Source organism: Micromonospora kangleipakensis, assembly GCF_004217615.1.
Classification (GTDB): domain Bacteria; phylum Actinomycetota; class Actinomycetes; order Mycobacteriales; family Micromonosporaceae; genus Micromonospora; species Micromonospora kangleipakensis.
The window spans coordinates 2421402-2535150 of record NZ_SHLD01000001.1 but is presented as its reverse complement, the minus strand read 5'-3'; the positions used below and the strand labels follow the sequence as shown (position 1 = coordinate 2535150).

At 73.7% G+C, this 113749-nt stretch carries 105 protein-coding genes and 4 pseudogenes (2 of these 109 only partly in view); 30 read left to right on the top strand and 79 right to left on the bottom strand.

Annotation, left to right across the window (positions count from 1 at the left end; genetic code table 11):
• The 4 genes from EV384_RS12295 to truB form a co-directional block, all read right to left on the bottom strand.
• On the bottom strand, positions 1-2294 hold the 5' portion of the coding sequence (locus EV384_RS12295) for a polyribonucleotide nucleotidyltransferase (RefSeq protein WP_130333051.1). Its footprint begins 85 nt before the window's first position; the window shows 2294 of its 2379 coding nt (coding positions 1-2294); the start codon lies at positions 2292-2294; its stop codon lies off the left edge, out of view.
• 225 nt (positions 2295-2519) lie between these two features.
• The gene (rpsO, locus tag EV384_RS12290) at positions 2520-2789 is read right to left on the bottom strand and encodes a 30S ribosomal protein S15 (protein WP_067302624.1); all 270 of its coding nucleotides are present in this window, start codon (positions 2787-2789) and stop codon (positions 2520-2522) included.
• Between the two features lie 194 nt (positions 2790-2983).
• Positions 2984-3913 (bottom strand): bifunctional riboflavin kinase/FAD synthetase, encoded by a 930-nt coding sequence (locus EV384_RS12285; protein WP_130333049.1) that lies wholly within the window; start codon positions 3911-3913, stop codon positions 2984-2986.
• Between the two features lie 60 nt (positions 3914-3973).
• Positions 3974-4930 carry a tRNA pseudouridine(55) synthase TruB gene (gene truB / locus EV384_RS12280; protein ID WP_207232304.1) on the bottom strand — a complete coding sequence of 319 codons (957 nt, stop codon included), beginning with the start codon at positions 4928-4930 and terminating at the stop codon, positions 3974-3976.
• A 32-nt stretch (positions 4931-4962) separates the two neighbouring features.
• Here truB and EV384_RS12275 point away from each other — a divergent pair, with 32 nt between their 5' ends.
• Positions 4963-5967 carry a hypothetical protein gene (locus EV384_RS12275; RefSeq protein ID WP_130333045.1) on the top strand — a complete coding sequence of 335 codons (1005 nt, stop codon included), beginning with the start codon at positions 4963-4965 and terminating at the stop codon, positions 5965-5967.
• A 61-nt stretch (positions 5968-6028) separates the two neighbouring features.
• Here EV384_RS12275 and EV384_RS12270 read toward each other — a convergent pair whose 3' ends face one another.
• From EV384_RS12270 to rimP, 11 genes are all read right to left on the bottom strand, one after another.
• On the bottom strand, positions 6029-7360 hold the full coding sequence (locus EV384_RS12270; RefSeq protein WP_130333043.1) for an MATE family efflux transporter: 1332 nt from the start codon (positions 7358-7360) through the stop codon (positions 6029-6031).
• A 337-nt stretch (positions 7361-7697) separates the two neighbouring features.
• The gene (locus EV384_RS12265) at positions 7698-8060 is read right to left on the bottom strand and encodes an AAA family ATPase (RefSeq protein ID WP_207232303.1); all 363 of its coding nucleotides are present in this window, start codon (positions 8058-8060) and stop codon (positions 7698-7700) included.
• Between the two features lie 464 nt (positions 8061-8524).
• Complete coding sequence (locus EV384_RS12260) at positions 8525-8734, bottom strand: DUF6186 family protein (protein ID WP_207232584.1); 210 nt, start codon at positions 8732-8734, stop codon at positions 8525-8527.
• Complete coding sequence (locus EV384_RS12255) at positions 8734-9141, bottom strand: hypothetical protein (protein WP_130333041.1); 408 nt, start codon at positions 9139-9141, stop codon at positions 8734-8736. Before EV384_RS12255 ends, EV384_RS12260 begins: the two co-directional genes overlap by 1 nt.
• Positions 9142-9206: 65 nt before the next feature.
• Positions 9207-10244 carry a DHH family phosphoesterase gene (locus EV384_RS12250; protein WP_130333040.1) on the bottom strand — a complete coding sequence of 346 codons (1038 nt, stop codon included), beginning with the start codon at positions 10242-10244 and terminating at the stop codon, positions 9207-9209.
• Positions 10241-10732, bottom strand: a complete 492-nt coding sequence (rbfA, locus tag EV384_RS12245) for a 30S ribosome-binding factor RbfA (RefSeq protein WP_089010602.1) — start codon at positions 10730-10732, stop codon at positions 10241-10243. Before rbfA ends, EV384_RS12250 begins: the two co-directional genes overlap by 4 nt.
• 177 nt (positions 10733-10909) lie before the next feature.
• On the bottom strand, positions 10910-11203 hold the full coding sequence (locus EV384_RS12240; RefSeq protein ID WP_130333038.1) for a DUF503 domain-containing protein: 294 nt from the start codon (positions 11201-11203) through the stop codon (positions 10910-10912).
• A gap of 88 nt (positions 11204-11291) precedes the next feature.
• The gene (gene infB / locus EV384_RS12235) at positions 11292-14306 is read right to left on the bottom strand and encodes a translation initiation factor IF-2 (protein WP_130333036.1); all 3015 of its coding nucleotides are present in this window, start codon (positions 14304-14306) and stop codon (positions 11292-11294) included.
• A 93-nt stretch (positions 14307-14399) separates the two neighbouring features.
• Positions 14400-14732: a YlxR family protein gene (locus EV384_RS12230; RefSeq protein ID WP_130333034.1), complete on the bottom strand. Its 333-nt coding sequence runs from the start codon at positions 14730-14732 to the stop codon at positions 14400-14402.
• Between the two features lie 16 nt (positions 14733-14748).
• On the bottom strand, positions 14749-15792 hold the full coding sequence (nusA, locus tag EV384_RS12225; protein ID WP_130333032.1) for a transcription termination factor NusA: 1044 nt from the start codon (positions 15790-15792) through the stop codon (positions 14749-14751).
• Positions 15789-16511 carry a ribosome maturation factor RimP gene (gene rimP / locus EV384_RS12220; protein WP_130333030.1) on the bottom strand — a complete coding sequence of 241 codons (723 nt, stop codon included), beginning with the start codon at positions 16509-16511 and terminating at the stop codon, positions 15789-15791. The genes nusA and rimP overlap by 4 nt, the downstream gene beginning before the upstream one ends.
• A gap of 234 nt (positions 16512-16745) precedes the next feature.
• Between rimP and EV384_RS12215 the strand changes: the two genes are divergently transcribed.
• The 7 genes from EV384_RS12215 (at position 16746) to EV384_RS12185 (ending at position 23218) form a co-directional block, all read left to right on the top strand.
• On the top strand, positions 16746-17201 hold the full coding sequence (locus EV384_RS12215) for a hypothetical protein (RefSeq protein ID WP_207232583.1): 456 nt from the start codon (positions 16746-16748) through the stop codon (positions 17199-17201).
• Positions 17198-17647, top strand: coding sequence for a ferritin-like domain-containing protein (locus EV384_RS12210; RefSeq protein WP_130333028.1), 450 nt, complete (start codon positions 17198-17200; stop codon positions 17645-17647). Before EV384_RS12215 ends, EV384_RS12210 begins: the two co-directional genes overlap by 4 nt.
• A 70-nt stretch (positions 17648-17717) precedes the next feature.
• Positions 17718-18302, top strand: a complete 585-nt coding sequence (locus tag EV384_RS12205) for a PadR family transcriptional regulator (RefSeq protein WP_130333026.1) — start codon at positions 17718-17720, stop codon at positions 18300-18302.
• A gap of 55 nt (positions 18303-18357) precedes the next feature.
• A complete protein-coding gene (locus EV384_RS12200) occupies positions 18358-19092 on the top strand; it encodes an ABC transporter ATP-binding protein (RefSeq protein ID WP_130333024.1) in 735 nt (244 codons plus the stop codon).
• A complete protein-coding gene (locus tag EV384_RS12195; protein WP_130333022.1) occupies positions 19089-21800 on the top strand; it encodes an FtsX-like permease family protein in 2712 nt (903 codons plus the stop codon). Before EV384_RS12200 ends, EV384_RS12195 begins: the two co-directional genes overlap by 4 nt.
• Positions 21801-21927: 127 nt before the next feature.
• A complete protein-coding gene (locus EV384_RS12190; RefSeq protein WP_130333020.1) occupies positions 21928-22362 on the top strand; it encodes a nitroreductase family deazaflavin-dependent oxidoreductase in 435 nt (144 codons plus the stop codon).
• 133 nt (positions 22363-22495) lie between these two features.
• Positions 22496-23218: a nucleotidyltransferase domain-containing protein gene (locus EV384_RS12185; RefSeq protein WP_130340465.1), complete on the top strand. Its 723-nt coding sequence runs from the start codon at positions 22496-22498 to the stop codon at positions 23216-23218.
• Between the two features lie 19 nt (positions 23219-23237).
• Here EV384_RS12185 and EV384_RS12180 read toward each other — a convergent pair whose 3' ends face one another.
• Together EV384_RS12180 and map are read right to left on the bottom strand one after the other, a co-directional pair.
• On the bottom strand, positions 23238-23954 hold the full coding sequence (locus EV384_RS12180; RefSeq protein WP_130333018.1) for a VIT1/CCC1 transporter family protein: 717 nt from the start codon (positions 23952-23954) through the stop codon (positions 23238-23240).
• Positions 23951-24808 (bottom strand): type I methionyl aminopeptidase, encoded by an 858-nt coding sequence (map, locus tag EV384_RS12175; protein ID WP_130333016.1) that lies wholly within the window; start codon positions 24806-24808, stop codon positions 23951-23953. The genes EV384_RS12180 and map overlap by 4 nt, the downstream gene beginning before the upstream one ends.
• Before the next feature lie 95 nt (positions 24809-24903).
• Here map and EV384_RS12170 point away from each other — a divergent pair, with 95 nt between their 5' ends.
• Positions 24904-25218: an STAS domain-containing protein gene (locus EV384_RS12170; protein ID WP_207232302.1), complete on the top strand. Its 315-nt coding sequence runs from the start codon at positions 24904-24906 to the stop codon at positions 25216-25218.
• Between the two features lie 97 nt (positions 25219-25315).
• On the opposite strand, the gene EV384_RS12165 is transcribed toward EV384_RS12170, so the two are convergent.
• The 10 genes from EV384_RS12165 to pcaF all read right to left on the bottom strand — a co-directional run bounded on the left by EV384_RS12165 (position 25316) and on the right by pcaF (position 40742).
• Positions 25316-28981, bottom strand: a complete 3666-nt coding sequence (locus tag EV384_RS12165; protein ID WP_130333012.1) for a SpoIIE family protein phosphatase — start codon at positions 28979-28981, stop codon at positions 25316-25318.
• A gap of 226 nt (positions 28982-29207) precedes the next feature.
• Positions 29208-29921, bottom strand: a complete 714-nt coding sequence (locus EV384_RS12160; RefSeq protein ID WP_130333010.1) for a gamma-glutamyl-gamma-aminobutyrate hydrolase family protein — start codon at positions 29919-29921, stop codon at positions 29208-29210.
• On the bottom strand, positions 29918-30685 hold the full coding sequence (locus EV384_RS12155) for a 3-oxoacyl-ACP reductase (RefSeq protein ID WP_130333008.1): 768 nt from the start codon (positions 30683-30685) through the stop codon (positions 29918-29920). Before EV384_RS12155 ends, EV384_RS12160 begins: the two co-directional genes overlap by 4 nt.
• A gap of 5 nt (positions 30686-30690) precedes the next feature.
• A complete protein-coding gene (locus EV384_RS12150; RefSeq protein ID WP_130333006.1) occupies positions 30691-32046 on the bottom strand; it encodes an aldehyde dehydrogenase family protein in 1356 nt (451 codons plus the stop codon).
• Positions 32047-32156: 110 nt separating this feature from the next.
• Positions 32157-33521: a glutamine synthetase family protein gene (locus EV384_RS12145; RefSeq protein ID WP_130333004.1), complete on the bottom strand. Its 1365-nt coding sequence runs from the start codon at positions 33519-33521 to the stop codon at positions 32157-32159.
• Positions 33522-33698: 177 nt separating this feature from the next.
• On the bottom strand, positions 33699-35291 hold the full coding sequence (locus EV384_RS12140) for an amino acid permease (RefSeq protein WP_130333002.1): 1593 nt from the start codon (positions 35289-35291) through the stop codon (positions 33699-33701).
• A gap of 555 nt (positions 35292-35846) precedes the next feature.
• Positions 35847-36347: a DUF456 domain-containing protein gene (locus tag EV384_RS12135; RefSeq protein ID WP_130333000.1), complete on the bottom strand. Its 501-nt coding sequence runs from the start codon at positions 36345-36347 to the stop codon at positions 35847-35849.
• Positions 36344-38512 carry a putative bifunctional diguanylate cyclase/phosphodiesterase gene (locus EV384_RS12130; RefSeq protein ID WP_130332998.1) on the bottom strand — a complete coding sequence of 723 codons (2169 nt, stop codon included), beginning with the start codon at positions 38510-38512 and terminating at the stop codon, positions 36344-36346. Before EV384_RS12130 ends, EV384_RS12135 begins: the two co-directional genes overlap by 4 nt.
• A gap of 6 nt (positions 38513-38518) precedes the next feature.
• Complete coding sequence (locus EV384_RS12125; RefSeq protein ID WP_130332996.1) at positions 38519-39337, bottom strand: SAM-dependent methyltransferase; 819 nt, start codon at positions 39335-39337, stop codon at positions 38519-38521.
• A 199-nt stretch (positions 39338-39536) separates the two neighbouring features.
• Complete coding sequence (gene pcaF, locus EV384_RS12120; RefSeq protein ID WP_130332994.1) at positions 39537-40742, bottom strand: 3-oxoadipyl-CoA thiolase; 1206 nt, start codon at positions 40740-40742, stop codon at positions 39537-39539.
• A 104-nt stretch (positions 40743-40846) separates the two neighbouring features.
• Between pcaF and EV384_RS12115 the strand changes: the two genes are divergently transcribed.
• From EV384_RS12115 to EV384_RS12100, 4 genes are all read left to right on the top strand, one after another.
• The gene (locus tag EV384_RS12115; RefSeq protein ID WP_130332992.1) at positions 40847-41812 is read left to right on the top strand and encodes a glutathione S-transferase family protein; all 966 of its coding nucleotides are present in this window, start codon (positions 40847-40849) and stop codon (positions 41810-41812) included.
• Positions 41805-42425 carry a DUF998 domain-containing protein gene (locus EV384_RS12110; RefSeq protein WP_130332990.1) on the top strand — a complete coding sequence of 207 codons (621 nt, stop codon included), beginning with the start codon at positions 41805-41807 and terminating at the stop codon, positions 42423-42425. The genes EV384_RS12115 and EV384_RS12110 overlap by 8 nt, the downstream gene beginning before the upstream one ends.
• 241 nt (positions 42426-42666) lie before the next feature.
• Entirely contained in the window at positions 42667-43956 is a 1290-nt protein-coding gene (locus EV384_RS12105; protein WP_207232582.1) for a dicarboxylate/amino acid:cation symporter, read from the top strand.
• 60 nt (positions 43957-44016) lie between these two features.
• Positions 44017-45084: an NADH:flavin oxidoreductase/NADH oxidase gene (locus EV384_RS12100; protein ID WP_130332986.1), complete on the top strand. Its 1068-nt coding sequence runs from the start codon at positions 44017-44019 to the stop codon at positions 45082-45084.
• A gap of 110 nt (positions 45085-45194) precedes the next feature.
• Here the strand turns inward: EV384_RS12100 and EV384_RS12095 are convergent, their stop codons facing one another.
• The 6 genes from EV384_RS12095 to EV384_RS12070 all read right to left on the bottom strand — a co-directional run bounded on the left by EV384_RS12095 (position 45195) and on the right by EV384_RS12070 (position 54606).
• Positions 45195-48695: an ABC transporter ATP-binding protein/permease gene (locus EV384_RS12095; protein ID WP_130332984.1), complete on the bottom strand. Its 3501-nt coding sequence runs from the start codon at positions 48693-48695 to the stop codon at positions 45195-45197.
• A gap of 119 nt (positions 48696-48814) precedes the next feature.
• Positions 48815-49408 (bottom strand): TetR/AcrR family transcriptional regulator, encoded by a 594-nt coding sequence (locus tag EV384_RS12090; protein ID WP_130332983.1) that lies wholly within the window; start codon positions 49406-49408, stop codon positions 48815-48817.
• Between the two features lie 71 nt (positions 49409-49479).
• A complete protein-coding gene (locus EV384_RS12085) occupies positions 49480-51630 on the bottom strand; it encodes a YhgE/Pip family protein (protein ID WP_130332981.1) in 2151 nt (716 codons plus the stop codon).
• The gene (locus EV384_RS12080; RefSeq protein ID WP_130332979.1) at positions 51627-52370 is read right to left on the bottom strand and encodes an ATP-binding cassette domain-containing protein; all 744 of its coding nucleotides are present in this window, start codon (positions 52368-52370) and stop codon (positions 51627-51629) included. The genes EV384_RS12085 and EV384_RS12080 overlap by 4 nt, the downstream gene beginning before the upstream one ends.
• 114 nt (positions 52371-52484) lie before the next feature.
• On the bottom strand, positions 52485-53324 hold the full coding sequence (locus EV384_RS12075) for a GNAT family N-acetyltransferase (protein ID WP_130332977.1): 840 nt from the start codon (positions 53322-53324) through the stop codon (positions 52485-52487).
• Positions 53325-53379: 55 nt separating this feature from the next.
• On the bottom strand, positions 53380-54606 hold the full coding sequence (locus EV384_RS12070) for an MFS transporter (RefSeq protein WP_130332975.1): 1227 nt from the start codon (positions 54604-54606) through the stop codon (positions 53380-53382).
• 122 nt (positions 54607-54728) lie between these two features.
• Between EV384_RS12070 and EV384_RS12065 the strand changes: the two genes are divergently transcribed.
• The gene (locus tag EV384_RS12065) at positions 54729-55313 is read left to right on the top strand and encodes a PadR family transcriptional regulator (protein WP_130332973.1); all 585 of its coding nucleotides are present in this window, start codon (positions 54729-54731) and stop codon (positions 55311-55313) included.
• Between the two features lie 76 nt (positions 55314-55389).
• Here the strand turns inward: EV384_RS12065 and ispG are convergent, their stop codons facing one another.
• From ispG to EV384_RS35325, 9 genes are all read right to left on the bottom strand, one after another.
• Positions 55390-56562 carry a flavodoxin-dependent (E)-4-hydroxy-3-methylbut-2-enyl-diphosphate synthase gene (ispG, locus tag EV384_RS12060; RefSeq protein ID WP_130332971.1) on the bottom strand — a complete coding sequence of 391 codons (1173 nt, stop codon included), beginning with the start codon at positions 56560-56562 and terminating at the stop codon, positions 55390-55392.
• Positions 56563-56571: 9 nt separating this feature from the next.
• On the bottom strand, positions 56572-57819 hold the full coding sequence (locus EV384_RS12055) for a M50 family metallopeptidase (RefSeq protein WP_130332969.1): 1248 nt from the start codon (positions 57817-57819) through the stop codon (positions 56572-56574).
• Entirely contained in the window at positions 57819-59030 is a 1212-nt protein-coding gene (gene dxr / locus EV384_RS12050; protein ID WP_130332967.1) for a 1-deoxy-D-xylulose-5-phosphate reductoisomerase, read from the bottom strand. The genes EV384_RS12055 and dxr overlap by 1 nt, the downstream gene beginning before the upstream one ends.
• Positions 59031-59073: 43 nt before the next feature.
• On the bottom strand, positions 59074-59634 hold the full coding sequence (locus tag EV384_RS12045; protein WP_130332965.1) for a Uma2 family endonuclease: 561 nt from the start codon (positions 59632-59634) through the stop codon (positions 59074-59076).
• 269 nt (positions 59635-59903) lie between these two features.
• A complete protein-coding gene (locus EV384_RS12040) occupies positions 59904-62390 on the bottom strand; it encodes a GcvT family protein (protein ID WP_130332963.1) in 2487 nt (828 codons plus the stop codon).
• A 150-nt stretch (positions 62391-62540) separates the two neighbouring features.
• Positions 62541-62762, bottom strand: coding sequence for a transposase (locus EV384_RS12035; RefSeq protein WP_130340463.1), 222 nt, complete (start codon positions 62760-62762; stop codon positions 62541-62543).
• 192 nt (positions 62763-62954) lie between these two features.
• Positions 62955-63500: a GNAT family N-acetyltransferase gene (locus EV384_RS12030; RefSeq protein ID WP_130332961.1), complete on the bottom strand. Its 546-nt coding sequence runs from the start codon at positions 63498-63500 to the stop codon at positions 62955-62957.
• 78 nt (positions 63501-63578) lie between these two features.
• Positions 63579-63782 (bottom strand): hypothetical protein, encoded by a 204-nt coding sequence (locus EV384_RS35330; protein ID WP_207232301.1) that lies wholly within the window; start codon positions 63780-63782, stop codon positions 63579-63581.
• Positions 63779-64000 (bottom strand): MMPL family transporter, encoded by a 222-nt coding sequence (locus EV384_RS35325; protein ID WP_207232300.1) that lies wholly within the window; start codon positions 63998-64000, stop codon positions 63779-63781. The genes EV384_RS35330 and EV384_RS35325 overlap by 4 nt, the downstream gene beginning before the upstream one ends.
• 23 nt (positions 64001-64023) lie before the next feature.
• Between EV384_RS35325 and EV384_RS35320 the strand changes: the two genes are divergently transcribed.
• Positions 64024-64299 (top strand): hypothetical protein, encoded by a 276-nt coding sequence (locus tag EV384_RS35320; RefSeq protein WP_207232299.1) that lies wholly within the window; start codon positions 64024-64026, stop codon positions 64297-64299.
• A 234-nt stretch (positions 64300-64533) separates the two neighbouring features.
• On the opposite strand, the gene EV384_RS12020 is transcribed toward EV384_RS35320, so the two are convergent.
• The 3 genes from EV384_RS12020 to EV384_RS12010 all read right to left on the bottom strand — a co-directional run bounded on the left by EV384_RS12020 (position 64534) and on the right by EV384_RS12010 (position 67943).
• The gene (locus tag EV384_RS12020; RefSeq protein WP_130340461.1) at positions 64534-65160 is read right to left on the bottom strand and encodes a TMEM175 family protein; all 627 of its coding nucleotides are present in this window, start codon (positions 65158-65160) and stop codon (positions 64534-64536) included.
• A 200-nt stretch (positions 65161-65360) separates the two neighbouring features.
• A complete protein-coding gene (locus EV384_RS12015) occupies positions 65361-66950 on the bottom strand; it encodes a Rieske 2Fe-2S domain-containing protein (protein WP_130332959.1) in 1590 nt (529 codons plus the stop codon).
• Between the two features lie 126 nt (positions 66951-67076).
• On the bottom strand, positions 67077-67943 hold the full coding sequence (locus EV384_RS12010; RefSeq protein WP_130332957.1) for a tetratricopeptide repeat protein: 867 nt from the start codon (positions 67941-67943) through the stop codon (positions 67077-67079).
• Positions 67944-68032: 89 nt separating this feature from the next.
• Between EV384_RS12010 and EV384_RS12005 the strand changes: the two genes are divergently transcribed.
• A complete protein-coding gene (locus EV384_RS12005; protein ID WP_130332955.1) occupies positions 68033-68254 on the top strand; it encodes a DUF2631 domain-containing protein in 222 nt (73 codons plus the stop codon).
• A 75-nt stretch (positions 68255-68329) separates the two neighbouring features.
• On the opposite strand, the gene EV384_RS12000 is transcribed toward EV384_RS12005, so the two are convergent.
• The 8 genes from EV384_RS12000 to EV384_RS11965 form a co-directional block, all read right to left on the bottom strand.
• On the bottom strand, positions 68330-69379 hold the full coding sequence (locus EV384_RS12000; protein WP_130332953.1) for a DivIVA domain-containing protein: 1050 nt from the start codon (positions 69377-69379) through the stop codon (positions 68330-68332).
• 31 nt (positions 69380-69410) lie between these two features.
• Positions 69411-70559 (bottom strand): dual-specificity RNA methyltransferase RlmN, encoded by a 1149-nt coding sequence (gene rlmN / locus EV384_RS11995; protein ID WP_130332951.1) that lies wholly within the window; start codon positions 70557-70559, stop codon positions 69411-69413.
• Between the two features lie 104 nt (positions 70560-70663).
• A complete protein-coding gene (locus EV384_RS11990) occupies positions 70664-72145 on the bottom strand; it encodes a phosphatidate cytidylyltransferase (RefSeq protein WP_130340459.1) in 1482 nt (493 codons plus the stop codon).
• Between the two features lie 259 nt (positions 72146-72404).
• A complete protein-coding gene (gene frr, locus EV384_RS11985; protein ID WP_130332949.1) occupies positions 72405-72962 on the bottom strand; it encodes a ribosome recycling factor in 558 nt (185 codons plus the stop codon).
• Between the two features lie 83 nt (positions 72963-73045).
• Positions 73046-73813 carry a UMP kinase gene (gene pyrH, locus EV384_RS11980; RefSeq protein ID WP_130332947.1) on the bottom strand — a complete coding sequence of 256 codons (768 nt, stop codon included), beginning with the start codon at positions 73811-73813 and terminating at the stop codon, positions 73046-73048.
• A 164-nt stretch (positions 73814-73977) separates the two neighbouring features.
• A complete protein-coding gene (gene tsf, locus EV384_RS11975) occupies positions 73978-74805 on the bottom strand; it encodes a translation elongation factor Ts (protein WP_130332945.1) in 828 nt (275 codons plus the stop codon).
• Positions 74806-74940: 135 nt separating this feature from the next.
• Entirely contained in the window at positions 74941-75813 is an 873-nt protein-coding gene (gene rpsB, locus EV384_RS11970) for a 30S ribosomal protein S2 (RefSeq protein WP_130332943.1), read from the bottom strand.
• 340 nt (positions 75814-76153) lie between these two features.
• Positions 76154-77137: a hypothetical protein gene (locus tag EV384_RS11965; RefSeq protein ID WP_130332941.1), complete on the bottom strand. Its 984-nt coding sequence runs from the start codon at positions 77135-77137 to the stop codon at positions 76154-76156.
• Between the two features lie 224 nt (positions 77138-77361).
• Between EV384_RS11965 and EV384_RS11960 the strand changes: the two genes are divergently transcribed.
• From EV384_RS11960 to EV384_RS11950, 3 genes and pseudogenes are all read left to right on the top strand, one after another.
• Positions 77362-77721, top strand: coding sequence for a YraN family protein (locus EV384_RS11960; RefSeq protein WP_130332939.1), 360 nt, complete (start codon positions 77362-77364; stop codon positions 77719-77721).
• 15 nt (positions 77722-77736) lie between these two features.
• Positions 77737-77982, top strand: a pseudogene (locus EV384_RS11955) (magnesium chelatase domain-containing protein); the annotation flags it as partial.
• A 33-nt stretch (positions 77983-78015) separates the two neighbouring features.
• Positions 78016-79413 (top strand): recombinase family protein, encoded by a 1398-nt coding sequence (locus EV384_RS11950; protein ID WP_130332937.1) that lies wholly within the window; start codon positions 78016-78018, stop codon positions 79411-79413.
• 7 nt (positions 79414-79420) lie between these two features.
• Here EV384_RS11950 and EV384_RS11945 read toward each other — a convergent pair whose 3' ends face one another.
• The gene (locus EV384_RS11945) at positions 79421-79972 is read right to left on the bottom strand and encodes a hypothetical protein (RefSeq protein WP_130332935.1); all 552 of its coding nucleotides are present in this window, start codon (positions 79970-79972) and stop codon (positions 79421-79423) included.
• A gap of 5 nt (positions 79973-79977) precedes the next feature.
• Between EV384_RS11945 and EV384_RS11940 the strand changes: the two are divergent.
• Together EV384_RS11940 and EV384_RS11935 are read left to right on the top strand one after the other, a co-directional pair.
• Positions 79978-81239, top strand: a pseudogene (locus tag EV384_RS11940) (YifB family Mg chelatase-like AAA ATPase); the annotation flags it as partial.
• A complete protein-coding gene (locus EV384_RS11935; RefSeq protein WP_130332933.1) occupies positions 81236-82468 on the top strand; it encodes a DNA-processing protein DprA in 1233 nt (410 codons plus the stop codon). The pseudogene EV384_RS11940 and the gene EV384_RS11935, both read left to right, overlap by 4 nt.
• A 72-nt stretch (positions 82469-82540) precedes the next feature.
• Here EV384_RS11935 and EV384_RS11930 read toward each other — a convergent pair whose 3' ends face one another.
• The gene (locus EV384_RS11930) at positions 82541-82882 is read right to left on the bottom strand and encodes a hypothetical protein (protein ID WP_130332931.1); all 342 of its coding nucleotides are present in this window, start codon (positions 82880-82882) and stop codon (positions 82541-82543) included.
• A 674-nt stretch (positions 82883-83556) separates the two neighbouring features.
• Between EV384_RS11930 and EV384_RS11925 the strand changes: the two genes are divergently transcribed.
• Both EV384_RS11925 and EV384_RS11920 read left to right on the top strand, forming a co-directional pair.
• The gene (locus EV384_RS11925; RefSeq protein ID WP_130332929.1) at positions 83557-84702 is read left to right on the top strand and encodes a tyrosine recombinase XerC; all 1146 of its coding nucleotides are present in this window, start codon (positions 83557-83559) and stop codon (positions 84700-84702) included.
• 92 nt (positions 84703-84794) lie between these two features.
• Entirely contained in the window at positions 84795-85976 is a 1182-nt protein-coding gene (locus EV384_RS11920; protein WP_130332927.1) for an aminotransferase class V-fold PLP-dependent enzyme, read from the top strand.
• On the opposite strand, the pseudogene EV384_RS11915 reads toward EV384_RS11920, so the two are convergent.
• A pseudogene (locus tag EV384_RS11915) lies at positions 85977-86549 on the bottom strand (murein hydrolase activator EnvC family protein); the annotation flags it as partial.
• 191 nt (positions 86550-86740) lie between these two features.
• Between EV384_RS11915 and EV384_RS11910 the strand changes: the two are divergent.
• Both EV384_RS11910 and EV384_RS11905 read left to right on the top strand, forming a co-directional pair.
• Positions 86741-87391, top strand: a complete 651-nt coding sequence (locus EV384_RS11910) for a class I SAM-dependent methyltransferase family protein (protein WP_130332925.1) — start codon at positions 86741-86743, stop codon at positions 87389-87391.
• Between the two features lie 34 nt (positions 87392-87425).
• The gene (locus tag EV384_RS11905) at positions 87426-88532 is read left to right on the top strand and encodes a sulfite oxidase (RefSeq protein WP_130332923.1); all 1107 of its coding nucleotides are present in this window, start codon (positions 87426-87428) and stop codon (positions 88530-88532) included.
• Between the two features lie 47 nt (positions 88533-88579).
• Here EV384_RS11905 and EV384_RS11900 read toward each other — a convergent pair whose 3' ends face one another.
• The 12 genes and pseudogenes from EV384_RS11900 to proS all read right to left on the bottom strand — a co-directional run bounded on the left by EV384_RS11900 (position 88580) and on the right by proS (position 96884).
• Entirely contained in the window at positions 88580-88903 is a 324-nt protein-coding gene (locus EV384_RS11900; RefSeq protein WP_007075222.1) for a DUF2469 domain-containing protein, read from the bottom strand.
• Positions 88900-89712 (bottom strand): ribonuclease HII, encoded by an 813-nt coding sequence (locus tag EV384_RS11895; RefSeq protein ID WP_130332921.1) that lies wholly within the window; start codon positions 89710-89712, stop codon positions 88900-88902. Before EV384_RS11895 ends, EV384_RS11900 begins: the two co-directional genes overlap by 4 nt.
• Positions 89706-90191 carry an NUDIX hydrolase gene (locus EV384_RS11890; protein ID WP_130332919.1) on the bottom strand — a complete coding sequence of 162 codons (486 nt, stop codon included), beginning with the start codon at positions 90189-90191 and terminating at the stop codon, positions 89706-89708. The genes EV384_RS11895 and EV384_RS11890 overlap by 7 nt, the downstream gene beginning before the upstream one ends.
• Before the next feature lie 48 nt (positions 90192-90239).
• On the bottom strand, positions 90240-90863 hold the full coding sequence (lepB, locus tag EV384_RS11885; RefSeq protein ID WP_130332917.1) for a signal peptidase I: 624 nt from the start codon (positions 90861-90863) through the stop codon (positions 90240-90242).
• Between the two features lie 9 nt (positions 90864-90872).
• Positions 90873-91732, bottom strand: a pseudogene (gene lepB / locus EV384_RS11880) (signal peptidase I).
• A 193-nt stretch (positions 91733-91925) separates the two neighbouring features.
• Positions 91926-92285, bottom strand: coding sequence for a 50S ribosomal protein L19 (gene rplS / locus EV384_RS11875; RefSeq protein WP_130332913.1), 360 nt, complete (start codon positions 92283-92285; stop codon positions 91926-91928).
• Positions 92286-92428: 143 nt separating this feature from the next.
• The gene (gene trmD / locus EV384_RS11870) at positions 92429-93217 is read right to left on the bottom strand and encodes a tRNA (guanosine(37)-N1)-methyltransferase TrmD (RefSeq protein ID WP_130332911.1); all 789 of its coding nucleotides are present in this window, start codon (positions 93215-93217) and stop codon (positions 92429-92431) included.
• Between the two features lie 18 nt (positions 93218-93235).
• The gene (gene rimM, locus EV384_RS11865) at positions 93236-93793 is read right to left on the bottom strand and encodes a ribosome maturation factor RimM (protein ID WP_130332909.1); all 558 of its coding nucleotides are present in this window, start codon (positions 93791-93793) and stop codon (positions 93236-93238) included.
• Positions 93793-94053 (bottom strand): RNA-binding protein, encoded by a 261-nt coding sequence (locus EV384_RS11860; RefSeq protein ID WP_207232298.1) that lies wholly within the window; start codon positions 94051-94053, stop codon positions 93793-93795. Before EV384_RS11860 ends, rimM begins: the two co-directional genes overlap by 1 nt.
• Complete coding sequence (gene rpsP, locus EV384_RS11855) at positions 94028-94567, bottom strand: 30S ribosomal protein S16 (RefSeq protein ID WP_130332905.1); 540 nt, start codon at positions 94565-94567, stop codon at positions 94028-94030. The genes EV384_RS11860 and rpsP overlap by 26 nt, the downstream gene beginning before the upstream one ends.
• A 240-nt stretch (positions 94568-94807) precedes the next feature.
• On the bottom strand, positions 94808-95428 hold the full coding sequence (locus tag EV384_RS11850; RefSeq protein ID WP_130332903.1) for a ribonuclease FAU-1 family protein: 621 nt from the start codon (positions 95426-95428) through the stop codon (positions 94808-94810).
• A gap of 49 nt (positions 95429-95477) precedes the next feature.
• Positions 95478-96884 carry a proline--tRNA ligase gene (proS, locus tag EV384_RS11845; RefSeq protein WP_130332901.1) on the bottom strand — a complete coding sequence of 469 codons (1407 nt, stop codon included), beginning with the start codon at positions 96882-96884 and terminating at the stop codon, positions 95478-95480.
• A gap of 126 nt (positions 96885-97010) precedes the next feature.
• Here proS and EV384_RS11840 point away from each other — a divergent pair, with 126 nt between their 5' ends.
• Together EV384_RS11840 and EV384_RS11835 are read left to right on the top strand one after the other, a co-directional pair.
• Positions 97011-97577: a hypothetical protein gene (locus EV384_RS11840; protein WP_130332899.1), complete on the top strand. Its 567-nt coding sequence runs from the start codon at positions 97011-97013 to the stop codon at positions 97575-97577.
• 32 nt (positions 97578-97609) lie between these two features.
• The gene (locus EV384_RS11835; protein ID WP_130332897.1) at positions 97610-98221 is read left to right on the top strand and encodes a TetR/AcrR family transcriptional regulator; all 612 of its coding nucleotides are present in this window, start codon (positions 97610-97612) and stop codon (positions 98219-98221) included.
• Between the two features lie 73 nt (positions 98222-98294).
• Here the strand turns inward: EV384_RS11835 and EV384_RS11830 are convergent, their stop codons facing one another.
• From EV384_RS11830 to ftsY, 11 genes are all read right to left on the bottom strand, one after another.
• Positions 98295-99374 (bottom strand): amidohydrolase family protein, encoded by a 1080-nt coding sequence (locus EV384_RS11830; RefSeq protein WP_130332895.1) that lies wholly within the window; start codon positions 99372-99374, stop codon positions 98295-98297.
• Between the two features lie 120 nt (positions 99375-99494).
• Positions 99495-101051, bottom strand: a complete 1557-nt coding sequence (gene ffh, locus EV384_RS11825) for a signal recognition particle protein (protein ID WP_130332893.1) — start codon at positions 101049-101051, stop codon at positions 99495-99497.
• Positions 101052-101224: 173 nt separating this feature from the next.
• A complete protein-coding gene (locus EV384_RS11820; RefSeq protein ID WP_130332891.1) occupies positions 101225-101881 on the bottom strand; it encodes a response regulator transcription factor in 657 nt (218 codons plus the stop codon).
• A complete protein-coding gene (locus EV384_RS11815) occupies positions 101878-103002 on the bottom strand; it encodes a sensor histidine kinase (protein ID WP_242624022.1) in 1125 nt (374 codons plus the stop codon). Before EV384_RS11815 ends, EV384_RS11820 begins: the two co-directional genes overlap by 4 nt.
• Before the next feature lie 20 nt (positions 103003-103022).
• Complete coding sequence (locus tag EV384_RS11810; RefSeq protein ID WP_130332889.1) at positions 103023-103844, bottom strand: ABC transporter permease; 822 nt, start codon at positions 103842-103844, stop codon at positions 103023-103025.
• Positions 103834-104736: an ABC transporter ATP-binding protein gene (locus EV384_RS11805; RefSeq protein WP_130332887.1), complete on the bottom strand. Its 903-nt coding sequence runs from the start codon at positions 104734-104736 to the stop codon at positions 103834-103836. The genes EV384_RS11810 and EV384_RS11805 overlap by 11 nt, the downstream gene beginning before the upstream one ends.
• Before the next feature lie 83 nt (positions 104737-104819).
• Positions 104820-107096, bottom strand: a complete 2277-nt coding sequence (locus tag EV384_RS11800) for a [protein-PII] uridylyltransferase (protein ID WP_130332885.1) — start codon at positions 107094-107096, stop codon at positions 104820-104822.
• Between the two features lie 13 nt (positions 107097-107109).
• Positions 107110-107448, bottom strand: coding sequence for a P-II family nitrogen regulator (locus EV384_RS11795; protein ID WP_170839442.1), 339 nt, complete (start codon positions 107446-107448; stop codon positions 107110-107112).
• Positions 107449-107473: 25 nt separating this feature from the next.
• Positions 107474-108922 carry an ammonium transporter gene (locus EV384_RS11790; RefSeq protein ID WP_207232297.1) on the bottom strand — a complete coding sequence of 483 codons (1449 nt, stop codon included), beginning with the start codon at positions 108920-108922 and terminating at the stop codon, positions 107474-107476.
• Positions 108923-109117: 195 nt separating this feature from the next.
• Positions 109118-109981, bottom strand: coding sequence for a phosphotransferase (locus tag EV384_RS11785; RefSeq protein ID WP_207232296.1), 864 nt, complete (start codon positions 109979-109981; stop codon positions 109118-109120).
• 6 nt (positions 109982-109987) lie between these two features.
• On the bottom strand, positions 109988-111178 hold the full coding sequence (gene ftsY / locus EV384_RS11780; protein WP_130332879.1) for a signal recognition particle-docking protein FtsY: 1191 nt from the start codon (positions 111176-111178) through the stop codon (positions 109988-109990).
• 149 nt (positions 111179-111327) lie between these two features.
• Between ftsY and EV384_RS11775 the strand changes: the two genes are divergently transcribed.
• From EV384_RS11775 to EV384_RS11765, 3 genes are all read left to right on the top strand, one after another.
• Positions 111328-113040 (top strand): alkaline phosphatase D family protein, encoded by a 1713-nt coding sequence (locus EV384_RS11775; protein ID WP_130332877.1) that lies wholly within the window; start codon positions 111328-111330, stop codon positions 113038-113040.
• Positions 113041-113054: 14 nt separating this feature from the next.
• Positions 113055-113492 carry a MarR family winged helix-turn-helix transcriptional regulator gene (locus tag EV384_RS11770; RefSeq protein ID WP_242624021.1) on the top strand — a complete coding sequence of 146 codons (438 nt, stop codon included), beginning with the start codon at positions 113055-113057 and terminating at the stop codon, positions 113490-113492.
• 114 nt (positions 113493-113606) lie between these two features.
• On the top strand, positions 113607-113749 hold the 5' end (the start) of the coding sequence (locus EV384_RS11765; RefSeq protein ID WP_130332875.1) for an MDR family MFS transporter. The gene runs 1477 nt beyond the window's last position; the window shows 143 of its 1620 coding nt (coding positions 1-143); its start codon is at positions 113607-113609; the stop codon falls past the right edge of the window.

The following is a 113749-nucleotide window of genomic DNA, read 5'->3' as shown; positions in this document are numbered from 1 at the left end:
CCACGGCTGCCGCGCTCGCGGTCCCGGTCGCCGCGGTCCCGCGGACCCCGGTCGCCGCGGTCCCGGCCGGCCGGGCGCTCGCCACCGGCGGCCTCGCCGACGGCCGGCGCCTCGGCACCCTCCGGGCGGACCTTGTCCAGGTAGATCTTGCCGCGGGCGTCGATGTCCGCGATCTCCACCTCGACCCGGTCGCCGACGTTGAGGAAGTCCTCGACCTTCTCGACCCGCTTGCCGTCGCCCACCTTGGAGATGTGCAGCAGGCCGTCGCGGCCCGGCAGCAGCGAGATGAAGGCGCCGAACGCGGCGGTCTTCACCACGGTGCCGAGGAACCGGTCGCCGAGCTTCGGCAGCGTCGGGTTGGCGATCGCGTTGATCCGCTCCACCGCGGCCTGGGCCGACGGGCCGTTGGTCGCGCCGACGTAGATCGTGCCGTCGTCCTCGATGGAGATCTCGGCGCCGGTCTCGTCCTGGATGGCGTTGATGGTCTGGCCCTTCGGGCCGATCACCATGCCGATCTTGTCGACCGGGATCTTGACGGTGGTGACCCGCGGCGCGTAGTCCGACATCTCGGCCGGCGCCTCGATCGCCCGCTGCATCACGTCGAGGATGGTCTGCCGGGCCTCGTGCGCCTGCTGCAGCGCGGCGGCCAGCACGTCCGACGGGATGCCGTTGAGCTTGGTGTCGAGCTGCAGCGCGGTGACGAAGTCCCGGGTGCCGGCGACCTTGAAGTCCATGTCGCCGAACGCGTCCTCGGCGCCGAGGATGTCGGTCAGCGTCACGTACTGGGTCTTGCCCTCGACCTCGTCGGAGATGAGGCCCATGGCGATGCCGGCGACCGGCGCCTTCAGCGGCACACCGGCCGACAGCAGGCCCAGCGTCGAGGCGCAGACCGAACCCATCGAGGTGGAGCCGTTGGAGCCGAGCGCCTCGGAGACCTGCCGGATGGCGTACGGGAACTCCTCGCGCGACGGCAGCACCGGGATCAGCGCCCGCTCGGCGAGAGCGCCGTGGCCGATCTCGCGCCGCTTCGGCGAACCGACCCGACCGGTCTCACCGGTCGAGTACGGCGGGAAGTTGTAGTTGTGCATGTAGCGCTTGGACTTCTCCGGGGCGAGGGTGTCCAGCGTCTGCTCCATGCGCAGCATGTTCAGCGTGGTGACGCCCAGGATCTGGGTCTCGCCCCGCTCGAACAGCGCCGAGCCGTGCACCCGCGGCAGCACGCCGACCTCGGCGGTCAGCGGACGGATGTCGCGCGGGCCGCGGCCGTCGATGCGGACCTGCTCGCGCAGCACCCGGTTGCGGACCTCGGACTTGGTCAGCGACCGGAAGGCGGCGTTGAGCTCCTTCTCCCGACCCTCGAAGCGCGGGCCGAGCTCCTCCTGCACGCGGGCCTTGATCGCGTCCAGGGCCTCCTCGCGGACCGCCTTGCCGGCGATCTGGAGGGCCTCGGCGACGTCGGCGCGGGCCAGGTCGGCCACCGCCTGGTACGCGTCGTCCTGGTAGTCCAGGAAGACCGGGAACTCGGCGACCGGCTTGGCGGAAACCTCGGCCAGCTCGCTCTGCGCCCGGCACAGCTCGCGGATGGCCGGCTTGGCGGCCTCCAGGCCGCTGGCGACGACCTCCTCGGTCGGGGCGGGGGCGCCGCCGGCGACCAGCGCCACGGTGTGGTTGGTGGCCTCGGCCTCGACCATCATGATCGCGACGTCGCCGTCCGGCAGGGTGCGGCCGGCCACCACCATGTCGAAGGTGGCCCGGGCCAGCTCCTCGTGGGTCGGGAAGGCGACCCACTGGCCGTCGATGTGCGCCATCCGGGTGGCCCCGATCGGGCCGGAGAACGGCAGGCCGGAGAGCTTGGTCGACATCGAGGCAGCGTTGATCGCCACGACGTCGTACGGGTGCTGCGGGTCGAGCGCGAGGATCGTCTCGACGACCTGGACCTCGTTGCGCAGGCCCTTGACGAACGACGGGCGCAGCGGCCGGTCGATCAGCCGGCAGGTGAGGATCGCGTCCTCGCTGGGGCGGCCCTCGCGGCGGAAGAACGAGCCGGGGATCCGGCCCGCGGCGTACATCCGCTCCTCGACGTCGACGGTCAGCGGGAAGAAGTCGAACTGCTCCTTCGGCTGCTTGCCGGCGGTGGTGGCGGAGAGGACCACCGTCTCGCCCAGCTGGGCGACGACGGAGCCGGCGGCCTGGCGGGCCAGCCTGCCGGTGGAGAAGGTGATCTCACGGGTGCCGAAGGACCCGTTGTCGATCACGGCGGTGCGGGATTCCGTGCCGAGGTTGGTCTCGGTCATGTGCTGTAGTGCTCCTTCGCTTCGTGGGTCCCACGACACTGAGGAGCTGCTCAGACGGCCGGTCTTCGATCGAAGCGCCCGGGTGGCCGGCATGATGCCGGGATTCCCGGGGGCCACTACCGGAGACCGGTACGCTGACCGGCTCCCTGTCGGGTGGTCGCGCGGGCCCTGTTCTTCTGTGGTACCGGAACGGGGGAGCGGCCGAGTGGCCACTCCCCCGTCACGTCATCGGCGCAGGCCGAGCCGCTCGATGAGCGACCGGTAGCGGTTGATGTCCTTCTTCTGGACGTAGTTGAGCAGCCGACGGCGACGGCCGACCAGCAGCAGCAGCCCACGGCGGCTGTGGTGGTCGTGCTTGTGCACCTTCAGGTGCTCGGTGAGCTCGGCGATCCGCTTGGTGAGGACCGCGACCTGCACCTCCGGCGAACCGGTGTCGCCCTCGGCGGTCGCGTACTCCGAGCGGATCTTGGCCTTGGCTTCCTGGTCGAGCGCCATGTTCTCCCTGTTTCGATGGGTTGATCACTGATGTCCGTCGTCGAGGTCCGGAGGACCGGAGACGGACGAACCTCGCACCCGCGGCGTCGTGCAGGCACGCGAGGCCCCACGTCGGTCAGCCGACGTCCCCGCCAGCCTACCAGCCCGAGGCGGTACCGCCCGGCGAAGGGCCGCGCGGCGGGTTGGCGGGACGCTCAGCCGAGCGCGCGGCGGGTCCGCTCCACGTCCTCGGCGATCTGGGCGACCAGCGGCTCGATCGCGTCGTACGTCCGCTGTTCGCGCAGGTGCGCGACGAAGTCCAGGGCCAGCCGCTCGCCGTACAGGTCGCCGCTGAAGTCCAGCGCGTACGCCTCCACTCGGCGCTCCCGGCCGGAGAAGGTCGGGTTGGTGCCGATCGAGACCGCTGCCGCGAGCGGCTCCCGCTGCCCCCGGCGCACCAGCCGGGCGGCGTACACGCCGTCGGCGGGGATCGCCGCGTACCGGTGGCAGAGCAGGTTGGCGGTGGGGTAACCCAGCTCACGCCCGCGCTGATCGCCGCGGACCACCACGCCCTCCACCCGGTGCGGGCGGCCCAGCGCGCCGGCCGCCGCCACCACGTCGCCCGCGTCGACGCAGGAGCGGATGTACGTGGAGGAGAAGACGGTGCCCGCCTCGGCGACCAGCGGGGCGCCCTCCACCCCGAAGCCGAAGGTCCGGCCGAGCCGCTCCAGCAGGGCCACGTCACCGGCGGCCCGGTGCCCGAACCGGAAGTTGGCGCCGACCACGACCAGGGCGGCGTGCAGGTGCTCGACCAGGATGTCGTGCACGAACTCCTCGGCCGGCAGCCGGGAGAAGTCCGGGGTGAACGGCACCACGCACAGCACGTCGACGCCGAGCGCCTCGATCAGCTCGGCCTTGCGGGCCGGCTCGGTCAGCACGGCGGGGTGCGAGCCGGGGCGGACCACCTCCGCCGGGTGCGGGTCGAAGGTCACCACCACCGACTTGACGCCCAGCTCGCGGGCGCGCGCCACGGCGTGGCCGATGGTCGCCTGGTGCCCCTTGTGCACGCCGTCGAAGACGCCGATGGTGACGACCGACCGCCCCCAACCACCGGGCGCCGCCTCGTACCCCCGCCACCGCTGCATGCCGCTCCTCCCCTGCTGTCCCGCCGGCCCGCGCCGGCCGGGTCGCTCCGCGGCCGGCTGTCAGGCCGGGGCGAGCACGATCTCCGCGCGGGCCCGCCCGTCCCGCTCGCTGACGATAGCGATCAGGCCGTCCGGGCCGAAGACGGCGTACGGCCCGGTGATGCCGGCCGGGTCCAGCGGCCCGCCGTGGGACAGGATCCTCGCCTCGTCGGGGGTGGCGTCGCGGCGCGGGAAGTACCGGTCCGCGGCGGCGTCGAGCGGCAGGTTGACCACCTCCGGCGCGCGCTGCTCCAGCTCGTCGAGGGTGGCCGCCTCGGCCAGGGTGAAGTCGCCCACCGCCGTCCGCCGCAGCGCCGTCAGGTGGCCACCGACCCCCAGCGCCAGGCCGACGTCCCGGGCGATGGCCCGGATGTACGTCCCGGACGAGCAGGTAACGTCCACGTCCACGTCCACCACGTCAGTCTGGTCCCGACGGATCGAGCGGACGTCCAGCCGGGAGATGGTGACCCGGCGGGCCGGCAGCTCGACGCTCTCCCCCTCGCGGACCCGCTTGTACGCCCGCTCGCCGTTGATCTTGATGGCGCTGACGGCGCTCGGCACCTGGTCGATCTCCCCGGTCAGCGCGGCGAGCGCGGTGCGCACCGCCTCGTCGGTCACCGTGCCGGCCGGCGTCGTGGCGATCACGTCGCCCTCGGCGTCGTCGGTGATCGTGGACTGGCCGAGCCGGATCGTCGCGGTGTAGCTCTTGCCGGCGCCGATGACGTAGGTGAGCAGCCGGGTGGCCCGACCGACCCCGATCACCAGCACGCCGGTGGCCATCGGGTCGAGCGTGCCCCCGTGCCCCACCCGGCGGGTCCGCGCCAGCCGCCGGATCCGCGCCACCACGTCGTGCGACGTCATGCCGCCGGGTTTGTCGACCACGATCAGTCCGTCTGTGCTCACGACCGTCAAGCCTGCCAGAAGCGCTGCGGCCGCCCGCAGGGGACACCACGACGGGCCGCGGGATGCGAAGATCATGCGCCCGCATCGCGTCTGACCTTGGATCCGGAATGACCGACCAGCCGATCCCCGAGCCGTCGCCCCGCCTCGACGAGCTCTTCACCCCCGCCGAGGAACCGGTGAGGGTGCCCGACTGGATGCGCCAGCCCCAAGTGGAGCACGAGGTGACGCGCGCCGAGCGGCTCCGCCTGGGCTGGGAACGGCACAGCGCCAAACTGCTCGCCGGGGTCGCCGCGCTGCTGGTCCTCGGCCTCTTCGCGGTCGTCGGCACCGTCGGCTACCGGTTCTTCGAGAAGGTGGGCGATGGCCCCGCCGCATACCCGACGATCACTCAGCCGGCCGGGGTCCAGGCGACCAGCGCAGCCAGCGCTCCCGCAGCGGCCGGGCCCTTCGCGGGCACGCCCGCCGAGGCGTTCCCCGATGGGGCTGCCGGCATCACCCTGCCGCCAGCGAAGCGGACCGGCAACTTCACCGCCAAGCAGGCGTCGGCCGGGCTGAGGAAGGTCCGCGCCGCCCTGGTGACTGCCCGGCTGGACCGCGCCTTCATGACGTCCGAGGACCCGGAACCGCTGATCCGGCAGTTCGCCCCGGACGCCCGGGCTGGGATGCGCGAGGACTTCGACTCCGCCGTGTTCGCCAGTTACGCCACCCGGCTCGCACCGGGAGCCCGGCTGACGAAGCACCAGCCCCGGGTCAAAGGAACGGTCACCTACCGGGCGACCCGGGACTCCGACGGCATCCGGGTGCTGGAGGTGACCACCAACTTCGCCTGGGCGTACGCCTTCCAGAGCACCGGCGCGGCGCCCGGCGACGGCGTGGTGGTGGTGCACGACACGCTGCTCTGGCACGTGCCGCACCCCGACGACGTCGAATCCGCCTCGGTCGGACTCTGGCTCCAGGATTCGGATTCCTACGCCTCGAACATCGACTGCGCGGCCTTCGACAAGGGGCTGCTCGACGTGGGCGCGCCGACTTACGGCGGACCGGTCGCCACCGAGGACCCGGACGCGATGTTCGATCCGAACCGTTCCCTGGACATCCCGGACACCTGCTGAGTCACCGGCGTTCCCCGACGAGCACCACAGTGTCCGCGGGCCACCACGAGCAACGCGGACTTCAGCGGACCGCGCCGACCACCGCCCAGCCGCCGGAGCGCAGCCGCAGCAGCAGCGCGGCCAGCCGGAGCACCACGAAGAGCGTCAGTCCGGCCCAGATCCCGCCGAGGCCGAGGCCGAGCCCGTAGGCGAGCCAGATCGCCGGCAGGAACCCGCCCAGCGCCGCCACGATGGTCAGGTTGCGCAGGTAGCGGACGTCCCCCGCGCCGATCAGCACGCCGTCGAGGGCGAAGACCACCCCGCCGATCGGCTGCAACGCGACGAACCACGGCCAGGCCACCATCGCCTGCTCGCGTACCTGGGGGTCGGAGCTGAACCAGGACGGCACGACGCCGGCGCCGGCGGCGATCAGCACCGCGAAGGCGACGCCGCAGGCGCCGCCGAGCAGGGCGATCCGGCGCGCGAGGGCGCGGGCGCCGGCCGCGTCGCCGGCGCCGAGCGCGGCGCCGATCAGCGCCTGGGCGGCGATGGCCAGCGCGTCCAGCACCAGGGCGGTGAAGAACCACAGCTGGAGCGCGATCTGGTGGGCGCCGACGGCGGCGGCGCCGAACCGGGCCGCGACGGCGGTGGCGGAGAGGAAGCTCGCCTGGAAAGCGACGCCGCGGATCAGCAGGTCCCGGCTGAGCACGAGCTGCTGCCGGATCAGTCGCGGCCGGGGCCGCAGGGAGACCCGCTCGCGCATCAGCGCCGCGGCGAAGAGGCCGCCGGAGATGGTCTGCGCGGCCACGTTCGCCACCGCCGAGCCGGCCAGGCCGAGCCCGGCGGGGTAGACCAGCAGCGGGCAGAGCAGGGCGGAGAGCAGGTTGGGGGCGAGCACGAAGAGCAGCGGCCGCCGGGTGTCCTGGATGCCGCGCAGCCAGCCGTTGCCGGCGGCGGCAAGCAGCAGTCCGGGCGCGCCCAGGGCCGCGATCCGCAGCCACTGCGCGGCCGCGCCGGCCACCTCGCCCGCGCTGCCGACGAGGGTACGCGCCAACGCCCCGCCGCCGACCTGCATGGCGAGCGCCACCAGCACCCCGACGGCCAGGGCGAGCCAGGACGCCTGCACGCCCTCGGCCACCGCGGCGGCCCGGTCGCCCGACCCGAACCGCCGCGCCGACCGCCCGGTGGTGCCGTACGCGACGACGGTGCCGAGCCAGGCGGTCAGGGTCATCACCGTCCCGCCGACGGCGAGCGCGGCGAGCGGAACCCGGCCCAGGTGCCCGACCACCGCCGTGTCGACCAGGACGTAGAGCGGCTCGGCGGCGAGCACCACGAGCGCCGGCAGGGCGAGCGCCGCGATCCGCCGCGGCGAGGCGGCACGGGACGCGGCGGCGTTGGCGACGGTCTGACTCATCGCCGCCGATCCTGACACGCCCCCCGTAACGGCCGCAACCCCACCCCGCCGCTTACCCCCCTCCCCCCTCCCCTCTCCCGGCCCGCCCGCCCGCCCCGGTGATCATGAAGTTGTTGTCACGACACGCCGGCGCGGGCGACAACAACTTCATGATCAACGCCCCATGGGGGCGGGAGGGGGCCGTGGGGTCAGGGTTGGGGGAGGGTGGTGAGCCACTGGTGGAGGTCGGCGCGGGTGCGGAGGCGGACCACCGGCAGGTCGGGGGCGGTCGACGCGACCGCGGCGAGGACCCGTGGCCGAGAGCGACGGGGGTAGCGCCACACGTAGCGGAGGAACTTCAGGTCGATCCGCTCGGGGCAGCCGTCGGGGAGGTCGGGGCGGGGTGCGGCGCGGTGGGCCCAGCGGCGGCGGAGCACCCGGGCGAGGCAGCGCAGCCGGGGCGGGTCGCAGAGCACCAGCAGGTCGGCGCGGGGCAGGCGGAGGTCGAGCCTGCCGCCGTAGTGCCGTCCATCACCCAGGCCGGGCGGGCGGCGAGCGCGGCGACCTCGGCCCGGAAGCGGGCGTCGCCGGAGGCGACCCAGCCGGGCCGCCAGTAGTGCCGGTCGAGGTGGATCAGCGGGAGGTCGAGCCGGCGGGCGACCTCGCGGGCGAGGGTGCTCTTGCCGGCGCCCGCGCTGCCGACGATGAGGATGCGGCGCACCGGGCGACGGTAGCGCCGGAGGGCCGGCCGTGGGCGCCGGGGCGGCGGTGACGCTGGCGACGGAGCGACGTCGGCGGCGTCACCGCCGGACGGCGTACGTCACTGACGGGTGTCCATCGAGGTCTGCAGCGCGCGGCGCATCTGCTCGCGGGCCTCGTCGGCGGTCTCGGGCTGCGGCTTGCGGGTGGGCTTGGTCGCCATCGGGAGATCCCTTCCAGGGTGCGGACCACCACGGCACGGTGGCCCTACGGGCGGTCGTGCTGAGCGCCCGGCAGCGGTCCGGGATCACCGGAGCGGCTCGCCTGGCAGCGTGAGCCCGGGTCGGTCTGACCCTGGAGGGAGGCGGCACCTGGTGCGGCGCCACCGCCCACGACCTGCGTCGCGGCGCGGCGCCGGTCCTTACCCAAGCTATCGTTCAGGTCCACATACTGCCCAGTGTTCCCGACATTTGGACACGCGGCGGGTCACCGGGCCAGGAAGTGCCAACCCAGCCACCACCAGAAGCCGAAGAGGCCGATCCGCCCGACCGGCACCGGGCCGACCTCGTACCGCATCACGAACGCGCAGACGTCGCCGAGCGACGGGACGCGGGAACCCTCCCGCCGGGACACCCACTCCACCGCCACGAAGAGCAGCACCGCGGTCAGGAAGCCACCGATCGCCAGCGCGCGCATCATCGCCGCACCAGTCCCCAGAACGCGGCCAGCCAGGCGAACCAGGCCGTGGAGCGGACCAGATGGTCCTCCAGCAGCGGATCCGCCAGCCGGGAGAAGGTGGGGAACTCGTCGCCCACCGAGAGCACGAACGTCGCCCCCTCCAGGACCCCGAAGACGGTCACCGGCAGCAGCCACCAGACCGCGCCCGGGGCCAGCCGGCGGGGGGCGGGCCGCCGGGGCACCCGGTTGTTCAGCCCGAGCCAGATCAGCGCCCCGCCGGTGCCCAGGGTGTAGAGGTTGGCCTGCGCGGAGAAGGACGGCAGCTGCCCACCGACCAGGGAGAGGCAGATCAGCATCGGTACGGAGACGACGGGACGGTCCCAGGCTCGGGGCGCCTCGGCGGTGAGCTCTCGGGGGTGATCCATCACCCGATTGTCCTCACCGTCACGGAACGCGGGAAGACCGCCACACCCCGGAGTCGACCCTGATCTCAGCCCGCGAGCAGCGCCCCGTCGAGCTCGGCCCGGATCCGGTCGACCACCTCGTCGGCGCTGCCCCGACCGGTGAACCCGGCGGCGAACCGGTGCCCGCCGCCGCCCAGCGCCACCGCCACTCGGCTCACGTCGACCGCGCCCTTGCTCCGCAGCGACACCGCCCACTCCCCGGGCGCCACCTGCTTGACCACGCAGCTCACGTCCGCCTCGGCCGTGCAGCGCACCGAGTCGATCAGCGCCTCCAGCACGTACGGCGGCTGGTCGTGGCGGGCCAGGTCGTCCAAGGTCGCGTACGTCCAGACCAGGCCGCGCCCGCCGGCCGCGTCCGGCTCCAGGCGGGCCCGGCCGATCGCCTCGCCGAAGAGCCGGACGGCGCCGAACGGCCGGGTGTCGAAGATCCGCTGGGAGATCTCCCCCGGTCGGATGCCGGTGGCCAGCAGCCGGGCCGCCATCTCGTGAACCGCCGGGGTGGTCGCCTCGAAGCGGAACGAGCCGGTGTCCGTGCTCAGCGCGACGTAGAGACAGGCGGCGATCTCCGCGTCCAACGACACGCCGAGCCGGTCGAGCAGCCCCTCGGCGACCACCGAGGTCGCCGCCGCGTGCGGGTCGACCAGGTTGATGCCGCCGAAGCGGGTGTTGGAGGCGTGGTGGTCGAGCACCAGCGCCGTGCCCGCCGACTCGAGCCGGTCCACCAGGTCACCCAGCCGCGACTCGCTCGCCGCGTCGAAGCAGATGACCAGGTCCGGATCCGGGTACGCGGCGTCCTGCGGCACCAGCAGGTCGAGCCCGGGCAGCCAGCGGAACGGCTCCGGCACCTCCGGGGGCCCGGGGAAGGTCGCCTGGAGCTGTCGTACGCCCAGCCGGCGCAGTCCCAGACCGAAGCCGAGCATGCTGCCCAGCGCGTCCCCGTCCGGGTTGACGTGGCAGATCAGCAGCACCCGCGCGTCGGCGGGGAGTTGGCGTACCGCGGCGACCGCGGCCGCCCACTCGGCCCCGGTGGGCGCCTCGGGGGCGCCCGCGGCGGCGTCGGTCACGGGCGGTCGCCGCCGCGCGGCTCGCCCTCGGTCCCGGCAACCCCGGTCTCGGCGGCGGCGTCCTCGACCTCGTCCTCGAGGCGGTACGGCTGGGCCTCGCCGGCGTACTTCGCGCTCGCGGCCAGCCGCTGCACCTCGGCGTCGGCGTTGCGGGCCGCGGCGAGCAGGTCGTCGATGTGCTTGACCTGGTCCTGCACGTCGTCTAGGACGAAGGTCAGGGTCGGCGAGTGCCGCAGCCCGAGGGCCTTGCCCACGGTGCTGCGCAGCATGCCCTTGGCGCTCTCCAGCGCGGCGGCGGTGCTGGACTGGGCCGCCGCGTCGCCGAGCACCGTGTAGAACACCGTGGCGTCGCGCAGGTCGGCGGTGATCCGGGCGTCGGTGATGGTGATCATCCCGAGCCGGGGGTCCTTGATCTGGCTCCGCACCACCGACGCGACCAGTTCACGGATGCGCTCCGCGTGCCGGCGTACCTTGGCCGGATCCGTCATCTCCCCCACCTCCAGGGCATCCTGCTTCCGGCCGGGAACGGCAGCGCGGGGCGCCGCCGGGCCCGACCGCCCGACATCTCGAACACTACCCGCGCGATCGTGACCGTCGTGCGGGGCTGCCGGTGGCGACGGCCACCCTGGATCCGGCCCGCGTCCGGGCCGACGGACGTCCCGGCGTCAGTCCTCCTCGCCGTACAGCCGGCGGCGCACCGACAGCAGCTCGGCCTCGGGGCGCTCGGCCACCAGGCGCTCGCACGAGTCGAGCACCTCGCGGACGTGTGCCGCCTCGGCGGCCACCACGGCCACCCCGATCTGGGCCCGACCGTGCAGGTCGAGCGCCCCCACCTCGGCGGCCGACACCTCGAAGCGGCGCAGCGCCGCCACGATCGGCCGTACATATGATCTTTTCGCCTTGAGCGACCGGGAGTCGCCCGGCAGCAGCAGGTCGAAGATCGCGGTTCCGGTGAACATCGCCCCGGACATTACGGGCACCCCCAGACATGATCAAGGGGTTTACGCCTTTCGGCGTAAACCCCTTGATCACTGTGTCACCGTCGGATCAGGCGCGCGGCTTCTCCCGCATCTCGAAGGTCTCGATGATGTCGCCTGCCTGGACGTTGTTGAAACCGGCCAGGGTCAGACCACACTCGAAGCCCTCGCGGACCTCCGTCGCGTCGTCCTTGAACCGCTTGAGCGAACTGACCGTGAGGTTGTCCGCCACGACCGCCCCGTCCCGCAGCAACCGCGCCTTGGCGTTGCGGCGGATGACGCCGGACCGGACGATACAGCCGGAGATGTTGCCGACCTTGGACGAGCGGAAGACGTCGCGGATCTCCGCGGAGCCCAGCTCGACCTCCTCGTACTCCGGCTTGAGCAGCCCCTTGAGCGCGGCGTCGATCTCCTCGATGGCCTGGTAGATCACGGTGTAGTACCGGATCTCCACGCCCTCGCGGTCGGCGATCTCGCGAACCTTGTTGGCGGCCCGCACGTTGAAGCCGATGATCGTGACCGCCTCGGACGAGGCGCTCGCGAGCATGACGTCGCTCTCGGTGATCGCACCCACGCCCCGGTGGATGATCCTGAGCTGGACCTCCTCCGGGATGTCGAGGTTGAACAGCGCGTCCTCGAGCGCCTCCACGGAACCGGAGACGTCGCCCTTGAGCACCAGGTTGAGCGAGGTCTTCTCGCCCTCCTTGAGCTGCTCCATGAGCGTCTCGAGAGTCGCCCGGCCACGGGAGTTGGCGAATGAAGCCGCCCGCCGCCGCGCCTGCCGCTGCTCGGCGATCTGGCGCACCGTCCGGTCGTCCTCGGCCGCCAGGAAGGTGTCACCCGCACCCGGCACCGCGGTCAGACCGAGCACCAGGACCGGACGGGCGGGACCCGCCTCGGCGACCTGGTTGCCGTTCTCGTCGAGCATCGCCCGAACCCGGCCGTGCGCCCCACCGGCGACGATCGAGTCGCCGGCCCGCAGGGTGCCCTTCTGCACCAGCACCGTCGCCACCGCACCGCGGCCCTTGTCCAGGTGCGCCTCGATCGCCACACCCTGCGCCGGCCCGTCGATCGGAGCGGTCAGCTCCAGCGACGCGTCGGCGGTCAGCAGGACCGCCTCGAGCAGCTCGTCGATGCCGATGCCCGGCTTCGCCGCCACGTTGACGAACATGGTCTCGCCGCCGTACTCCTCGGCGACCAGCCCGTACTCGGTCAGCTGCTGGCGGACCTTGTCCGGGTTGGCCTCCGGCTTGTCGACCTTGTTGACCGCGACCACGATCGGCACGTCCGCCGCCTTGGCGTGGTTGAGCGCCTCGATGGTCTGCGGCATCACGCCGTCGTCGGCCGCCACCACCAGCACCACGATGTCCGTCACCTGGGCACCACGGGCACGCATGGCGGTGAACGCCTCGTGACCCGGGGTGTCGATGAAGGTCACCGCGCGGTCCTCGCCCTCGTGCGGGACGTGGACCTGGTACGCGCCGATGTGCTGGGTGATGCCACCCGCCTCGCCGGCCACGACGTTCGCCTTGCGGATCGCGTCGAGCAGCTTGGTCTTACCGTGGTCGACGTGACCCATGACGGTCACGACCGGCGCACGGCTGACCAGGCGCTCCTCGGCGACCACGGCGTCGAGGTCGATGTTGAACTGCGCGAGCAGCTCGCGGTCCTCGTCCTCCGGGCTGACGATCTGCACGTCGAAACCGAGGTGCTCACCCAGCAGCAGCAGGGTCTCGTCAGAGCAGGACTGGGTCGCGGTGACCATCTCGCCCAGGTTGAACATCTCCTGGACCAGCGAACCCGGGTTGGCGTTGATCTTGTCGGCGAAGTCCGACAGCGAGGCGCCACGGGAGAGCCTGACGACCTGACCCTGACCCCGGGGAGCACCCGAGCTCATGGTCGGAGCCGACAGGTTGTCGAACTCCTGTCTGCGCTGCTTCTTGGACTTGCGACCACGGGTCGGCCGACCACCCGGACGCCCGAAGGCACCCGCGGCGCCACCGCCACGACCACGACCGCCGCCACCAGGGCGACCGCCGCCACCAGCCGGGGCACCCGGACGGAAACCGCCGCCGGGAGCACCGCCGCCGGCACCACCGGGGCCACCGCGGTAGCCACCGCCACCGCCGCCGCCACCGGGACCGCCACGGAAGCCACCGCCACCGCCGCCGCCACCGGGACCGCCACGGAAGCCACCGCCGGCGCCGGCGCCACCGGGACGACCTGCGCCGCCACCGGGGCCGCCACGACCGCCACCGGGGCCGCCGGGGCGACCCGTGGTGGGCCGCTGGGTCGGCATGGACGCCGGGCTGGGCCGCGGCGGCATGGACGCCGGGCTGGGCCGCGGCGGCATGCCGGCCGGGCTCGGCCGGGGACCGCCGGCAGCCGGGGGCCGCTGCTGCTGGCCACCCTGAATACCGAACGGGTTGTTACCGGCGCCGCGCGCCGGCGGACGACCGCCCGGCCGGGCACCCGGGCCCGGGGTCGGGCCACCGGGACGACCGGCGGCCGGGGTACCCGGACGCGGCGGCACCGCGTTCGGACCCGGACGCGGAGCCGGACCCGGACGGGGACCGCCCTCGGCCGGAGGCTCCCGGCGGACGTTCTCCCGCTGCTGCTGGCGGGCGGCCTGCGCGGCCTTGACCGCGGCCTCCTGCTCAGCCTTGAGGGCAGCGGCGCGCGCCTCGGCGGCCGCCACCTCGATGTCGTGCGCGCTCGCCGGCTTGGCGACCGGGGTCGCCGGCTGCGGCGGGCTGGGGACCGGGCCCTTGGGCTTCGGTCCAGGGGTCGGCGCGGCCGGCCGCCGGGGCGGCATCGGCTTGGCCGAGACCCGGGGGGCACCCGGGGTCGGGGACGGCGTCGGGGTCGCCGCCGGAGCGGACGCGGCCGCCGCGGGGGCGGCCGGCGCCGAAGTGCCACCGGCGGACGCGACGAATGCGCCACGCAGCCGTCGGGCGACGGGCGCCTCGACGGTGCTGGACGCGGACTTGACGAACTCGCCCATTTCCTTCAGCTTGGCGAGAACGGTCTTGCTTTCGACCCCGAGCTCTTTTGCCAGCTCGTGTACGCGGGCCTTACCTGCCACTGCACTCCTCACTCCGAGGTCGTGCGGGCAGTACCCGCAGCGACCTCACTCGTGCACTTGAAGCCTGGTCATTTCAGGGACTTCATCGTGTGCTCATGTCGGTCGTCCTACCTTGCTAGCGACCCTCGCCCGGTCGGGCTGACCGGACGTAGTGGTTGGCGCGTCAACATGCTCCGCCAGCTCACCGTGATCGACGACCCCGGTGATACGCAGTGCCCGCCCGAAGGCGCGGCGGCGCATCGCCTGCGCGAAGCAGGCCGGATCCGGGTGCATGTTCGCTCCCCGACCCGGCAGTCTGCGGGCCGGATCGGGCCGGAGGCTGTAACCAGCCTCGTCGCCGATCGCGACGATCCGCAGCAGTTCGCTGGCCGGCGCACGTCTCCGGCAGCCCACACAGGTGCGCTCCGGTAGCGCGCGTCGTACCACTGGAGAAAGTCTACCCCTAGCTGCTCGAGATCGCGCCGCCCGGCTCCGGCACGTGATCAGCTGCGCCCCGGCCGGCCGTCTCGGTCTGCTCCGCGTCGGAGCGGATGTCGATCCGCCAACCGGTCAGTCGGGCGGCAAGCCGGGCATTCTGCCCCTCCCGGCCGATCGCCAGGGAGAGCTGGAAGTCCGGCACGGTCACCCGGGCCGTCCGGCTGGCCAGGTCGACCACCTCGACCCGCAGCGCCTTGGCCGGGGAGAGCGCGTTCCCGACGAAGGTGGCCGGGTCGTCCGACCAGTCGATGATGTCGATCTTCTCACCGTGCAGCTCGCTCATCACCGCCCGGACCCGCTGCCCCATCGGGCCGATACAGGCGCCCTTGGGGTTCACGCCCGGGGTGGTGGAGCGCACCGCGATCTTCGTACGGTGACCCGCCTCACGGGCGATCGCGCCGATTTCCACGGTGCCGTCGGCGATCTCCGGCACCTCCAGCGCGAAGAGCTTCTTCACCAGTGCCGGGTGCGAACGGGACAACGTGATCTGCGGACCGCGCATTCCCTTCGCCACGTGCACCACGACGCAGCGGATCCGCTCGCCGTGCGTGTACCGCTCGCCGGGGACCTGCTCGGACTGGGGCAGGACGCCCTCCAGCTTGCCCAGGTCGACGCTGACGATGCCCTTCTCGGTGCGCGCCTCGTGCGCCTGCACCACGCCGGTGACCAGGTCACCGTCGCGGCCGACGTACTCGCCGAAGTGCACCTCGTCGGTGGCCTCCCGCAGCCGCTGGAGGATCACCTGCTTGGCCGTCATGGCGGCGATCCGGCCGAAGTCGTGCGGGGTGTCGTCCCATTCCCGCACCACGGTGCCGTCGTCGTCCAACTCCTGGGCGTAGACCAGGGCGGCCCCGGTCTTCCGGTCGATCTCCACCCGGGCGTGCGCCTCGGCGCCCTCGGTGTGCCGGTAAGCGGTCAGCAACGCGGTCTCGATCGCCGCGAGGATCGTGTCGAACGGGATCTCCCGCTCGCGCTCGAGTGCGCGCAGCGCCGCGAGGTCGATGTTCACCTCTCCTCGTCCTCCACATCATCTTCGTCGTCGATGTCGTCAGTTTCGCCGGTTTCGCCGGTTTCGCCGGTTTCGTCCGCGTCGTCGAACTCGTCCGCCTCGTCGATCTCGTCGAGGCGGGTGAACTCGACCTGGACCCGACCGGGTCCGAGGTCGGCGTAGCGGTGCTCCGCGCGGCCGGCGTCCGTCTCCAGCACCACGCGCTCGTCGTCGGCCTCGACCACCCGGCCGGTGACCTGCCGGTCCCCGGCGGCCCGCTGCTCGGGCAGCGCCGTCGCGCCACGCACGGTCACCTTGACCAGCCGGCCGACGTTGCGCCGCCAGTGCCGAGGCAGGGTGAGCGGGCGGTCCACGCCCGGCGAGCTGACCTCGAGCTGGTACTCCCCGGCCACGATGTCGCCACCGGCCTCCTCCGCGGCGTCCAACGCCGCGGAGACCGCCCGGGAGATGTCCGCGACGGCGTCCAGGTTGATCCCGCCGTCGGCATCCACGATCACGCGTACCACGTGCCGTCGGCCGGCCCGGGAGACCGAGAGGTCCTCCAGGTCGTAGCCGGCGCCGTCGACCACGGGCTCGATCACCTCGCGCAGCCGCGCGCGCCGGGCGCCGAGGTCACCGCCGCGCGGTGCGCCGGCCCGGTCCCCACCACGGGGCCCGTCGGCCCGCCGGGGTCGCCCGGACGGCCCGGTCGGCCTGGTGGCACGGCCACGCTGCGTCATCTGGCGCCCCTTCTCCTGATCTGGCTCCGGGCCGGGTCGGCCCGCCATGCCGGCACGCCACCGGGGCGATCGCGCCCGGTGGCTGCGCAGAGCGTAACGCGCGCGGCGGGTGACGGACCGGGCGGCGCACCGACGCCGGTGGCCCACGGCCGGCCACGGATGGTGTTGACTTGTCTGGTGGCGACGGGCAGAACAACACAGCGCAACGGTGCACCGGGATATTCCCGGCGAAACGTGCTGCGCGCCGGGGCGCTGGTGGTGGTCGGCGGTGCGGCCGTACCGCTGACCGGCTGTGATCTTTTCGACCGCGACGACGACAAGCCGCCGCCGCCCGATCCGCTCGAGCCGCTGGCGGCCGAGTCCGCCGCGCTGGCCGCCCGGCACCGGGCCGCCGCCGCCACGGACCCGGCCCTGGCCGACCGGCTCACCCCGATCGCCGACGCCCACCAGGCCCACGCCGACGAGTTGCGCCGGGTGATCGGCCGCCCAGCGCCGTCCGCCGCGCCGACCGGCACGCCGGAGGCGTCCGGCGCCGCGGAGCCCGCCGACCCGCTGGCCGGGCTGCGCGAGGCCGAGCGGATGGGCCGGGACAACGCGGCCAAGGCGTGCGCGGCGGCGCCGGCCGAGCGGGCCGCGCTGCTCGGCTCCATCGCCGCCGCCCGGGCGACCCACGTGGAGGCGCTGAAGTGATCCCGCGTACCGCCCCCGCCGGGCCCGCCGAGGCGCTCGCCGCCGCCCTCACCGCCGAGTACGCGGCGATCTGGGCGTACGGCGTGATCGGCGTCCGCCTCGCCGACGCCGCCCGTACCGCCGCCCGCACCGCCGAGGCGGCCCACCGGGCCCGCCGCGACGCCCTGATCCTCCAGCTCAGCTCCGGCGGCGGTCAGGTCCCCGCCGACCGGGCCGGGTACGCCCTGCCGTACCCGGTGACCGACCAGGCGAGCGCGCTCAAGCTGGCGGTCGAGGTCGAGGAGCGGACCGCCGGGTTCTGGCGGGCGGCCCTGCCGCACACCACGGGGGCCGACCGGAACCGCGCCCTGGCCGCGCTGACCGACTGCGCGCTGCGCGCCACCCGGTGGCGGCGGACCGCCGGGGTGACCCCGCTCACCGTTCCCTTCCCCGGCCGCCCGGTCTGAGCGACGTCCCAGCTCAGGGCGCGGGCGTTCCGGTTGCGGGTCGCATACCAGGTATGCATACTCCGTTGCCATGTCCATCCGTCACGGGCTGCTCGCCCTGCTCGAACGCGGCCAGATGTACGGCTACCAGCTGCGCGCCGCGTTCGAGGAGTCGACCGGCTCGACCTGGCCGCTGAACATCGGGCAGGTCTACACCACCCTCTCCCGGCTGGAGCGGGACGGCCTGGTCCGTCCGCTGCCGGAGCACGAGGGCGGGCAGCGGCCGTACGAGATCACCGACGCCGGGCGGGCGGACCTGGCACTCTGGTTCGCCACCCCGATCAGCCGCACCGACCGGCCCCGGGACGAGCTGGCGATCAAGCTGGCCCTGGCGCTGACCACCCCGGGGGTGGACGTCCGCGCGGTGGTGCAGACCCAGCGCAGCGCGACCATGCGGGCGTTGCAGGAGCTGACCCGGCTGAAGTACGCCAGCGACAAGCCGGAGGACCTGCCCTGGCGGCTGGTGCTGGACGCGATGGTCTTCCAGGCCGAGGCGGAGATCCGCTGGCTCGACCACTGCGAGACGAGCCTGGTCCGCTACCGCCCCGCGCCGTCCCGGCCGGCCGCGCCAGACGCCCGGGCGGTGGACCACCCCGACCAGACGGTCCACCGGTGAGCGCGAGGAGCGAGCCGGGCCTGCGAGCCCCGCGGTCGCGGGCGGGGGTGGTCCGGTGAGCGACGGGGGCGACGCCGTGCTGGAGCTGCGGGACGTGCACCGGACCCACGGCGCCGGGGAGGCCGCCGTGCACGCGCTGCGCGGGGTCAGCCTCACGGTCCGCCCCGGCGAGCTGGTCGCCGTGATGGGCCCCTCCGGCTCCGGTAAGTCGACCCTGCTGTCGCTCGCCGGCGGGCTGGACCGCCCCACCGCCGGCGAGGTGCTGGTCGAGGGGGCGGCGCTCGGCGCGCTGGGCCGCCGGGAGCTGGCCGGGCTGCGGCGGCGCCGGATCGGCTACGTCTTCCAGAATCTCAACCTGCTCGGCAGCCTCACCGCGGCGGAGAACGTCGCGCTGCCGCTGGAGCTCGACGGGACGGGCGTCCGGCAGGCCCGGCGGCTGGCCCTGGCCGCGCTGTCCGAGGTGGACCTGACCGGGCTGGGCGGCCGCTTTCCGGACCAGATGTCCGGTGGCCAGCAGCAGCGGGTGGCGATCGCCCGCGCCCTGGTGGGCGAGCGTCGGCTGGTGCTCGCCGACGAGCCGACCGGGGCGCTCGACTCGCAGGCCGGGGAGGCGGTGCTGCACCTGCTGCGCCGCCGGGTGGACGCCGGCGCGGCGGGGGTGCTGGTCACGCACGAGGCGCGGCACGCCGGCTGGGCGGACCGGGTGGTCTTCCTCCGGGACGGGGTGCTGGTCGACTCGACGGCGCCGCTGGTCGGCGTCGAGCAGCTGCTGACCGGCAGCGGACGGTGAGTCGGGGCCGGTTCGCCGGGGCGGTCGGCTCGTGGCTGGTCGCGCTCCGCATCGCACGCCGGGAGGCGCGGCGGGCACGCGGGCGGACCGCGCTGGTGCTGGCAATGATCACGCTGCCCGTGCTGGCGCTCAGCTTCACCGCGGTGAGCTGGGACATGGCGGAGCTGACCCGGGCGGAGAAGCTGGACCGGCGGCTCGGGGGCGCCGACGCGGAGCTGCGCTGGTCGGCCGAGAACGCGCTGGTCCAGGACGCCTGGGGGGAGAGCTCCTGGCCGGCCGAGGGCGAGACGGTGCCGCGTACCCGCCCGGTGACCGCCGCCGAGATCACCGCGCTGCTGCCGCCGGGCAGCCGGGTCAGCCGGGTCCGCTGGTGGGTCCCGTTCGAGGTACGGCTCGACGACCGGAACGTGTCGTTCGACGCGCGGAGCCTCGACCTGACCGATCCGGTCGCCCGGCCGCTGGCCAGGCTGCGCGCCGGCCGGCCGCCGACCGCGCCCACCGAGATCGCGGTCAGCCGGCCGGCCCTCCGCCGGCTGGGCGTACCGCTCGGCGGCACGGTCCGCACCGCGGACGGCGGGGGGCCGTACCGGGTGGTCGGGGTGGTGGAGTTCCCGGACAACCTGGGCGAGGTGGTCGCGTTGCGGCCGGAGGCGCCGGCCGGGCCGGTCGCCCCGCCCGATGAGAGCTGGCTGGTGGACGTGCCCGGGCGGCTGGACCCGGTGCTGGTGGACCGGCTGAACGCGCGCGGCGTGACGGTGACCGCCCGCACCGCCGTCCTCGGCCGGGACGACGCCGCCGGCGACGTCACGTCGGCACCGGACGTGGCGGAGGCGGGCGACGCGGTGCTGGTCGGCGGTCTCGGTCTGCTGGAGGTGGTGCTGCTGGTCGGGCCGGCCTTCGCGGTCGGCGTCCGGCGGCGACGCCGGGACCTCGCGCTGGTCGCGGTGGCCGGCGGGGACCACGTGCACCTGCGCCGCGTGGTGCTGGCCGACGGGGTGTTGCTCGGCGCGGGCGGGGCGGCGCTCGGCCTGCTGCTCGGCACCGCCGCGGCGTTCGCCGGCCGGCCGCTGATCGAGCAGTACGTCACCTCCGCCCGGTCCGGCGGGTACCGCGTCTTCCCGGCCGCGCTGGCCGCGATCGCCGCGGTGGCGGTGCTCGCCGGGGTGCTCGCCGCGCTGGCCCCGGCCTGGGCCGCCGCCCGCGAGGACGTGGTGGCCGGGTTGGCGGGGCGGCGCAGCCCACCACGGCACCGCCGGCGCTGGCTGGTCATCGGGGTGCTGCTCACCGTCGGCGGCGCCACCGTCGCCGCGCTCGGCGCCGCCCGGACCACCCCGACGGTGATCCTGGCCGGGCTGATCCTCGGCGAGCTGGGGCTGGTCTTCGGCACCCCGACGCTGATCGGACTGCTCGCCGGGGCCGGCCGGCTGCTGCCGCTGGCGCCGCGGCTCGCGCTGCGCGACGCGAGCCGCAACCGCGCCTCCGCCGCGCCGGCCATCTCCGCGGTGATGGCCGCGGTGGCCGGCAGCGTCGCCCTCGGCGTCTACGTGGCCAGCGACGACGCCCGCTCCCGGGCGGACTGGCAGCCGGGCATCCCACCCGGGAACGTGCTGCTGCTGCGGTCGGACGCGGCCGGCGCCGAGCTGCCCCCGCTGGCGCAGGTGGCCGAGGAGGTCCGGGCCGTCCTGCCGGACGGCACGGTGGCCCGGCTCGAGGTGCCCGGCTGCGCCGCGCCGACCTCCCCGGACGACTACTGCCTCGCGGCGGCGGTGGTCCCGCCGGACCGGGAGTGCCCGTACGAGCTGACCGGTTTCCTGACCGCCGACGGTCGCCGACGGGCCCTCGCCGACCCGCGCTGCACCCGACCCTCGCGCAGCCCGGACGGCCTCTACCTGCCGGCGTACGTGGACAACGGCTCGGCCCTGCCCGCCCTCACCGGGGCCCCGGCCGCCGAGGTGGCCGCCGCGACGCGCGTGCTGCGGGCCGGCGGGGTGGTGGTGACCGACCCGCGGCAGGTGGTCGACGGGTGGGTGGCCGTCACCGCCAGCCGGAACGCCGCCGGGCGTCCGCCGTCCACCGTCACCGCCACCCTGCCCGGGTACGCGCTGCGCGGCGGTCTGCCGGTCGACCGGCTCTTCCTCTCGGCCGCGGCGGCGGCCCGGCTCGGCCTGGTGGGCGAGCAGCTCGGCTACGCGGTCGACACCACCGGGCCGCCGACGGCGGCGCAGCAGCGACGACTCGTCGCCGACCTGCCGCGGCTCGCCGCGCTGCAGGTGCAGGTGGAGCAGGACGAGCCGTACTCGGACCGGCGGCCGCTGCTGCTCCTGCTGGCGATCGGCTCCGGCGTGATCACCCTGGGCGCCGCCGGGGCGGCCACCGGGCTCGCCGCCGCCGAGGGCCGTCGGGACCTGTCCACCCTGGCCGCGGTGGGGGCCAGCCCCCGGGTACGCCGGGTGCTCTCGCTCTGCCAGGCCGGCGTGATCGCGGTGCTGGGTTCGGCGCTGGGCATCGTCGCCGGTCTCGGCTCGGCGCTGATCATCCTGTCGTCGGTGAACCGCCGGTACGCCGCGGCCTGGCCGGTCGAGACGCCGTACCCGGTGGTGGTGCCCTGGTTGACCCTCGGCGTGCTGGTGGTGGTCCCGCTGCTGGCGATGCTCGGGGCGGGGCTGATGACCCGGTCCCGGCTGCCCGTGGAGCGCCCGCTGGAGTGACGGGCTCCGATGTGGACCGCTCCGCTCGGGGGGTGCCGCCGCGGCGGCGGAGCCGGCAGACTGGCCCCGTGTCCGTCCTGGAACCCTCACGCGCCGACTCGGCCACCAGAAGTGGTTCGGCGCCACGATGCGCCTGTTCGTCCCCGCCGACCGGCTGGTCGGCCGGCTCACGAAGGGCCGGGTGGTCGCGTTCGGCCTGGTGCCCTCCCTGGTCATCACCACCACCGGCCGCCGCTCCGGTCAGCCCCGCAGCAACCCGCTGCTGTACGTGCCGGACGGCGACGGGTACGTGGTGATCGGGTCGAACTGGGGGCAGCGGCACCAGCCCGGCTGGGCGATGAACCTGCTGGCCCAGCCGGCCGCCGAGGTGGACGTCAAGGGGCGCCGCCTCCCGGTCCGCGCCGAGGTGGCCACCGGCGCGGAGCGGGACCGGCTGTGGCGGCTGCTGGTCACCGAGTGGCCCGCGTACCGGACGTACGTCGAGCGGGCCGGCGGCCGGGAGATCCGCATCTTCCGGCTGGTCCCGGTCGGCGCGAAACGGACCGACACCGACCCGTCCTGACTTCCGGGCGCGCCACGCCGGCACGGCGGACGGGCGTGGCTAGGGTGGTGCGCGAGGCGAGCGCGGCCGGACGGCGACGCCCCGGGTCCGGTGGTCCGGGCGTGGACGGGGGTGACCGGTGGACACCAGCGGCATGGAGCTGGGGACCGACCCGCACCTGGCCGATCCACGGTGGCGGGTCGCCGAGCGGGTGAACGCCGCGGTGCTGCGCCGGTTCCCCGCCGACATCCTCGCCGTCGCGGTGCACGGCCCGCTGGCCCACGGCGACGACGACGGCGGCGGGGACGGCGAGGTCGGGCTGCTGCTGGCCACCTACCGGCCGGGCAACGGTCCGGCCCCGGCCACCCGGCGGGTGGACGGGGTGCTGGTCGACCTGACCGTCGCCGGGGCCGACGACTACCTGCGGCAGGCCCGCACGATCACCGCCCTCTGGCCGCTGGCCGCCGACCGGTACGTCACCACCCGGGCGCTGCACGACCCGACCGGGTGGCTGCCCGCCCTGCGCGACGAGCACCTGGCCCGGCTGGCCCGGGCCCGACCGGCCGAGTTCAGCACCGCCGCCCGGCAGGCGTGGTACCGGGGCAGCGCCGCGCACGCCCGCGCCGCCCGGCTCGCCGAGTGGTACGAGACCGACCAGGCGCTGCTGATGCTGGGCGAGGCACGGCTGGCGGCGGCCACGGTGAACGGGCTGCTCAGCCGCACCTACTTCCGGGACCCGGGGGACGCGGTCCGGCGTACCGGGCTGGCCGGGGCGGACATGACCGAGGTCGGCGCGGTGCTGGCCCGCCAGGCCGAGGAGCTGGCGGCCCGTGGCCGCCCCGTCGACGGCACGGTCGACGACCTCCTGGACGCCTGACCGCGCCGCACCGGACGGGTCAGCCGATGCCGCCCTGGATGCCGATGAAGGCGCCGACCAGGTACGTCGCGCCGGCGGCGGCGGCGCCGAGCAGGAACTGGCGCAGGCCGCTGGTCCACCAGGGACGGTTGGTGAACCGGGCGACGACCGCCCCGGCCACGAAGAGCCCCACCCCGCCGACGCCGAGCGCCAGCCAGAGGCTGGTGAAGCCGAGCAGGTAGGTCAGGAGCGGGACCAGGGCGCCGACGGAGAAGCAGAGGAACGACGACGTCGCCGCCGCCCACGGGCTGGGCTGCTCGTCGGGGTCGACGCCCAGCTCCTCCCGGACGTGCACCCGCAGCGCCTCCTCCGGGTTGCGCCGGACCGCGTCGGCGACCTGCACGGCCAGGTCCCGGGGCAGCCCGCGGGCGACCCAGGCCTCGGCCAGCTCGCGGGCCTCCGCCTCGGGGTGCCGCTCCAGCTCGCGCCGCTCCTTGGCCACCTCGGCGGCGACCTGCTCGTTGGCCGAGCGGACGCTGGTGTACTCCCCCAGGCCCATTGAGATGGCGCCGGCGACCAGGCCGGCGGCGCCGGTGAGCACGACGCTGCGCGGGGAGACGCCGCCGCCGCCGACGCCCGCGATCAGGGCGATGTTGGTGACCAGACCATCCATCGCGCCGAAGACGGCCGGCCGCAGCCAGCCGCCGGAGACGTCCGCGTGGTGCGCCTCGCGCAGCGCCGCCGGGGTCTCGGTCACGGCAGGGTCAGGATCTCGTAGCCGTCGTCGGTCACGACGATGGTGTGCTCGAACTGGGCCGTCCACTTCCGGTCCTTGGTGACCACCGTCCAGCCGTCGTCCCACATGTCGTACTGGTAGGTGCCGAGGGTGATCATCGGTTCGATGGTGAAGGTCATCCCGGGCTCCATGATGTCGGTCGGCCGGGGGCTGTCGTAGTGCGGCACGTAGAGGCCGCTGTGGAACGCCTCGCCGATGCCGTGGCCGGTGAAGTCGCGGACCACGCCGTAGCCGAACCGCTTGGCGTACGACTCGATGACCCGGCCGATCACGTTGATCTGCCGGCCCGGAGCGACCGCCTTGATGCCCCGCATCATCGCCGTGTGGGTCCGCTCGACCAGCAGCCGCGCCTCCTCGCTCACCTCGCCCACGCAGAACGTGGCGTCGGTGTCCCCGTGCACCCCGTCGAGGTACGCGGTGACGTCGACGTTGATGATGTCGCCGTCCTGGAGCACGGTCGAGTCGGGGATGCCGTGGCAGATCACCTCGTTGAGGCTGGTGCAGCAGGACTTCGGGAAGCCCTTGTAGCCCAGCGTCGACGGGTAGGCGCCGTGGTCGACCAGGAACTCGTGCACCACCCGGTCGATCTCGTCGGTGGTCACGCCCGGCTTGCAGTGCTCCCCGGCCAGCTGGGTGGCCTGGGCGGCGAGCCGGCCGGCGACCCGCATCTTCTCGATGGTCTCCGGCGTCTGCATGTGCGAGCCGCGCCACTCCTGGGGGCGCTTCTTGCCCACGTATTCCGGACGGGCGATGTGGGCAGGCACCGGTCGCCACGGGGAGAGCGTGCCTGGGGTCAGCGGCGCACGGACGGTCATGCCGACAGCCTATCGCCGCACGCCGGGGTGACCCCCGCCACGGCCGGCTCGCGCGGGTTGTTGCCGCGCCCGGCCGGCTGTGCCATTGTGGCTCCGTGGATCAAGGGGGCGCACCTCCCGTCTTCTCCGCCACGGCGGAGGTCGACGGTGATCAGCTCCGCGTGCTGGTGACCGGCGAGGTCGACATGGCCACCGCCGACACGATGCTGCAGACCGCCCTCCGCGAGCCGGCCGGGCACGTCACGCTCGACCTCCGCGCGGTCACCTTCTTCGACTCGGCGGCCATCCACGCCCTGGTCCGGCTCGCCCAGCGCTTCCCCGGCGCGTTGACCGTGCTGCCGTCCCGGCAGGTCCGCCGGGTGCTGGAGATCTCCGGCCTCGGCGAGCAGGAGTGGCTCCAGCCGGCCTGAGTCCGCGCCGCCGACCAGCCCTTCATCCCGCGCCACCGACCGCCCGGCAGCCCGCGCCGCCGGCCGCCCGGCAGCCCGCGCCACCGGCCGGTCCGGCTCAGTCGCGCAGCTGCCGGCGCAGCGTCAACTCGGTGCCCTCGGCGGTACGCCGCACCGTCAGGTCACCGAGCGCCTTGATCAGCGCGAGCCCCCGGCCGCGGAAGCCCGAGCCGGTGGACTCCCGCCACCGCCCGCTGTCGCGGACCGTGGCGACCACCGTCCGGTCCTCGATCGTCACCTCCACCGCGATCACCGGCTCGGTCGGCGACACCGGGTGCTCGATGGCGTTCGCGGCGGCCTCGGAGATCGCCACGGTGAGGTCGAACAGGTCGTCCTCGCCGACCTGGTGGGCGACGAGGAAGTCCTCCAGCCGCTTGCGCAGCACGCTGAGCCGGGTCGGGTCGGCCGGCAGCCGCAGCAGGAACCGGTTCAGCTCGGCCGCCTCCAGCGCCAGCACCGCCACGTCGTCGTGCCGGGGCCGCCCGGCGACCCGCTGCACCACCGCGTCCACCAGGTCGGCCACGTGCTCACCGGGGCTGGCGGCGTCCAGGCGGAGCTGGCCCAGGGCCGTGTCGATGCCGAGCTGCCGGTCCTCGATCAGGCCGTCGGTGTAGAGCAGCAGACGACCGCCGGGGGGCAGGTCGCCCTCGACGGTCCGGTACGACGCCTCCGGGATCGCCCCGATCGGCGGCCCGAGGGCTCGATCGTGCAGGAACGCCACGTCGTCTCCGCGGATCAGCAGGGGGGACGGGTGACCCGCGCTGGCGTACCGCAGCCGGCCGCTGCGCGGGGAGAACCAGAGACAGACGACGGTGGCGAAGGAGCCGCCCTCGGTGGAGCCGACCAGCCGGTTCAGCCGGGTCAGCGCCTGGCCCGGGTCGAAGCCCTCCAGGACGTACGCCCGCAGCGCGTTGCGCAGCTGGCCCATCGCGGCGGCGGCCCGGACGCCCTTGCCCACCACGTCGCCGATCACCAGCACCAGCTCGTCGTCGGCGGCGCCGATGACGTCGTACCAGTCGCCGCCGACCTCGACGTCGGCGCTGCCCGGCAGGTACCGGCTGGCCACCACCGCGCCGGGCAGCTGCGGCAACGTACGCGGCAGCAGGCTGTGCTGGAGGGTGGTGGCGATCCGGTGCTCGGCCTCGTAGAGCTGGGCGTTCTCCAGCCGGACGCCGACCAGGCGGGCCAGCTGGGTCAGCGCGGCCTGCTCGGTGCCGTCGTCCTGGCGCCGCCAGACCCGCAGCTCCCCGAGCTGCTCGCCGGTGGTGCCGCTGAGCGGCAGCACCGCCGACGGCTCCGCGGCGGCCTCGCCGCCGCCGTCCGCCTCGTGGCGGGCCCCGGTGGCGGTGACCACGACCCGGGCGGCCTCGGTCAGGCTGAGCGCGTGCCGGGCGGCGACCTGCACCACGTCGGCCGTGGAGCGGGCGGTGTTGATCGCCACGGCCGCGTCGGCCAGGGCGCGCAGCCGCCGGATGATCTGGCCGCGAAGCTGGCCCAGCTCGACGTTGGCCCGGACCCGGGCGATCAGCTCCTGGCTGGAGAAGGGCTTGGTGAGGTAGTCGTCGGCGCCGACCGAGAGCCCGGCGACCGCCTCGGCCGAGCCGGCCCGGGCGGAGAGCAGCACGATCGGCAGGTGCCGGGTGAGCGGGTTCGCGCGCAGCGCGGTGACCAGCCCGAAGCCGTCCAACCGCGGCATCATCACGTCGGCCAGCACCAGGTCGAACGGGGTGTCGACGGCCAGCCGGAGCGCCTCCACGCCGTCCGGCACGGCCACCACCTCGTAGGCGTGGGCGAGCAGGCGCCTGACGTGTTCCCGCAGGTCCGCGTTGTCGTCGGCGAGCAGGATCCGACCGCCGCCGGCCGGCGCGCCGACCGGTTCCGGCAGGCCGGCGGGCGGCCCGACCTCGTCGGTCCAGAGCGCGGTCTCGGCGACGTAGAGCCGGGCTTGCTCCGGCTCGGTCAGCGGCACCGGGGCGAGGGTGGCCACCCGGTCGGCGGGCAGATGCCCGTACCCGAACGGGACGGTCACGGCGAAGGTGCTGCCCTCGTCGACCCGGCTGCGCACCTCGACCGTGCCGCCGTGCATCTCGACCAGCTCGCGGACCAGTGCGAGCCCGATCCCGGTGCCCTCATGGGTACGCGAGCGGACGCCCGGCACCCGGTGGAACCGCTCGAAGACGTGCGGCAGCTCCTCCGGTGCGATGCCGACCCCGGTGTCGATGACCTCCACCCGGGCGGCGCCCTCGACCGCCCGGACCCGGACCCGGATCTCGCCGTCGAAGGTGAACTTGACCGCGTTCGAGACCAGGTTGAGGACGATCTTCTCCCACATGTCCCGGTCGACGTGGACCGGCGCGGGCAGCGGCGGGCAGTCCACCACCAGGCGCAGGCCGGCCCGCTCGATCGCCGACCGGAAGGTGCTGGCCAGCCGGGAGGTGTAGTCGGCGAGGTCGGTGGGCTGGTACCGGGCGGCCAGCCGGCCGGACTCCAGCCGGGAGAAGTCCAGCACGGTGTTGACCAGCTTGAGCAGCCGCAGCGCGTTGCGGTGCATCATGGTCAGCCGCTCGGTGTACTCCGCGGGCAGGGCGGGGTCGGCGAGCAGGTCCTCCAGCGGCCCCAGGACCAGCGTCAACGGGGTGCGGAACTCGTGGCTGACGTTGGCGAAGAAGTTGGTCTTGGCGCGGTCCAGCGCGGCCAGCTCCGCGGCCCGGGCGCGTTCCTGCTCGTACGCCTGCTGCTTGCCGACCGCGCGGGAGACCTGCGCCGCGACCAGGTCGGTGAAGTCGCGGTACTCGTCGGTGAGCGGCAGGCGGCTGGCGAGGCCGAGCACCAGCACGCCGGCCGGCTCGTTGGTCGCGGTGATCGGCAGCACGAGCGCCCGCTCGGCCGTGTCCGGCGGCAGCCCGCCGAGCAGCTCGACGACGGGAAGGGTCCGGGCGCCGTCCGGACCGCCCGGCACGGGCTGCGCCTCGGGCGGCCCGCCGGCGACCTGGCCCGGCTCGACGCCGGCGCAGCCGGCCAGCATCGGGCTGCCGTCGGAGTCGGACAGCCAGAGCAGGCTGAACGGCACGTCCGCCCGGTGCCCGGCGAGGACCCGGGCGGCGACCTCGCCGAGTTCCGGGATGCTCTGCACGTCGGCGAGCTGGGAGCCCAACTCGGCCAGGGCCTGTAACCGACGCTCGCCGACCACCCGGCCGGTGGTCTCGTTGACGAAGCAGAAGACGCCGTTGACCGTGCCGTCGGCGTCCCGGATCGGGTCGTAGGAGACGTCGAAGTAGACGTCCTCGAGGAAGCCGTGCCGCTCGATGACGAAGGGGTGGTCCTCGCCCCGGTAGGAGTCGCCGGTCCCGCGCACCCCGTCCAGCAGCGGCCCCAGCACGTCCCAGGTCTCCGCCCAGTGCCGGCCGGCCGGCTGGCCGATGACGGCGGGGTGCTTGGTGCCGATGGTCGGCCGGTAGGCGTCGTTGTAGAAGGCGCGGTGCTCCTCGCCCCAGAACATCACGATCTGGGCGCGGGAGGAGAGCATCATGCTGACGGCGTGGCAGAGCGCGGGGGGCCAGGTCGCCGGTCCGCCGAGCGGGATGGTGGACCAGTCGAAGGAGCGCAGTCGCGCGCCCATCTCCCCGCCGGCCGCGAAGGCCGCGGTCAGCAGCGGTGGCAGCTCCGCCTCGCCGGTGCCCGAGGACGAGCCTCGCCCGTCCTCGCCCCCCTGGGCCGAGCCCATGCAGCCTCCCGCTCCGGCCAACGTCCGCGACGGTCGACGAGACCTCGCCGACCGTGCCCGCCTACTACCCAGACGGAGGAGCAACGTAACGCATGGCGGCCGGTGGTCGCTGGTTACCTACGCCTCATCCTGACGTAACCATCGGCGCTCCACGAGCCCGCCGGGCGGGGCCCGCACCGGACCGGCGCGGGGACGGCTCGTCGCAACCGCGGCAATGTGATCTGGGCTACATTTTCGACGGTCGGCGCTGGCCCGCACCGGCGGCCCGGACGAGGGCGGCCACCGGGCGAGGATCCGGGTCGTTCTCCGGATGCCACTGCACGCCCAGCAGGAAGCGCCGCCGCGGATCCTCCAGCGCCTCCACCACCCCGTCGTCGGCCCACCCCGTGACCGCCAGGTCGCCCGGGTCGGCCACCGCCTGATGGTGGTAGGAGTTGACCCGGTCCACCCCGGCCAGCACCGACCCGGCCAGGCTGCCAGGGGCGAACCGCACCGGGTGCGCGCCGTACACCCCGGGCGCCGGCCGGTGCCGGTCGTGACCGACCACATCGGGCAGGTGCTGGTGCAGCGTGCCGCCGTGGGCGACCGCGAGCAGCTGCATTCCCCGGCACACGCCGAGCACCGGCAGGTCCGCGGCGAGCGCCGCGGTGAGCAGGGCCAGCTCGCCCGCGTCCCGGTCGGGGCGGCTCTCGGTACGCGGATCGGGCGGCTGGCCGTACCGCTCGGGGCCGACGTCGGCGCCGCCGGCGAGGAGCAGCCCGTCGAGCACGCCGACCACGTCCGCGTCGAGGTCGTCCGGGGGCAGCAGCACGGCCCGGCCGCCGGAGGCGGTAACCGCCCGGACGTACGCCTGCGGCACCAGCGTCGCCGGCACGTCCCGCCACACCGCCCAGCCGGCCGGCTCGACGTACGCGGTGATCCCGATCAGCGGCCGGCTCACAGCGGAGTCACGTACGCGCCCGTGATTCCGCCGTCCACCACGAACTGCGCGGCGGTCATGAACGACGAGTCGTCGCTGGCCAGGAAGGCCACCGCGGCGGCGATCTCCTCCGGCTGGCCGAACCGGCCCATCGGCACGTGCACCAGCCGGCGGGCGGCGCGCTCCGGGTCGGCGGCGAAGAGCTCCAACAGCAGCGGGGTGGCGACCGGGCCGGGGCAGAGCGCGTTCACCCGGATCCCCTCCCGGGCGAACTGCACCCCCAGCTCCCGGGTCATCGCCAGCACCCCGCCCTTGCTCGCGGTGTACGCGATCTGCGAGGTGGCCGCCCCCATCAGCGCGACGAACGAGGCGGTGTTGATGATCGAGCCCTTGCCCTGCCGGCGCATGTGCGGAATGACGTGCTTGCAGCAGAGGTAGACGCTGGTCGTGTTGACCCGCAGCACCCGCTCCCAGGCGTCCAGGCCGGTCTCCAGAATGGAGTCGTCGTCCGGCGGGGAGATGCCGGCGTTGTTGAACGCGACGTCGACCCGTCCGTGCCGCGCCACCACCCCGTCGAAGAGGTCCCGGACGGCCGCCTCGTCGGCCACGTCGCAGGCGACGAAGTCGCCGCCGACCTCGTCGGCGGCCCGCTTGCCGGCCTCCTGGTCGATGTCGACGCAGACCAGCCGGGCCCCCTCGGCGGCGAACCGCCGCACTGTGGCCAACCCGATCCCGCTGCCCGCTCCGGTCACCACGGCGACCCGGTCCTGTAGCCGTCCCTGCACTGCGGTCACTCCTCTGTCGAGATGAACACGTTCTTGACGTCGGTGAAGGCGTGCAGCGCGTCCGGGCCCAGCTCACGGCCGAGGCCGGAGCGCTTCATCCCGCCGAACGGGGTCCAGTAGCGCACCGAGGAGTGCGAGTTGACGCTGAGGTTGCCCGACTCCACCGCTCGGGCCACCCGGATCGCCCGGCCCGCGTCGCGGGTCCAGATCGAGCCGGAGAGACCGTACTCGGTGTCGTTGGCCAGCCGGATCGCGTCGGCCTCGTCGTCGAACGGGAGCACCGAGACCACCGGGCCGAAGACCTCCTCCCGCCAGTGCCGGTCGGCCGGCGAGTCGGCGAGCAGCACCGTCGGGGCGTACCAGAAGCCGGGGCCGTCGGGGCGGGCGCCGGTGAAGGCGACCTTCGCGCCGTCGACGTACCCGCCGACCCGGTCCCGGTGCGCGGCGGAGATCAGCGGACCCATCTCGGCGGTCTCCGCCGCCGGGTCCTCCACCCGGAACGCGCGCACGGCCGGTTCGAGGAGCTCCAGGAAGCGGTCGTACACCGGCCGCTGGACCAGGATCCGGGAGCGCGCGCAGCAGTCCTGCCCGGCGTTGTCGAAGACGGCGTACGGCGCGCTGGCCGCCGCCCGCTCCAGGTCGGCGTCGGCGAAGACCAGGTTGGCGGACTTGCCGCCCAGCTCCAGGGTGACCCGCTTCACCTGGGCGGCGCAGCCGGCCATGATCCGCGTGCCGATCTCGGTGGAGCCGGTGAAGCAGACCTTGCGCACCGCCGGGTGGCTGACGAACCGTTCCCCCACCACGCTGCCCGGGCCCGGCAGCACGGTGAGAACACCCTCCGGCAGGCCGGCCTCCAGGGCCAGCTCGGCCAGGCGCAGCGCGGTCAGCGGGGTCAGCTCGGCGGGTTTGAGGACGACGGTGTTGCCGGCGGCGAGCGCCGGGGCGAAGCCCCAGCCGGCGATCGGCATCGGAAAGTTCCACGGCACGATCACCCCGACCACGCCGAGCGGCTCGTGGAAGGTGACGTCGAGCCCGCCCGGCACCGGGATCTGCTGCCCGGTCAGCCGCTCCGGCGCCCCCGCGTAGTAGTCGAGCACGTCCCGGACGTTCCCCGCCTCCCACCGCGCGTTGGAGATGGTGTGCCCGGAGTTGCGCACCTCCAGCAGCGCCAGCTCCTCCAGATGCGCGTCCACCATCGCCGCGAACCGCCGCAACACCCGCGCCCGGTCCCCCGGCCCGACCTTCCGCCACGCCTCGAACGCGCCCCCCGCCCGCGCGATCGCCGCATCCACCTCCGCCCCGGTGGCCCCCACCACCTCGCCCAAAACCTCCCCCGTCGCCGGGTTCCTGACCTCACTCACGCCCCCACCGTCCCCTCTCCCCCGCGATCTTGCAGTTGCCGCCCCGACAAATGCCGCTCACCATCACAAACCGAGAGCCCCAAGTGCAAGATCGCGGGAAGTCGGTGGGGTCAGAGGCGTTCGAAGCCACGGGTCAGTTCCCAGTCGGTGACGGCGGCGTCGAAGGCGGTCAGCTCGACGCGGGCCAGGTTGGCGTAGTGGGCGACCACCTCGTCGCCGAAGGCGTCCTTGGCGACCGTCGAGGACTGCCAGAGGGTGAGGGCGTCGCGGAGGGTGGCGGGGACCCGCTCGGCGGTCGGGTCGTCGTACGCGTTGCCGGCGCACTCCTCGCCCAGCTCCAGCTCCCGCTCGATGCCGTGCACCGCGCCGGCGACCAGGGCGGCGATCGCCAGGTACGGGTTGACGTCCGCGCCGGGCACCCGGTTCTCCACCCGCATGCCTTGCCCGTGCCCGACCAGCCGCAGCGCGCAGGTGCGGTTGTCGGTGCCCCAGCGCAGCGCGGTCGGGGCGAACGAGCCGGGCTGGTAGCGCTTGTAGGAGTTAACGTTCGGAGCGAAGAAGAGGCTGAGTTCGCGCATGGTGTCGAGCAGCCCGGCGAGCACCCGCTGCCCGGTCACGCTCAGCCTCGCCGGCCCGTCCCCCAGCATCGCCGAGCGGCCGTCGCGGTCGCGCAGCGAGAAGTGGATGTGGCAGGAGTTGCCCTCGCGGGCGTTCGGCTTGGCCATGAACGTGATTGACCTGCCCTCCTGGGCGGCGATCTCCTTCGCCCCGTTCTTGTAGATCACGTGGTGGTCGGCGCAGGCCACCGCCTCGTCGTACCGGAAGGCGATCTCGTGCTGGCCGAGGTTGCACTCCCCCTTGGCGCTCTCCGGGGTCAGCCCCGCACCGGCCATCTCGGTGCGGATGCGCCGCAGCAGCGGCTCCACCCGCGCGGTGCCGAGCAGCGAGTAGTCCACGTTGTACTGGTTGGCCGGGGTGAGGTCGCGGTAGCCGCGCCGCCACGCCTCCTCGTACGAGTCGCGGAAGAGCACGAACTCCAGCTCGGTGCCGGCGTACGCGGTCAGCCCGTGGGCGGCCAGCCGGTCCAGTTGACGGCGCAGGATCTGCCGGGGCGAGGCGACCACCGGGCCGGAGCCGTCCAGCCACTCCAGGTCGGCCAGGAGCATGGCGGTGCCCGGCTGCCAGGGCACCCGGCGCAGGGTGGTGAGGTCCGGCTTCATCGCGAAGTCGCCGTAGCCGCGCTCCCAGGACGACATCGCGTACCCGTCGACGGTGTTCATGTCGACGTCGACGGCGAGCAGGTAGTTGCACCCCTCGCTGCCGTGGGAGACCACCTCGTCGAGGAAGTAGGGGGCGTGGAACCGCTTGCCCTGCAACCGGCCCTGCATGTCGGTCAGGGCCAGCACCACCGTGTCTATCTCGCCGCCCCGGATGGCGACCCGCAGTTCTTCCAGCGTGAGCGGAGCTTTCCTCATCGGCGAGCCTCCATCACCAAGGTCTACCGGCCGAACCGGATCATCGTCAATGCCCCGGGCGATGGCCCCGGCAAACGCCGCTCGCCCGACAGATCCGTCGTGCGTCACTACCGACAGGGCGGCGCTGACCCCGGACGTCCCGGTCCGCTGGCGTTCGGCGGACCGGGACGTCGCGGGTCAGGCCGGCTCGTCGGCCCGGGCACCGTCCGGGGCCGGGCGCGGCGCCGGGAGTTCGACGGTACGACGCGGGCCGGTGAACCACTTCCGGGCCGAGGCGTACCACCAGACGGCGACCAGCAGGAGCACCCCGCCCACGGCGATCGGCGCGTAGTTCACCGCCGACCAGGTGAAGTCCGCGTTGCCGGGCACCCCGGCGGGGACGATCGGCAGCACGAAGTAGACCGAGATGACCGCGATCTCGATCACCGCGATCCAGCCGAGGAGCTTGTACCTCGGACCGAGCGTCCACGGTCCCGGGATGAACCGGTCCCCCATCCGCAGCCGCAGGAAGATCGGGATGAGGAACGACAGGTACAGCCCGATCACCGCGACGGAGACCACCGCGTAGAAGGCGACCGGGATGCCGGCCGAGTTCTTGTACAGGGCCGGCAGGGTGAGCACCAGGCCGGCGACGGTCGCCCCGATGATCGCGTTGACCGGGGTGCCGTTGCGGTCCACCCGGGACCAGAGCCGCCAGCCCGGCACCGCGCGGTCCCGGCTGAACGCGTACGTCATCCGGGACATCGAGGTCACGCAGCTCATCCCGCAGAAGAACTGCCCGATGGTGGAGATGATGATGACCGCCTTGAAGAAGAACGGGGTCAGCGCGGTCTCGAAGATCGCCCCGGAGAAGCCGCCGGCGGCGTTGATCGCGTCCACGTCGGTGGCGGCGAAGAGGAAGGCCAGCAGCAGGATCCAGCCGCCGACCGCCGAGTAGAAGATCGAGCGCCAGAGGCCCTTGGCGGCGGCCTGCGAGGCGCCGCGGGTCTCCTCGGAGACGTGCGCGCAGGCGTCGAAGCCGGTGATCGTGTACTGGGTGAGCAGGAAGCCCAGCGGCAGCACGTAGAACCAGAAGGTGAGCCCGCCGGTGTCGCCGTCGCCGAAGCCCGAGTTGTTGAACCGCTCGGTGAAGACGAACCGGAAGCTCTGGTGGTCGTCCGGGACGAGCAGCAGGATGGCGACCACCACGGCCGCGCCGGCCACGTGCCACCAGACGGAGACGTTCTGCAGTACGTCGATGATGTGGTGGCCGAAGATGTTGATCAGCCCGTGCAGGGCGAGGATCACCACGAAGAGCCCGAACGTCTGGTGCAACGTCCCGGCCCAGCCGTCGAAGAGCGCGGACAGGGTGAGGTTGAGGAACGTGGCGCAGCCGTAGTCCACCGACGCGGTGACCGCGACCAGCCCGATCAGGTTGAGCCAGCCGGTGAACCAGCCGTGCACCGGCCGACCCATCTTCGCCGCCCACCAGTAGATCCCGCCGGCGGTGGGGTACGCGGAGACCAGCTCGGCCATGCAGAAGCCGATGATCAGGATGAACAGTGAGATCAGCGGCCAGCCCCAGGAGATGGCGACCGGCCCGCCGTTGTTCCACGCCTGGCCGAAGGTGGTGAAGCAGCCGGCCAGGATCGAGATGATCGAGAACGAGATGGCGAAGTTGGAGAAGCCGCTCCACTTGCGGCGCAGCTCCTGCTTGTAACCGAGTTCGGCGAGCCGTCGGGCGTCGTCGTCCATCGGTTGCTCGGCGGTTGGCGCGGGCGTCGTGGCCACTGCACACCTCCTCGAGGTGGTTCCCCGGTACAAGTGGGCAAAGTGTGGTCCTGCTGATCAAGGCGGTCAATACGACTGCCGTGGGAATCTCACCGTCGCTGCGGCTAATTCCGTTGCCGGACCGGCCCTCCCGGCCGCATCCTTGACCCGTGACCAGGCCCGATCGCGACGGGCCACCGCCGGGCGCTCGGCAACGCCCGGTACGCGACGGCGCGGGGTGCTCACCTCTCTCTCACCAGTGCGGCGATCCGCCGTACCTTCCGGGCACCCCGCGCCGCCGCACCGAGTTCCGACTCATCGATTTCTTTCCACACCCGCCCGATAGAGCTGATCCAGCGGACCGTGCCGCCCCGGGGGAGTCGTTGGGACCAGCCGATCCTCCACCGTCAGGAACCGGTCGGGGTCGTCGCCACCCCAGCGGGTGTAGCCCGCCAGGACCTCCAGATTCATGGCGACGATCCAGAACGTCGTCTCTGGTGAGGACGAGCGGCCCTCGACATCGCCGGACAAAGGGCATACCGCCGGGGTTGGCGTCGACCCGGCGCCGGGCAGGGATCAGGTGAGCAGCAGCCCGGCCACCCAGAGGGCCGCGATCACCACGCCGGCGAGGAACTCCACCAGCATGGACAGACCGGCCGCCTTGAGCGCCTGCACGGTGGCCGGCCAGGCGAGCTGGTTGCTGCCCAGCCGCAGCCGTTCCGCGCCCCACACCCCGGCCACGAAGCCGATCACCAGGCCGACCACCGGAATGACGAAGAAGCCGACCAGCCCGAGCAGGCCCCCGGCCAGCAGCGACGACGTGGGCACGCCGGTCCGTTTCAGGTTCCGCCCGGGCCAGAGGTACTTGACCACCGCGCCCCCGGCGGCGACCACGGTGGCGGCGGCGAGCACCGCCCAGCGGCCGGGCCCGGCGTCGCCGAAGAGCGCCCAGACCAGCACCCCGCCCCAGCAGAGCGGCAGGGCCGGCAGCCCGGGCACCACCACCCCGGCCAGCCCGGCCAGGATGGCCAGCGCGGCCACCACCGAGACCACCGCCTGCGTGTCGCTCAGGCTCATGCCGGCTCCCCACCGCCGGCGAGCCGGGCACGGATCTGCGCGGCGGGGACCGGCGCGCCGAACCAGCGTCCCTGCCCGGTGTCGCAGCGCAGCGCCCGCAGCCGCTCGGCCTGCGCCTCGGTCTCCACCGCCTCGGCGGTGACCCAGAGCTCCAACGCGTGCGCCAGCCGGACCAGCGCGTCGACGATCCGCTCGTCCCGGTGGTCGGCCGCGACGTCCGCCCCGTCGGCCCGGATCCCCTCGACGAACGGGCCGGCCAGCTTCAGGCAGTGGATCGGCAACCGGCGCAGGTACGCCAGGTTGGAGTACCCGGTGCCGAAGTCGTCGATGGCCAGCCGGACGCCCAGGTCGGCCAGCTCCCGCAGGGACCGCAGCGGCTCCCCGGCGGTGCCCATCACCGCGCTCTCGGTCAGCTCCAGCTGCAGCAGCTCCGCCGGGAGCCCGGTCCTGGTCAGCGCCTCGGCCACCGTCTCCACGATCGCCGGGTCGTCGGCCTGCCGGGCGGCCAGGTTGACGCTGACCACCAGCCGCGCCTCCGGGTACGCCCGCCGCCAGCCCTCGGCGTCCCGGCACGCCTGCCGGAGCACCCAGGCGCCGAGCCGGACGATCAGCCCGGTCTCCTCGGCCAGCCCGATGAACCGGTCGGGCCCGATCAACCCCAGCTCCGGGTGCTGCCAGCGGACCAGCGCCTCCACCGCGAGCATCGTGCCGTCCAGCAGCGACACGATGGGCTGGTAGTGCAGCACGAACTCGCCCCGGTCCAGCGCGGCCGGCAGGCCGGCGGCCAGGGCCGAGCGGGCGATGTCGGCGGCGCTGCGCTCCGGGTCGTAGACCGCCCAGCGGCCCCGCCCCTCCGCCTTCGCCCAGTAGAGCGTGGTGTCGGCGGCCTTCATCAGCTCCGAGACGTTGGTCTCCGCGGCCGGGCACTCCACGATGCCGATGCTCGCCGAGACGGCGAGCTGCTGGTCGCCGACCCGCACCGGGGCGGAGACCGCGGCCAGCGCCAGCTCGGCCACCTCCACCGTGTCGTCGAGGCCGCCGCCGGAGTCGACCAGGATGACGAACTCGTCGCCGCCCATCCGGGCGACCAGGTGGCCGCGCCCGGCGACGCAGTCGGCGAGCCGCCGGCTGATCACGATCAGCAGCAGGTCACCGAGGTCGTGGCCGAGGCTGTCGTTGATCGTCTTGAAGCCGTCCAGGTCGAGGAAGCAGATGCCGACCCGCTGCTCCTCGCCGGCGGTGTCGAAGACCCGGCCCAGCGTCTCGAAGAAGAGCGTCCGGTTGGGCAGCCCGGTGAGCGGGTCGTGCAGCGCCTGGAAGCGCAGCCGCTGCTGGAGCTCGTACCGCTCGGTGATGTCCTCGATCATCGCGACGGTGAACCGGGGCCGGCCGTCGTCGTACCGGATCAGCGAGACGGCGAGGTCGGTCCAGACGACGCTGCCGTCCTTGCGGTGGTAGCGCTTCTCCACCCGGGCGCTGTCGTGCTTGCCCTCGACCAGCTCCCGGTACAGCTCCCACATGCCGGCCGCGTCGTCGGCGTGGAAGAGCGCGTCGACGGTGATCTCGCGCAGCTCCTCGATGGGGTAGCCGAGCATGTCGGCGAAGGACTGGTTGACGTCGAGGATCCGGCCGTCGGTGCCGGCGATGCCGATGCCGATCGCCGCTCCGGTGAACACCGCCCGGAATCGAGCCTCGCTGTCCCGCAGCGCCTGCTCGACCGCGTCCCGGGCCTGCCAGGCCGAGCGGGCGATCCGCTCCTGTTGGCTGAAGGTGCGGTCGCGCAGCGCGCGGGCGAAGCCGGCGGCGAGCCCGCCCTGCAATGCCGCCACCCGCTCCCGCGCCTCGGGCCGCTCCGCCCGGGCGGGCAGCACCCGGGCCAGGAAGTCGTCGCCGAGCGCGTGCACCGACCAGTCGAGCACGCCGGGCTCGGTGAGGTGGGCCTCCACCAGCGCCCGCCCGACGTCCTCCGCCGCCTGCCCGGAGAACGTCGGGGCGAGGAGGGCCTGGGCCAGCCGTACGGTGCGCACGAGCAGCAGCCGCTCGGTCTCGGCCGCGCTCAGCGGCACGAATCCGAGCCGGCGGACCGCCCGCGCCCACTCGGCGGCGTACGCCTGGGCGCCCAGCCGGCTGAAGTCCTCCCCGCCGGGCTCCGGCGCGGCGTGCATGTCGGCTCAGCCGGCGGGCTGGTCGTGCCGGGCGACTCCGCCGAAGGCCCCGAACCGCTCGGGGTGTTCGTCCACGTCGGACGGCGAGTCCGGCCGCCAGAGCGGCATGTGCACCACGCCCGGTTCGAGGATCGTCCAGTCGCCGAAGAACGAGCTGATCTCGGCGCGCGAGCGGAGCGTGATCTCGGTGTCGGTACGCGCCGACAGCCGCTGCGCGTCGAGCATCTCCTGCGGCTGGTCCTCGAAGGTGGAGTGCGAGACGACCAGGTAGCTGCCGGGCGCGGCGGCGGCCCGCAGGGTGGCCAGGATGTCTCCGGGACGGCCCGCGTCCGGGATGAAGTGGACCACCCCGGCGAGCAGGATGCCGACCGGCCGGCCGAAGTCGATCAGGCCCGACTCCCGGGCCTCGGCGAGGATCCGCTCCGGCTCGCGCAGGTCGGCGTGGAGCACGGCGGTGAGGTCGTTGCCGGCGAGCAGCTCCCGGCTGTGCGCCACGGCGACCGGGTCGATGTCGACGTAGACGATCCGCGCCTTGGGGTTCGCCGCCTGGGCCACCTCGTGCACGTTGCCGACGGTCGGGATGCCGGAGCCGATGTCGAGGAACTGGTCGATGCCGGCGTCGAGCAGCGCCCGGACGGCCCGGCGCAGGAACTCCCGGCCCGAGCGCATGGTGGCCGCCAGGTTCGGGGTCATGCTCGCGATCTGCTCGGCGAGCTGCCGGTCGATCTCGAAGTTGTGCGCGCCACCGAGGAAGTAGTCGTACACCCGCGCCGCGCTCGGCCGGGTCAGGTCGATCTCGGCGGGAAGTCCGTCCGGCATCTGCATCACGTCGCCCCGTTCGTCGCCGCGGCGCGGGAGGCAGCGGTGCCCGGGCGCGCGGGGGCACGCGGAAGCGACACCGGCCGACCCGCGGATCGGGTGGTGCTGACCACTCTAGGCGCGTCCGTCCATCGACGGGAGATCGACTTTCCGACACCGGCGGGTGACGGTCCGCCGCTGGCGCGGGCGGCGGACCGACCGCTGGTCAGGCGGCGGACTCCAGCAGCAGGGAGATGCCCTGCCCCACGCCGACGCACATGGTCGCGAGGGCCCGCCGGCCGCCCCGGCGGCGCAGCTCCAGCGCGGCGGTGAGCGCCAGCCGGGCGCCGCTGGCCCCGAGCGGGTGGCCGAGTGCGATCGCGCCGCCGTTCGGGTTGACGTGCTCGGCGTCCTCGGGCAGGCCCAGCTCCCGCAGCACGGCGACGGACTGGGCGGCGAACGCCTCGTTCAGCTCGATCACGTCGACGGCGTCGAGCCCCAGGTTGAGCCGGTCGAGCAGCTTGCGGGTGGCCGGCACCGGACCCATCCCCATGATCCGCGGCGGTACGCCGGCCGCCGCCGCGCCGCTGACCCGGGCGAGCGGGGTGAGGCCGTACCGGGACACGGCGGCCTCGGAGGCGACCAGCAGGGCGACCGCGCCGTCGTTGACGCCGGAGGAGTTGCCCGCGGTGACCGTGCCGCCCTCGCGGAACGGGGTGGGCAGCGCGGCGAGCCTCTCCAGCGAGGTCTCCCGCGGGTGCTCGTCGACCTCGACCAGCTTCGTCTCGCGGCGCCCGGCGGGCACGGTCACCGGCACGATCTCCTCGGCGAACCGGCCGTCGGCCTGCGCCTTGGCGGCCCGCTGCTGGGACCGGAAGGCGAACTCGTCCTGGGCGGCCCGGTCGACGCCGTGCTCGGCGGCGACGTTCTCCGCGGTCTCCGGCATCGAGTCGATGCCCCAGCCCCGCTTCATCAGCGGGTTGACCAGCCGCCAGCCGATGGTGGTGTCGTAGACCTCGGCGGCGCGGGAGAACGGAGTGGTCGCCTTCGGCATGACGAAGGGGGCCCGGCTCATGCTCTCCACCCCGCCGGCGACCACCAGGTCGGCCTCGCCCGCCACGATGGAGCGGGCGGCGGTGGCCAGGGCGTCCAGGCCGGAGCCGCAGAGCCGGTTGACCGTGCTGCCCGGGACCTCCTCGGGCAGCCCGCCGAGCAGCGCCGCCATCCGGGCCACGTTGCGGTTGTCCTCGCCGGCCTGGTTGGCGCAGCCGAGCAGCACGTCGTCGGTCCGGGCCCAGTCCACCGAGGGGTGGCGGGCGACCAGTTCGCGGATCACGTGGGCGGCGAGGTCGTCGGGGCGTACCCCGGCGAGGGCGCCGGCGTACCGGCCGATCGGGGTGCGGACTCCGGCCACGAGGTAAGCCACGGTCATCGGCGCTGTCCTTCGGGGGTGGGAAGGGGCTCGGGTGGCGACGCCCGGGTCACGGGGACGCCCGGCGCCAGGATATCCGCGCCCGGAGCGGATAGGTTGACGGCATGGCCCGGGCCCAGTTCAGCGCAGAGACCGCCGGCAGCGGTGAGTTCGTCCGCCAGCCCAACCGGTTCACCGGTCGGGTCACCCCGCACTCCACCTCGCCGGAGGGCGGCGGCCCCGACGACCAGGACCGTTGGCCGCTGGAGGCCGGCCGGTACCGGCTGATCTGGTGCCGGGCCTGCCCGTGGGCGCACCGGGCCCGGATCGTGCGCGGCCTGCTCGGGCTGGAGGACGTCATCTCGCTGGGCACGGTCGACCCGATCCGGGACGAGCGGGGCTGGCGGTTCGCCCTCGACCCGGACGGCTTCGACCCGGTGCTCGGGATCGGCTTTCTCTCCGAGGCGTACCTGGCGACCGACCCGGACTACACCGGCCGGGTGACCGTGCCGGCGCTGGTGGACACGCTGACCGGGCGGGTGGTCACCAACGACTACCCGCAGCTCACCCTGGACTTCTCCACCGAGTGGCGGCGGTTCCACAAGCCGGGCGCGCCGGACCTGTATCCGGTCGAGCTGCGTCCGGAGATGGACGCGCTGATGGCGGAGATCCACCGGGACGTCAACAACGGCGTCTACCGGTGCGGCTTCGCCACCTCGCAGGAGGCGTACGACGAGGCCTACCTCGCGCTCTTCGCCCGGCTGGACGCGCTGTCGGAGCGGCTGGCCGACCGCCGCTACCTGATGGGGGACACGATCACCGAGGCGGACGTGCGGTTCTTCACCACGCTGGTCCGCTTCGACGTGGCGTACCACGGACACTTCAAGTGCAACCGGCAGAAGCTGACCGAGCTGCCGGTGCTCTGGGCGTACGCCCGGGACCTGTTCCAGACCCCGGGCTTCGGGGACACGGTCGACTTCGACCACATCAAGCGGCACTACTACGGCACGCACCGGGAGATCAACCCGACCGGGATCGTGCCGCTCGGGCCGGACCTGTCCGGTTGGACCACGCCGCACGGGCGTGGCTGACCGGGGTCTGCGCCGGGTCGTCGCCGCGTCGGCCGCCGCCGGCTGCACCCTGGCGGGCGCGGTCGCGGTGACGGTCGCCGTGCTCGCCGGTCCCGGTCCGGGCCCCACCGGGTACGTCAGCGAGGCCGGCGTCACCGACAGCCGGTACGCCGCGGCGTACCGGATCGGGGTCTTCGCCCTGGCGGCGGCGCTGCTGCTGCTCGCCGTGGCGCTGCCCACGGCGCTGCGGGTGCCCGGGGTGCTGCTCGCCGCCGGCAGCGTCTTCACGCTGCTGTCCGGCGTGGTGACGTGCAGCGCCGGCTGCCCGCTGCCGCCGTTCGAGACGCCCACCGTGGCCGACCTGGTGCACGGCGGCGCGAGCATCGCGGCGACGGCCTCGGTGGTCTTCGCGATGCTGGCCCTGGTCCGCTCCCCCGCCGCCGCCCCGGCGGTGCGTCGGACCGCCGCCGTCGGCGCGGCGCTGGCCCTGCCGCTGTCGGCGGTGATCGGCCTGACCATGCTGACCGTGGGGCGCGGCGGCCTGGTCGCGGTGCTGGAGCGGCTGCTGTTGACGGTGACGGTCGGCTGGGGTCTGGCCACCGCCATCGCGCTTGGTCGGGCCCGGGGATCGTGACGAACGGATCGCCAGGGCGTGAACCGGTCATGTAAGGAGCGTCACGCCTATCGCTCCTTCCAGCTGTGAGTCGGCCGGGAGTAGCGTCGGCACGCGATGACCAACGTCTGGCACCTCACCGTGCGCCTGTATGTCGACCTCCGACTGCAGGCCAGCGGCGTCTGTCCGGCGCAGCCGCTCTCCTGACGCTGCCCCGCCCGACCCTCTTCCAGACCTTGGACGCATCCTCATGGCTTCCGCCTTGCGCAAGATCCCCTTTTCCGTGCAGATCCTGCTCGGCCTCGTGCTCGGCGTGGCGCTGGGCTTCCTCGCCCGCGCCAACGACCTGAGCTGGCTGGCCAGCACCCTCGACACCGTCGGCGGCCTCTTCGTCCAGCTGCTCAAGCTGGCCGTCCCGCCGCTGGTCTTCACCGCCATCGTGGTCAGCGTGGTCAGCCTGCGCGGCGTGGCCAACGCCGCCCGGCTGGCACTGAAGACGCTGCTCTGGTTCGGCCTCACCGCGCTGATCGCGGTGAGCGTCGGCATCGGCCTCGGCCTGCTCACCGACCCCGGCAAGGGGGTCACCCTGGACGTCGCCGGCGCCGCCGCGCCGAAGAAGACCGGCTCCTGGACCGACTTCCTCACCGGCATCGTGCCCACCAACCCGGTCGGCGCGTTCGTCGAGGGCAACGTGCTCCAGATCGTCTTCCTCGCCCTGGTGGTCGGCGCCGCCGCGCTGCTGGTCGGCCAGGCCGCCGAGCCGTTCGTCGAGTTCAACCGCTCCGTGCTGGCCATCGTGCAGAAGGCGCTCTGGTGGGTGATCCGGCTCGCCCCGATCGGCACCCTCGGCCTGATCGGCCACGCCGTCGCCTCGTACGGCTGGGACCTGATCGCCCCGCTCGCGAAGTTCACCACCGCCGTCTACGTCGGCTGCGCGATCGTGCTCTTCGTGGTCTACCCGGTGCTGCTGGTGGCCGCCGGCCGGCTCAACCCGCTGCGCTTCTTCGCCGGCGCCTGGCCGGCCATCGAGCTGGCCTTCGTCTCCCGCTCCTCGGTGGGCACGATGCCGGTGACCCAGCGCTCCGTCGAGCGGCTCGGTGTCCCCCGCGAGTACGCCTCGTTCGCGGTGCCGTTCGGCGCCACCACCAAGATGGACGGCTGCGCGGCGATCTACCCGGCCCTGGCCGCGATCTTCGTGGCGCAGGTCTTCGGAGTGGACCTGGGCGTGACCGACTACCTGCTGATCGCCTTCGTCTCGGTGGTCGGCTCGGCCGCCACCGCCGGCCTGACCGGCGCGATCGTGATGCTCACCCTGACCCTGAGCACGCTGGGCCTGCCGCTGGCCGGCGCCGGCCTGCTGCTGGCGATCGACCCGATCCTGGACATGATCCGCACCGCCACCAACGTGGCCGGCCAGGCGCTCGTGCCGACCATCGTGGCCGCCCGCGAGGGCACCCTCGACCGGGCCGCGTACGAGTCCGCCGGCAGGCGCGAGCTGGTCGACGCCGACGAGACGCGGCCCGCCGACCAGCTGGCTCCCGTCCCGGCCTGAGCAACCTGAGAAGGGAGGGCCCTCGGGCCCTCCCTTCTCGTGCTTCGAGAGGATCACCGCATGAGTGCCCTGTTCACCCCGCTCGCCCTGCGCGGCGTCACCCTGCCCAACCGGGTCGCGATGGCCCCGATGTGCCAGTACAGCGCCGGCCCGGACGGGCTGCCGACCGACTGGCACCGGGTCCACCTCGGCTCCCGGGCCGTCGGCGGTGCCGGCCTGATCCTCACCGAGGCCACCGCGGTCGTCCCCGAGGGCCGGATCAGCCCGCAGGACGTCGGCCTCTGGTCCGGCGCGCACGTCGACGCCTGGCGCCCGATCACCGCGTTCGTCGCCGGACAGGGGGCCGTGCCGGCCGTGCAGCTGGCCCACGCCGGGTTCAAGGCCGCCACGTACCGGCCGTGGGCGGAGCGGCGCGGCGGCGTGCCGGACGCCGAGGGCGGCTGGACCCCGGCCGGCCCGGGCAGCGAACCGTTCCTGCCCGACTACCGGGAGCCGACCGCCCTGGACGAGGCCGGGATCGCCGGCGTGGTGGCCGCGTTCGCCACCGCCGCCGGCCGGGCGCTGGACGCCGGCTTCGCCGCGGTGGAGATCCACGCCGCGCACGGTTACCTGCTGCACGAGTTCCTCTCCCCGCTGACCAACCACCGGGATGACGGCTACGGCGGCGACCGCGCCGCTCGGATGCGGCTCACCCTGGAGGTGGCCCGGGCGGTCCGCGCCGCGGTCGGCGAGTCCGTGCCCGTGCTGACCCGGATCTCGGCCACCGACTGGGTCGAGGGCGGCTGGACCGTCGAGGACAGCGTGGTGCTCGCCGGCGAGCTGGCCGCCGCCGGGGTGGACCTGGTCGACGCCTCCTCCGGCGGCGCCTCGGCCGGGGCGAGCATCCCGATCGGCCCCGGCTACCAGGTGCCGCTCGCCGCGCGGATCCGCCGCGACGCGGGCGTGCTCACCGGCGCGGTCGGCCTGATCGTCGAGCCGGAACAGGCCGAGCAGATCGTCGCCGCCGGCGAGGCCGACCTGGTCCTCCTCGGCCGCGAGCTCCTCCGCGACCCGTACTGGCCCCGCCGCGCCGCCGCCAAGCTAACCGCCGAACCCCACTGGCCGAACCAGTACACCCGCGCCTTCTGACCTCACCCCGCCCGCCCCGGCCCTCGTTGATCATGAAGTTATTGCCCGGCCACCCGGCGTGTCCTGGCGACAACTTCATGGTCAACGGTGGAGCCGGGGGCGCGGCGCGGTCAGCCGGCCAGGTGGGACCAGCGGGGTTCCAGGTCGCGCCAGGGGCCCTGGGCGGCGACCGTGCCGTCGAGCAGGACGACCACGTGGTCGGCGCGGACCAGCGCGGCCCGCTTGGACGTCGACCCGACCACGGTCACCCCGCGGTCGCGCAGCGCCGCCCAGAGCGCCAGCTCGGTCGTGACGTCCAGCGCGGACGAGACGTCGTCGGCGATCAGCAGCTCGGTACGCGGCGCGAGCGCCCTTGCCAGCGCCAGCCGCTGGAGCTGCCCGCCGGAGAGCCGGGTGCCCTTGTGCCCGATCAGCAGCCCCAGCCCGCCACCGGCCGCGGCCAGGTCGTGCTCCAGCTGCGCCGTCGTCACCGCGTCGGCGGCGTCCACCTCGTGGCCGAGGGCGATGTTGTCGGCCACCGTGCCGGAGAGCACCCGGGGCAGCTGACTGACGTATCCGACCTGGCCGGGGCGGAGAAACAGCTCCGGCTCGGTGACCGGATCCTCGTTCCAGCGCAGCGTGCCGGTGTGGTGCACGATGCCGGCGAGGGCCCGCAGCAGCGAGGACTTGCCGGAGCCGACCGGGCCCACGACCAGCACCAACTGCCCCCGTTCGACGGTCAGGTCGACGTCCCGGACGGCGAGGGTGCCGTCGGTGTGCAGCGCCCCGAAGCCGGTGAGGTCGAGCCGGCGCAGCGGGTGGCGCGGCGGCGGGTCGGGCGCGGGCGCGGTGCCGGCGGCGAGGTCGACGCCCGGCACCGACGCCGAGTACTCCCCGATCCCGGCCATCGCCACGGTCCGCCGGGTCCACACCCGCGCCGACGGGTAGTGCGAGACCAGCGAGGCGGTGGTCCAGGCGAACCAGCGGGCCGCCCCGAGAGTGGAGACCGCGACCAGGGTGGCGCCGGCGGAGAGCCCGCCGGCCAGGTAGAGCGCCCACGCGCCGATCGGCAACAGGCCACTGACCAGCGACGGGGTGGACCGCGCCCACACCTGCATGGAGATCTCCCGGCGCTGCCGGTCGCTGCGGACGGTGTCGAGCGCCGCGAGGTGGTCCAGCACCGGGCGGGTGGCGCCGGCGAGCTTCACCGTGCGGGCGGCGGAGAGCGAGGAGACCAGGGCGGTCGCGAAGGCGGCCCGGGCCTTCACGGTCCCCCCGGCGGTGCGTTCCAGCCGCGGCCCGAACAGTGTCGCCGCGAGCCCGGAGACCAGCATCGTCCCGGCGAAGAAGAGCCCCGGCACGACGCTGCCGGTCACCACGGTCATGGTGACCACGATCGCCACCGAGATGAACTGGTCCATCAGGTTGTCGGCGAGCTGCACCACCCGGTCGGTGTCGCCGCCCTGGGCGACCACCTCGGCCGGGGTGTGCCCGCTGACCCGGCGCGGCCCGGTCTGCCCGTGCACCAGCCGCAGGCTGATCCGCAGCATCTGCCGGATCCACCACTGCGGGAACCACAGGTTGGTCAGGTAGGGCAGCGGCAGGACGACCAGCAGCGCGGCGACGATGCCCAGCGCCGGCAGCCACGGGTCGCCCCCGCCGACCACGTCGGCCCAGAGCCACGGCAGCACCGAGCCGTCCAGGCCGAGCAGCGTCATCACCACGAAGAGGCAGACGGAGACCAGGCCGTACCGCGGGTCGTTGGTGCCCAGCCGCAGGATCTCCCGCATGGTCCGCGCGGGCGGCGCCGGGGGCAGCGGCGGCGGGTCGCTCTTCGGTACGACCACCGGGGCCGGCCGGGCGGCCCCGGCCGGCGCGGACGCCGGCTCGCCGTCGTCCCACGGCTCATCGGGCCCGGGCAGCAGATCCACCCCGCCGCGCCCGGCGCCGGCCGAGGCGTACGCGCTGGCGTGGCTGGTTGCCAGCAGCTCGGCGAAGCGCTCCGACTCGCGCAGCGGGCCGGCCTCCAGCACCGCGCCGTCGGCCATCACCACGACCTCGTCGCAGCGGCGCACCGAGGAGAGCCGGTGCGCGATGACGATGCCGATCCGGTCGGCGAGCAGACGTTCGGTGGCCTGGCGGACGCGGGTCTCGGTGACCGGATCGAGCCGGGCGGTGGCCTCGTCGAGGATCACCACGTGCGGGTCGCGGACCAGGATCCGGGCGAACGCCACGAGCTGCTCCTGCCCGGCGGAGAGGACGTGCCCGCCCTCGCCGAGCTTCGTGTCCACGCCGTCGGGAAGTTCGGCGATCCAGCCGGCCAGCCCCAGCTCCGCCAGCGCCCGGGTGGCGTCGTCGAGCAGCTCGGGGTCGAAGAGGGCGACGTTCTCGGCGAGGGTGCCGGCCAGGATCTCGGTACGCTGCGGCACCACCGCGATCCACCGGCGCAGCGCCTCGACGTCCAGGTCGACCAGGTCGGTGTCGCCGAGGAAGACGGTGCCGCGCGGCACGTCCACGGCCCGGGTGAGCACCTTGGCCAGCGTCGACTTGCCCGACCCGGTCCGCCCGACCAGGGCGTACGACCGGCCGCGGGCGAAGGCGAGTCGGATGTCGCGCAGCGCCGGCCCCCGCTCGTCCCCGCCGGACGGGTACCGGAAGGTGAGCCCGCGGACGGTCAGGTCGCCGTCGGCCGGGGCGGCGCCGCCGGCGGGTTCCTGCCGGGCGCCGGAGAGCAGCTGCACCCGGGCCCAGGCGCCGAGCGCGTACTGCAGGTGCGGCACCCAGCGGGCAATGTGCTCGACGGTCGCGCCGAAGGCGAGCGCGAGCAGCCAGATCGCGGTGAGCCGGGCGCCGTCGATCCGGCCGGCGGCCAGCGCCCACGCCCCGCCGAGCACCACGCCGGCGATGCCGACCCGGATGCACCCGGCGGCGAGGGCGGTGACCCGGGCGGAGAGCCGGAAGACCCGGCCACCCCGGGCGATCACCTCGGCGGCCCGCCGGGCGTAGAGCCGCAGCACGTACGGCCGGGCCAGGCTGGTGCGGACGTCGTCCTGGCCGTGCACCGCCTCCTCCATCACCGCGGCGAGGTCGGACCAGGCCTCCTCCTCGGCCATCCGGGCCGGGGCGATCCGCGCGGTGGGGCGGCGCAGCAGCACGCCGAGCAGGGTGGTCAGCACGACCATCCCGATCCCGGCCGGCCACCAGACGATCAGCGCGCTCGCGGTGGCGAGCAGGCAGACGGCGAGCCCCTGGACGAGGCGGACGCCGGTGTTCCGCATCTCGGCGGCGACCTGGTAGACGTCGTTGTCGATCCGGTCGAGCAGCTCGCCGACGGGGGTGGTCTCCAGGGTGGGCAGGTGCTGCCCGAGCGCCACCCGGCAGAGCCGGCGGCGGACGTCGGCGGACCAGTCGGCGGTCAGCCCGGCCATCAGCAGCCCGATGGCGAGGTCGGTGAGCACGGCGGCGACCAGCGCCACGGCCAGGGCCGCGAACCAGCCGGCCGAGCGGTGCACCAGCACGGGCCCGGCCAGCGCCGAGGCGGCGGCCTGGCCACCGGCGCCGAGCAGGATCAGCAGGACGACGACCGCCATCCGGCGCGGTGCGGTGGCCCAGAGATCACGGAGCAGGCGCATGGGACGGTCCTCCGGACTCGGGTGGGCGGGGCGGTGCCCCCAGCCTTGTCGTCCGGCCGCGACCGCTCAACGCATTTACCGCGCCCCGCTCCGTAGGCGGCCACGGCCGCCGCCCGCGCTCAGGTCTGGGCGACCCGGCGGACGATGCCGAGCAGCGCCTCCTGCACGTCCTCGATCGGCCGCTCCGGCTGGAAGACCAGCCAGTCCACGGCCACCACCAGCCCGACGCCGAACAGCGCCGAGCTGGCCGTCCGCACGTCCAGGTCGGCGGGGAGGTCGCCGCTGGCCACCCCGGCCCGGACGGTCTCGGCGATCACCTCGATCGCCTCGCCGCGCAGCAGCCGCAGGGTCTGCTGCCACTCCCGGTTGGTCCGCCACATCTCTGAGAGCAGCAGCTGGGCGAAGGCCCGGTACCGGCGGATGTACTGCAGCTCGGCGCGGACCAGGGCGGCGAGCGCCTCGCGCGGCGGCAGCCCGTCCACCGCGGCGCGGAAGTCGGCGGTGAGCAGCCCGATGCCGTGCCGCAGCAGCTCCTCGAAGAGCGCCGTCTTGGACTCGAAGTTGTAGTAGATCGTCCCCTTCGCCACGCCGGCGCGGGCCGCGATGTCGTCGACGGTGGTCGCCGAGAAGCCCTGCTCGGCGATGAGCTCCACCGCCGCCACGAAGAGGCGCTGGCGGGTGTCCTCCCGCCGCCGCGACCGTCCGTCCGTCACTCGACCTCCCCGTCGACAACCCCGGCCCGTGCCGGAGCCCCGCGTCACCGCCGTCCGACCCATCAGCATCCTCACATGGCCAGTTCGGGGTGCAGCTTGGCCGGGGTGAGTCGGCGGGAGCGGCGGGTCGCGGCGATGGTCAGCACCAGGGCACCCACCCCGAACGCGACGAGCACGAGGGCCCCGGTGAGCACCGGTCCGGCCGGCCCGCCGTTGATGGTGTGCCGGAGTCCGGCCACCACGTACGTCATCGGCAGCCAGGGGTGGATCGCCTGGAAGAAGCCGGGCGAGGTCTGCACCGGATAGGTGCCGCCGGAGGAGGTGAGCTGGAGCATCAGCAGGGCCAGCGCGGCGAGCCGGCCGGCCGGGCCGAGCGCCGCGCCGAGCAGCTGCATGATCGCGGTGAAGGCGAGCGAGGTCAGCGCCAGCAGGCCGAGGGTGGCCGCACCGTGCACCGGGTCGAGGCCGAGCACCAGGGTGACCACGGCGAAGAGCACCCCGGCCTGGGCCAGCCCGATCGCCGCGGCGGGCAGCCAGCCGGCGAGCGCAACCCGCCAGCCGGGCGCGCCGGACATCACGTGCCGCCGGTTGACCGGCCGCAGCAGCATGTACGTGATCATCGCGCCGACCCAGAGCGCCAGGGCGAGGAAGTACGGGGCGAAGCCCACGCCGTACGAGCCGGCCGGGTGCTGCGAGTTGCGGATCAGCCCGACGGGGTCGCCGAGGATGTCGGCGCGGCTCTCCGCGTCGTCGTACCCGGGCAGCTTCTTCTCCCCGGCGGCCAGCCCGTCGGCGAGGTCGCCTGCCCCGCCCTCCAGCCTGGTCAGCCCGTCGGCGAGCCGGTCGCTGCCGCTGCTGAGCTGGGCCAGCCCACCGTCGAGCTGGCGGGCGCCGGTGGCGAGCCGGTACAGCCCGCCGCGGAGCTGGTCCGCGCCGTCCGCCGCGCCGCCCAGTCCGTCGCGCAGCCTGGCGCTGCCGTCGGCGAGGGTGGTGAGCCCGCTGGCGAGCTGGTCGACCTTGGCCCGGGCGCCGGCGACGTCGTCGGCGAGGTGCGGCGCGGCGGCGGCGACCTCGCGGGCGGTCGCGGCGACCTGGGTCATCTGCTTCTTCAGCCCGGCCAGGTCGCTCTTGTCGAGGGTGGCGACGACCGCCCTGGCGGCGGTGACGGCCTGGTCGGCGGCCTGCCGGGCGGCGACGAGGTTCGGGTCGTCGGCCAGCTCGGGGTGGGCCTCGACCAGCGCGTCCAGCCGGTCGCGGACCTTGTCCGCCTGGGTCACCACCTCGTCCGCCTTCGCCGGCAGCGCGTCGATGCCGTCGGCGAGCGCCTCCGCGCCCTCGGCGACGAGGGTGGCGGCCCGCCCGATCTCCTCGGCGTTGTCCCGCAGCAGCGGCCCGTACCTGTCGGCGGCCGCGTCCACCTGGGCGGCGGCGGCCCGAGTCTCGGTCGCCGCGCGGTTGGTGCCGTCGGCGATCTGCGCCGCGCCGGTGTAGAGCTGGTCGAGCCCGGAGGCCAGCTTCGCCGCGCCCTGCACGGACTTGTCGAGGCCGGCCGCGAGCTGTCCGGCGCCGTTCTCCGAGGCGTCCAGCCCGTCGGCGATCTTCCCGGCGCCGTCCTCGGAGGCGCCGAGCCCGTCGTGGATCTTCCCGGCGCCGTCGGCGGCCCGGCCGGTCTCCGCCTTGGCGTCGGTGAACCCGATCAGCATCTTGTCGAAGTACGACGCGGCGGTGCTCTCCGCGGCGGCGGCCCGGATCTCGCTGAACGCGGAGCGGGCGAGCAGCCCGGACAGGTAGTTGGTGGCGTCGTCGTTGACCACCTTCAGCTCGCCCCGGCGGGCCGGCTGGTCCGGCTCGGGGCTGGCCGCCAGGTTGGCGGAGAAGTCCGCCGGGATGGAGAAGACCAGGTGGTAGCGGCCGCTGCGCAGGCCGGCGGCGGCGTCGTCGGGGTCGGTGACGGTCCAGCCGAAGACCCGGCGGTCGATCAGCTCGTCGGTGAGGTCCCGGCCGGCGTGCACCTCGGTGCCGTCGCTCGCCTTCGCCGGCCGGTCGGCGTTGACCAGGGCGACGGGGATGCGGTCCAGGTTCCCGTACGGGTCCCAGAAGGCGTAGAGGTAGAGGGCGCCGTAGAGCAGTGGGATGACGGTGAGGACGGCGAGCGCGGCGCGCGGCAGCCGGCCCCGGGTCATCCGGCGCAGTTCGAAGAGTGCAAGACGAACGACACTCATGCGGTCACCTCGGGGATCTGGTCCTGGGCCGCCCGGGGGGCGACGAGGGCGGCCGGGGGCAGGGTCAGCTCGGTACGGGCGGGCAGGGTCGGGTCGCCGATCCGGTGGGTGATCGCGGTGCTGCCGGGCTCGACGGCGCGGGCGCTGACGACCACGGCGTACCCCTGGTCGGCGAGGCGGGACAGGGCGGCCCACATCCACTGCCGCTCGGGGGCGTCGGATCCGGCGTCCACGTCGTCGGCGACGATCAGGTTGGGGCCGCTCAGGCTGGCCAGCACCAGGCCGAGCACCTGCCGCTCGACGGGGGTGAGGTCCCGGCCGTACCGGTCGGGGTCGAGCGGGGTGTCGGTGAAGCCGGCACCGGCGATGGCGGCGGCGAAGGCGTCCCGCCGGTACGCCCGGCGGGCCCGGACGGCGGCGACCGGCACGAGCTGGCGGCGGCGGCGCGGCACCGGCCCGAGCAGCAGCAGCCGCTCCTGGATGTGTTCGGCCACGGTCAGCGTCGGGTCGGGCTCGTGCACCCTGGCGACCTGGCCGAGCGCGGCCGGGCCGCGCCGGCGCAGCTCCCCGTCGGTGTGCGGGAAGCGGCCGGCCAGGGCGAGCAGCAGGGAGGTGCGCCCGCTGCCGGGCGGCCCGGTCACCGCGTGCAGCTCGCCGGCCCCGGCGGTGAGGTCGACGTCCCGGTACACCCAGCCCCGGCGGGTCCGCAGACCGAGCCCGCTGGCTTCGACGATCTCCATCGCCCCATCCCGACTTCCGTTGAACTGACCGGTCAGTACAAAAACATGGTCAGCATAACGCCGTACGTCCGGTTCGGCGCAATTCAGCGGAGCGTGATCCCGGCCATGCCCGGCTCAGAAAAGCACGGTGGCGAGGGTGCCGACGGGCCGGAAGCCGCAGCGCTCGTAGACCCGGCGGGCCGGCAGGTTGAAGTCGTTGACGTAGAGGCTGACCGTCGGCGCGACCCGGACCAGCGCGTCCCGGACCACCGCCGCCATCGCCGCCGTCGCGATCCCCCGACCCCGCCACTCCGGCGCTACCCAGACCCCCTGGACCTGGGCGGTGCGCCGGGTCACCACGGCCAGCTCGGCCTTGAAGACCACCTTGCCGTCGACGAACCGGGCGTACGCGCGGCCCGCGCGGACCAGGTCGGCCACCCGCCGCCGGTAGCCACGCCCGCCGTCCTCGGCCAGCGGCGAGACCCCGACCTCCTCGGTGTACATCGCCACCGCCGCCGGGAAGAGCCGGTCGATCTCACCGCCGCGCACCTGCCGCACCTCCGGGTCGGCCGCCACCGTCGGCAGCGCGTCCGTGGCCAGCAGCGGCTGGTTGGGGCGTACGTCCCGGGCCGGCCCCCACTGCCCGGAGAGGCGGTCCCAGAGGCCGAGCACGGCGTCGGCCCGCCCGACGATCGACGAGCAGATCCGCTCCTCGGTGCCGAGCTGGTCGGCGAAGGCGGCGACCGCCGACTCGGTGGCGAGCACCGGGGTCAGGTTGCCGCCCAGCCAGCAGATCGACTCGAGGCTGCGCCGGGCGCCGTAGCCCAGGATCCGGCCGTCGGCCCGCCACCAGGCCAGCCCGCGCGCGGCCACCCGCTCGGCCACCTGCGCGCCCGCGAACGGGTCGAGGTCGAGCAGCCGCTCGACCGCGCGGCGCTCCGACTCCCCCAGTTGGCGTACCGGCACCGTCAGCACGGCTACCAGCCTGCCAGATCGGCCCCCGGGCGCGCCGGCCGACCTGATGACCGGGTCAGCCAACCGGGACCGGCGCGGGCGCCGGCTCGGCCGGGCGGGACCGCCGCGCCCACGCCACGACGGGCGGCACCAGCAGCCCGAGCAGGAGGAAGAGCGCGCCCAGCAGCAGCCAGCCGGGCACCCCCCACCCGACCGCCAGGGTGGTCACCACCACCGGCGCGATCATCCCGCCGAGCTGCATGCCCATCCCGTACGCGCCCTGGTACTGCCCCTGGGCGTGGGCCGGGGCCAGGCCGAAGGAGATCCCCCAGCCGGCCGCCGCGTGCCACAGCTCGCCGATCACGTGCACGAACGCCCCGGCGAGCAGCAGCGCCACCGCGGCCGGGGTCGCCACGCCCCCGCTCACGGCGAAGAGCCCGCAGGCGACCGCGATGACCCCGCCGGCCCGGCGGGCGGCGCGGGCCGCCCCGGCCAGGTCCTCGGTGCCGCGCGAGGCGCGCACCTGGAAGAGCACCACGATGACGGTGTTGACCAGCATGCAGGCCGAGACGAGCCAGTCCGGGGCGGTGGTGTGGTCGGCGATCCAGAGCGGCAGGGCAATGTTGATCAGCCCGAAGTGCATCGAGAGCAGCCCGTCGAGGACCGTGAAGGCCAGGAACGGGCGGTCCCGCAGGGCGATCAGCCGCGGGCCGTGCGCGGGCGCGGGTACCGGCGGGACGGCCGGCAGCCGGAGCAGGATCGCCGCGGCGACCAGGTACGTCACGCAGTCGAGCAGGATCAGGGCCACGTACCCGGCCCGGGTGTCCGCGGCGAGGCCGAAGCCGGCGACCACGGCGCCGACCGAGATGCCGACGTTGGTGACGGCGCGCAGCCAGGCCCGGGTACGCACCCGCTGCTCGGCGGGGACGGCCCCGGCGATCAGCGCGCCCCGGGCGCCCCGGCTTGCCGCGTCGGCGATCGCCATCAGCATCCCGACGACGAGGAAGGTCGGGAAGGACCGGACGGCGATCAGGGCGGCGGTGCAGGCGGCGGAGGCGAGCAGCGCGGTGAGCTGGATGCCGCGCGGGCCGTACCGGTCGGCGAGGTAGCCCATCGGGGTGCTGGCCACCAGGCTGACCAGCGCGGTGACGGTGAGGCCGAGGCCGACCTGGGCCACGGTCAGGCCGACCGAACGGGTCAGGAAGAGCGCGCTGACGGTCAGCCAGGTGCCCCGGCCGACGGTGTTGACCAGCGTGGAGAGGGCGAGGGTCCGGGCCGGGCCCGGTTCGGGAAGCAGGCGCACGCCGGCAGCCTAGCAAGACGTACGTACGGTTTGCCGTCCCGTCCCACGATTCGTCTTGTCGCCGATGCGTTGCCGATATATCGTCGATGCATCAGCGACACTACGGAGTGAAGGAGAGTCCGATGGGATTCCACGGACGGATGCACGCGATGCACGAGGCTCGGATGCGCGGCTTCGGCTTCCCCCCGTTCCCGCCCGGGCCGCCGTTCCACCCCGGGCCGCACGGTCACGGCGGGCGAGGCGGCCGGGGCGGTCGCGGCCGGGGACGCCGGCCCAACGTCCGGGGCGCCGTGCTGGCCCTGCTCACCGAGCGGCCGATGCACGGCTACGAGATGATCCAGGAGATCGACTCCCGCACCGGCGGGGCCTGGCGGCCCAGCCCCGGCTCGATCTACCCCACCCTCCAACTGCTGGAGGACGAGGGCGTCATCGTCGCCACCGACGGATCGGGCGGCGGGCGCAAGCGGTTCACCCTCACCGACCAGGGGCGCCCGGAGGCCACCGGGGCGGCGCAGACCCCGCCCTGGGCGGAGTTCGCCGAGAACACGGTCAACAGCTGGCACGACATCCGGGACGCCGGCGCGCAGGCGATGAACGCGCTGCGCCAGGTGATGATGACCGGCACCGACGACCAGCGCGAACGGGCCGCCCAGGTGCTCGACGAGACCCGGCGCAAGCTCTACGCCATCCTCGCCGAATCCGAGTGAGCAGCTCACCCACGTACGCGGAAGGGCGGCCCTCCCCCACGGGGACGGCCGCCCTTTCCGACGGTGCGTCGGAACGTCAGTGCACGGTGACCCGGGGACCGGGGACCATGTCGCGAAGCTCCTCGGGGATCTCGGCGCCCATCTCGTCGGCGATCCGCAGTGCCTCCTCGATCAGCGTCTCGACGATCTGCGCCTCCGGGACGGTCTTGACGACCTGGCCCTTGACGAAGATCTGCCCCTTGCCGTTGCCGGAGGCGACGCCGAGGTCGGCCTCGCGGGCCTCACCCGGGCCATTCACCACGCAGCCCATCACGGCGACCCGCAGCGGCACCGGCAGCCCCTCCAGGCCGGCGGTGACCTCCTCGGCCAGCTTGTAGACGTCGACCTGGGCCCGACCGCAGGACGGGCAGGAGACGATCTCCAGGCCCCGCTCGCGCAGGCCCAGCGACTCCAGGATCGCGTTGCCGACCTTGATCTCCTCCACCGGCGGGGCCGACAGCGAGACCCGGATGGTGTCGCCGATCCCCTCGGCCAGCAGCGCACCGAAGGCGACCGCCGACTTGATGGTGCCCTGGAACGCCGGGCCCGCCTCGGTCACCCCCAGGTGCAGCGGGTAGTCGCACTTCTCGGCGAGCTGCCGGTACGCCCGGATCATGACCACCGGGTCGTTGTGCTTGACCGAGATCTTGATGTCCCGGAAGCCGTGCTCCTCGAAGAGCGAGCACTCCCAGAGCGCCGACTCGACCAGCGCCTCGGCGGTGGCCTTGCCGTACTTGGCGAGCAGCCGCTTGTCCAGTGAGCCGGCGTTGACGCCGATCCGGATCGGCACCCCGGCGTCGCCGGCCGCCCTGGCGATCTCCTTCACCTTGTCATCGAACTGGCGGATGTTGCCCGGGTTGACCCGGACGGCCGCGCAGCCGGCGTCGATCGCCGCGAAGACGTACTTCGGCTGGAAGTGGATGTCGGCGATCACCGGGATCTGCGACTTGCGCGCGATCGCCGGCAGCGCCTCGACGTCGTCCTGCGACGGCACGGCCACCCGGACGATCTGACAGCCGGAGGCGGTCAGCTCGGCGATCTGCTGGAGCGTGGCGTTCACGTCGGCGGTCAGGGTGGTGGTCATGGACTGCACCGAGACCGGCGCACCCCCACCGACCGGTACCGAGCCGACCATGATCTGGCGGCTGGCCCGACGCGGGGCGAGCGGCGGCGGCGGTACGGGGGGCATACCGAGACTGACAGCGGTCACTTCAGGCACTCACCTTGGGAAGAGCGTGATCGGGTTGACGACGTCCGCGGTCACGGTCAGCAGCGTGAACACGCCACCGATCAGGATCACCGCGTACGTGATGGGCATGAGCTTGAGGTAGTCGACGCGGCCCGGATCCGCCCGGCCGATCCGGCCGTAGAGCCAGGACCGGACCCGCTCGAACCAGGCGATGGCGATGTGGCCGCCGTCCAGCGGGAGCAGCGGCAGCAGGTTGAACACGCCGATGAAGAAGTTCAGCGAGACGAAGAGCATGAAGAACGTGTACCAAGCGTCGTTCGCCACGGCCTCGCCGCCGAGCCGGCTGGCGCCGACCACGCTGATCGGGGTGTCCACGTCCCGCTCACCGCCGGTGATCGCGGTCCAGAGGGCGGGGACCTTCTGCGGGATGCGCTGCATGGCGTGCGCGGTCTGCACCGCCATGGTGCCGGTGAAGTCGGCGGTGCCGCCGAAGGCGCCGACCGGGCCGTACTCGATCAGCTGCGGGGTGCTGGGCCGGAGCGCGACGCCGAGCGCGGAGACCGACGAGGTGGCGCCCTTCGGGTCGCCCAGCGGCGGACGCTGCACGGCAGCGAGGTCGACGGTGGCGGCGGCCGTGACGCCGTCGCGGACGTAGTCGACGGTGGCCGTGCCGGGGTTGGTGGCGCGGACCACGTCCAGCATGTCGCCCCAGCTGTTCACCGGCTTGCCGTTGACCGCGGTGATCCGGTCGCCGTCCCGGAGCTGGGCCTTCGCCGCCGGGCTGGCCGGGTCGCCGGGCTGGCAGGCCCGGTTGGCGTTCTCCACCACCACGCACGGGGCGAGGGCGACCACCGCCGGCTCGGCCAGGAACTCCTGCTCGGTGCCGGGGAACTTCGGGTTGGGCAGGCCGACGGAGACCGCCATGATCCAGAGCGCGACCAGGGCCAGCGCGAAGTGGGTGATCGAGCCCGCGGACATCACGATCGTCCGCTTCCAGACCGGGTAGCGCCACATCGCGCGCGGCTCGTCGGCCGGGTCGACGTCGTCGTCCTGCGGCGTCATACCGACGATCTTGCAGAAGCCGCCGAGCGGGATGCCCTTGACGCCGTACTCGGTCTCCCCGCGCCTGAACGACCACAGCGTCGGGCCGAAGCCGACGAAGTACCGCGTGACCTTCATCCCGAAGGCCTTGGCGGTGAGCATGTGCCCCGCCTCGTGCAGGCTCACCGAGATGAGGATCGCCAGGGCGAAGAGCGCCACCCCGAGCAGGTTTGCCATCAGGCTCCTTCCACCGACGCCGCGATGATCTCCAGGGCGTGCGTTCGTGCCCACGACTCGGCGGCGAGCACGTCCTCGACGGTACCTGGTTCCGCGAAGTCGGGAGCGTCCTCCAACACCCGCTCGAGGGTGTCGACGATGCCGAGGAACGGCAGCCGCCCGGCGACGAAGGCCGCGACGCACTCCTCGTTGGCCGCGTTGTAGATCGCCGGCCGGCAGCGCCCGGCCTCGCCGGCGGCCTTGGCCAGCGCGACCGCCGGGAACGCGGCGTCGTCCAGCGGGAAGAACTCCCAGGTGTGGGCCTTCGTCCAGTCCACCGCGGCGGCGGCCCCCGGCACCCGGTCCGGCCAGCCGAGGCCGAGCGCGATGGGCAGCCGCATGTCCGGCGGGCTGGCCTGCGCCAGGGTCGAGCCGTCGGTGAACTCGACCATCGAGTGGATCACCGACTGCGGGTGGACCATCACCTCGATGTCGGCGTACGGCACGTCGAACAGCTCGTGCGCCTCGATCACCTCCAGCGCCTTGTTGACCATGGTCGCGGAGTTGATCGTGACGACGGGACCCATGTTCCAGGTCGGGTGGGCCAGGGCCTGCGCGGGCGTGACCTCGGTCAACTCGTCGCGGCGCCGGCCCCGGAACGGGCCGCCGCTGGCGGTGACCACCAGCCGCCGCACCTCGGCGCGGGTGCCCCCGCGCAGGCACTGCGCCAGCGCCGAGTGCTCGGAGTCAACGGGGACGATCTGCCCCGGCCGCGTCACCGCGGCCCTGACCAGCGGGCCGCCGGCGACGAGCGACTCCTTGTTCGCCAGGGCGAGGGTACGACCGGCGCGCAGCGCCGCCAGGGTCGGCGCCAGCCCCAGCGAGCCGACCACCCCGTTGAGCACGACGTCGCACGGCCACTGCGCCAGCTCGGTCATCGCGTCCGGCCCGGCCACGATCTTCGGCAGCTTGAAGTCCCCGGTGGCCCAGCCGCGCCGGCTCGCCTCGGCGTAGAAGGCGAGCTGGAGATCCTGCGCGGCGGACGCCTTCGCCACGCCGACCGCCTCGACGCCCAGTTCGAGGGCCTGCGCGGCGAGCAGTTCGACGTTGCCGCCGCCCGCGCCGAGCGCGACCACCCGGAACCGGTCGGGGTTGCGCCGGACGATGTCGATGGCCTGGGTACCGATCGAGCCGGTGGAGCCGAGCAGGACGAGGTCGCGGGGAGAGGTCACCCGGCCATTCTTCCCCAGGCGTCCTGAGCGCCCGCTGGGAGCCTCACTCCCCGCTGTCCGGTTCCTCCACCAGCGCCTCCTCGTCGAGCAGATCGGCCGGGTCGACCGTGAACTCGAACGGCCGCCGCATGACGAAGGTGGTGCCGGCGGCTGCGGCGGAGAGCGCCTGGTACTCCCCCTCGACCAGCTCGTGGAGGGCCAGCGCAGGAACCCGGTTACGCAGGTCGACCCGGAGGAAGAAGGGAACCTCGGCCGCGGCGTACTCGCGACGCCGGTCGATCACACCGCTGCGGTGGTCGGCCGGCGACACGATCTCGCCGAGCAGGACCGCCGATGAGATGTCAATCGCCGTTCGACCGCCTCCCGTAGTGCGCAACATGGCGAGATCCGGGATAAAGAGATCATCCCCAGAGATGACATTGACCGAGTGGTAAGCCCACACGCGAGCCGATCGTCCCGCCTGCCGGAGGCGATAGGCAAGCTCCCGTTGCACCACCCGCCGGTCGGGCCCGCATCCGGGCGTGACCACGACGCAGCCACGCAGCACCTCCACGCGCGGGCCGTGTTCTCCGGCAACAGGTCGAGCGCTGCTCGTGCGGTCCACGCGTCGTCACGCCGACCCAACGGTGCGGCCCGGTGGGCCGCCTCATCGTCGGCAACTTCCATCCGCGCAACGTGACCAAGGCGCTGATGGACCACGTGCTGGACTGGCGGCTCGTCCACCGGACTGAGGAGGACCTGGACCGGCTCTTCCAGGCATCGGCCTTCGGACGCCCGACCACCCGTGTGATGTACGAGCCCGAATCGATCAACCCGGTCATGCCCAGGGTGGATGAGATAGAGCTCGATGAGATCGGTGGATACTCCTACCCCTCACATCTTTATCCGTTTGTTGGCGGGATCGTAGAGCGGTCGCAGCGAGACCACGGCCGGGTAGGTCGAGGCGCCGATCTCGACGGTCCACTTGCCGGAATCGATCCACGCCTGATCGAGCGGCTGGCGTGCGTCAACCATCGCGAGGCCGACCGCCCCACCGAGCGAGAAGCCGTACGAGGCCGCCCGGATGTAGCCGACCGGCGTGCCGTTGCGGCGCACGACCTCGGCGTGGAACATCAACGGTTCGGGGTCGGTGACCAGCACCTGCACGAGCCGGCGGGTGAGCGGCCCCTCGGCCTTCTTGGCCAGCACGGCCTCGCGGCCGATGAAGCCGCCCGGCTTGTCGAGCGCGACTGCGAAGCCAAGACCGGCTTCGAGGACCGAGTCGGTGTTGTCGATGTCGTGCCCGTAGTCGCGGTAGCCCTTCTCCATCCGCAGACTCGACAGCGCCTTGAGCCCGGCATGCCGCAGACCCACCGCCCGGCCCGCCTCGACGAGCCGGTCGTAGACGTGCACGGCCTGCTCGGCGGGGATGTAGAGCTCATACCCCAGTTCGCCGAGGTAGGTGATGCGGATGCAGAGCACGCGGGCGAACCCGAGGTCGATCTCGCGCGCCGTGCGGAACGGGAACGCCTCGTTGGACATGTCCTGCGTCGTCACCGACGCCAGCAGTTCCCGCGAGCGCGGTCCCTGGATGTTGATCTGCGCGTAGCCACCCGAGACGTCGGTGACGAACGCGTGCGCGTCCCCGAAGTGGCGGCGCATCCTCGCTTCGACGTGCCGGTGCGCCGTGTCCGAGGCAACGACCCAGAACCGGTCGTCCCCGAGCTTGGTAACCGTGAGGTCGGCCTCGAGCGTCCCGCCCTCGTTGAGCCACTGCGTGTAGGTGATGACGCCCGCCTCGCCGTCGACGCGGTTGGCGGAGATGCGCTCGAGTTCGCGTCCAGCGTCGCGTCCCTGCACGAGGAACTTCGACATGAACGACATGTCCATGAGGATCACGCCTTCGCGGGCGGCGCGGTGCTCGGCCTCCCAGTACGGGAACCAGTTCTGCCGCCCCCACGACAGCGCATCGACCTTCGGCTCGACACCCTCGGGCGCGTACCAGTCGGCACCCTCCCAACCGCTCACGTCCTTGAAGTACGCGCGCTGCTCGACGAGCCGGTGGTGCAGCGGGGAGAGCTTCGCATTGCGAGCGGTCTGCATCGAGCGGCCCGGGTAGTGGCACTGGTAGACCATGCCGAGCGACTCGACCGTGCGCGTCGCCCGGTACTCCGGGTTGCTCTGGTAGGCGTGCAGCCGGTCGATGTTGATGCCGGTGACGTCGATGTCCGGTCGGCCGTCGACGATCCAGTGGGCGAGTGCGCGACCGATCCCGCCCCCCGTCAGGATGCCGATGGAGTTCAGCCCGGCCGCCACGAAATAGTTCTTCAGCTCGGGCGCCTCGCCGACGATCGGCTGCAGGTCGGGGGTGAAGCTCTCGGGCCCGCAGAAGAACTTGCGGACGCCCACCTCCATCGAGACCGGGATCCGCTCCATCGCCTTTTCCAGGTATGGCGCCATCCGGTCCCAGTCGGGCGGTAGCTCCCCGAACGAGAAGTTGTCGGGGATGCCCTCGATCTTCCAGGGCGCGCAGACGGTCTCGAAGAGCCCGAGCATCAGCCCGCCGCCCTCCTCGCGGAAGTAGCCGTACGACGCCGGGTCTTCGAGTACGGGCAGGGATCCGTCGACGCCCTCGACGGGCTCGGTGATCAGGTAGTAGTGCTCGGCCGCCTGCAGCGGGATGTTCACGCCCGCAGCCGCGCCGAGCTGGCGGGCCCACATGCCCGCGCAGTTGACGACGTACTCGGCCTCGATGTCGCCGTACGGTGTCCGTACGCCTGTCACCGCGCCGCCCCGCCGCAGCACGCCCGTAGCCGGGACGCCCTCCAAGATCTTCACCCCCTTCATCCGGGCGCCCTTGGCGAGCGACATCGTGACGTCCACAGGGTTCGCCCGGCCGTCCTGCGGCACGTAGAAGCCGGCGAGCAGGTCGTCCGTGCGGGCGAGGGGGAACAGCTTCTTGACCTCGCCCGGCGAGATCTCGTGAACGTCGACTCCGCAGTACCGGTTGAACGCCGAGACGCGGCGGTATTCCTCCAGGCGGCCCGGTTCGGTCGCGAGTTCGATGAAGCCGACTTGCTTCAACCCGGTGGCGAGCCCGGTCTCGGCCTCGAGTCGGGCGTACAGGTCGCGGGTGTACCTGCGCATCTCTGTGGAGGTCTCGGACGTCGAGCCGAACGTGACCATCAGCCCGGCCGCGTGCCATGTGGTGCCGGACGTCAGTTGGTCGCGTTCGAGCAGCACCACGTCGGTCCACCCGAGGTGGGCGAGGTGGTACGCGACGGAGGTCCCGATGATCCCGCCGCCCACCACGACGACGCGCGCACGATCTGGGACGCCGCTCGGCGCGGGGCCGCTCTTGGGCGGTGTCGGCAGGGTCATGGTCGCTCCGATCCTGATTGACGAGTTCGCCAGGCGCGTCGATTATGGCCGTCCCGACCGCGCGCACCGCCGTCGGCCGGTCACCTCGACAGGTCTGTCCGATCCTGGACCGCTACCCCTAGACCCGCAGCGCCGCGAACTAGTGCCTCGTCATGCAGCCTTGAACGGGTAATCCGGGTGGCGGATTTTGGATCCGGTGGCGAATCCGGATTTCGGTTTGGCGCGGTGGTTGCGCCAGCGGATGTAGTCGCCGATGGCGGCGTCCTGCTCGGCGTGGCTGCGGTGGTCGGTGCCGTTGAGCGCGAAGTAGCGCACCGCGGCGAACTCGGCTTCGATCCAGTTCAGCCGGGACGCGTAGGTCGGCAGGAACACCAGTTCCACCAGGTTGGCTTCGAGGCCGGTGCCCCGGTACGGCAGGAACAACTGGCGCAGGTGCCGCCGGTACGGGCGGTGAAGCGGACCCGATCGGGGGCGGCGCCGAAGCGGATCAGCACGGCGCCGACGATAGGGCCGCAGCTCGCCTGCACACCCCCTGTTCTAGGCATGGGCGCGCGGCGGAACCGGTCAGTCGGGACGGTTGAGAACGAAGGTCTCCAGTTCGGCGCCGCCGTACCAGTCGGTGCGGACGCCGAGATGGGTCATGCCGAGCCGGCGGGCCACCGCCGTCGACGCCTCGTTGCCCGCCATCACCACCGCGTAGACCTGCCGGGCGCCGCCGGCGAACTCCCGGTCGAGCACCGCCCGGGCCGCCTCGGTGGCGTAGCCGTGCCCCCAGGAGTCGGGGTGCAGGTGCCAGCCGATCTCGATGTCGTCGGTGGGGGTGACGCCGTCACGGCCCGGCAGCGGCTTGAGCAGCACGCTGCCCGCCACCCGGCCGGTGGCGCGCGGCTCGATCGCCCAGAGGCCGTACCGGTCGCGGTACGGGGCGTACCGGTCCCGCCAGGACCGGACCCGCTCGGCCGCCTGCGCCGGGTCGGTCATCCGCCCCGATCCGCCGCCCAGCCAGCGCATCACCTCGTCCCGGGAGTAGATGTCGTAGATCCGGTCCAGGTCCGCTTCGCCCTCGGTCCAGTCGCGGACCATCAGGCGGTCGGTCGAGACGATCGTCATGCTGGCGGATCGTAATGCGTGCGGCGGCGGCGCCGTCCTGCTCTGGCTCTACCTGTTCCCTGTGATCGTCCTGGCCGGCTACTCCGCGACGCTGGCGCTGAGCCGTTGGCGGGCCGCCGCAGTGGCGGGGCTGGGGTCGGCGGACTCGCGGATGCCGTAGCGGCGGTAGATGCCGGCGAGGGGGCCGGGGACCCACCAGTTCCACCGGCCGAGCAGACGCATGGTGGCCGGCACCAGCAGCGCGCGGACCAGCGTCGCGTCGACCACGATCGCCACGATCATGCCGACCCGATCAGCTTGATGTACGACATCCCGCCGGTGGCGAAGCCGGCCACCACGATGATCAACAGCAACGCAGCGGCGGTGATGATCCGCCCGGTGTGCTGGAGGCCGCTGGCCACCGCGGTCGTGTTGTCCGCGGTCTTGTCCCACTCCTCGCAGACCCGGGAGAGCAGGAATACCTCGTAGTCGGTGGCCAGCCCGAACAGCACCGCGAGCATGAGGATCGGGTTTGCTCGGCTCGATGAAGCCGATCGGGGTGAAGCCGAGCAGGTCGGACAGGTGCCCGTCCTGGAAGATCCAGACCACCACGCCGAACGAGGCGCCGATGGAGAGCAGGTTCATCAGCACCGGCTTGACCGGCAGCAACACCGAGCCGAAGGCGAGGAAGAGCAGCAGCAGGGTCGCGCCGGCCCTCAGCAGCGCCATCCAGGGCAGCCGGTCGCCGAGGCTGTCCAGCAGGTCCCGCAGCGTGCGGACCACGTCCTGGGCGACGTCGCCGGTCGGCTCGCCCGGGTAGGTCACCGACAGCAGCGTCGACTCCCCCGCGCTCGGCGCCACCTGGACCCCGGTCACCCCGGGAACCGCCGCAACCGGTCGGCGAAAGGCCGGACCGCGTCGGCCGCCGCGCCGGTGACCAGCACGTCGATCGGCGCGATCGTGCCGCCGGGGAACTCTCCGCGATCTTGCACTTTCGGCCCTCTTTGCGGCGTTCGCGCCTCATGTCGGGGCAGGAAGTGCAAGATCGCGGGATCTATTCCGCGTTGGAGGACCTGGGGAGGTTGCCGGGGCCGCGGATGAGGTAGAGGCCGACGAACGCGAGGTAGAGGACAAGGCTGAGGATCGGGTCGACGGAGACGAACGCGAAGGCGACCAGGTAGAGCAGTGGGCGCAGCATCAAACGCCGCGCGACCGCCCGGGCCAGCCGCGGATCCAGGTCGGGGTGGAGCAGCCGGCGCCGGCGCGCCCACCACCAGCTCAGGTTGAAGAAGAGGTCCTCACCCAGCAGGGTGCCGACGTAGATGACAGCGGTCAGCCGCTGCTCGGTCACGCCACTGCGCAGGTTGTCCGAGAGCAGGTCGGCGCTGAACGGGATCGCGGCGACGAAGAGCAGCAGGAGCAGGTTGAACACCAGCAGCGTCTGGTCGACCCGGACCACGTACCGCCACATGTTGTGGTGGGCGAGCCAGATGTGGCCGACGATCGCGAAGGTGATCACGTACGCCAGGTAGGACGGCCAGGCCTGGGTGAGGGCGTCGGGAAGCTCCTTCCCGGCCGCCCGGGCGGGGCCGTACTGGAGCAGCTCGACGGCCATCACCGTCAGCACGACCGCGAAGATCCCGTCGCTGATCGCCTCCACCCGGGAGGCGCCCCGGGCCATCTCCCGGTCGCGCCCGTACCGGTACTCCCGCTCCTTGGCGTCTGCCCCCGTCACGCCCCGCCCCGCTCTCGCTGGTGTCCGGTCGGTGCCAGCCTGCGGCTTTCGCCACCCTCCACTGCATGGTGGCCCACAGAGGGGGCCACGCGGGCGCGGATCGGGGATGCGGCCGGGGCGCTACATCCGCGCGCTCTGGCCGGTCGTCAGCTGAGCGCCTCACCGACGGGAGCGGGCGTCTGCTCGTCGGCGCGATGCGCGCGGATCTTGTGGCCGACGCTGGTCAGGCAGCGGCCACTGGCCATGTCGAACTTCCAGCCGTGCAGCTGGCAGGTGAGCTGGTCGCCCTCCACGATGCCGAACCGGCTCAGGTCGGCCTTCAGGTGCGGGCAGCGGCGCTGCACCACCCAGCCGTCCAGCGTGATGTCCTCGGCGTCGACGGCCCGCTCGTGCTCGTCGTACCAGCCCTCGGCGTACTGGAGGCGCTCCTCGGAGAGGCACTTGAAGAACGCGTAGACGAACTCGTTGTACTGGCCGATCCGGGCCGCGGAGAAGCGGCAGGAGAGGAAGAGCGAGTTGACCCAGTCCACCTCGCCGATGTGCAGCAGGTGCTCGATCAGCGCCCGCTCGGTACGGAACCGGTAACGCACCTTCTCGTCCACGTACGGCCGGACCTCCTTGCCCGGGAAGTCCACCACGATGGATTCAACGGTCTCCCCGCCCGAGCCGTCAGGCTCCACGAGGTCGAAGCGGACCGGGCCGCCGACCCCCTTGGCCAGGTACATCGACTCGTCCAGCAGCGGCTCGATCCGGCGCTTCATCTCGCCCAGCACGTCCACCTCGGGGTGCCGCCAGGATGCCTTCTCCGCCTCGATGACCGGGCGCTTGCGCTCCCGCATCTCCTCCAGGTGGGCGACCTTGTTGGCGAAGAACTCCTCCACCGGCACCGGATGGGTGGTGGTCGCACCCTCGGTGGTGATCTCGCTGACGCTCCCCGGCAGCAGCACGATGCCGTTGGTGCCGCCGACCTTGGCGTACTCCGCCATGAAGACGGACTGGTCGGGGAAGATGTTGCCCTCGTCGCCGTGGATGTCGTTGAACTGCCACAGCGCGTCGTCGAGGAAGCACGGCGGGCCGGCGATCGGGAAGACGTGGTCGGCCTGCAGGTCGTCGATGTAGCGCCAGGTGCGGTCGAACTGCCGGTCCCGCTTCTGCTTGCCGAACGCGGTCTTCGCCGCCTGCGGCAGCTCGTAGACCATCGGGTACCAGATCGCGCCGGAGAACTGCAGCATGTGCGCGTGCACGTGGCCCAGCTCGGCGAAGACGCTCAGGTCCGTCGGGCGGGCGTCGTTCTGGTTGAGCAGCCGGACCCCGTCGTACTCCACCCACAGCGACGAGTCACCGATCGGGCCGTCGGTCGGACTGGTCAGCGCCTGGATCATGATCTTCAGACCGCCGGGCAACTCCACGACCTGCTCGTTCGGCGCCTTCAGGAACTTCGTGAAGCCCAGCTCCCGCAGCTCGTCCTCCATCTCCGAGGTGGGGAACTCGGGAAGCAGGACGGTGGCGTCCTTCGAGACGAAGTCGCGCAGGTGCCGGGCGTCGAAGTGGTCCCGGTGCAGGTGCGAGACGTACAGGTAGTCGACCTGGCCCAGGGTGTCCCAGTCCAGCAGTGAATTGTCCGGGAAAGGGAACCAGGAGGCGAAGTAGGCCGGGTTGACCCACGGGTCGCACAGGATGCTGCCCGCGGCCGTGTCGATCCGCATGCTGGCATGTCCCGTACCGGTCACTCGCACCGCAGTCCCCCTCAAAAAGACAATCAAGGTGTACGTCAAGACGCTACCGGAGGCAGTGTGGTCGCCGACCCGCGACGCCGCTAGTGCCCTTCCGCCCGCCGGGGACAGGTCGAACGGCCCGGGCGCTCAGCCCTCGGCCGCCGCCGTCCAGCTCCGCCGCTCCCGCGCGGCGGACTGCCACCGTTCCATCAGCGCGGGAATCTCGTCGACCGGCGCGGCCAGGTTCACCCGCTGCCCGCCGGCGACCGCGTGGTGGGAATCCTGGGCGACGCTGCTCTCGCTGCAGCAGGCGCAGATCATCCGTACCCCGCTGGACGGCTCCGCCGCGTACCCGTGCTCATCGAAGAGCGCAGCCAGGGCCCGGACGTCCTCCGGCGTCGCGGCGGTGACCTCGACGGTCGTGGTGGGCAGCCCGGAGGCCCGGAACAGCAGCAGCTCGTCGAAGACCGAGTAGGTCCGGCCGTCGACCGTCCGCTCCCCGTTCGGGGCCCCGTCGTGCACCACGATCTCGCCGAACCGGCGCCCCGACTCCGGCGTCGGCACGTTCAGCACCTGCGCCCGGGCGGGACAGAGCCGCCGCGCCCAGACCACCTCCCCGCCGCCGTCCGGGTTCAGCCGAATCGGGGTGACCCCGAAGTCCGCCATGATCTCGCCGTCGCCGTCGGGGACCGTCAGCCCGTAGCCGCGCCAGGCGTCCCGGGCGGTGGCCCAGTCCTCCATGATCGTGGCCGCGATGCCGAGGTTCCAGAACGCCGGGTCCTGCTTGCCCCGCTTCGCCCGGGCGGCGGCCTCCCGACCCAGCTCGTACGCCTTGACCCAGTTGCGCAGGAACTTGTAGGCCAGCGCCGCGTCGTACCACCACACGCCCGCGCGGCGGTGATCCGGGCGCCGCTGGACCAGCCGCTCCAGCGACTCCCCCGCGACCACCCAGTTCTTCGCCTCCCACGCCTCGTACGCCGTCTTGAACAGCTCGCGGTCGTCCGCGCGGGTCATGCGTCCCCCATCAGGTCGGACCCTGCGCCTGGCCCGGCGCGGGGCGTGCCAGACTAACCGGAGATCCGATCGCGAGGGAAGGACCGACAGTGGCAGGAAGCGAGCCGGTAACCGCGCCAGATCAGCACAAGCCCGGACACCGCAAGTCCGGACGGATCGGGGCGGTGCTCACCGCGCTGGTGCTGCTGGCGATGCTGTGCGGCAACCACGAGGGCAAGGTCGAGGACATCTGGCTGGTCGGGATCGCCGTGCTGCTGCTGGCCATCGTCATCGGCGACGCGGTGCTGCGCCGCAACGGCCTGCGGTCCTGACCCGGCCGACGTTCCGGACCAGAAACAGCCGAAGGCCCGCCCCCGACGGGGGCGGGCCTTCGTCGTCGTACGGCATCAGCGGCCGAAGAGGATGTCCTGCACGTCCTTGAGGGCGGCGTCGACCTCGGCCTCGAAGTAGCCGCCGGGCACCAGACCGAAGCGCAGGGTGTCCAGGTCCTTCGGGTTCACCGGCATCGGGTTACGGCCCTGCATGCCGCCCAGCAGGCTCTCGAAGAAGCGGTCCACCTGGTCCGGGTCGTACCCGCTGCCGAAGCGGCGCACCTGAAAGCTGCGGCGGATCTGGTCCACCCGGTAGAGCTCGCTCCCGGGCGGGCCGGCCATCGGGGGGCCGACCATCGGCGGGCCACCGACGGGCGGGCCGGCCATCGGCGGACCGGGCATCGGGCCCCCGCCCATGCCCTGCTGCGGCAGGGCCGGCGGCCCGCCCGGGCCGCGACCGCGCATGTCACGCGGGTCCCGCTCGGGCATCCGGATCTCGGCGGTCATGTCGGTACGCCCGTGCCGGCCGGCCTCGAAGCCGTCGAAGTGCGGCTCGTCCTGGCCGTACCCGCCGGGGCCCGGGGGCAGGCCGCGCGACGGCGGGCCACCGTGCCCCATCGGGGCGCCCGGACCCATCGGGCCGGGGCCGCCCGGGCCGCGCGGGTCGTACCCGCCGCGGGGGGCGTCGTACCCGCCGGCGAAGGCGCCGGTCGGCTCGTCGTACCGGCCGTAGCGGTCGGCGGGCGGGCCGGCCTGCGCGGGCATCGCCCGGGGCGGCATCGGCGGCTGCGGCACCGGCGACAGGCCACGGTCGTCACGCATCGGCGGGCCGAGCCGATCGCCCATCCGGGGATCGCCGCCCCGCCCGCCGTGGACGCCCCCGCGCTCCTCCAGCTCGGCCAGCTGCCGCTCGACCCGGTCCAGGTGCAGGTCCACCTGCCACTCGTCGTAGCCGTTGAAGCGGACCCGGAAGACGACGTCGTGGACCTCCTGGGAGGCCACGGGCGCGCCCACCGGCTGGCCGGCGAGGGTCGCCTCGACCCGGTCCAGGAAGGCGTCCACCTCGTCGACCTTGTATCCCCGGCGGAGCGCCTTACGCCGGAAACGCTGACCCTGACTCGCCACTATGTCTCCTGGTCTCGTTCGCTACGCCCGGTCACGCCGTTGCTTCGCGCGGCGCATCGGTGTCCCTGTCCTCGGCGGCGGCGAGCTGCCCACACGCGCCGTCGATTTCGCGTCCCCGGGTGTCCCGCACCGTGGTCGACACCCCGGCGTCGCGCAACCGCCGGACGAACTCCCGCTCGACCGGCTTCGGGCTGGCGTCCCAGCGGCTGCCCGGAGTCGGGTTGAGCGGGATGAGGTTCACGTGGGCCAGCTTGCCGGCCAGCAGCCGTCCGAGCAGATCGGCTCTCCACGGCTGGTCGTTCACGTCCTTGATCATCGCGTACTCGATCGACACGCGACGACCCGTCGTGGCCGCGTAGTCCCACACCGCGTCCAGCACCTCGGACACCTTCCAGCGCTGGTTGACCGGGACGAGTTCGTCGCGCAGCTCATCATCGGGGGCGTGCAGCGACAGCGCAAGGGTCACTGAGAGGTCTTCGCTGGCCAGTCGGCGGATGGCCGGGACCAGCCCCACCGTGGAAACGGTGATGTGCCGCTGGGACAGGCCGAGCCCCTCGGGCGCCGGGGCGACCAGCCGGCGGATCGCCGCGACGACCCGCGAGTAGTTGGCCAGCGGCTCGCCCATGCCCATGAAGACGACGTGCGACAGCCGCGGCGGCGACCCGGCGACCACGCCGGAGGCGGCCACCCCGGCCAGGTAGACCGCCTGGTCGACGATCTCCGCGGTGGAGAGGTTGCGGGTCAGCCCGGCCTGGCCGGTGGCGCAGAACGGGCAGGCCATGCCGCAGCCGGCCTGGCTCGAGATGCAGACGGTGACCCGGTCCGGGTAGCCCATCAGCACGCTCTCCACCAGCGAGCCGTCGTGCAGCCGCCAGAGCGCCTTGCGGGTGGCCCCGTCGTCGCAGGCCAGCTCGCGTACCGGGTTGAGCAGGGTGGGCAGCAGCGACCCGGCCAGCCGCTCCCGGGTGGCCGCCGGCAGGTCGGTCATCTGCGCGGGGTCGCGGACCAACCGGCCGAAGTAGTGGTTGGAGACCTGCTTGGCGCGGAACGCGGGCTCGCCCAGCTCGGTGACGAGCGCCTGCCGACCCGGCAGGTCCAGGTCGGCGAGGTGACGGGGCGGCATCGCGGGTTTGCGGCCGCGGGCGTCGGGGTCTACGGAGATCAGTGGCAGGCTCGTCATGGCGCGTCCAGTCTGACACGCCGGGAGCGGGACGCCGCCGTCCGTCCGTGCCGAATCGGCCCCGACCGGGCGGAGGAGCGGCGCCCGCCGACGTGATTCATGCCTCAGCCCACCACCGGCACGAAGACCGCCAGCAGCAGGTACGCCGTCGGCACCGCGAAGAGGATCGAGTCGAGCCGGTCCATCAGGCCGCCGTGCCCGGGGAGCAGATTGCTCATGTCCTTCACGCCGAGATCCCGCTTGATCATCGACTCGGCGAGGTCACCGAGGACCGCCGCGCAGGAGATCGCCACCCCGAACAGCGCGCCCCACCAGGGGGCCACGTCGAAGAGCAGCCAGATCAGCAGGGCGCTGCCGGCCGCCGCCGCGGTGACCGACCCGGCGAAGCCCTCCCAGGACTTCTTCGGGCTGATCGAGGGCGCCATCGGGTGCTTGCCGAACGCGACGCCCGCCGCGTACCCGCCGGTGTCAGAGAGGACCACGGCGACCAGGGTCACCAGCACCCGCAGTCGCCCGTCCCCGGGGGCGGCGGCCAGCATCGCCGCGAAGCCGCCGAGGAAGGGCACGTAGACCGCGATCAGGGTGGCCGCGGTCAGGTCGCGCTGGTAGTTGCCCGGGCCGTCGCCCAACCGCCAGATCATCGTGCCCAGCACGGTGACCAGCAGGCCGAGGCTCAGCGCGTCCGGGCCGGCGAACCAGCCCAGCCCGACGGTGATCGCCCCACCGGCGACCAGCGGCACCAGCGGCGGGTGGGCGCCGCTGCGGCCCACCGCGCGGGCCATCTCCCAGGTGCCCACCGCCACGGCGGCGACGACGACGCCGAGGAACGCCGGCGGGTAGAGGAAGAGCGGCACCAGGATCGCGGCGCCGAGGCCCACTCCGACCGCGATCGCGGCCGGCAGGTTGCGACCGGCCCGGCTGGGCGCGGACTGCTGGGTGGGTGGCCGGTCCGCACTGGCCCGCCGGCGCCCGCGCTGACGCCGGCCCGACGACCGCTCGGGCTCCGGTTCCGGTTCGTCCCGCACCGGGGCGATCTGGGCGGTCGGGTACTCGTCGTCCGGCCCGCCGGGCCGGCCGCCCCACGGCCCGCCCTCCGGGTGACCCCGGTCGAGGCCCGCCGGATGGCGCGGGCCACCGTCGCGCCGACCACGGTCGTCGTAGGCGTCGCGGTAACCGGGGCGGTCGTGCGCGGTGTCCCGGTAACCGCGGTCGTCGCGGTAGCCGAGGTCGTCACGGTCGGGGGCCCGGCCACCGGGGGTGGCGTCGCGACGGTCGCGGTACGGGTGGCCGGGGCCGTCGTGGTTCCGGTCCGGGTGGCCGTTGGCGCGGCCGGGGCCCTCGCCGTACGGGCCGGACCGACGGCCGTCGACGTCCGGCCGGGCGTACGGGTCGCCGGCCGGACCGGGATACGGGCCGGCCGTCGGCCGGGGCCGGCCGGACGGCTCGGCGTACAGCTCGGGGTTGGCGCCCGGGCGGTGCCACGGCCCCGGTCCGACGTCAGGGTCGGGCCAGGGCAGCGCGGGCGGGCGGTCCGGCCGGTCCCAGCCGCGGGGCTCGGGGGCGCCGTAGGGGTCGGGGTGGGACATCACGCACCGAGCGAACGCGGTACGAGTTCCACCACTTGACGCAAGACCAAGACCATCCCCTACAGGCGCGACTGTTCCGGTTGACCGGCCCGACGGCCGGCCGATCCCCGCCGTTCACCCCGTGGTGGGTGGGAATCGTGCCGAGCCTACTGCACCGGGGAATCCGGCACGGCGGACGATGCCCACCACGACGGCGGCACCGGGTCCGCCGCCCGGGCGGGCGGCGGCACACCGGTGCCGTGGCGGGTCGTCGGGCGGCTCAGACCTCGAGCAGCTCCGCTTCCTTGTGCTTGACCAGCTCGTCGACGGTGGCGACGTACCGCTGGGTCAGGTCGTCCAGGTCCTTCTCGGCGCGGCGGCCCTCGTCCTCGCCGACCTCGCCGTCCTTGACCAGGCGGTCCAGCTCTTCCTTGCCCTTGCGGCGGATGTTGCGGACGGCCACCTTGGCCTCCTCGCCCTTGTGCCGGGCGACCTTGATCATTTCGCGGCGCCGCTCCTCGGTCATCTGCGGGAGCAGGATCCGGAGCTGGTTGCCCTCGTTGTTCGGGTTGACGCCGAGGTCGGAGTCGCGGATCGCCTTCTCCATGGCGTTGATCTGCGAGTTGTCGTACGGCTTGATGATCACCATGCGGGGCTCGGGGACGCCGATGGACGCCATCTGGGGCAGCGGGGTGGGGGTGCCGTAGTAGTCGATGATGACCTTGGAGAACATGGCGGCGTTGGCGCGACCGGTGCGGATGGCGCCGAACTCCTCCTTGGCGTGCTCCACCGCACGCTCCATCTTCTCCTCGGCCTCGAGGAGGGTGTCGTCGATCACCGGTCTCCTCGCCTCCTTCTGTTGCTCGTCGTGGGCTCTGCTGGTGTCGTGTCGGAGGACCGCCGCCGCTCCGGCGGAGGCGCTCAGGCGGTGATCAGGGTGCCGATCTTCTCACCGCCGACCGCCCGGACGATGGTGTCGTCGCCCTGCGCGCCGAAGACCAGCATCGGCAGGCCGTTCTCCATGCAGAGGCTGAACGCCGCCGCGTCGGCCACCCGCAGGTTGCGGCGCAGCACCTCGGAGAAGGTGATCGAGTCCAGCTTGCTGGCGGTCGGGTCCACCCGGGGGTCCGCGGTGTAGACCGCGTCCACGCCGTTCTTGCTCATCAGCACCACGTCGGCGCGGATCTCCAGCGCCCGCTGGGCGGCGACCGTGTCGGTGGAGAAATACGGCATCCCGGCGCCCGCGCCGAAGATCACCACGCGGCCCTTCTCCAGGTGCCGGATCGCCCGCAGCGGGATGTACGGCTCGGCCACCTGGGCCATGGTGATCGCGCTCTGCACCCGGGTCTCGATGCCCTCCTTCTCCAGGAAGTCCTGGAGGGCCAGGCAGTTCATCACCGTGCCGAGCATGCCCATGTAGTCGGCCCGGGCCCGGTCCATGCCACGCTTCTGCAACTCGGCGCCGCGGAAGAAGTTGCCGCCGCCGACCACCACGGAGACCTGCACGCCGCGGCGGACCACGGTGGCGATCTGCCGGGCGATGGCCTGCACGACGTCCGGGTCGACGCCGATCGCGCCGCCGCCGAAGACCTCGCCGGAGAGCTTCAGCACCACCCGACGGGCCCGGCCGGGCGGTGGGGCGGTCGGATCATCCGCCGCCAGGCTCCGGTCACTCACAACCTGCGTCATCCGACCCGCCCTTCCCGTCGCGCACCTTCGCGTGCGCCGCGTACCGCATACCTGCCGCTGCCGACCCTATGTGACGAGGAGGCCGCGGTGCCTGTCACGTACACCGGCGGCCTCCTCGTCGACGTTGCTTGCCCACGGGCGCCTCACGCGCCCGCGCTGGCGGCTCAGGCCTGGCCGACCTCGAACCGCAGGAAGCGGGTGACCTCGATGCCGGCCTCGGCCAGCATCTGCTTCACCGTCTTCTTGTTGTCGGCCACCGACGCCTGCTCGACCAGGACGAAGTCCTTGAAGAAGGCGTTCACCCGGCCCTCGACGATCTTCGGCAGCGCCGCCTCGGGCTTGTTCTCCTCGCGGGCGGTCTGCTCGGCGATGCGCCGCTCGGACTCGACGACGTCGCCCGGCACCTCGTCCCGGGTGAGGTACTTCGGCCGCATCGCGGCGACCTGCATGGCGACACCGCGGGCGTCGGCGTCGCCGGCCTCGTCGGTGATGCCGGTGTACTCGACCAGCACGCCGACGGCCGGCGGCAGGTCCTGGCTCTTGCGGTGCAGGTAGACCGCGACGTTGCCGTCCAGCTTGGCGAAGCGGTTCAGCACCAGCTTCTCGCCGATCTTGGCGGACTGCTCCTGGATCAGCTCGGCGACCGGCTTGCCGTCGATCGAGCTGGCCAGCAGCTCCTCGGCGGTGCTGACGCCGCTGCGCTCACCGTGCTCGACCAGCTGCTGGGCCAGAGCGACGAAGGCGTCGTTCTTGGCGACGAAGTCGGTCTCGCAGTTGAGCTCGAGCAGCGCCTTGCCGGAGTGCGCGACCAGGCCGTTCGCGGCGGTGCGGCCGGCCCGCTTGCCGACGTCCTTGGCGCCCTTGACGCGCAGGATCTCGATGGCCTTGTCGAAGTCGCCCTCGGCCTCGGTCAGCGCCTTCTTGGAGTCCATCATGCCGGCGCCGGTGAGGTCGCGGAGCTTCTTGACGTCCGCGGCGGTGAAGTTGGACATGACTCTCTCTTCGGTGTTGAGACTGAGTTGGGATGGTCTGGCTGCCGGGTTACCCGAATCCGGGCCGGATGTGCCCGGCGGATCCGCCGCGCCCCACCGACCGGGAAATCGGACGGTGGGGACGCGGCGGTGCGATCACTCCGCGGCGGCGGGCGCCGGCTGCTCGGCCGCCGGCTGCTCGGTCTGCGGCTGCTCGGCCGGCTGCTGCTCGGCAGCCTTCTTCGGCGCCTCCAGCAGCTCGCGCTCCCACTCGGCCAGCGGCTCGTCCGTGCCGACCTGACCCGGCTCCGGCTTCTCCTCGCCGCCCCGGCGACGGCCGGAACGGGCGATCAGACCGTCGGCGACGGCGGCGGCCACGACCTTGGTCAGCAGCTCCGCCGACCGGATGGCGTCGTCGTTGCCCGGGATCGGGAAGTCGACCTCGTCCGGGTCACAGTTGGTGTCGAGCACCGCGATCACCGGGATGCCCAGCTTGCGGGCCTCGTCGACGGCGATGTGCTCCTTCTTGGTGTCGACCACCCAGATCGCGGCCGGAAGCTTCTGCATGTCCCGCAGACCACCCAGGGTGCGGGTCAGCTTGATCTTCTCGCGGGAGAGCTGCAGCGTCTCCTTCTTGGTGTAACCGGCGGCGGTGCCGCTCAGGTCACCCAGCGCCTCCAGCTCCTTCATCCGCTGCAGGCGCTTGTACACCGTCTGGAAGTTGGTCAGCATGCCGCCGAGCCAGCGGTGGTTGACGTACGGCTGGCCGACCCGGGTCGCCTGCTCGGAGATGGCCTCCTGGGCCTGCTTCTTGGTGCCGACGAAGAGGATGCTGCCGCCCTCGGCCACCGTGTTGCGCACGTAGTCGTACGCCTTCTCGATGTAGTCGAGGGTCTGGCGCAGGTCGATGATGTAGATGCCGTTGCGCTCCGTCATGATGAAGCGCTTCATCTTCGGGTTCCAGCGCCGGGTCTGGTGCCCGAAGTGGACACCGCTCTCCAGCAGCTGGCGCATGGTCACGACGGCCATGGTGGGTACTCCTCAAGATCCCTGGTTGTCACGCCCGGCCGGTGGCCGGGCGTCCTGGCGCCTGGTCGCCGGCCATGGTGGGCCCGACCAAGATCGGGACCAGGGAGGCCGTCGCCCCACGGGACCGTGGAGAGGGCGCGCGAGGTCGACCGCGCGAGGCGGTCGCCAGTCGACCAGTGTACGCCCCTTCTCCGCCCGCCAGTCCCGGGGTGCGGGAACGCCCCGCACCGTCACTTTCCGGGCGAACGGGCCGGTCCGGTCCCCGCGTCCGGGCCCGGCCCCGGCGTGACGGCCAGCCCGCGCCCGGCGCGACGGCCGGGCGCGGTGCCGCGGGACCCGCTCAGCGGGCTCCGAGCGCGGCGGCGACGAAGAGCACCAGCCCGACGGTCAGGTACGCCGTCGGCGGACGGAGCCAGCCACGGCTGCCGTCGGCGAGCGCCAGCCCACCGGTACGCAGCCCGTACAGGCCGGCGGCGAAGATCGGCAGCCCGGCCACCAGGAACGTCCCCACCACCACGTCGGAGGCCGAGACGGGGTCGCCCACCACGCCGTGCATGAGGACCCGCAGGGCCGGGACCTCGAAGACGAGCGTCAGCGCCGCGAGCACCACCGCCAGCGCCGGCCGGCGGGTCCGGTAGACGCCGTCGCCGGCCGGCGGGGCGTCGAGCCGGGGCGCGACCGACGGCATCGGCCCGGTCGGCATCTCCAGCGGATGCGGGGTCGGGACGCCCGCCGCCTCGGGCGAGGCGACCGGACCGCCGGGCCGTTCCCCGACGATGAGCGGGGTCGGACCGGACGGGCGGTCCCCCGCCCCGAACGGCGGCACCGCGGCGTGGGTCGGCTCGGCCGGGCGGGTCGGCTCGACGATCGGGTAGCCGCCGAGCGGAGCGGGCCGCAGCGCGTCCGGCGTGCGGTCCGCGCCGAGCGGGTCCGGCCCGGCGAGGCCCTCCCGGACGCCGGTGGCGAGCTGCTCCGCGCCCTCCCGGGCCGCCCGGCGGCCGCCGCGCTCACCGGGCAGCTCGCCGGAGATCTCCGGGTCCTCCCCGCGTCGCGACCGGGACGACCGGTAACTGTCGGTCTCCGGCTGTCCGTCACCGAGCGGGTCGCTCGCGCCGAATCGTCCCGATTCGCCGTATCGGGAGGTCACCGGGTCGGCGTACCGGCCCTCGTCCGCCCCGGCGCGCTGTTCCGGGGTCCGGAAGTCGTCGTCGCGGTAGCGCGGGTCGCCCGCCCCGCGCCAGTCCGGTTCGGCATACCCGTGGTCGCTCCAGCGCGACCCCTGCTGATCCTCGGGAAAGCTCCGTCGTCCGTCCACGACGGGCACGGTATGCGACCGGCTGCACGCGCGCCATCCGGCGGGCTGGACGTGACACCCCAGGTCAATACCGGCACGGGTCCGGTCATCGCGGGTGCACGTTCGGTCACCGACGACCCGTCTCCTAGCACAGTGCCGGCATGATCGTCCGGCCGTCCACAGCCCCTCCGGTTGTCCACAGGCGGTCCGGGCGGGACGGCCGGACCGAACGGTCAGGGCCCACCGTGGGCGCCATGACGAAGCGGAACCAGGCCGTCGGCGCGTACGGGGAGCGGTGCGCGGTCCGACACCTGATCGAGGCGGGACTGCGGCCGGTCGCCCGGAACTGGCGCTGCCCGGACGGCGAGATCGACATCATCGCCTGGGAGGGCGGCGTGCTCGCCTTCTGTGAGGTGAAGACCCGCCGGACGGACGACTTCGGCAGCCCGGCCGAAGCCGTCGTACCGGCCAAGGCGCACCGGCTGCGCGGCCTGGCCGCCCGGTGGCTGACCGAGACAGGCACCACCGCCGACGAGGTGCGCTTCGACGTCCTCTCGGTCCGGCTGTCCCCGGCGGGCGCCGCCCGGGTCGACCACCTCAAGGGCGCGTTCTGAGATGGGCGGCCAGGCATGAGCTACGCCAAGGTGCTCGGCGTGGGCCTGGTCGGGGTGACCGGGCACGTGGTGGAGGTGGAGGCCGACCTGGCACCGGGGCTGCTGGCAGTGGTCATCTCCGGCCTGCCCGACACCGCCCTGCACGAGGCCCGGGACCGGGTCCGCGCCGCCATCGTGAACTCCGGCGAGAAGTGGCCGAACCGGCGCATCACCCTCAACCTGCTCCCCGCCGACCTGCCGAAGTATGGCTCCGCATTCGATCAGCGATAGTCGAATCGTGCCATACTCAGCGCCATGACGCGAGCTGCTATCTATGTCCGGACCTCCCGCGACCGAGAGGGCGGTGGGCTCGGCGTGGCCCGGCAAGAGCAGGACTGCCGACAGCTCGCCGCGCGGCACGGGCTGACCGCAGCCCAGGTGTACAGCGACAACGACCTATCCGCGTACAGCGGCAAGCCGCGCCCGTCGTACCGCCGAATGCTCGACGACATCGCCGCCGCCCGCGTCGACGCGGTGCTCGCCTGGCACACCGACCGGCTGCACCGCTCCCCCACTGAGTTGGAGGAGTACATCACCGCGTGCGAGCCGCGCGGCGTGCCGACGTACACCGTCAAGGCCGGACCGCTGGACCTCAGTGCGCCGAGCGGCCGCATGGTGGCGCGCCAGCTCGGCGCCGTCGCCCGGTACGAGGTGGAGCACCAGGTCGAGCGGCAGCAGCGCGCCAAGCTGCAGGCCGCCGCGGACGGGAAATGGGGCGGCGGCCGGCGGCCGTACGGGTACGAGCCTGATGGCGTGACGCTGCGGCCCGCCGAGGCCCGGGCGGTCGCCGAGGCCACCGACGCGATCCTGTCCGGGGCGAGCGTGCGGTCACAGGCCGCCGCGATGAATGCCCGCGGCCTGGTCACCTCGACCGGCCGACCGTGGACGCCGCAAGAGCTGCGGAAGGTGCTGCTGCGGGCGCGCAACGCCGGGCTGCGGGAGCACCGGGGCGAGGTGGTCGGCCCGGCCGCCTGGCCACCGCTGGTCGACGAGGACCGCTGGCGCGCGCTGGTGTCGGTGCTGACCCACCCTGGCCGCCGTACGCAGTGGTCGTCGGCCCGCCGGTGGCTGCTGAGCGGCCTGGCGCTCTGCGGGGTGTGCGGCTCGCCGGTGCGCGCCACGCTGCTCAACAGCACCCGGGGCGGAGTGCCGTCCTACACCTGCAAGGTGGCGAAGTGCGTGGTGCGGAACGCCGCCGAGCTGGACCAGCACGTCGGCGCGGTGGTCGTCGCCCGGCTCTCCCGGCCGGACGTGGCCGACCTGCTCGCGGCTTCCGGCCAGCCGGACTCCGGGGTGCTCCAGCTCGACGCCACCTCGCTGCGGGAACGGCTCGACGGCCTGGCGGCGGCGTACGCAGACGGCGCGATCGACGTCCGCCAGCTGCGCGAGGGCTCGGAGCGGCTGCGGGTCCGGCTCGCCGAGGTGGAGGAGCAGATGGCCGCCGCTGGCCGGGGCGAAGCGCTCGCCGGCCTGGTGGGCGCGACGGACCCGGCCGCGGCATGGGACGCGCTGGACCTCCACCGCCGGCGGGCAGTCGTCGACACCCTGCTGACGGTCACGATCAACCGCACCAGGAAGGGCCGGCCGCCGGGCTGGACGCCAGGCAACTCGTACTTCGATCCACGCACCGTCGAGATCACCTGGAAGGGCTGAGCCTCGACTAGCCCGCGCGCCCCCTTGCGGGCCAGCGGGAGGTGGCCGCGGCGACGAGCTTCGGCCACCCACCGGTGAAGGGTCGCCACCGGCACCTCGGCCTGCTCCGCCAGCTCGGCGGCCGGCTTGTTCGATCTCCGCACCGCGACCACATACGCGTCGGCGACTGGCGGTAGAAGCCGTCCGGGTCGGTGCCGTCCGGCCGAGTCAACTTCGGCGTCTCCTCGATCGCGTATGGCGGATCGTCGAGTAGGAAGCCCTTGTCCAGCTCATGCAGCGCCATCCCCGCCGGGTCGCGCTGCGGATCCTTGTCGTCCTGTGCCGCCAACGCCTTCAGCGCCTCCGGCGTATTGACCATGCTCTCGATCCAGCCGATCGGCAGAGCCTTCAGGGTTGCCGAGGTGATCGGCACCCACGGATCGGTGGAGATCGGCACCCTGCCGATCACCCGCCGCCCCTCGCGCTCCGTGGTGTGCACGTACACCACCGGGCTGCCCGGCGTGTCGTCGAGACCGTTCACGCGCGCCCAGCCGTGGGCGCCGTACTGAATCCATCGCATACCCGCCAGCCCTGCTCGGCGGCGCCGGGGAGCTGCCGCTGCTACCGCTCGAGCGGGTGGTGGTCCTGGGCGAGCTGGGGCTGGACGGCACCGTCCGACCGGTCCGCGGCGTGCTGCCGATGGCCGCCGCTGCGGTCAAGGCGGGGCTGGGGCGGGTCATCGTGCCGATCGCCAACGCGGCCGAGGCGGCGGTGATCCCCGGGGTCCGCGTCCGGGCGGTCGACACCCTGCACCGGCTGGTCGGTTTCGTCCGGGACGGCGCGCCGCTGCTGGAACCCCCGGCCACCGGTCCGACGACACCTCGGGGCGGGCCGGATCTGGCCGACGTGGCCGGCCAGGGGCTGGGCCGGCGGGCGTTGGAGGTGACCGCCGCCGGTGGCCACCATCTCGCGCTGCTCGGGCCGCCCGGCGCCGGCAAGACCATGCTGGCCGAACGCCTGCCGTCGATCCTGCCCGAGCTGGACGACGACGCCGCGCTGGAGGTCACCGCGCTGCACTCGATCGCCGGCGTGCTCCCGTCGGACGGGCGGTTGCTGCGCCGCCCGCCGTTCCAGGCGCCGCACCACACCGCCACCGTGCCGGCGCTGGTGGGCGGGGGCGCCGGGCTGGCCCGCCCGGGCGCGGTGTCGCTGGCCCACCGTGGGTGCTCTTCCTCGACGAGGCGCCGGAGTTCAGGAAGGGCGCGCTGGAGGCGTTGCGCCAGCCGCTGGAGCACGGCTGGATCCGGCTGGCCCGGACCCGGGGCGGCACGGAGTACCCGGCGCGGGTGCAGCTGGTGCTGGCCGCAAATCCCTGTCCGTGCGCGAAACCGGCCGGCGACACGCAGTGCGAGTGCAGCCCGCTCACCCGGCGACGCTACCTGGGGCGGCTCTCCGGGCCCCTGCTGGACCGGATCGACGTGCAGGTCACCGTACTGCCCGTGCGGGCGGCCGAGCTGGTGGAGGCGGGCGGGGCGAACGAGTCCTCGGCCACCGTCGGGGCGCGGGTCGCCACGGCCCGCACGGCGGCGGCCGAGCGCTGGGCCCCGGTTGGCCGCCGGCTCAACGCCGAGATCCCCGGCCCGCTGCTGCGCCGCTCGCCCTGGCGGTTGCCGGGTCACGACACCGACGAGCTGCGCGCCCGGCTGGACAGCGGGTCGCTCTCGGCCCGGGGCTTCGACCGGATCATCCGCCTGGCCTGGACGATCGCCGACCTGGACGGGCGAGACCGACCGGACCGGGAGGACGTCCGGGAGGCGATCGGACTACGGACGGGAGAGGGAGCATGAGCCGTGACGAGGAGATCCGCGCGGAGGACCGGCTGGCCCGCGCCGCGTTGACCTGGCTCACCGAACCGGGCACCTGGTCGGTGCACCGGCTGGTCGAGCGGCTCGGCGCGCCGGCCACCCTGGCGCTGCTCTGCGGCGGCGGCGCGACGGAGGAGAAGCTGCACGCCACGGTGGCGGCCCGGCTCGCCGCCGGTGACCCCCGGGCGGCGGCGGCCCGGGCGCTGGAACGGATCGATCGGCTCGGCGCCCGGATCGTCACGCCCGACGACGACGAGTGGCCGGTCGGCGTCGACGACCTGCGCCTGCTCGCCCTCTCCGGCGCCAGCCGCCGGGTGGACACCGAGACCGCGCCACCGCTCTGCTTCTGGGTGCGCGGCGCCTGGCCGCTGGCCGAGGCGATGGCGCGGTCCGTGGCCGTGGTCGGCGCCCGGGCCGCCACGCCGTACGGCGTGCACGTGGCCACCGAGCTCGGCTACGGCCTGGCGGACCGGGAGTGGTCGGTGGTCTCCGGCGGGGCGTTCGGCATCGACGCCGCCGCGCACCGGGGCGCGTTGAACGCCGGTGGGCTCACGGTGGCGGTGCTGGCCTGCGGGCTGGACCGGCCCTACCCGATGGGCAACACCGCCCTCTTCGACCGGATCGCCGAGACGGGGCTGCTGGTCAGCGAATGGATGCCGGGCGCGGAGCCGCTCCGGCCCCGGTTCCTGATCCGCAACCGGGTGATCGCCGCCGCCACCCGGGGAAGCGTCCTGGTGGAGGCGTCCGCGCGCAGCGGCGCGACCCAGACCATGCGCCGGGCGCTGGCGATCGACCGGACGGGAATGGTGGTGCCCGGCCCGGTCACCTCGGCCATGTCGGTCGGCGCCCACGAACTGCTCCGGGAGCAGCCCACGGCCCGACTCGTCACCGGGGTCGCGCACGTGCTGGAGGAGGTGGGTCGGATCGGGGCCGACCTGGCGCCGCCGGCCCGGGGGCCGCGCCGCCCCGCCGACGAGCTCGACCACGAGGCCGCCCTGGTGCTGGAGTCCCTGCCGCGCCGGGGGCTGCGCAGCCCGGACGCGGTGGCCGCGCGCGCCGGCGTCGCCGTCCGGGTCGCGTTGCGCAAGCTGTCCCTGTTGGAGGAGTTGGGGCTGGTGGTCCGCCGGGACGGCGGGTACGCGCTCGCCCCGCCACCGGGCCGGCGTGCCGGCGGCACCCGCCCGGCAGGCGCACCGCCACCGCCCGGATGAGGCCACCCACCGCCCGGACGAGTCCGCCCACAGCGGGCCGAGCCGGGCGGAACCGACCGGGGCGATGTCGGCTCAGTCGCCCTCGAAGCGGATCTCCACCTCCCGGCCGTTCAGGCAGCGCCGGGTGAGGTGCGCGAGCCGGCGCACCTGGTCCACCTCCGCGGACGCCCGGGCCTCCTCGGCCAGGCAGCGCAGCTCGGCGAGGAGTTGCGGCGCCGCCTCGACGCTGACCACCAGTTCCCCGAGCGGATCGATGCGGTCCAGCAACGGCGTACGACCCAAGCCCCGCACCCGCTTCAACAGGTCGAGCAGTACGTCGTCGGGGTCGGCGACCACCCCGGCCGCGATGTACGACGGGCGACCCCGGCCGGGTCCGGCCCGGACCAACCGGTAGAGGACGGCATCCACACCCACGCTCGGTCCCCTCCTCCCGTCGGCGTCACCTTCCCGGGTCGACGCCGCTCCTTTCCGCCTCGCGAGTCACCCCTGCACGCCACCCGCCGGCTCGACACCGTGACGGCCCCTGCCCGGCCCGACACGGTGAATGCCGACGCCGTGATGCGGCCGGGCCCGTGACGCCACCGGCCCCGCGCCGGGGCAGCCCCTGCATGGCCGACCGGCCGTAGCGTTCGGGGCACCCCGGAATCAGCAGCGACACCGGGGCGGTCGTGGTCACGTCCGCTCAGCGGCGCTGCCACCGTCCTCTTCGTACGACCAGTTTCCCCTGTCCAGGGCCCGTTCAGCCACCCCTGACGGCGCGCCGAACCGCAACGCCCCGCCGGCGGCCGCAGACGGGCGGCGCCGGGAGAGGACCAACGCGCGACGCGGGGACAGCAGGGAACGACGGCGCGCCACGGACCTCGGCGCAGCGGACGTCGGCACGCCACGGACGGTTTTCGCACGACGGCACGTCGACGCACCGCGGACGGGACGCCCGCCTGGTGTCCTGCCGTTGCCGGATCAGGCCCGTAGGCTGGGTCGGTGCCCGCCGAGAGCAGGATCAGGCCGCGTCCCGCACCGGCCACCACCGGCGCACAGGAGCCGGTGCGGACGGTCCCCGGCGCGCCGGCACCGGGTCGGAGCGGGCGATGAGCGGCGCGGTGCGCGGCACCCGGGCCGCCCACGAGGGACTGCCGCCGGCGATGCGGGAGGCGGTGGACGAGTTCGCCGACCACCTCGCGCGGGTCCGCAACCGCTCCGCGCACACCGTGCGGGCGTACGTCACCGATCTGATCTCGCTGCTCGACCATGCCGTGCGGATGGGCTGCGCCGACCTGACCGAGCTGGACCTGACGGTCCTGCGCAGCTGGTTGGCGAAGCAGCGGACGATGGGGGCCGCCCGGACGTCGCTGGCTCGGCGCGCCGCGTCGGCTCGTACCTTCAGCGCCTGGGCCCACCGGTCGGGACTGCTGCCCGCCGACGTGGCCGCCCCGCTGGCCAGCCCGAAGGCCCACCGCGAGCTGCCCACCGTGCTCCGCGCCGACCAGGCCGCCGCCCTGATGGCCGCCCCCTCCCGGGCCACCGCGCCACCGTCGGCCACCGACCGGGCCACCGCGCCACCGTCGGCCACCGACCGGGCCGCCGCACCGCCCGAAGCCACCGACCGGGCCACCGCACCGCCCGAAGCCACGGACCGGACCGCCGCGCCATCCGAAGGCACCGACGGGGCCGCCGCGCCGCACGGGGGCGCCGGCCGGGCAGGCGGGCGGCCCACGCCCGGCGAGGACGAGCCGGTGCTGCTGCGGGACCGGGTGCTGCTGGAACTGCTCTACGGCACCGGGATCCGGATCAGCGAGGCGTGCGGCCTGGACGTCGCCGACGTCGACCACGGCCGCCGGGTGGTGCGGGTGCTGGGCAAGGGCGGCCGGGAACGCGTCGTGCCGTACGGCGTGCCGGCGCAGCGCGCGCTGGACGGGTGGCTGGGCCGGGGCAGACCCGCCTTCGCCGGCCCGGGCTCCGGAGGCGCGCTGCTGCTGGGCGCGCGGGGCGGGCGGCTGAACCCGACCACCGCGCGCCGGATCGTCGCCGGGTACGCCGAGCGGGCCGGCCTGCCCCGGACCAGCCCGCACGGGCTGCGGCACTCGGCCGCCACCCACCTGCTGGAGGGCGGCGCGGACCTGCGCGCGGTGCAGGAGCTGCTCGGCCACTCCTCGCTGGCGAGCACCCAGATCTACACGCACGTCTCCGTGGAGCGGCTGCGGGCGGCGTACCGGCAGGCGCATCCGCGCGCCTGACCGACCCGGCGGGCCGCGCCGTCGGTGGGCCGCCGCACGTGGGAGAGCGGCGATGGGCGAGTTGATGATCGACGAAGGGCTACGATCGGCGGATGACGGTCCCGCAGCCGCCCGAGTCGATCGCCGGGGCTCGACTGCTCTTCTCGCTCGACCCGTCGGTCAGTCACCTCAACCACGGCTCGTTCGGCGCCGTCCCGATCGGGGTGCAGCGCACCCAGCAGCGGCTGCGCGACGAGATGGAGGCGAACCCGCTGCGCTTCTTCACCCAGGGCCTGGTCGACCGGATCGCCCACACCCGCCGGCACCTGGCCGGTTTCCTGGGGGCCGACCCGGAGGGCACCGCGCTGGTGGGTAACGCGACCACCGGGGTGGCGGTGGTGCTCCAGTCGCTCGGCCTGCGCCCCGGCGACGAGGTGCTGACCACGGACCACGGGTACGGCGCGGTCGGCTTCTCCGTGCAGCGGGAGTGCCGGCGCACCGGGGCGACGCAGCGGACCCTGCGCGTGCCGCTGACCGCCGGCGACGAGGAGGTCGTCGAGATCGTCCGGTCCGGGCTGCGCCCCGGACGGACCAAGCTGCTGGTGGTCGACCAGCTCACCTCCGCCACCGCCCGGCTCTTCCCGGCCGCCGCCCTGGTCGGGGTGGCCCGCGAGCGCGGCGTGCTCGTCCTGGTCGACGCGGCGCACGCCCCGGGCATGCTGCCGATCACCGTGGCCTCCATCGGCGCCGACTTCTGGGTCGGCAACCTGCACAAGTGGGCGTACGCGCCGCGCGGGACCGCCGCGCTGGTGGTCGCGGAGCCGTGGCGGGAGCGGATCGAACCGCTGGTCGTCTCCTGGGAGCAGGAGGCCGGCTTCCCCGCCCGGGTCGAGTGGCAGGCGACGCTGGACTACACCCCCTGGCTGGCCGCGCCGGTGGGGCTGTTCACCCTGCGCAGCCTGGGCCTGGACCGGGTACGCGCGCACAACGCCGCGCTCGCCGCGTACGGGCAGCGGGTCGTCGGGGACGCCCTCGGGGTGGCGCCGGCCGACCTGCCGCAGCCCGGCGGACCGACGGTCTCCATGCGGCTCATTCCGCTGCCGCGCGGCGTCGCCACCACGATGGACGCGGCGAAGGCGCTGCAGACCCGGATCGCGGAACGGCTCGCCGCCGAGGTGGCGGTGATGACCTGGAACGACCGGGGCTGGCTGCGGCTGTGCGGCCAGGTCTACAACACCCCCGACGAGTACGACCGGCTGGCGGTCCGGCTCCCCGCGCTGCTCGCCGGGCGCTGAGCCGTCGACGGGCAGCAGCCGGACGGGTCCCCGGCCCAGCAGGGCCAGCGGGTCGAGGTATTCGTCGCCCCGGCGCAGCCCCCAGTGCAGGCACGCCGTGACCGGGCAGCCGGCGTGGCCGGCGAGCAGGGTGCCGATCCGGGTACCGGCGGTCACCCGGGCGCCGGCGGGCAGGCCGGGGCGGACCGGTTCGTAGGTGGTCCGCAGCCCGTCGCCGTGCCCGACGGTGAGCACCGGGCGCCCGGCCACCGTGCCGGCGAAGAGCACCACGCCCGCCCCGGCCGACCGGACCTCGACGCCCGGGCCGGCGGCCAGGTCGACGCCCCGGTGACCGGGGAGCCACGGCCGGGGCGGCGGGTCGAACCGGCGCACCGGCCGGGGTGCGCCGGCGAGCGGCCACCGGAATCGCGCCCCGGACCGCGGTGCCCCTCCCCCCGCGGGGACGCCGGCCGGGGACGCACCCGACCGGGAGACGTCCGGCGGGGAGACGACCAGCGGGGACACGCTGGCCGGGGCGGCGCGGGACGGGGTGACCGCCGGGCCGGGTGCCGCCGGGAGGATCAGCGGGAGCATGAGGAGGGCCGCCGTGACGGGCCCGGACGCTGTTCGCACGGCCGGCAGCCTGCCCCCGACGGCGGTCCCCGCGCCACCGGCGGGCACCGCCGACTGTGGACGGCGGCCGGGCTGTGGAGAACGCCCGGTGGCGGAGTCGATCTGCTATGCGACCGCACCGGCCGGCGAACCGCACCGCCTATGCTGAGCCGGTGACGCGGGACTGGTACGCCTGGCACGACGACTACGACCAGCCGGGCTCCGCCCTGTTGCGACGCCTGACCGAGCTGCGGCTGCGCATCCGCGAGGCGCTGGACCAGGCCCCGCCCGGCCCGCTCCGGGTGGTCAGCCTCTGCGCCGGCCAGGGGCGGGACCTGATCCCGGTGCTCGCGACGCATCCCCGGCGGGACGACGTGACCGCCCGCCTGGTCGAGCTGGACCCGCGCAACGCCGAGGTGGCCCGGGCGGCCGCGGCGGAGGCCGGCCTGTCGGCGGTGGAGGTGGTGGTCGGGGACGCGGCGCTGACCGACCACTACGCCGACCTCGCCCCGGCGGAGCTCGTGCTGGTCTGCGGGATCTTCGGCAACATCGTCGAAGCCGACATCCGGGCCACGGTGGCGCTCTGCGCCGCCCTCTGCGCCACCGGCGGCACGGTCTTCTGGACCCGGCACCGCCGCGAACCGGACCTGGTGCCCGCCATCTGCGACTGGTTCGCCGCGGAGGGCTTCGCCCCGGTGGCGGTGAGCAGCCCGGCCGACGGGGTGGGGGTGGGCGTGCACCGCTTCACCGGCCGACCCCGACCCCTGCCGGCCGGCGTGCGGATGTTCGAGTTCGTCGGCTCCGACCGCCTCACCCACCCGTGACCGGGCGTCCGCCCGGCGACCGCCGGGAGCAGAGATGACCACTGTGGACGACGTCAGCCGGCCGTCCCGGATCGCCGGTCCGGATGAGGCGATCAGCGCGGAGGAGCTGCAGCTCGCCGCGCGCAACCACGGCATCCCCCTCGAGGCGCTGCGCTACGACGTCACCCCGGCCGGGCTGCACTACCTGCTCATCCACTACGACATCCCGGACGTCGACCCGGTGGCGCACTCGCTGACCGTCGACGGCGCGGTGGATCGGCCGCTGAGCCTCGACCTGGCCGCGCTGCGGGACCGGCCCAGGGTCACCCACCGGGTGACGCTGGAGTGCGCCGGCAACGGTCGGGCGCTGCTGCATCCGCGGCCGGTCAGCCAGCCGTGGCTGGTGGAGGCGGTCGGCAACGCCGAGTGGACCGGCACGCCGCTGGCGCCGCTGCTGCGCGAGGCCGGGCGCTCGCCGGACGCCGTGGACGTGGTCTTCACCGGCGCCGACCACGGCGTCGAGCGGGGCGTCGAGCAGGATTACCAGCGGGCGCTGCCGGTCGCGGACGCGCTGCGCGAGGAGGTGCTGCTGGCGTACGAGATGAACGGCGCTCCCCTGCTGCCGCAGCACGGCGCGCCGCTGCGGCTGATCGTGCCGGGCTGGTACGGCATGGCGCACGTGAAGTGGCTGCGCGACATCCGGGTGCTGACCGAGCCGTTCGACGGCTACCAGAACGCGGTGGCGTACCGGCTGCGGAACGACGCCGACGACCCGGGCGTGCCGGTGACCCGGATCGAGCCCCGCGCCCTGGTCCGCCCGCCGGGCTTCCCGGACTTCATGTCGCGTACCCGGGTGCTGCGTCCCGGGCCGTGCACGGTGGACGGTCGGGCCTGGTCGGGTCACGCGCCGGTCAGCGCGGTGGAGGTGACCACCGACGGTGGCGCGAGCTGGGCCCCGGCCCGGCTGGACGAGCGGAGCGGCGGGGAGTGGGCGTGGCGGCGGTGGCGGTTCGACTGGACCCCGGAGCCGGGGCGGTACGTGCTGGGCGCCCGGGCCACGGACGCCTCCGGACGCCGCCAGCCGGTCGAGCAGCCGTGGAACCGGGGCGGCTTCGCCAACAACCTGGTGCAGCGGGTCGAGGTGGTGGTCCTGACGGGCTGAGCGGCGCGGTGCCGGCCGCCTCCGTGGAGCGGATCAGCCGGGGACCGTCAGCCGCCGAATCCGGAGTCTGCGGGAAGGGAGATGTCCGGCTTTTCGAGCTCTTCCACATTGACGTCCTTGAACGTCATTACTCGGACATTCTTAACGAAACGGGCGGGGCGGTACATGTCCCACACCCAGGCGTCGTGCATCTCGACCTCGAAGTAGACCTCGCCGTCCGAGTTGCGCACGTGCAGGTCGACCTGGTTGGCCAGGTAGAAACGGCGCTCGGTCTCCACCACGTAGGAGAACTGGCGGACAATGTCGCGGTACTCCCGGTAGAGCTGCAGCTCCATCTCGGTCTCGTACTTCTCGAGATCTTCCGCGCTCATCGCACTCCGCCTTCCATGACCACATCTTCCCCCACCGGCGCCGGAGGTCGAGGCTGCTCGCCCAACGCCACGCCGACGGTACCCCCTGACGCGCCGGAGCGCTCCATCGGCTCGTCCGGGCCGTCCACGACCGGACGCCGGTACCGCGGTGGGCGCCCGTCCCGGCCGGAGATCGTGGCCACGTTGACGTACGAGAAGCGGTGCTCCCGGCACGGCCCGTGCTCCCGCAGGGCCGCCGTGTGCTCGGCCGTGATGTAGCCCTTGTGCTCGGCGAAGCCGTACCCCGGGTACCGGTCGTGCAGCTCCACCATGATCCGGTCCCGGGTGACCTTGGCCAGCACGCTCGCCGCCGCCACGCAGGCCGCCACCTGGTCGCCCTTCCAGACCGCCAGCCCCGGCACGTCCAGCCCGTCGACGCCGAAGCCGTCGGTCAGCACGTACTCCGGCCGGGTGGTCAGCGACGCGAGGGCGCGCCGCATCGCGGCCACGTTGCACACGTGCAGCCCGCGCGCGTCGACCTCCTCGGCGGGGATCACCACCACCGCGTACGCGAGGGCGCGGGCGACCACCTCGTCGTAGATCCGCTCCCGGCTGGCCGGGGTGAGCAGCTTGGAGTCGGCCAGCCCGTCGATCTCGCCGCGCCGCCCCTCGGGCAGCACCGCGGCGGCGGCGACGAGGGGCCCGGCGCAGGCGCCCCGGCCGGCCTCGTCCGCGCCGGCCACGTGCCGGAAGCCCCGCCGTTGCAGGGCGCGCTCCAGCGCGTAGAGGCCACCCTCGCGGCGCACCACGGTGCGCGGGGGCGTCAGCACGGCGTACCACCCTGGGCGGCCGGTCGGGCGGCGAGCGCCCGGATCAGCACCGCCGGCAGGTCCACCGGGTAGTAGCGCTCGTCGGTGCCGGCCAGCTCGTCCAGGGACCACCAGCGGTGGCCGGTGACGCTGGCCCGCTCGACCTCCTCGAAGCCCGCCGTGTCCACCTCCCAGGCCGGGACGCGGACCAGGAAGAACTCCTGCTCCTGCCGGTACCAGACCCCGTCGAACGGGAACTCGACCGTCTCGGCCCACACCGGCGGGCCCAGCTCGGTCGGGGTGAGCCGCAGCCCGGTCTCCTCGGCCAGCTCGCGGGCCGCGCCGTCGGCCGGACTCTCCCCGGGGCCGAGCCCGCCGCCGGGGGTGAACCAGTAGCTGTGGCCGGGCCGGGCCGGATCGGTGCCGGCGAAGAGCAGCACCCGGTCGGCCGCGTCGACGAGCAGCACCCGGGCCGCGCGTCGCGGGGTGTAGACGGTCACCGCCCAAGCCTGCCAGACGGCTCTGACGAACGCCCACGCCCTCCGGGGTCAGGGATTGGGGATCCCGTCGAACTGCTTCGGGACGGTGAGCCAGGTCGCCCGGCTGACCGGCCAGAAGACGGTGAACGCCCGCCCGACCACCTGGTCCTCGGGGATGGTGGCCTCGGTGATGTCCTGGCCAGACTGCTGCCAGTGCTCCAGCGAGTCGCCCGAGGCTTCCCGGTGGTCACCCATGACCCAGAGCCGCCCCTGCGGCACCGTGATCTCGAAATCCTGGTCGGCCGGCTTGTTCCCGGGATAGATGTACGGCTCGTCCAGCGACCGGCCGTTGATCACCAACCGGTCCTGGGCGTCGCAGCAGACCACGTGGTCGCCGCCGACCCCGATCACCCGCTTGATGAAGTCCTCGCCGTCCGGGTTGCCGCTCCACTCGGTGGGTGCCTCGAAAACGATCACCTCGCCCCGGTGCGGCGACCGGAAGTCGTAGACCAGCTTGTTGACCAGCACCCGATCGTCGATCTTGAGAGTGTTCTCCATGGACGGCGAGGGGATGAAGAAGGTCTGCAGCACGAAGGCACGCACCAGCACTGCGACCAGGATCGCCACACCCAGGAGGATGGGCAGCTCCTTCCAGAAGGAACTGCGAGGCTTTTCGGTCTGCTCGTCAATCACGGGAGGAGCCTACGACGCCGGGCACGTGGGGGCCGCCCGGAACGCGCGAGAACGGAGAGGGCCGCCGTGACCGGCAGGATCAGCACCACACCGCCCACCGGGTCGGGGTCGACGGGGGCCGGCGCGCCGTCCGCCCGGGGCAGGCTGGCGAAGGTGTCCGGCACCGGCAGCGAGGTCCACCGCTCGGAGGGCCAGACGATCATGAAGGCCCGGCCCACCACGTTGTCGATCGGTACCGGGCCCTGGCAGCGGGCGTCCTGGGAGACCAGCCGGTGGTCGCCCATCACGAAGATCTGCCCCGCCGGCACGACCACCTCGGTGAACTGCCGGGACCGGCACTCCTTCGGGTTCGGCGGCAGCTCGGCCGGCGAGTCCTCGGAGACGTACGCCCGCTCGTCCAGCGGTACGCCGTTGACCACGACCCGGCCCTTGTCGCAGCACCAGACCTTGTCGCCGGGGACCCCGATCACCCGCTTGATGAAGTCCTTCTCGCCGGGGCGGCTGACGCCGACCAGGTCGCCGAGGGTGCGGCCGACCTTCCCGGCGAAGCCGGCCGGCGGCGCCGGGGTCTCCTGGGCGACCCACCTGTCGGTGCCCCGGAAGACCACCACCTCGCCGCGCACCGGATCCCGGACGTCGTAGACGACCTTGTTGACCAGCACCCGGTCGCCGATGAGGAGGGTGTTCTCCATCGACCCGGAGGGGATGAAGAAGGCCTGGAGCAGGAAGGTGCGGATCAGCACCGCGAGGCAGAAGGCGACCACCAGGAGCAGGGGCAGTTCCTGCCAGAGGGGCATCTGTCGCCTGGAGCGCCGGGCCCGCCGGCGCCAGGGGTCGACGGTGCCGTCCTCGTCAAGCATCTGCACCATGCCACTCTCCGGTCCGCAGAAACGACACTACCGCCCGGGAGCCTCGTCGTGAGGCCCCACGGGCGGTAGTGGAACGCTGTGCCGCGCCGGACACGCCGCGGCGTCGCTGCCCTCCTGCGCCCGTGTCGACCAGGGTAATGCGATCCGGTCGATACGACATCCGCGCAGCTCAGGCGGCGTGGCGAGCGAAAATTCAGCTCGTCGGCTGCTTCTCGCGCAGCTCCTTGATCTTGGCCTTCTTGCCGCGCAGCTCGCGCAGGTAGTAGAGCTTGGCCCGACGCACGTCACCGCGGGTCACGACCTCGATCCGGTCGATCGCCGGGCTGTTGATCGGGTACGTCCGCTCCACACCGACACCGAAGCTGACCTTGCGGACCGAGAAGGTCTCGCGCAGACCGTCACCCTGGCGGCGGATGACGACGCCCTGGAAGATCTGGACACGGGACCGGTTTCCCTCGACGACCCGCGCGTGCACCTTCACGGTGTCACCGGCACGGAAGTCGGGGAGGTCGACCCGCTTCGACTGGGCGTCAAGGGCGTCCAGGATGTTCATCGCTGTGTCCTCGTGAGGCTCACGGCGCACCGTCAATCGGTGCGCGGATGGGTGATTCTGATCCCCGGGTGGTGGACGGCGGGCCGACCCCGGTCGAGGATCCTCGCAGCCGCCCGCGGGCGCGGACGGATGCGGCAACCCCTCTACTTTGCCACATCCCCCGGCGGCGGCTGAAATCCACCCCGGTCCAACGCGGCCCGGTCCCGCTTGTCCAGGCTCTCCGGGGGCAGCGCGGCGATCATGTCGGCGCGGCGCGCGGCCGTCCGGGTCAGCGCCTCGTCCCGCCGCCAGCGGGCGATCCGCCCGTGGTCGCCGGAGCGGAGCACCTCCGGCACCTCGTGCCCGCGCCAGGTCGCCGGCTTGGTGTACATCGGGGCCTCGAGCAGCCCGTGGGCGTGCGACTCCTCGTCCAGCGACCCGGCGTTACCGAGCACCCCGGGCAGCAGCCGGGTGACCGCCTCCAGGATCACCAGCACCGCGACCTCGCCGCCGAAGAGCACGTAGTCACCGAGGGAGACCTCGGTCACCCGCATCCGGGTCGCCGCGTGGTCGAGCACCCGCTGGTCGATGCCCTCGTACCGGCCGCAGGCGAAGAGCAGGTGCGACTCGGCGGCCAGCTCGTGCGCCATGGCCTGGGTGAACCGGACGCCGGCCGGCGAGGGCACCAGCAGCCGGGGCAGCGTGTGGCCGTCCGGGCTGAGCTCGTCGGGGGCGAGGGCGTCCAGCGCCTCACCCCACGGCTCCGGCCGCATCACCATGCCGGGGCCGCCGCCGTAGGGGGTGTCGTCGACCGTGCGGTGCACGTCGTGGGTCCAGGTCCGCAGATCGTGTACGGCCAGCCGGAGCGTGCCGGTCGCCCGGGCCCTGCCGATCAGCGACAGGTCCAGCGGGGCGAAGTACTCCGGGAAGATCGACACGATGTCGACGCGCATGGGCGGTGCTCCGGCGGTCTAGAGATCGAGCAGACCGGCCGGCGGGTCGACGACGACGCGACCGCCGGCGAGGTCGACCTCGGGCACGATCGCCTTGACGAACGGGATGAGCGCGGTACGGCCCTCGGGACGACGCAGCACCAGCAGGTCGGAGGAGGGCGCGTGGTCGATCCCGGCCACCTCGCCCAGCCGCTCGCCGGCCGGGGTGACCACGGCGAGGCCGACCAGTTGGTGGTCGTGGAACTCCTCGGGATCCTCCGGCGGGGCGACGTCGCCGCTGTCCACCGTGAGCAGGGTGCCACGCAGCGCCTCGGCGACGTCCCGCTCCAGCACCCCCTCGAAGGCCACCAGCAGCCGGCCCTGGTGCCAGCGCGCCGCCTCGATGGTCAGCTCGGCGGGCACCCGGAACGGCACACCGGGACCGGGCGCCGGATTGGCCGGGGGTGTCACCCCCGGCTCGGTGCGCAGCACCGAACCGGGGGTGAACCGTGCTTCGGGCTCATCGGTCCGCACCTCCACGGTGACCTCACCGCGGATCCCGTGCGGCTTGCCGATCCTGCCGACGACGAGAAGCATCAGTACGAGTCGACGATGTCGACGCGTACCCCACGCCCACCGACGGAGCCGATCACCTGGCGCAGCGCCTTGGCGGTCCGGCCGGACCGCCCGATCACCGTGCCCAGGTCCTCGGGGTGCACGCGGACCTCGAGGCGCTTGCCCCGACGGGAATCGACCATCCGCACCCGGACGTCGTCCGGGTGGTCGACGATCCCCTTGACCAGGTGCTCCAGGGCGGGACGCAGTGCCATGTCAGGCCTGCTCGCCGGACTCGGCACCGGTCTGCTCCTCGGCCTTCGGCGCCGCGGCCTCGGCCGGGGCGGCCTCCGCCTTCGGGGCCTCCGCCTTCGGCGCCTCCGCCTTCGGGGCCTCCGCCTTCGGGGCCTCCGCCTTCGGGGCCTCCGCCTTGGCGGCCTTCTTGGCCGGCTTGGCCGGGGTCTCCGGAGCCAGGCCGGCAGCGGCCTTCGCCTCGGCCTCGTACGCCGCCTGGCGGTCGGCCCGCTCCGGGGCGACCTTCAGCGGCGGCGGGGCCGGCAGGCCCTTGTACTTCTGCCAGTCGCCGGTGAGCTCAAGCAGGCGCTGCACCGCCTCGCTCGGCTGCGCGCCGACGGAGAGCCAGTACTGGACCCGCTCCGACTTGACCTCGATCACCGAAGGGTCCTCCTTCGGCTGGTACACGCCCACGAACTCGATCGCGCGACCGTCACGCTTGGTGCGCGAGTCGGCGACGACGATGCGGTACTGCGGGTTGCGGATCTTGCCCATCCGCAGGAGCCGGATCTTTACGGCCACAGTTGTTTCGCTCCTGTTGCGATTTCACCGGCCCGGTACGGGCGGTGCACGGGTGAGCGCCGACCGGCACAGTGGGGTTTGGGCCGGAGACTACTCGGTGGACTGGCGACGCGCCCGGGTTAGAGGGCGCCGGACGCGCGCCGGATACCAGCGACCCATTCTGCCAGATCCGGCGCCGATCTCTCACACCGGACCCGGACAGGTCATCCGAGCCGGCACGCCGGGTGACGGACGACACCGTCAACGGACCGGCGGACGGTCCCAGCCAAGCGGCAGTTCGTCCGGTATATCCCATTCGTCGGGCGGGGTGAAGTCGCACCAGGTGCCGTCGAACGGGAACGCGCCGGCCTCGGCGAGGGCGATGACCCGCTCCCCCTCGGCCCGGACCGCCTTCTCGTCGGCCACCCAGTAGTCGTCGGGGAAGGCGAGGCGCTCGAGAAACTCCTCCTCGTCCTTCCACTCCCAGCTCAGGTCCGGCCGGACCACCACGTCCAGGTCCTGGTCGACCATGTCCACGCCGGCCACCGGGCCGTCGTCCCAGCGGACGCCCGGTTCCTCCAGGTTGACGTACCAGTTGTTGAACCGGCCCCCGGCGTCCCGGAACCACCACACCGAGTGGGCCGCGCCGGTGGGCAGGAACTTCAGCACCGGCGGCCCGTTCCACCGACCCCGCGCCAGCCGGTAGGACGACGTGATCCACTCGGCGAACGACATCGCCCGCATGCCCAGTCCCGCCTCGGTGACCTCGTGCGCCACCGGCGAGTCCCGGGCGACCCAGAGCAGCAGACCCCGGTCGTCGTCGAGGACCACCCGGGCCGACCGGACCCAACCGATCCGGCCGTGCCGCACGTTCCGGTGCATGATCAGCCGACCCGGCGCGAACCGGGCGACGGGACCGCCGGGACGCACGTCAGTACGCGCGGGCGAGGATGGCGACCAGGTCCGACTCGTCCTCCGAGTCCGGCACCGAGCCGTCGGCACGGAGCAGGCACCGGACCGTCACGCCCTGGCCGTTCGCCTCGGCCTCGCCCTTGACGCCGACCGCCGACCACGGCACCTTGGCCCAGCCGGTGGCCGCGGCGTCGATCGCCTCGGCCAGCGTCGACACCTCGACGGTGCGGGACTCGCGGTGGGCCAGGGCCTGGTCGTGCAGCGCCCGCTGGTCGGCCTCCAGCGCGGCCAGGACCGCGCCGACCACGTCGGCCACCGGCGTCGGGGACTTCGAGCCGTCCGTACGCCGGACCACGACCGCGTTGCCGGCGGCCAGGTCACGGGGGCCGACCTCGACGCGTACCGGGTAGCCGCGCAGCTCGGCGTCGACGGCCCGGCGGCCGAACGGGGTGTCGGTCCGGTCGTCGAGCGCGACCCGGACCCCGGCGTCGCGTAGCGCGTCGCGGAGCTTGGCCGCCGCCTCGCCGACGCCCTCGCCTTCCTTGACCACCATCACGTACGCCTGGACCGGCGCCAGCTTCGGCGGCACCCGCAGGCCGTTGTCGTCGCCGTGGCACATGATCAGACCGCCGAGCATCCGGGTGGAGGTGCCCCAGGAGGTGGTCCAGGCGTGCTCCCGGCCGCCCTCGGCCGAGGAGTAGCTGATGTCGAACGCCTTGGCGAAGTTCTGCCCCAGCTCGTGGCTGGTGCCGAGCTGGAGGGCCTTGCCGTCGCCCATCATGCCTTCGCAGGTGTACGTGGCGGTCGCGCCGGCGAACCGCTCCCGGGCGGTCTTCAGGCCGACCACCACCGGGATGCCCAGCACGTTGACCATCAGGTCCTCGTACGCCTCGTGCAGGATCCGCCGGGCGTAGGCGCGGGCGTCGGAGCGGGTGGCGTGCGCGGTGTGCCCCTCCTGCCAGAGGAACTCACTGGTCCGCAGGAAGATCCGCGGGCGCAGCTCCCAGCGGACCACGTTGGCCCACTGGTTGAGCAGCAGCGGCAGGTCCCGGTACGAGTCGATCCACTTGGCCATGAACTCGCCGATCACCGTCTCGCTGGTGGGGCGCACCACCACCGGCTCGGCGAGCTGCTTGCCGCCACCGTGGGTGACCACGGCCAGCTCCGGCGAGAAGCCCTCGACGTGCTGGGCCTCGCGCTTGAGGTAGCTCTCCGGGATGAAGAGCGGGAAGTACGCGTTCTCCGCCCCGGCCGCCTTGATCCGGGCGTCCATCTCGGCCTGCATCCGCTCCCAGATGGCGTAGCCGGCCGGTCGGATCACCATGGTCCCCCGGACCGGGCCGTTGTCGGCCAGCTTCGCCTTGGCGATCAGGTCCTGGTACCAGCGGGGAAAGTCCTCCGCACGGGGAGTGAGCACGCGTGCCATGACCGCACATCCTATGCGCCGCCCGCCGGGCCGCCGCGATCGGGCGCGCCCGGTGCACGGGAGCAGCGCCGGGCGGGCACGCACGGGGCAGCGGGAGGCGCCCCACGCTGACTAGCATCTGCGGCCATGTCGCCGCTGCGCTCCCTGTTCGGCCGCGCCTCCGGGCCGGCCCCGCTGCCGTATCCGCCCACCTCGCCGGAGGGGCTGGCCGCCCGCTGGGTGCGCTGGGTGGCGGCGCACGGGCCGGCGAAGAACCCGGTCCGCGACACCACCGGCGAGCACGCCGGGCACCACCAGGCCGACGACGTCTGGTTCCTGGCCGGCACCTACGGCGGGTCGGTGACCCGGCGCTGCGCGGTGCCCGCCGGCCGGCCGCTGTTCTTCCCGGCGTTCAACATGTGGCAGTTCCCGGCGCAGGTGGGCGAGATGCCGGTGGTGCCCCGGGCGACCGGGCACGCCCAGCTCGACGGGGCGCCGCTGCCGCTGGCCACGGTCGGCACGCCGACCCCGTTCGAGGTGCGCGGCGCGCTCGGCAACGGGGTGACTTCGAGGCCCCGCCCGACGCCGGTGACCTGCTGGGGGCTCTGGGCCAGCCTCCCGCCGCTGGCCCCCGGCGCCCACGAGCTGACCTTCGGCGGCACCGACGGCGGCGGGTTCTGGGTGGAGGCGCAGTACCGCCTCGTCGTGAACTGACCCGTCCCGCCGCCCGTAGACTTCCGGGCACCATGGACGAACCCCGGGACTCGGCCCGCCAACGCCTCCGGGACAGCATCGTCGACGCCGCCCGCGCGCAGACCGTCGCGACCGGCTGGGACGGCGTGCGGATGGGTGGGGTGGCGAGCGCCGCCGGGGTGAGCCGGCAGACCGTCTACAACGAGTTCGGCACCAAGGCGGGGCTGGCCGAGGCGCTGGCCCGGCGGGAGGTCGACCGGTTCGTCTCGGCGGTCCGCGCGGCCCTGCGGGAGCACGGCGCCGACGTCCGGGCCGGCGCGTACGCGGCCATCGCGCACACCCTCACCGAGGCGGCCGGCAACCCGCTGATCAAGGCGATCCTGACCAGCGCCCGGGGCGGCTCGGACGAGCTGCTGCCCTACCTGACCACCCGCTCGGAGCTGGTGCTGGCCGAGGCCTCCGGGGCGCTGCTGGAGTGGGCGAGCAGCCACCTGCCGGCGGCGGACCCGGCCCGGCTGGCGTTCGCCGCCGACACGATCGTCCGCCTGGTGGTGAGCCACATCGTGCTCCCCCAGGCCCCGCCCGAACAGACCGCCCGCGCCCTGGCCGACCTGGCCCTGCACCTCTTCCTCACCTCGACCACCCCGACCGACCGCGGGCGTTGATCAAGAGGTTTGGGTCAGAATCCGGCTGCCTCCCGACGCAGACTTCTTGATCAACCAGCCCAGCGGGCGAGGGTCAGCGGATGACCTGGCCGCGGAGGATGATGCGGGACGGGGTGCGGACGACGCGGAGGTCGCGGCGCGGGTCCTCCGGGTAGACGACCAGGTCGGCGAGGCCGCCCTCGACCAGGCCGGGGAAGCCGAGCCAGGCGCGGGCGCCCCAGGAGGCGGCGGCGAGCACGTCCAGCGTGGACATGCCGGCCTGCTCGTGCAGCAGCAGCATCTCCTCGGCGGCCAGTCCGTGGTCGATCCCGCCGCCCGCGTCGGTGCCGACGTAGATCGGCACGCCCGCCTCGTACGCGGCGCGGACCACCTCGGGGAAGCGGTCGCGCAGGGCGAGCATGTGGTCGGCGTACCCGGGGAACCTGGCGCGGGCCTGCTCGGCGATGCCGCCGAAGGTCCGGATGTTGATCATCGTGGGGACCAGGGCGGTGCCCTGCCGGGCCATCAGGTCGATCAGGTCGAGGCTGAGCCCGGTGCCGTGCTCCACCGAGTCCACCCCGGCCCGCACCATGATCTCCACGGCCGACTCGGAGAAGGTGTGCACCGCGGCGCGTACCCCGGCGGCGTGCGCGGCCCGGACGGCCGCGGTCATGGTGTCCGCGTCCCAGGCCGGCGCCAGGTCGCCCACGCCGCGGTCGATCCAGTCCCCGACCAGCTTGACCCAGCCGTTGCCGACGGCGGCCTGCGCGGCCACCGTCGCGGCCACCTCGGCCGCGCCGACCTCCACGCCGATGTCGCGCAGGTAGCGCTTCGGCGGGGCGACGTGCTGGCCCGCGCGGGCCAGTCGCGGCAGGTCCGGCTCGTCGTCGAGCTCCGGGTACGGGTACGGGGAGCCGGCGTCCCGGATGGCCAGCACGCCGGCGTCCCGGTCGGTGCGGGCCAGCTCGCGGGCCTGGTCGAGGGAGGTGATCGGGGCGCCGCCCCGGGCGATGCCGATGTGGCAGTGCGCGTCGGTCAACCCCGGCAGCACGAAGCCGCCGTCGGCAATCGTCTCCGCTCCGGGCACCGGGTCGAAGGTCACCCGGTCGCCGTCCAGCCAGATGTCCCGGACCTCGTCGTCCGGCAGGAGCACACCACGCACATGCAGAGCCATGTGCACAGTCCTACCCGATCACTCCGCGTCCCGCGCGAGCAGCCCGGCTTGGCGGCTCCGGAAACGACGGCGGCCCCGCCACCGGGACGGGTGGCGGGGCCGCGCGACGTCGACGCGGGATCAGCGGGGGCGGTTGTCGCCCTTGCCGAGCTTGTTGAAGTCGATCTTCGGAAGCTTGAAGCCCGGGGGCAGGCCCTGGCCGCCGGCCAGGTCGCCCGGGTCCAGCCCCGGCGGGAGCTGCGGCATGCCGCCCGGGAAGCCGCCCGGCAGCCCGGCGCCCGCCCCGGTACGCGGCCGCCCGCCGCCCTTGGTGCCCTTGCGCTTGTTCTTCGGCGACTTGGTCGCCTTGCGCCGGCCACCGCCGGGCAGGCCCATCATGCCGCCCATCTGCTTCATCATCTTCTGCGCGTCGGTGAAGCGGTTGAGCAGCTGGTTGACGTCCATCACGGCGACCCCGGAGCCGCTGGCGATGCGGGCCCGGCGGGAGCCGTTGATGATCTTCGGGTTGGTCCGTTCGGCCGGGGTCATCGACCGGATGATCGCGGTGACCCGATCGAAGTGCTTGTCGTCCAGCTCGGCGAGCTGGTCCTTCATCTGCCCCATGCCGGGCATCATGGCCAGCACGTTGGCGATCGGGCCCATCCGGCGGACCGCGATGAGCTGGTCGAGGAAGTCCTCCAGGGTGAACTGCTCGCCGCCCATCAGCTTGGCGGTCATCTTCTCCTTCTGATCGGCGTCGAAGGCCTGCTCGGCCTGCTCGATCAGAGTGAGGACGTCGCCCATGCCGAGGATCCGGCTGGCCATCCGGTCGGGGTGGAAGACGTCGAAGTCCTCCAGCTTCTCGCCGGTGGAGGCGAAGAGGATCGGCTGGCCGGTGACCTCCCGGACCGACAGCGCGGCGCCACCGCGCGCGTCGCCGTCGAGCTTGGAGAGGACGACACCGGTGATGCCGACGCCGTCGCGGAAGGCCTCGGCGGTACGCACCGCGTCCTGACCGACCATCGCGTCGATGACGAAGATGACCTCGTCGGGCTGGACGACGTCGCGGATGTCGGCGGCCTGCTGCATCATCTCGGCGTCGATACCGAGGCGGCCGGCGGTGTCCACGATGACGATGTCCCGGGCGGCCCGCTTGGCGTGCTCGATCGAGGCGCGGGCCACCTGCACCGGGTCGCCGACGCCGTTGCCGGGCTCCGGGGCGTACACCTCGACGCCGGCGCGGCCACCGAGCACCTGGAGCTGCCCGACGGCGTTGGGGCGCTGGAGGTCGGCGGCGACCAGCAGCGGCTGGTGGCCCTGGGCCTTGAGCCAGCGGGCCAGCTTGCCGGCGAGGGTGGTCTTACCGGAACCCTGGAGGCCCGCCAGCATGATCACCGTCGGCGGGTGCTTGGCGAACTGGAGCCGCCGCCCCTCGCCGCCGAGGATGTTGATCAGCTCCTCGTTGACGATCTTGATGATCATCTGCGCCGGGTTGAGCGCCTGCGAGACCTCGGCCCCCCGCGCCCGCTCCTTGACGTTCGCGATGAAGCCCTTGACCACCGGCAGGGCGACGTCGGCCTCCAGCAGCGCCATGCGGATCTCGCGCGCGGTGGCGTCGATGTCGGCGTCGGTGAGCCGACCCTTGCCGCGGAGCTTGGTGAAGATCCCGGACAGGCGGTCACTCAAGGTGTCAAACACACGAACATCCCGTTTGTCAGTGTTCCGGCGGGTACAGACTCGGCCGGCACGCACAAGGCCGGCCACCCGCAAGGGTAACCGTCCCACCTCGCCACTGCTTCCCGCCGGCCCGGCCCGCCCGGCATCGTCAAGATCGCCCTACGGAGACGGCCGCGTGCCGTTCCGCCAGAAGATCACGAAACGACCAGCCCCGACTGGTACGCGAAGACCACCAGCTGGGCCCGGTCCCGGGCGCCCAGCTTCACCATGGCCCGGCTGACGTGGGTACGCGCGGTGGCCGGGCTGACCACCAGCCGCTCGGCGATCTCCGCGTTGCTCAGGCCCTCCCCGACCAGCGCCACCACCTCCCGCTCCCGGTCGGTGAGCGTGCCGAGCCGGGGGTGCGGTCGGGGCACCCGGGCCGGCCGGGTGGCGAACTCGCGGACCACCCGCCGGGTCACCGACGGCGACAGCAGCGCCTCCCCCTCGGCGACCAGCCGGATCGCCCGCAGCAGCTCCGCCGGCCGGGTGTCCTTGGTGAGGAAGCCGCTGGCCCCGTACCGGAGCGCGTCGAAGACGTACTCGTCCAGCTCGAAGGTGGTCAGCACGACCACCCGGGTGCCGGCCAGCTCGGGGTCGGCGACGATCCGCCGGGTCGCCTCGATGCCGTCCACGCCGGGCATCCGGACGTCCATCAGCACCACGTCGGGGCGTTCCCGCCGGGTCGTCTCGACCGCGGCCAGCCCGTCGGCGGCCTCGCCCACCACGGCGAGGTCGTCCTCGCTCTCCACGAGGGCGCGCAGCCCGATCCGGACCAGGTCCTGGTCGTCGGCGAGCACCACGGTGATCACTGAGCCTCCTCCACGGGCAGGGTCGCGGACACCCGGAACCCGCCGCCCGGTGCGGGGCCGGCGGTGAACGTGCCGCCCAGCGCGGTCACCCGTTCCCGCATGCCGGCCAGGCCGTAGCCGACCCGCGGTCCGGGGGCCGGACCCCGACCGGTGTCGGTCACCTCGATCGCCACCCCGGTCCGGGTGTGGCGGAGCCGGACGGTGGCGGTGGCCGGACCGGCGTGCCGCAGCACGTTGGTCAACGACTCCTGCACCACCCGGTACGCGGCCAGGTCGACGGCGACCGGCAGGGTCCGGGGCTCCCCGGTGACCTCCACGGTGACCGGCACCCCAGCGCCGGCCAGCCGGTCGCGCAGCTGCGGCAGCTGGGCCAGCCCGGGGGCCGGGGCCCGGTCGTCGGCCGCCTCGTCCCGCCGGACCACGGTGAGCGTGACCCGCAGCTCGTCCAGGGCCTCCTTGCTGGTGCGGCTGATCGCGGTCAACGCCGCCTCGGCCTGCTCGGGCTTGCGGGCCAGCAGGTGCAGGGCGATCTCCGCCTGCATGTGGATCGCGGCGAGGCCGTGGCCGACCACGTCGTGCACCTCCCGGGCGACCCGCAGCCGCTCCGCGTCGGCCAGCCGGCGCGCCTCGTCGACCCGGCCCCGCGCGGCGTTCTCCCGGACCAGCCGGACCGTGGTGCCGACCGCGAACGGGACGACCACCCAGGCGGCTGCCGGCATGGCGCCGAGCAGCCCAGGCGGGCGCACCCCGACCACCACGTGCACCAGCAGGGCCGCCAGCGCCACCCCGCCGGCCACCGCGCCGGTGCGCAGCGGCAGGTACGCGGCGACCGTGTAGACCGCGACGAGGAACGAGAACAGGATCGGCCCGTACGGATAGCCGAGCACGAGGTACGCCGTGGTGGCCGCGGTGACCACCGCCAGCGTCGCCAGCGGCCAGCGCCGGCGTACCGCCAGCGCCAGCGCGGCCACCGCCACCAGCGGGTACGTCGCCCGGCCGGTGTCGATCCCCTCGTTGGCGCCGGCCGGTGCGGTGCCGACCAGCCCGATCCCGAGCAGCACCAGGGCGACGACGGCGTCGTAGATCTGGTCGCTCCACTCAATCCCGCGGTCCCGGTCCACCGTCCCCACCCCCGCCCGGCCTAGCCGATGTCCCGGCGCTGCAGCAGCAGCCCGCCCAGGGCCGCGAAGGCGACCAGGTAGGCGGTGACGACCAGCGCCGCCTGGCCGCCGCCGACGGCCGACGCGACGCCGGGGGTGTCCCCGGGCGCGCCGAGCGTCGCCGCCAGCGAACCCGCGTTCGGGCCGGGCAGGCCCTTCTGCACCTGGGCCACCCAGTCGAGCAGGGGCGCGGCGATCGCGGCGAGCAGGTTCTGCACCGCGAGCATCCACACCAGACCCAGCCCGACCGGCAGGGCCACCGACCGCAGCGCGACGGCGAGCACGGCACCGAGCATGGCCCACATCGTCGCGATGAGCCACCCCGCCCCGATCCCGGTGAGCAGGTCGCCGGCGCTCGGCCAGGACACCGGCTGCGACTCGGCGACGGCGATCAGCGCGGCGGCCACCGCGCCGAGGACGAAGACGGAGAGCACCACGACCAGCGTGGCGGCCGCCAGGGCGAGCAGCTTGCCGGCGTACACCTCCAGCCGGGAGGGGCCCTGGGACAGGACGGTCTTCCAGGTGCCCCAGCCGTACTCGCCGCCGACGGTGAGGACGCCGAGGATCAGCACGATCGCGCCGAGGAAGAACGGCAGCCCGCCGAGCGAGTTCCCGACCAGGTGGTCCGGGAGCAGCATCGGCAGGGTCCGGTCGCTGTTCGGGCCGACGGTCCCGCCGGCGATGCTCGCGTACGGGAAGACGTAGGTGAAGATCAGGGAGAGCGCCAACGTGATGGCCAGCAGCAGCCAGGACGCCGGCCGGCGGACGAGTTTGGCCAGTTCGGCCCGGAAGCTACGCGACATCGGCCGTTCCCTTCTCGATGAGCTCAAAGAACACCTGCTCCAGGTCCCGCTCGCGGGGCCGCAGCTCGCGGACCGCCACCCCGGCGCCGACCAGCTCGGCGTTGAGCCACGCCGCCCGCTCCGGCTCCACCGCCAGCTCCAACCCGCCGTCGACCACCCGGACCCGCTCGGGTCCGACCAGCTCCCCGACCCGGGTGGCGGCCTCGTCGAGCGGGTCGGCGAGCACCCGCAGGCCGGCCGCGCCGCGCAGCTCGGCGACGCTGTCCTCGGCGATCAGCCGTCCCCGGGAGATCACCCCGACCCGGTCGCAGACCTGCTCGACCTCGCCGAGCAGGTGGCTGGAGACCAGCACCGTGCAGCCGCCGGCGCCCAGGCGCCGGATCAGCGTGCGCATGTCCGCCATGCCGGCCGGGTCGAGGCCGTTGGTCGGCTCGTCCAGGATCAGCAGGCGTGGGTCCTTGAGCAGGGCGGCGGCCACGCCGAGCCGCTGCTTCATGCCCAACGAGTAGCCGGCGTACCGGTCGCCGGCCCGGTCGGTGAGGTCGACCAGGTCCAGCACCAGGGCGACCCGGTCGGCCCCGACGCCGGCGTAGCGGGCCAGCACCCGCAGGTTGTCCCGGCCGGAGAGGTAGGGGTAGAAGGCCGGCCCCTCGATCAGCGCGCCGACACCGCCGAGCCGGCCGGCGCCGGGCGCCCGGCCGAACAGCCGTACCGTGCCGGAGGTCGGGCGGACCAGCCCGAGCAGCATCCGCAGCGTGGTGGTCTTGCCGGCGCCGTTCGGGCCGAGGAAGCCGTACACCTCGCCGGCCCGGACGGTCAGGTCGAGGTCCCGCACGGCGGTCAGCCCGCCGTACCGTTTGGTGAGCCCCTGGGTCTGTACTGGCAGGTTCATGCCCCGAGAGTGCCGGCGCACGGGCCGGCGCACGTCACCCCGCGGGCGGCATCCCGGCTACGCAGCCGGACGTAGGCCGGCGTTCAGACGGCGGCCAGCACGGCGGCCTCCAGCCGGCCCCGCTCGGCGTCGTCGGGCCAGCCGCCGACCAGGTAGAACGCGTCCACCACGTCGGCGCCGAGGGTGGAGATGCGGGCCGCCCGAACCTGCGCGCCGGCCTCGTCGAGGGCGCAGGTGACCCGGTAGAGCAGTCCGGCCGCGTCGGCGGCGCGCAGCTCCAGCAGCACGGCGTCGGTGGCCGCCTCCCGGTGCCAGACCACCCGGGGCGCGGCGCCCTCGCCGCGCGCGGCGAGGGCCCGGCCGCGCAGCCGCTGGGTGACCGAGACGTCGCCGGTGACCGCCCGGCGCAGGTCGGCGCTGAGCGCGATCGGGTCGGGCGCGAGCCCGTAGCGGGGTTGCACCCGGCATTCGACCAGGGCCCGGCCGTCGACCGTGGAGGCGTCCGCGGAGAGCACCTCCAGCCGGTGCAGGGCCAGGCAGCCGGCGACCGTCGCGAGCAGGCCCCGCCGGTCCGCCGCGGCCACCGCCACCCGGTCCTCGGTGAGGTGGACGACCGGCAGCGGCCCCGCCACCAGCGCCGGGTCGGGGGCCGGGGGCGCGGGCAGGACGCCGGTGTCCAGCGCGGTACGGACCCGGGCGACCAGTTCGGCGACCAGCCGCCCCTTCCAGTCCGACCAGGCGGCCGGCCCGGTCGCGGCGGCGTCGGCCTGGACCAGGCCGTGCAGCAGGTCCAGGGTGGTGGTGTCGCCGACCCGCTCGGCGACTCCGGCGATGGTCTTCGGGTCGGCGAGGTCGCGGCGGGTGGCCACGTCGGGCAGGAGCAGGTGCAGCCGGACCAGCGCGCCGATCAGCGCCACCTCGTTCTCGGGCAGCCCGATCCGGGCGGCCACCGCCTCGGCCACCGGCGCGCCGACGGTGCTGTGGTCGCCGACAAGTCCCTTGCCGATGTCGTGCAGGAACGCGCCGAGCAGCAGCAGGTCGGGGCGGTCCACCTCGCGGGTGTGCCGGCTCGCCTCGTACGCGGTCTGCACCAGGTGCCGGTCGAGGGTGAACCGGTGCACCGGGTTGTGCTGGGGCAGGCTGCGCAGCCGGGTCCACTCGGGCAGCCAGCCTTCGATCAGGCCGTACCGGTCGCAGGTCTCCCAGGCGGGCACCAGGCCGGGACCGGCGCCGAGCAGGGTGATCAGCGCGGCCCGGGCGGCCGGCGGCCACGGCGCGGGCAGCGGCGGGCAGTACGCGGCCAGCCACTCGCACGTGGCCCGGGCGATGGGCAGCCGGGTGGTGGCCGCGGCGGCGGCGACCCGCAGCGACAGGCTGGGGTCGGGGCGGGCCCCGATGGCGGTGCGGGCGAGCACCAGCTCCCCGTCGTGTTCGACGACGTCCCGGGCCACCGGGCGGCGGATCGGGCGGCCGTCGGCACCCCGGCGGCGGCCGGAGCGGAGCCGGTCGGCGGCGCGCCAGGCGTCGTCGAGGGCGTGGCTGACGGTGCGGGCGTCCCCGGCGACCCGCCGCAGCAGGGCGTCGCCGTCGTCCAAACTGAGCAGCTTGGCGACGCCGTCGCGTTCCTGCGCGACGAGCCGGTCGACCCGGCGGCCGACCTGCTGGTGCAGGGCGTCCCGGGCGTCCAGCAGCCGCAGGTGGGCGGCGCGGACGGCCGGGCGGAGCGCGTCGGTGATCCCGGCGGTGGCGATGGCCCGCAGGATGCCGACGTCGCGCAGCCCGCCGGCGGCCTCCTTCAGGTCGCCCTCCAGCAGGAAGGCGAGTTCGCCGTGGGTGGCCCAGCGGGCGGTGGTGAGCTCCCGAAGGCCGGGGAGCTGGCGGACGGCGGTGCGCCGCCAGTGGTCGGTGGCGGTGCGGATGAGCTGGTCGGCGAGCGCCCGGTCCCCGGCGACGAAGCGGGCGTCGAGCAGCCCGAGGGCGACCTTGACGTCGTCCTGGGCCACCGAGAGCGCCTCGGCGACGGTCCGGACGGAGTGGTCGAGCCGCAGCCCCGCGTCCCAGATCGGATACCAGAGCGAGGCGGCCAGCTCGTCCGTCCCGGGCACCCCGGCGTGCAGCAGCACCAGGTCGAGATCCCCGTACGGCGCGCACTGCCGCCGCCCCAGCCCGCCCACGGCGATCAACGCGATCCCGTCCCGCCGGGGCAGCAGCGACCCCAGCCACGAGTCGAACGCGTCGGCCCGCGCCTCCCGCGCCGCCTCCCCGATCCCGCCGGGAACGCCGACGACCTCGTTGATCAAGAGGTTTGCGTCGCCGTCGCCGGGGTGTCCTGACGCATTCTTCTTGATCAACGAGGTCATCGGTGCGGGTCTCCTACAGGGCGTCCAGGCCGCGTTCGCCGGTGCGGACGCGGACGACCTCCTCGACGCCGGTCACCCAGACCTTCCCGTCGCCGATCTTGCCGGTCCGGGCCGCCGCCACGATGGCGTCGACGATCTTCTCGACGTCCATCTCGTCGGTGAGCACCTCGACCCGGATCTTGGGCAGGAACTCGACCGTGTACTCGGCACCCCGGTAGACCTCGGTGTGCCCCTTCTGCCGGCCGTAGCCCTGGACCTCGCTGACGGTCAGCCCGGCCACGCCGAGGGCGTGCAGGGCCTCCTTCACCGCGTCCAGCTGGTACGGCTTGATGACCGCGGTCACCAGCTTCATGTCCAACCCCTCCATCCCAGGAACGTTAACCGGCGACCTTTTCGCTGACCGGCTCGGCCGGCTCGTCCGCCGGCCCGGCGGACTCCGGGGCCGGCTTGGTGGCGCCGATCCCGGCCATGGCGAACGCGCCGCCCGCGCTGCTGCCCGTGGTGGGCGAGAGGTCGTACGCGCTCTCCGCGTGCTCGGCGACGTCGATGCCGGCGACCTCGTCCTCGGCGTCGGACCGCAGGCCGATCGTCTTCTTGATGACGAGGGCGATCAGCGCGGCCACCCCGAAGGAGTAGACCGAGACGATGCCGCTGGCCAGCGCCTGCCGACCGAGCTGGGTGACCCCGCCACCGTAGAACAGGCCCTCGCTGGCGCCCAGGCCCTCGATGGCCGAGTTGACCTGGAGGGTGGCGAAGAGGCCGATGGAGAGGGAGCCGATCCAGCCGGCGACGAAGTGCACGCCGACCACGTCGAGCGAGTCGTCGAAGCCGAGCCGGTACTTCAGGCCGACCGCGACCGCGCAGACCGCGCCGGCGACGAGGCCGAGCAGCACCGCCGGGAGCGGAGCGATGAAGCCGCAGGCGGGGGTGATGGCGACCAGGCCGGCGACGGCGCCGGAGGAGGCGCCGACCAGGGTCGGCCTGCCGTTGCGCAGCCACTCCACGATCGCCCAGCCGAGCAGGCCGGCGGCGGTGGCGACCTGGGTGTTGACGAAGGCCACCGCGGTGGTGCCGTCGACTGTCAGCTCGGAGCCGGCGTTGAAGCCGAACCAGCCGAACCAGAGCAGGCCGGCGCCGAGGGCGACCAGCGGCACGTTGTGCGGCTTGAAGCTCTCCTTCGGCCAGCCGATGCGCTTGCCGAGGATGAGCACCAGGCCGAGACCGGCGGCGCCGGCGTTGATGTGGACCGCGGTGCCACCGGCGAAGTCCAGCGCCTTGATCTTGGAGCCGATGAAGCCCCCGCCCCAGACCCAGTGCGCGACCGGCACGTAGACCAGCGTGAACCAGGCGAAGGCGAAGAGCAACCAGCCGGAGAACTTGAGCCGGTCCGAGACCGCGCCGGAGATCAGGGCCACGGTGATGACGGCGAACATCATCTGGAAGACCATGAAGACGTACGTGGGGATGCCGGTCCCCGCGCCGAGGAAGAGCCACTCCTCGCCGATGAAGTTCGTCTGCGTACCGAAGTACTGGGTGAAGCTGCCGATCACGTTGTTGGCCCCGGCGCTGTCGTTGGTGCCGAACGCCAGGGTGAAGCCGTAGATGACCCAAAGTACGGAGATGAGCCCGATCGCGGAGAAGCTCATCATCATCATGTTGAGTACGCCCTTGGACCGGTTGAGGCCGCCGTAGAACAGGGCCAGACCGGGCGTCATGAGCAGCACGAGCGCAGACGACAAGAGCAACCAGGCGGTGTTGCCGGTGTTGATCTCCACGCTGCCTCCTCTCGGTGTGGAAGTCCTCCCCCGGCTGAGACCTGGCAGCATCGCCCGTCAGCCGGTTGCGCGGAAGCTTCGTCGCCGGCTGTTTCACTCAACGACCCCAGCCGATTTCCGGTCCGTGACGGCTTGTTTCGTACGTGTGAAGAAACCCGCACAGTCGCCGGGATGGACGGCGGTGGATCGGCCGTACGGCGGGCGTCGATGGCCGGGCGACCAAGCGACGCCCGCGGGGCCGGCCGATCAGCGCAGCGCGTACTCCAGGGCGTGCCGCTCGTAGTCGAGCAGCCGCAGGTCCCGCATCGGGCGGCGGAGGTGCCCCTTGTGCACGATCCGGACGAACGCCGGCTCCCCGGCCGCCGCCATCCGGCGGATCCCCTCGACGTGGTCGACGATCCGCTTGCGGATCGTCCGGATCAGCCGGTGCCGGTCCCGCGGGATCAGCCCGTACGCGTCGGCGAAGAGGCGCAGCCGGCGTGGCCGGTCGGGGTGCTTCCAGCCCAGGGTGATCGAGTCCCGGTCGGAGAAGATCGGTACCCAGGTCCAGGCCGCGTACGCCACGTCGTAGATCCGCGCGCCGGGCGAGGCCAGGTCGAAGTCGATCAGCCCGAGGGTGCCGTCGGGCCGCCAGATCACGTTGTGCGGGGCGGCGTCGTGGTGGCAGATCACCTCGGTGTCCGGCGGGGGCGGGCCGAACGAGCGCCAGACCGCCCCCGGCGGCGGGGTGAAGCCGTACTGGGCGTCATGGAACATCCGCAGCATGGTGGCGACGGTGACCAGCGCCTCGTCGGTGACCCAGTGCCGGGCGAGCGGGTACTCCCCGCACTCCCCCTCCAGGTACGACAGGACCTCCCGGTTGCGCTCGTCCATGCCGAGGGCGCGGGGCGCGCCCGTGAACCCGACGTACTCCAGGTGGCGCAGCAGGGCGTGCACCGAGGGGGTCCACGGGCCGGCGTTGCGCCGGACCGTGTCGCCCACCCGGACCACGGTGCTCACGTTCCCGCCGTGCAGCGGGATCTCCTGCGAAGTCACGTACGGTCTCCCGAGGCGCGGCGACGGGTGGCTGTGGTCGCGCCACCCGGCATAGGCGCGATCGTCGGTCGTCACCCGAGGTTACGCGTCCCGGGCGAGCGGCTCGGTCCCGAGCAGCGCGTCGACGAACTGCGCCGGGTCGAACGGCGCCAGGTCGTCGGGGCCTTCGCCGAGGCCGACCAGCTTGACCGGGATGCCCAGCTTGCGCTGCACGGCGATCACGATGCCGCCCTTGGCGGTCCCGTCGAGCTTGGTCAGCACCACGCCGGTCACGTTGACCACCTCGGTGAAGACCCGGGCCTGCTCCAGGCCGTTCTGGCCGGTGGTGGCGTCGAGGATCAGCAGGGTCTCGTCGATAGGGCCGTGCTTCTCCACCACCCGCTTGACCTTGCCCAGCTCGTCCATCAGGCCGATCTTGTTCTGCAGGCGGCCGGCGGTGTCGACGAGGACGGTGTCCACGCCGGTGTCGATGCCGCGCTTGACCGCGTCGAAGGCGACGCTGGCCGGGTCGGCGGCCTCGGGCCCGCGGACGGTCTCGGCGCCGACCCGGCCGCCCCAGGTCTCCAGCTGGTCGGCGGCGGCGGCCCGGAAGGTGTCGGCGGCGCCGAGCAGCACGGTCCGTCCGTCGGCGATCAGCACCCGGGCGATCTTGCCGCAGGTGGTGGTCTTGCCGGCGCCGTTGACGCCGACGACCAGCACCACGGCGGGCATCCCCACCTTGGGGGCGGTCTTCAGCGACCGGTCGAGGGTCGGGTCGAGGGCGTTGACCAGCTCGGCGGCGAGCAGGGCGTGCAGCTCACCGGCGGAGCGGGTGCCGAGCACCCGGGTCCGCTCGCGGAGCCGGTCGACGATCTCCCGGGTGGCGTCGATGCCGACGTCGGCGGTGATCAGGCTGTCCTCGATCTCCTCCCAGGCGTCCTCGTCCAGGTGCTCCCGGCTGAGCAGGCCGAGCAGGCCCTTGCCGAAGACGTTCTGCGAGCGGGACAGCCGGGAGCGCAGCCGGACCAGCCGGCCGGCGGTGGGCTCGGGGACCTCGATGGCGGGCGCGGGCGCCTCGATCACCGGTGGCGGTTCGACCAGGACGCCGGTGGAGAGGTCGGACTCCGCCGCTTCGACCGGCGGACCGGCCAGGTCCTCCTCGGCCCGGGTGTCGACCTCCGTCTCCGGCAGCGGCGGCTCGGGACGCCGGCGCAGCCGGGGCACCACGAGGCTGAGGCCGCCGAGGATCAGCACGCCGAGCAGGGCGAGTGCGACGAGGAGGTATTCCTTCATGCCGAAATCCTGTCAGATGGCGACGACGGCGTCTCATCGACCGCACCCCGTTGCCTGCGCGGGCCGGCGGTAGGCTCGACGCCAGCCAGCTGTGGTGCGACCGCCGGCCGGGTAGTAAACATGAAGTCCGCTCACCTCGGAGGTCGACCATGCCCAGCGCGCGCCTGCTGATCGGTCCGTTGCTGCGGCGGGTCGTCGGCACGCGGGCGACCGTCTGGGTCGAGACCAGCGCACCCGCCGTGGTCACCGTCCGCACGGCCGACGGCGCCGCCGGGACCGCGCCGACCTTCTCCGCGTACGACCACCACTACGCGATCGTCGTGGTGGCGGGGCTCACTCCGGAGAGCGCGACGACCTACGAGGTGCTGATCGACGACGAGGTCGCCTGGCCGGTGCCGGAGAGCGGCTTCCCGGCCAGCGTCATCCGGACCCGGGCCGCCGACGACCGGGACCAGCCGGTGAGCCTGCTCTTCGGCTCGTGCCGGGAGACCACCCAGCACGCCACGGCCCGCAAGCTGCCCCCGGACGCGCTCGACGCGTACGCCCGCCGGCTGATCGCCGACCCGGACCCGGCCGCCCTGCCGGACCTGCTGGTACTCCTCGGCGACCAGGTCTACGCCGACGTCACCTCGCCGACCGTGCGGACGCTGCTCAAGCGGCGCCGGCGGCGGCCGAAGGCCGCCCCGGCGACGCAGGTGGTCAGCTTCGACGAGTACACCAAGCTCTACCTGGAATCCTGGCGCGATCCGGAGATCCGCTGGCTGCTCTCCACCGTGCCGAGCGTGATGATCTTCGACGACCACGAGGTCATCGACGACTGGAACACCTCGGCCGCCTGGCGGGCGGACATGCGCCAGCAGCCGTGGTGGGCCGAGCGGATCCGCAGCGGGCTCGCCTCGTACTGGGTCTACCAGCACCTGGGCAACCTCGCCCCGGACGAGATCGCCACCGACCCGCTCTACGCCAAGGTGGCCGCCGCCGAGGACGCCACGGGCGTGCTGCACGAGTTCGGCGAGCGGGTCGACACCGAGGCCGACGTCGCCCACGACACCGAACGCTGGCGGGCCGTGCAGTACCAGTGGAGCTACGCGCTGGACCTGGGCCGTACCCGCCTGGTGATGCTGGACAACCGGTCCAGCCGGGTGCTGGAGTCGGGCAACCGGGCGATGCTGCCGCCGGGCGAGTGGTCGTGGTTCCTCGACCGGGCGCACGGCGTCTACGACCACCTGGTGGTCGGCGCCTCGCTGCCCTGGCTGCTGCCGCCGGGCATCCACCACATCGAGGCCTGGAACGAGCGGCTGGCCGACTCCCGCCGCCCCTGGGTGGCCCGGGTCTCCGAGCAGCTCCGCCGGGCCCTCGACCTGGAGCACTGGGCCTCGTTCCGCCGCTCCTTCGAGGCCCTCGGCGAGCTCTTCGCCCGGCTCGGCAGCGGCACGCCGGGGCACCCCGGCGACCGGGTCGGCGCCGGCCCGGCGTACGCGCCACCGGCCTCGATCAGCGTGCTCTCCGGTGACGTGCACCACTCGTACGTGGCCCGGGCCCGGTTCGCCGACCCGGCCGTTCGCACCCCGGTGCACCAGCTCACCTGCTCCCCCATCCACAACCAGGTGCCGGCCGCGGTGCGCCCGCTGATGACGCTGGGCTGGTCGCGCGGCCCGGCGACGGCCACCCGCGCCCTGGCCCGCTCGGCCGGGGTCCGCCGCCCGAACGTGCGGTGGAAGAAGCTGGCGGGCCCGTACTTCGGCAACGCGGTGGCCACGCTGACCCACCGGGGTCGCTCGGCCCAGGTGGTGATCGAGGGCACCACCAGCGCCGGTCAGCTCCGGACCGTGGCGCAACGCCGGCTCACCGACGCCGCCTGAGTACGCTCTTCGCCGTGAACGAGCACCTGCCGGAGACGCTGCGCGCGGTGGAGGACGAGCTGGCCGCGTTGCTGCGCCGCGGGCGGGCGCTGTCCTGGGAGATCGCCCGGGAGGTGCATCCCAACCTGGAGCCGAACGCGTACGGGCTGCTGCTCTGGCTGCGGCGCTGCGGCTCGATCCGGCTGACCGACCTGGCCGTCCGGCTCGGCATCGGCAAGGGGACGCTCAGCCGGCAGATCCACGGCCTGGAGGGGCTCGGCCTGGTGCGTCGCGACCCGGATCCGGACGACCGGCGGGCCGCCCAGCTCAGCCTCACCGAGGAGGGCACCCGCCGGTTCGACGCGGCCCGGGCGGCCCGGCTGGGGCAGATGCGGCGCACGATGGAGAGCTGGCCGAGGCGGGACGTCGAGGAGTTCGCCCGGCTGCTGCACCGGTTCAACGAGACCTTCTGAGCCGCTCCGACGGGAATAAGACCTGCGCCACGTGAAGTTGTTGCTTGAGGCAACCAACTCTTACAGTTGCCTGAGGCAACTCTTCCCCCCGAATCGCTGCGGAGGCACCCCACGATGACCCAGGCGACAGCGCCCAGCCGGGCGACCGCCGTCGAGATGACCCACCCGCAGATCCTGGAGGCCCTCTCCGGCCTGCTGCTGGGCATGTTCGTCGCGATCCTCTCCTCCACGGTCGTCTCGAACGCGCTGCCGCGGAT

Excerpts from the sequence above, each read along its gene's own strand:
- rpsO (WP_067302624.1), bottom strand. The coding sequence starts at position 2,789 with ATGGCGCTCGACCAGGAAGCCAAGGCCAAGATCCGCTCGGAGTACGCG.
- EV384_RS12285 (WP_130333049.1), bottom strand. The coding sequence starts at position 3,913 with ATGCAGCGGTGGCGGGGGTACGAGGCGGCGCCCGGTGGTTGGGGGCGG.
- truB (WP_207232304.1), bottom strand. The coding sequence starts at position 4,930 with ATGATCTTCGCATCCCGCGGCCCGTCGTGGTGTCCCCTGCGGGCGGCC.
- EV384_RS12275 (WP_130333045.1), top strand. The coding sequence starts at position 4,963 with ATGACCGACCAGCCGATCCCCGAGCCGTCGCCCCGCCTCGACGAGCTC.
- EV384_RS12270 (WP_130333043.1), bottom strand. The coding sequence starts at position 7,360 with ATGAGTCAGACCGTCGCCAACGCCGCCGCGTCCCGTGCCGCCTCGCCG.
- EV384_RS12260 (WP_207232584.1), bottom strand. The coding sequence starts at position 8,734 with ATGCGCGCGCTGGCGATCGGTGGCTTCCTGACCGCGGTGCTGCTCTTC.
- EV384_RS12255 (WP_130333041.1), bottom strand. The coding sequence starts at position 9,141 with ATGGATCACCCCCGAGAGCTCACCGCCGAGGCGCCCCGAGCCTGGGAC.
- rbfA (WP_089010602.1), bottom strand. The coding sequence starts at position 10,732 with ATGACGGATCCGGCCAAGGTACGCCGGCACGCGGAGCGCATCCGTGAA.
- EV384_RS12240 (WP_130333038.1), bottom strand. The coding sequence starts at position 11,203 with ATGTTCACCGGAACCGCGATCTTCGACCTGCTGCTGCCGGGCGACTCC.
- rimP (WP_130333030.1), bottom strand. The coding sequence starts at position 16,511 with ATGACGCAGCGTGGCCGTGCCACCAGGCCGACCGGGCCGTCCGGGCGA.
- EV384_RS12205 (WP_130333026.1), top strand. The coding sequence starts at position 17,718 with ATGTCCATCCGTCACGGGCTGCTCGCCCTGCTCGAACGCGGCCAGATG.
- EV384_RS12190 (WP_130333020.1), top strand. The coding sequence starts at position 21,928 with ATGCGCCTGTTCGTCCCCGCCGACCGGCTGGTCGGCCGGCTCACGAAG.
- EV384_RS12185 (WP_130340465.1), top strand. The coding sequence starts at position 22,496 with ATGGAGCTGGGGACCGACCCGCACCTGGCCGATCCACGGTGGCGGGTC.
- map (WP_130333016.1), bottom strand. The coding sequence starts at position 24,808 with ATGACCGTCCGTGCGCCGCTGACCCCAGGCACGCTCTCCCCGTGGCGA.
- EV384_RS12165 (WP_130333012.1), bottom strand. The coding sequence starts at position 28,981 with ATGGGCTCGGCCCAGGGGGGCGAGGACGGGCGAGGCTCGTCCTCGGGC.
- EV384_RS12145 (WP_130333004.1), bottom strand. The coding sequence starts at position 33,521 with ATGAGGAAAGCTCCGCTCACGCTGGAAGAACTGCGGGTCGCCATCCGG.
- EV384_RS12135 (WP_130333000.1), bottom strand. The coding sequence starts at position 36,347 with ATGAGCCTGAGCGACACGCAGGCGGTGGTCTCGGTGGTGGCCGCGCTG.
- EV384_RS12130 (WP_130332998.1), bottom strand. The coding sequence starts at position 38,512 with ATGCACGCCGCGCCGGAGCCCGGCGGGGAGGACTTCAGCCGGCTGGGC.
- EV384_RS12125 (WP_130332996.1), bottom strand. The coding sequence starts at position 39,337 with ATGCAGATGCCGGACGGACTTCCCGCCGAGATCGACCTGACCCGGCCG.
- pcaF (WP_130332994.1), bottom strand. The coding sequence starts at position 40,742 with ATGACCGTGGCTTACCTCGTGGCCGGAGTCCGCACCCCGATCGGCCGG.
- EV384_RS12115 (WP_130332992.1), top strand. The coding sequence starts at position 40,847 with ATGGCCCGGGCCCAGTTCAGCGCAGAGACCGCCGGCAGCGGTGAGTTC.
- EV384_RS12100 (WP_130332986.1), top strand. The coding sequence starts at position 44,017 with ATGAGTGCCCTGTTCACCCCGCTCGCCCTGCGCGGCGTCACCCTGCCC.
- EV384_RS12095 (WP_130332984.1), bottom strand. The coding sequence starts at position 48,695 with ATGCGCCTGCTCCGTGATCTCTGGGCCACCGCACCGCGCCGGATGGCG.
- EV384_RS12085 (WP_130332981.1), bottom strand. The coding sequence starts at position 51,630 with ATGAGTGTCGTTCGTCTTGCACTCTTCGAACTGCGCCGGATGACCCGG.
- EV384_RS12080 (WP_130332979.1), bottom strand. The coding sequence starts at position 52,370 with ATGGAGATCGTCGAAGCCAGCGGGCTCGGTCTGCGGACCCGCCGGGGC.
- EV384_RS12065 (WP_130332973.1), top strand. The coding sequence starts at position 54,729 with ATGGGATTCCACGGACGGATGCACGCGATGCACGAGGCTCGGATGCGC.
- EV384_RS12055 (WP_130332969.1), bottom strand. The coding sequence starts at position 57,819 with ATGGCAAACCTGCTCGGGGTGGCGCTCTTCGCCCTGGCGATCCTCATC.
- EV384_RS12040 (WP_130332963.1), bottom strand. The coding sequence starts at position 62,390 with ATGACCCTGCCGACACCGCCCAAGAGCGGCCCCGCGCCGAGCGGCGTC.
- EV384_RS12030 (WP_130332961.1), bottom strand. The coding sequence starts at position 63,500 with ATGACGATCGTCTCGACCGACCGCCTGATGGTCCGCGACTGGACCGAG.
- EV384_RS35330 (WP_207232301.1), bottom strand. The coding sequence starts at position 63,782 with ATGATCGTGGCGATCGTGGTCGACGCGACGCTGGTCCGCGCGCTGCTG.
- EV384_RS35325 (WP_207232300.1), bottom strand. The coding sequence starts at position 64,000 with ATGCTCGCGGTGCTGTTCGGGCTGGCCACCGACTACGAGGTATTCCTG.
- EV384_RS35320 (WP_207232299.1), top strand. The coding sequence starts at position 64,024 with ATGAAGCCGATCGGGGTGAAGCCGAGCAGGTCGGACAGGTGCCCGTCC.
- EV384_RS12020 (WP_130340461.1), bottom strand. The coding sequence starts at position 65,160 with ATGGCCCGGGGCGCCTCCCGGGTGGAGGCGATCAGCGACGGGATCTTC.
- EV384_RS12010 (WP_130332957.1), bottom strand. The coding sequence starts at position 67,943 with ATGACCCGCGCGGACGACCGCGAGCTGTTCAAGACGGCGTACGAGGCG.
- rlmN (WP_130332951.1), bottom strand. The coding sequence starts at position 70,559 with ATGACGAGCCTGCCACTGATCTCCGTAGACCCCGACGCCCGCGGCCGC.
- EV384_RS11990 (WP_130340459.1), bottom strand. The coding sequence starts at position 72,145 with ATGTCCCACCCCGACCCCTACGGCGCCCCCGAGCCCCGCGGCTGGGAC.
- pyrH (WP_130332947.1), bottom strand. The coding sequence starts at position 73,813 with ATGACGCAGGTTGTGAGTGACCGGAGCCTGGCGGCGGATGATCCGACC.
- tsf (WP_130332945.1), bottom strand. The coding sequence starts at position 74,805 with ATGTCCAACTTCACCGCCGCGGACGTCAAGAAGCTCCGCGACCTCACC.
- rpsB (WP_130332943.1), bottom strand. The coding sequence starts at position 75,813 with ATGGCCGTCGTGACCATGCGCCAGCTGCTGGAGAGCGGTGTCCACTTC.
- EV384_RS11960 (WP_130332939.1), top strand. The coding sequence starts at position 77,362 with ATGACGAAGCGGAACCAGGCCGTCGGCGCGTACGGGGAGCGGTGCGCG.
- EV384_RS11950 (WP_130332937.1), top strand. The coding sequence starts at position 78,016 with ATGACGCGAGCTGCTATCTATGTCCGGACCTCCCGCGACCGAGAGGGC.
- EV384_RS11945 (WP_130332935.1), bottom strand. The coding sequence starts at position 79,972 with ATGCGATGGATTCAGTACGGCGCCCACGGCTGGGCGCGCGTGAACGGT.
- EV384_RS11935 (WP_130332933.1), top strand. The coding sequence starts at position 81,236 with ATGAGCCGTGACGAGGAGATCCGCGCGGAGGACCGGCTGGCCCGCGCC.
- EV384_RS11925 (WP_130332929.1), top strand. The coding sequence starts at position 83,557 with ATGAGCGGCGCGGTGCGCGGCACCCGGGCCGCCCACGAGGGACTGCCG.
- EV384_RS11920 (WP_130332927.1), top strand. The coding sequence starts at position 84,795 with ATGACGGTCCCGCAGCCGCCCGAGTCGATCGCCGGGGCTCGACTGCTC.
- EV384_RS11905 (WP_130332923.1), top strand. The coding sequence starts at position 87,426 with ATGACCACTGTGGACGACGTCAGCCGGCCGTCCCGGATCGCCGGTCCG.
- EV384_RS11900 (WP_007075222.1), bottom strand. The coding sequence starts at position 88,903 with ATGAGCGCGGAAGATCTCGAGAAGTACGAGACCGAGATGGAGCTGCAG.
- rplS (WP_130332913.1), bottom strand. The coding sequence starts at position 92,285 with ATGAACATCCTGGACGCCCTTGACGCCCAGTCGAAGCGGGTCGACCTC.
- trmD (WP_130332911.1), bottom strand. The coding sequence starts at position 93,217 with ATGCGCGTCGACATCGTGTCGATCTTCCCGGAGTACTTCGCCCCGCTG.
- rimM (WP_130332909.1), bottom strand. The coding sequence starts at position 93,793 with ATGCTTCTCGTCGTCGGCAGGATCGGCAAGCCGCACGGGATCCGCGGT.
- EV384_RS11850 (WP_130332903.1), bottom strand. The coding sequence starts at position 95,428 with ATGCACCGGAACGTGCGGCACGGCCGGATCGGTTGGGTCCGGTCGGCC.
- proS (WP_130332901.1), bottom strand. The coding sequence starts at position 96,884 with ATGGCACGCGTGCTCACTCCCCGTGCGGAGGACTTTCCCCGCTGGTAC.
- EV384_RS11840 (WP_130332899.1), top strand. The coding sequence starts at position 97,011 with ATGTCGCCGCTGCGCTCCCTGTTCGGCCGCGCCTCCGGGCCGGCCCCG.
- EV384_RS11835 (WP_130332897.1), top strand. The coding sequence starts at position 97,610 with ATGGACGAACCCCGGGACTCGGCCCGCCAACGCCTCCGGGACAGCATC.
- EV384_RS11830 (WP_130332895.1), bottom strand. The coding sequence starts at position 99,374 with ATGGCTCTGCATGTGCGTGGTGTGCTCCTGCCGGACGACGAGGTCCGG.
- EV384_RS11810 (WP_130332889.1), bottom strand. The coding sequence starts at position 103,844 with ATGTCGCGTAGCTTCCGGGCCGAACTGGCCAAACTCGTCCGCCGGCCG.
- EV384_RS11805 (WP_130332887.1), bottom strand. The coding sequence starts at position 104,736 with ATGAACCTGCCAGTACAGACCCAGGGGCTCACCAAACGGTACGGCGGG.
- EV384_RS11800 (WP_130332885.1), bottom strand. The coding sequence starts at position 107,096 with ATGACCTCGTTGATCAAGAAGAATGCGTCAGGACACCCCGGCGACGGC.
- EV384_RS11795 (WP_170839442.1), bottom strand. The coding sequence starts at position 107,448 with ATGAAGCTGGTGACCGCGGTCATCAAGCCGTACCAGCTGGACGCGGTG.
- EV384_RS11790 (WP_207232297.1), bottom strand. The coding sequence starts at position 108,922 with ATGCTGCCAGGTCTCAGCCGGGGGAGGACTTCCACACCGAGAGGAGGC.
- ftsY (WP_130332879.1), bottom strand. The coding sequence starts at position 111,178 with ATGAAGGAATACCTCCTCGTCGCACTCGCCCTGCTCGGCGTGCTGATC.
- EV384_RS11775 (WP_130332877.1), top strand. The coding sequence starts at position 111,328 with ATGCCCAGCGCGCGCCTGCTGATCGGTCCGTTGCTGCGGCGGGTCGTC.